The sequence below is a fragment of the Alteromonas sp. K632G genome, from assembly GCF_017653625.1.
Taxonomy (GTDB): Bacteria; Pseudomonadota; Gammaproteobacteria; order Enterobacterales; family Alteromonadaceae; genus Alteromonas; species Alteromonas naphthalenivorans.
This window is the reverse complement of sequence record NZ_JAGGDM010000005.1, coordinates 1-115,343: the sequence shown is the minus strand read 5'-3', so window position 1 is coordinate 115,343 and position 115,343 is coordinate 1. Positions and strand designations below refer to the sequence as shown.

Sequence of the window (115,343 nt, the reverse complement as noted above, 5' to 3'; positions counted from 1 at the left end):
CTTTTTTCATTAGTGTAGCAAGCTTAATTAGTACTCTGTCTCCTACATCATGACCGTAGTTATCGTTTATTTTTTTAAAATAATCGATATCCACCACCACAACACTTAAAGGAAAGTAATCCGCTGGGTTTTTAATTGCGCGTTCAAAATAAACCGATTCCAGAAAACGCCGGTTTGGTACTTTCGTTAACGGGTCAGAGTTAGCTTGGCGAAGCTTCTCTAAATTATCGGTCATCATCTCTTTTCTGCTTTTGTGCCAAAAGTATTCAGAAATAAACGCAACCACAATGAAACAGCCAAGCGCTATTAAGAAGCGAGAGACATCCTCACCACGATAGTTCGCGGGAATGGATTCTTGGTTGTAAACGATAAAGGCTAATACGACTACTGTACCCGTGACGTAAAAAATAGCAGCTCTAAAACGCACAATAATAATTTGAATCAAAATGATCGGGTACACGAAGTGCAGCCCAGTGTTATTGTAGCCGCCGGTAATGGTGAGCACAGCCACCATTACCGCAACGACAAACCCCGCTATATAGTAAAAAATATTACTGTTTTTAAAAATATGCGACAACGCGGCATTAACAAAAACTGAAAACGAAAAAAAACCTAACCAAAACGCAAGATAGTGATCACCCCGCGCTAAATTTTGAACCGCAAGCGCGGCCATAATAAAACCGCCAATATACGAAATAAAATACAGCGTTAATCGGCGTCGTTTCGCTTCGGCATTATTTAAGTGTGTATTTTCGAGAAATTCACGTAATGAAGCACTGTCCATATAACAGAGGGCTTATCGTTATATTATGATTGCATTAGTCATAGTCACTCTACGTACAATTTCGCAACTGTAAACCTGTGCGCAAGTTAAAGATTTAAGTACAATGTATTTATAGTCGAACAAAAGCCTCAAGCAAAAGCCGTCAGGTTGCTTTAGGTTCTATGCCTTAATCAAGGCCCTAGACAGGATATTAATGATGCAAGCAGCCCCCAAGAGAACAATTCGTATCGCCACTCGCAAAAGCGCGCTGGCGCTGTGGCAAGCAGAATACGTGAAAGCGAAACTGTTAGAGCATCACGATGGGATAGCGGTTGAGTTGGTGCCTATGAGCACTCAGGGCGATAGAATACTTGATACGCCGCTGGCGAAAATTGGTGGTAAAGGCTTGTTTATAAAAGAGCTTGAAGTCGCCATGTTAGAAGGCAGAGCCGATATTGCCGTGCATTCAATGAAAGATGTACCGGTTGAATTCCCAGAAGGCTTTGGCCTTCACGCTATTTGCGAACGCGAAAACCCATTTGATGCCTTTGTTTCAAATCACTTCGATAATTTAGACGCGTTACCAGAAGGTGCTGTGGTGGGTACCTCGAGCCTTCGCCGCCAATGCCAAATTCGTAAGCATCGCCCAGATCTGAAAATTAAAGACTTACGCGGCAATGTGAATACCCGCCTCGCCAAACTAGATGCGGGCGAATACGATGCCATCATTCTTGCCTCGGCGGGCCTCATACGTTTGGGCATGGAAGAGCGCATTAAAACGGGCTTACCGGCTTCGGTATCACTTCCTGCCGTTGGGCAAGGTGCTGTAGGTATTGAGTGTCGCAATGACGATGCCGAGCTTATTGCGTTACTTCAAGCGCTGAACCATGGTGAAACTCAAACCCGAGTGAGCGCAGAGCGTGCTATGAATGAACGCTTAGAAGGCGGTTGCCAAGTACCTATTGGTAGTTTTGCTACCCTTGACGGAGACAGCATAACCTTAACCGGCATGGTGGGACAGCCAGATGGCTCAACCTTATTGTTCGCTTCTGCAACAGGCCCTACAAAAAATGCGAAGAGTATTGGCGTAGAAGTCGCCGAGGCATTGCTTGAACAAGGTGCAGGGGAAATTCTTAGCGCATTGTATGACTAATGTATGTTAACGCTAACATATGCGGTTGCTGACTTATGCTATTAATTACCCGCCCGCTTCCTAAGTTACAGGCAAGTGCAGATGCTTTCGAACAGGCGGGTATTGATACAATAGGCGTTGCTACATCAGATATTCAAAGCATCCCTAGTAAGGCAGGCAAGCTACAACAGTTTTTGTTGGGCTCGCCCAGCATTAATATTATTATTGTTACTAGCATTTATGCCGTGCCAGCAGCACTTCACGCACTTAATCAAGCCTCTTTTTTATCTGCGCCCCCTACGTTAATAGCGGTTGGCGATGCCACGGCTAACGCATTACACAGCACTAATTTACCTTTAAAAATCGTCACCCCTTCGCTACATACGTCCGAAGGTATACTGGTCATGCAGCAACTTAATGAGGCAAACTGTACACAAGTCGTTATTATAAAGGGCGAAGGTGGTAGAGATACGCTTTCTCACGTTTTGGGCGAGAGAGGCATATCGGTTACCGAGTTTTGTGTTTATAAAAGAGAACCACTTACAAACCCAATTTACACAAAGCGCTGGAAAATTGGCGATGTTAGCGGCATTATCGCTACAAGCGAGAATTTAGCAAAGCAACTTATTTCTACTCATAGTAGACAAATATTAGCGTTGCCCTGGTTAACGGTAAGTGAACGAGTTGCAACGAGTTTACGTAATCTTGGGATAGCACGCGTTTCGGTGTGCAACCGCGCCACCGATCAGGCATTAATTGCCTGGGTAAAGGAAAATTGGGAGTATTAAATGTCTGACAAGAATGAGAAGGACCCTCAAAACGGGGAATTGGTAAGCGTGGAATCATCATCAAGTACGACATCAGAAGCGACGTCAGCGAACACGGCTTCCGCTAGCGATACCGTATCACCTAAAGCTTCATCTAAAAGCACACCACAAAAAACGAAAAAATCGTCGGGAACCAAGCTTCTATGGTTTGTGGTTATTATTATTTTCCTTTTAGTTCTAGGCATTATTGGTGCTGGTTACTGGTACTACACCCAACAACAAGGCAGCAGCGATTCCCTTGCCAAAGCCCAACAGGCAAATACAGCGCAAGTCAACGACATGCTTGCCGATCGTAAGCAGACAGCAGACGCATTGCGTACGCTAAATAGGCAAAACGATGAATTGAAAGAGACGCTTAATGCACTGCAACAACAAAACAGTGCGTTAGTGCAACAAGCAGAAGCAACCCAGCAACAACTCAATAGCATGGAAGGTCAGCGCCCTGCCGATTGGCTTATTGCCGAGGCTGATTATTTGGTTCGCATGGCAGGTAGAAAATTGTGGTTGGAAAACGATGTTCGTACAGCAACCTTGTTATTAGTGAACGCAGATAAGCGATTGAAATCACTAGCCGACCCTTCGGTGTTGCCGGTTCGCGCTAAACTTGCTGAAGACATTCAAACCCTTCAGCAAATGAACCCAGTATCACAAAGTTCAGTGGCGCTTGCCCTCACCGGCATGTTGGCGCAAATCGATAAGTTACCGTTAGATACCTTTGAAAAACCAGTAGACGCAAATGCTGATAGCAACGAACTGTCTGAATCGGCGGACGACTGGAAAGAGAACCTTGCGAAAGTATGGCACTCCATTGTCGATGGTTTCTTAACCGTGAAAAGCTTAGAGGGTCCGGTTGAACCTGTGATGTCGCTGCAAGCTCAATTTTTAGTGAAAGAGCAGCTTCGCTTACAATTAATGCACGCTCAGTCTGCTGCACTTAAAGCGGACTCAGGTCTGTATGAGCAATCTTTGCTTTACGCTAAAACCATGCTTGAAGAGCATTACGATGTAGAAAAGAGCCAAGTTACTGGTTTTATCTCAGCACTTGATAACCTTGTTGATACCGACATTTCACAACCAATCCCTAGTCAGTTGGCATCACAAAAGCCGCTTGAGCAATTATTAGAATCTCGTGTAAAACAAGCATTCAGTCAGGGAGCTAGCGCATTATGAAATGGTTAGTCATTGCCCTTGCGGTGCTGGCCGCATTTATTGTTGCGCTTATTGTTGGCCCCATGATTTTGGGCGACAAAGGCTACGTGCTGATTTCATTAGGTAATACCGCGATAGAAACCAGCCTAATTGGTTTTTGCATTATCATTATTTGCGCCATTATCAGCTGGTATATTATCTCTAAGTTGGTGTTATGGACATTAAGCTTGGTAACGGGATCTCACCGTTGGTTTGGTGCATTAGGTGAGCGTAAACGCAAGCGTGCCTTTTACCATGGTTTACAGTCATTAGCAGCTGGCGACCTAAAAAGTGCTCACAAGGCACTTAGCCAAACCACAAATGGTGATTTTGAAGGGGTAAACTACTTGGCTGCCGCACAAGTAGCACAAAGCCAAAACGACCCACAAAAAGCCCGTTACTTCTTACTGCAAGCAGCAGAGTATGACAGTGCCAAAGTAGCTGCCACTATCGTGATGGCGCGCATTGATGTTTCTGAAGGTAAGTATACCGACGCACTTGAAAAGCTAGACAGCTTAGATGAAGAAGAAGCCAACAACCCACAAGTGATACAACTTAAAGCGTCGATAATGGCAGAGCAAGGCCAATGGCAAACCTTGCAAGAAAAGCTAAGCGGTTGGCGCAAGGCGTTACCGAAAGAAGATTACACCTTATGGTCGCAGCGAATTGCCAAGGGCAAGCTAGCTGAAATTGCCAGTAAAAACGGCGCTGCTGAGCTTAAAACCCACTGGGAAGGGTTACCGCGTAAAATTAAGCAAGACGACGCATATCGCGCGGCCTATATTCAACAATTGCTTGAACAAGGCATGCATGCCGAAGCACAAACGCTGCTAGTAGAGTGGCAAAAACGTGGCCCGCACCCTGCTCTATTTCCCTATTTCACCCAGTTGAACATTCCGAATGCTGCCCCTTCACTGCGGTTGCTGGAAAGCTGGATTAAACAAGACAGCGAAAATGTTGAGTTATATTCAACGTTGGGAAGAGTCGCGTTTAACGCTGGTGACGACATTCTAGCGGAGAAAGTGTTATTAAAAGCCGTGAAGATGGAATCGAACAAAGATGACCTGTTATTGCTGTCAGCCATTAGTGAACGTAGACACGATAGCACCACGGCGTTGCAATATTATAAGGAAGGTCAACAGCTGGTGTAGCTTTACGCTGTAAGCTTTTAATTTAAAAGAAGATAAAAGAAAGGCCAGTCATTTCAAATCGACTGGCCTTTTTCTTTTTTATTGTACGCTATACGCTGAGTTTTACGCTGATGTGCGGTCTACCGCTTTAGGTTCGGCTAAGGCTTTACGCCGTTGCAGCGATTGATAAAACGGTGCGTAAGTGGGGCGCATCACGTATTTACCATCGCCCGCCTTTGCTAATAACTCGCCATTTTGCCACGCGATATTACCGTTACAAATGGTCATAACGGGCACACCTGTAATTTCCATACCTTCGAAAATATTGGTTTCAATATTCGACATATGGGTGTCGGCAGAAATCACTTTTGTGCCTTTCGGATCCCATATCACTAAATCAGCATCCGAGCCTTCCCGTACCGCGCCTTTGGCAGGATACATATTGAAGATTTTGGCAGCATTGGTAGACGTCACTGCCACAAACTCGTTAGGGGTAATTTTGCCGCCGTTAACGCCTTTTTCCCATAATACCGCCAAGCGTTCTTCTACCCCGGCAGTGCCGTTTGGAATTTGAGTGAAGTTGTCTTTACCCATGGCTTTTTGTTCATTACAAAAAGCGCAGTGGTCGGTAGCGGTGGTTTGCAACGTGCCCGATTGTAGGGCTTTCCATAGTACGTCTTGATGCTTTTTAGGCCTAAACGGTGGGCTCATAACGTGGGCCGCTGCGCGCTCCCAACTGACATCTTGATACACGCTATCATCTACCGTTAAATGCCCAGCCAGCACTTCACCATAAACGTGGTGCCCGCGCTGCTGTGCATAACGAATAGCATCAACCGACTCTTCCACCGAGCAATGCACTAAATACAAAGGTGCACCTAGGGTTTCAGCAATACTAATGGCACGGTAAGCCGCTTCACCTTCAACCATAGGCGGGCGAGATAATGGATGCGCTTCAGGCCCTGTTATGCCTTTTTCCATTAATTGCTGTTGTAAGTGATACACCAATTCACCGTTTTCAGCATGCACGGTTGCAATAGCGCCCAATTCCATACAACGGGTAAAGCTAGACACCAGAATATCATCGGTGGCCATGATGGCATTTTTATAAGCCATGAAGTGCTTAAAGCTATTAATGCCGTATTCGGTAGCCAGGGTTTCCATGTCTTTATGAACGCTGTCATCCCACCAGGTTATCGCCACGTGGAAGGTATAGTTAGACATGGATTTTTCAGACCAGTCTCGCCACTGCTGATAAGCCTCCATCAAAGGCTGTCCTGGGCTGGGGATAACAAAGTCAATAATGGTCGTGGTGCCACCTGCTAGGGCGGCAGCGGTGCCAGAGGCAAAGTCATCGGCGGCTACCGTACCCATAAATGGCAGTTGCATATGTGTGTGCGGGTCGATGCCACCCGGCATGATTAGCTTTTCAGAGACATCGACTATCTCTACATCTGATTCATTTACAGCAAGATCTTCGCCTATTTTAGTAATTTTTCCGTCTTCGCAAAGTACATCGGCTTTGTAAGTCATTTCGTGGGTAACTACGGTACCACCGCGTAATAATATGGCCATTTTTGTGTCCTGTTTCGCGTAAAATTAAGAGGCTTTTGCTAGCTCACCAACGTTTGTGTTCACGGTGTTAACTAGCTTGCCCGCCGCAAAGTAATAAATGATGGCGCCAGAAATAGAACCGGTAAACCATCCATAGTTATAAAACCATGTGAATACATCTGCAGTAATGGCTAACAATGTGATGCCAACTGGAATTAAGAAAGCAACAAAACCAGCCCAATTCACTTTCGGGTAAGCGGCACTGCTGGTGTACAGTGCGGCTACATCTAGCTCTTGTTTTCTAATCAGGAAGTAATCAACAATCATTATGCCCGCAATAGGGCCCAGTAAGCTTGAATAACCCAGCAACCAATTTGAGTACAGGCTTTCTACACTAACGTCAGACTCTATAATGCCGGCCTTCTTTAATAGCTCCCAACTCATCAATAACACACCTACTAAGCCAGTTAATAAAACGCCGCGGGTATGGTTAATATATTTTGGTGCTATGTTTTGAAAATCGTTGGTGGGAGATACTACGTTAGCGGCGGTGTTAGTAGATAAGGTAGCCACAATAATAAGTAGCATGGCGATTGCCACAAAAAACGGGCTATCAATATGACCAATAAGCGTTACCGGATCGGATACGGTTTCACCAACTAAGGTCACTGACGCAGAGGTCAGTAATACCCCTAAGGCAGCAAACATAAACATGGTGAGGGGTAAGCCTATGATTTGCCCAGTTACTTGGGCTTTTTGGCTTTTAGCATAACGACTGAAATCAGGAATATTTAACGACAGTGTTGCCCAAAAACCTACCATGGCAGTGAGTCCGGCGAAGAAATAGCTGAAAAAGCCTGCATCTTCAGGGCGACTTGCGGGTGTGGCTAAAACCTCAGTAACCGATACTTTATCACTCGCCCACCAAATAAGCCCTGCACCTACAATAAGGAGCAACGGGGCAGCTAGGGTTTCTAACCATTTAATCGACTCTGACCCTTTAATTACGATAAAGACATTTAACGCACCAAAAGCAAAAAAGCCAATGACTTCCCCCATACCGCCAAGCTGGGCCCAGCCGTCTGATACCGACGATAAAAACAAATGGATGGCAAGGCCACCAAACATGGTTTGAATACCAAACCAGCCGCAGGCTACAAAACCCCGAATTAAGCAGGGAATATTCGAGCCCACCACACCAAACGATGAACGAAGTACCACCGGAAAGGGAATACCAAACTTAGTGCCAGGAAAGGCGTTTAACGTAAGAGGAATAAGTACCACTATGTTTGCTAACAAAATAGTGAATAAGGCTTCCATCACCGATAAACCGAAGTAGCTGGTAAGCACGCCGCCAAGGGTGTAAGTAGGTACGCACACCGCCATACCTACCCATAGCGCCGCTATGTTTCCCGTACCCCACGTACGCTCAGAAAGCTTAGTAGGTGCAAGGTCTTCGTTAAAATAGTCGCTCTCGGTCACCGATTTACTAAGTGTGACCTCACTGATTTCTGAACTCATACGCTTGCTCCCTCGTCTTCAGTAACAGGGGCACCAGCGGCTTCAGCAATACGCTTGCTGGCGGTTAACATGGTATGAAGCAACACATTTGCGCCATCTTCACATTGCTCAGGGCTAGAGTATTCAATTTCGTTGTGGCTAATACCATTTTCACAAGGCGTGAAAATCATGCCCGCAGGAACTAGGTCGGCCATATAACAGGCATCGTGACCTGCGCCCGCGTAGATATCCATGTGTGAATACCCTAAGTTTTCAGTGGCGGCTTTCACATCATCCGAGGCATTAAATTCGACCGGCGCAAAGTACCAGAAGTTATCCACGGTAATCTCTAAATTACGCTCTTTGGCTACCGCGTCGCAGTAGGCCACGAACTCTTCATGCATGGTAGCCAACACGTCGGGGTTAGGATTACGTAAATCGGCGCTGAATTTCACGTTTCCAGGAATAGTATTACGTGAATTTGGATAAACCTGCATAAAACCTACGGTGCCCAAGCCGTTGTCATAACGGTTAGCTAGCGATTCGATTTCCGCTACAATTTTGCCTGTGGCAACCATGGCATCTTTGCGTAAGTGCATTGGCGTGGTGCCAGAATGAGACTCTTGGCCTTGTATTTCTACGTTGTACCAACGAATACCTTGGCCTAAACGTACTACACCAATGCGCTTTTCTTCATCTTCTAATATTGGGCCTTGCTCAATATGGGCTTCAAAAAAGGCGCCTATATTACGGCTACCTAACTCTTCTTCACCCAAGTAGCCTATGCGAGCTAATTCGTCGCCTAAACGTAAACCGTTCACGTCGGTTTTATCTAGTTCTTGTTGTAAATCAAAACGGCCTACATATACGCCAGAACCTTGCATGGCAGGCTGAAAGCGTGAGCCTTCTTCGTTGGTCCACACACTAACTTCAATGGGGGTTGGGGTAGTAATATTATTTTCATGTAGGGTGCGAAGTACTTCAACACCTGACAATACACCGAATACGCCGTCGAACTTACCACCAGTAGGTTGAGTATCTAAGTGGCTGCCGGTGGCAACAGAAGGGAGTTCGTTATTAATACCTGGGCGTTTGGCGAATATATTCCCGAATTTATCTACTTTAATCTCACATCCAGTGGCTTCACACCATGCGCAAAACAAGTCTCTAGCTTGCTTGTCTAGATCTGTGCCGGCCAAGCGGTTACATCCGCCTTTTTCAGTGCCGCCAATCTCGCCCATTTCCATCAGGCTGTCCCATAATCTTTGACCGTTAATTCTAAGCTTATCCATTGTTTTGTCCTCGCAGGTGGAAGGTTATTCCTATTAACACTTTGCCCCAAGTTAGCTCAGCGAACGTACTATAAGAGTGCAACCTTGATAAATTTATTTACCAAACGGTAAATGTAATTTCTCTTTGATTTTGTACTGATTGTTCACTCATTATTATGTATCGCTACTATTGCTGAGACGCCTAAAGCAAAGGGCGTGATTATTCTTTTGTCTAATGCGCTGTTCTATTTTTAGGCGCTTAATTAATGCCGATAACATTGTAAAAATTGACCGAATGGTAAATTCTTATATTTTGGACTTTCAACATCTATGCCAGCGGCCGTTGCACCGGTTTTTAATGGCCAACGAAGTTCGCTGATTTGCGAACTTCATCGGTTTAAACGCTAGCTTTATGACTAATTGCTTGGGAAAGAAAATTGACTGCCTTCACGCAAATTCGTTGAAGGCCAGCGTTGCGTAATGGCTTTTCTACGTGTGTAGAAACGTACGGAGTCCGGCCCGTAAGCATGTAAATCGCCAAACAATGAGCGCTTCCAACCACCAAAGCTGTGGTAAGACACTGGCACGGGTAACGGTACGTTCACACCCACCATGCCCACTTGAACCTGATCGATAAAGAAGCGCGCGGCTTCACCATCGCGGGTGAATATACAGGTACCATTTCCGTATTCATGCTCGTTAATTAGCTCAAGTGCGGTCTGCATATCAGGTACACGTAGCATCACAAGTACAGGGCCAAAAATCTCTTTTTGGTAAATTTCCATGTGAGGTTTTACCTTGTCGAACAAGGTAGCTCCTAAGAAATAGCCTTCTTCAAAACCTTCTACACTAAGCTTTCTACCATCGTTAACTAAATCGGCTTCTTGGCTAACACCTGAGTCGATGAACCCACTCACGGTATCGAAATGTTGAGCACTGATTAACGGCCCCATGTCATTACTGTTGTCGTTACCCGCACCCACTTTTAAGGTTTCGATTTGTGCAGACAAACGGTCACGCAGGGTATCACCCATTTCATCACCCACCGCTAGTACAACCGATAACGCCATACAGCGTTCGCCGCATGAGCCAAACGCAGCGCCCATGAGTGCATTAACAACGTTATCAACATCGGCATCTGGCATAACAATGGCGTGGTTTTTCGCGCCACCTAAGGCTTGGCAGCGCTTACCGTTAGCACTGGCTTTTTGATAAATAGCTTCGGCAACAGGCGTTGAACCTACAAAACTTACCGCTTGAATCGTTGGGTCTTCTAATAAGTGGTCAACGGCAGCTTTGTCGCCGTTTACTACATTTAGCACGCCCGGCGGCAAGCCTGCTTCAGCCGCAAGAGCCGCAATGTATAAAGCGCTGGAAGGATCTTTTTCAGATGGCTTTAATACGAAGGTGTTGCCACACATGATAGCGCTTGGCCACATCCATAAAGGTACCATGGCCGGAAAGTTAAACGGCGTAATACCTGTCACTACGCCTAGGGGCTGGAATTCACTCCACGCGTCAATGCCCGGGCCCACGTCTTTGCTGTGCTCACCTTTTAGCAATTGAGGCATGCCACAGGCGAACTCAACGTTTTCAATACCGCGCTGCAACTCACCTTTCGCATCGTGTAGCACTTTGCCGTGCTCTTCACTAATCAGTTCACAAATTTTGTCACTGTGTTGCTCTAGCAATACTTTTAAGCGAAACATAACCTGTGCACGCTTTGCTGGTGGCGTGGCACGCCATGCTGGATAAGCCGCTTTTGCTGAATCTATCGCCTTTTGTACTAATGCCGACGACGCCATTTCTACTTGTCCGCACACCGCGCCAGTAGAAGGGTTGTGGATATCAATCAAATTTCCATCTTGCGGCGCTACGTGTTCGCCATGAATGAAGTGTCCTACCAATGAAGTCATATCTGTATCTCTTTTTGCGTAAGTGGATATAAGACGGTAAAGGGCTACTTGCCCATTAAGGTGTCTTGCATCGCGTTAATTAAGGTGTCGATTTCCGCTTTTTCGGTGGTAAACGGAAGGCCTAACTGAATAGTGTCGCCGCCGTAGCGTACGTAAAACCCTTTCTTCCACATGGCGTCAGCGATTTCATACGGGCGCCTTGCCGGTTCGCCTGGGTAGCTTTCAATGCTAAACCCTGCAGCAAATCCGAAGTTTCGAATATCACTCACGAATGGCATGCCTTTTAAGCTATGCACGGCCTCTTCAAAATACGGACTAAGTTCGGCAACCCGGCTAACAAGCTTTTCTTGTTCTAGAATATCAAGAGCAGCCATGGCTGCAGCGCAAGCAACAGGGTGGCCGGAGTAGGTGTAACCGTGTGGCAATTCAATGTTGTAGTCGGCACCGCCTGCGTTAATCACAGTGTCGTAGATAAATTCGCGAGCCAATACCGCGCCCATAGGAACAGCGCCATTGGTGATCTGCTTGGCCACGTTAATCATATCGGGTACTACATCAAACGCATCGGCGCCAAATAAGCTACCTGTGCGGCCAAAGCCCGTAATCACTTCATCGAAAATAAGTAAAATATCGTGCTGGTTACACAGTTCACGTAAGCGGCGTAAATAGGCTTTTGGTGGAACGATAACCCCAGCAGAACCACTCATTGGCTCAACTATTACTGCCGCAATATTCGACGCATCATGTAATGCCACCATTTCGATAAGCTCATCAGCAAGCTCTTCACCATAGTTCGGTGCGCCTTTGCAGAATTGATTGTTCGGCAACAAGGTATGTGAAAGGTGATCAGACTCCATGGCTGGCCCCCACATTTTTCGGTTTGCGCCAATGCCGCCAAAGCTAATGCCGCCCCAGCTTGCACCGTGATAGCCTTTCGCGCGACCAATAATACGGGTTTTAGTAGGCTGACCTTGCTGGCGCCAATAGGCACGAGCAATCTTGGTCGATGTATCAGCGGCTTCAGAACCTGAGTTAGTGAAAAACACTTTATTGATGTCGGCCGGCGCCATGTTAGCTAGCCTGTCGGCTAGTTCAAACGCCAAATTGTGGCCATACTGAAAGGCGGGCGCGTAATCTAGCGTTGTTAACTGTTTCGCGACTGCTTCGGCAATTTCAGGGCGGTTATGCCCTGCGCCGCATGTCCATAACCCAGATAATCCATCAAAGATTTTGCGACCATTGTCATCAATGAGGTAATTGCCTTGTGCACCGGTAATCATTTTAGGCGATGCTTTAAACTGGCGATTTGCAGTGTAAGGCATCCACAACGCATCCATTTGCGATTGTGATAGCTTGGAAGCCCACTGGGTCATAATTGTTTTCCTATGATATTTGTTCACTTGGTCTACTTTACCCAGCCTCATAAGTTCGATAAATTATAAATATTCAAATCTTACTTTCATAAACATGAAACTATGCGCGCAATTCTTGGAAATCTATCAGATACAGACATTCGCTTATTAAGAGTATTTATAGTGGTGGCGCAGGCTGGCGGCCTTTCTGCTGCCGAGCTAGAACTCAATATTGGGCGTTCTACCATTAGCCGACATTTAAAAGATTTAGAAACTCGATTGGGTATGGTGCTTTGTCATCGAGGCCGTGGGGGCTTTTCGCTTACCGAAGAAGGAAAGCGAATTTATGAATCGACTCAACGCTTACTGCTGTCTCTACAAGACTTTAGAAATGAAGTTAACGACATGCACCGGCATTTGCAGGGCAATGTGGTGGTAGCCATGTTCGATAAAACCGTGTCGAACGATGCGTGCAAGGTGAATGAAGCCATTTACACCTATCAGCAACAGGCGCCTAATGTGAATGTAGAAATTCATGTGGTGCCGGTTAATACCATTGAGCAAGGCATATTGGATGGGCGCTATCATATTGGCATTATTCCTACCCATCGTTCGTCTTCAAGCCTAAATTACTTACCCTTGTTTGGTGAGCAAATGCATCTGTACTGCGGAAGAAAACACCCCTTTTACATTGAACTTGGCGACATTCCTCGAGAAGAAATATGCGAAGCTAAGTATGCGGGGCTAAGCTTTCACAGCCCAAATATGGATAAAAGTATGTCCTTAGGGCTCAACAAAATGGCGGTAGCGAACGATCAGGAAGGTATTGCCACACTGATTTCTTCGGGCTGTTATTTAGGCTTCTTGCCTGATCATTATGCGGAATCTTTCGTAAAAAAAGGCCAGATGCGCGCTATCGAACCTAATAATTTCGCCTATCATTGTGAATTCGCGGCCATCTATCGTAAGTCACCTAAGCCCACCCGTTTGGTTGAGTTATTTTTAGAAGCCCTTGCCAAGGAACATGGGAAGGAAGAAACAATGGCTATTTAGCGTAGCGATTACACTGACTTTATGACATTCAAGGTTGTGCTTTCAATGCTTAGGTAAGCAGTAAAGAGAACGAACAATAAGAACAAGTGGCAAATTTATACAAGGCCACATGGAAGCGGTAACAGGAAATAAAAATGACAAAACCTACAAAGACGCAGGCCAATCGTGCAAAAACAGAGGCCGGAATTCTACGCGCCGCAGAAGAGGTATTTGCACAAAAAGGGTTTGCTGGCTCTTCAATGGATGCAGTTGCGCAACAAGCCGGCATCTCTAAACAGCTCATTTTGTATTACTTTCCAGGCAAAGATAAGTTGTACCAAGCCGTACTAGAAAACATGATTGATTTATGGCTTGAGAAAATGCAGTTCAACGACGACCCAGAGGCTTCACCAGCCTGCACCATTCGTCAGTACATTCAGCAGAAAATCGAGTTATCTCGTGATTATCCCAATGGGTCAAAAGTATTCGCCCATGAAATTATTAACGGTGCACCTGTACTGAAAACCTATTTGATAGAAAATTTGAAGCCTGCGTTTGAACGAGACGTAAAAATTATTGAGCGCTGGATAGCCGCTGGCCATATTCGCCCTGTCGATCCTAAGCATCTGTTTTTTACCATATGGGCTGCCACGCAAACCTATGCCGACTTCTCAACGCAAATTCAATTACTGTTAGGTAAGCCGTCTTTAGAACAAGATGACTTTAACGAGGCCACTGAATTTTTATGCAATTTCGTTTTAAGTGCCCTAGATGCACAACACTAGTGCATAAAAATTAATTTATCCTTCTTTTTCTGGCGCGCCTCATCGAAAAGGCGCGCCTTTTACTTTCTACTCCCCCTACTTTAGCATCAGCAATAAACCAAATTAAGCCATTGTTATATATAAGATTTAGCAAAATTAAGCCAAGCATTAAAACCTACCCAACTCCCTACTAGCGCACCCAACTTGCTCTATTTTGAGACACACTTCGCACCAAAAAAACCTGCAAATATTTTCTTTACCATTTGGTAAAAACCATGATAAAGATTAAAAAAGCAACAGCCTAAATTGAATATTTAGTGCATTAACCTTACTTGCAGGAGACGCCCATTATGCTATCGCGCCAACACGCCATTGCCCTTGAACATGCTACAGGTGCACAGCTAGATGCACTTTGCGAACAAGCTGCAGGCGTTCGCGATACGCACTGGCCTAATACCCTCACGTACTCACGAAAGATATTTATTCCACTTACAAACATGTGTAGGGATACCTGTGGGTATTGCACGTTTGTAAAACATCCAGATTCGGGGCAAGCCAATATCTTAAACCCAAGTCAGGTGTTAGCTTCCGTGCTAAAAGGTCAGGCGCAAGGGTGTAAAGAAGCATTGTTTAGCTTGGGCGAAAAACCTGAGAAACGTTATCGCTACGCGAAAGATTGGTTGGCCACATTGGGCCATACCAGCATGGTGGATTATCTTACCGAAGTATGTGAAATGGTGCTGGATAAAAGCTTGATGATCCCCCATGTGAATGCTGGAACGTTAACCTTTAACGAACTGAAACAGCTGAAAAACGTAAGCGGCAGCATGGGTATGATGCTCGAGTGCACCAGCGACCGTTTGATGAAAAAGGGCCAACCCCATTATGCCTGTCCAGACAAAGTGCCAGGTATTCGCTTAAAAACGTTGGAAGACGCAGGAAAGCTAGATATTCCCTTCACCACCGGCATTCTTATTGGCATCGGTGAAACGTGGGAAGAACGTGTTGATAGCTTAATGGCGATTAACACCCTGTACCAAGAATACGGCCATATTCAAGAAGTCATTGTTCAGAATTTTCGCGCAAAAGCCGGTACAGCCATGGCAAATGCACCAGAGCCTACCCTAGATGATATGCGCCGCACATTGGCCATGGCACGGTTAATATTAGACCCGGCTATTTCACTGCAGGCGCCGCCTAACCTAGCCCAAGAATACCCTCATTACATAGCGGCAGGCATTAACGATTGGGGCGGCATTTCACCGTTAACGAAAGATTTTATTAACCCTGAACGTAGCTGGCCGCAAATTACAGAATTAGCCACTGCATGCGAGCAACAAGGCTATGCATTGCAAGAGCGTTTAACGGTATATCCAAAGTACCTACAAGCTGGCGAACGTTACGTTACCAAAGCGTTGCATCAAGCTATGCCAGCTTGGCGCAACGACGGCCTTGCCGTAGAGCAATGTATAGATAACACCACTTTTCAAGGAGTTGCTCATGGGTAACATACTGCAAAATATCACCTCGGTTTCACCTTGCGAACTAACCCCAGCGGGCGACTTCACCTTACCGTACAGCGATACGCCTATTCAAAGTAAGCTAAGCCAACTTCGCCCTGCTATTGCACATATTTTACAGCGGGCTTTAGAAGGTAAAATGCTTAACCACGAAGAAGCAGAAGCCTTGTTTTACTGCCAAGGGCCAGAAACAGATGCCTTGTTGCATACCGCAGACATTGTGCGTGAACTGCGCACCGGCAATGATGCATCCTTTGTGATCACTCGTAATATTAACTTTACCAACGTATGCCATATGGGCTGTCAGTTTTGTAATTTTGGGGTGAATAAAAACGCTGGCGATGCAGAGTTTTTAGCCCCTCATCAAGTGGCCGCTAGAGCCAAAGAAGCCCACGCTCGCGGCGCAACAGAAATTTGTGTTCAAGGTGGTTTGCATCCTGACTTACCTGCCGGTTTTTACGGTGATTTACTTGATACGGTGTCATCTACCGTACCCGATATTCATATTCATGCCTATTCGCCCTTTGAAATTTGGTATGGCGCAATGAAAGGCCGCAAAACCTATACAGAATTATTAACCGACTTAAAACAACGTGGCTTGGCTTCTATGCCAGGTACGGCTGCTGAAATTCTTGATACCGAAGTAAGGCGCAAGCTAACTAAAAATAAACTCAGCACCGAAAACTGGCTTAAAATCATCGAAACTGCGCATAACGTTGGCTTACCAACCACATCCACCATTATGTATGGACATATAGATGGGCCATCGCACTGGGCCGCTCATCTTATTTTATTGCGTGACATGCAAGCGCGGACTGGCGGCTTTACCGAATTTGTTCCGTTAGGCTTTATACATAATGACAGCCCCCTTTACAAAAATAACCCTAGCGAAGTAAGAACCGGCCCAACTGCCGATGAGCATTTCAAAATGCACGCCATTGCGCGATTAGTGTTACAAGGCTATATCGATAATATTCAAGCCTCATGGGTAAAAATGGGCCCAGATATGGCGTCAAAAGTGCTACGCGCAGGCGCTAACGACTTAGGCGGTACGCTAATGAACGAGAGTATTTCTCGTGCAGCAGGGGCTAGCCATGGTCAGGAAATTGTCCCTAGGGATATGGTGAACTTTATTCAGCGTGCGGGGCTAAACGCCCATCAGCGCAATACCTCGTACGACGTAGTTACCCCCTACGGCCGAGACAAAAAGCCAGCTCACCAAGAGGCGCTTGTGGGTTCAGAAGTTGCCAAGCCAGTATCTAAAACTGCCAAGCCAGCCATTAGTCCATTTAACGCAGCATCTCACATTCCCGTGAAGGTAAGCGCATGAAGAACATAGTGTTATTCGCAGGCGGCGTAGGCGGTGCAAAAGCCGCAAAGGGCCTGTATCAATCAGACTACAAAGATAACCTAACCATTATTGGCAATGTGGGTGATGACGACGAGTTTCATAATTTATGGGTGTCGCCTGACCTAGACACGCTCACCTACACGTTGGCGAACGAAGTAAATCCAGTCACTGGCTGGGGTCTTAAAAACGACAGCTGCCGCATATTGTCGCGACTTGCTCAGTTTGGATCTAGTACGTGGATGCACTTGGGCGACATGGATATTGCCACCCATATTTTCAGAAGTGCTAAGCGAGCAGAAGGTACTAGCATGACGGCCATCACGCGCCAAATTACTACCCGATTAGGTATTACCGTACCTTTGCTGCCAGCTACCGACGATACCGTGCAAACCCGACTCAAGACCGAAAACGGCTGGGTAGACTTTCAAACTTACTTTGTACATCAACGCTGCGAAGCTGATGTAACTGATATAGCGTACAAAGGTGCAGAGTTCGCCTCTGCCACACCGGAAGTATTAGCCGCCATAGAAGCTGCAGACATCATTGTTTTTGCCCCTAGCAACCCGTTGCTCAGTATTGCACCTATGCTTGCTATACCACAAATTCGCGATGCACTAGCAGCAAGTGAATCCACGAAAATTGCGGTATCGCCACTTATAGGAGGAAAAGCAATAAAAGGCCCTGCTGAAAAGCTACTACAGCAAATGAGCTATACGCCGGGCAACAAAGGCATTGCTGAATTCTACCAAGGCCTGTGCGATGTATTAGTAATTGATAATCAAGATGATGGCGACATAGACACCATCGAAAGCTTTGGCTTACATGCGCATTGCACGTCAACCCTAATGAAATCAGACCAAGACAAAGTCACCCTTATGGAAGAGGTTATTTCGGCGGCCACCGCTTATCAACTGGAGGTGCCTTGTGCATAAACTATGCGTTGTTATTCCAATGAAAGACCCGGCGTTTAGTAAGCAGCGCTTGTCACCGCATTTACCTGCCAGTGTGCGTAAAGCCTTAGCAATCAAACTGTTTAAGAAAACCGTTATGTCGTTAAACGGTGCGTTTCCTCAATGGCAGAAACTGGTAGTAACGCCGTCACTTTATATCGCCGATTTAGCCACCAGCTTGGGTTGCAAGGTCATATTCGAGCAAAAAGGCAGTAATTTAAATACCGCGCTTGCCCAAGCTACTGAGTGGAGTATGTCTCACGGCTTTACCCACCAGCTTATTTTGCCTGCCGATATCGCTCGGTTGGATGCAACCGAACTAACGTCAATTACCTCACTAGCCTCAGGAGACACCTCTGTAGTTATTGGCAGTGCCTATGATGGCGGCACAAACGCGCTTTGCACAACACCACCAAATGCCATCGACTTTGCATTTGGTAAAGCGTCTTCTTATGAACATCATCAAGCTGCTATAGAAAAAGGCTTAAAGTGCGTAACGATACAGCCCAAATACCTAAGTCAAGACATCGACCATCCAGACGATCTTCGGCACGTGAATGACGTTATCGACTCTTTGATTGCTTAAGGTAGAAAGTATGCGAGCACTTACCATCAACACAATTGAAGGCCTACCGGATATCCGCGAAGGCGACAATCTTGTGGGCTTGATAATTGAGAAGCTTACCGCACAGCGACAGGTTTTATGTGAAGGCGATGTATTGGTTATTGCCCAGAAAATCATATCGAAGGCTGAAGGCGCGGTTTGCCATGTTGACGATATTACCCCAACGCAAGAGGCCATAGACGTGGCTGAAAAGGTGAATAAAGACCCTCGCAAAGTTACGGTTATTTTATCGGAATCTACCCGCTTGGTAAAAGTGCATAAACACCCTGGCGCTAACGAAGGCATTATTCTTACCGAACATCGTTTAGGTCATATTAGTGCTAACGCAGCGGTTGATGAGTCGAACACCGATAACCCAGGCGAGTTAATTTTACTCCCCAAAGATCCCGACGCTAGTGCGCGAGAAATTGCTGAAAGTCTATGCAAATATTATGGCGCACCAGCCCACAGTATTGGCGTGGTGATAAGTGATACCTTTGGCCGCCCTTGGCGATTAGGCCAAACCAATGTGGCCATTGGCGTAGCGAATGTGCCCGCCTTAAACCCACTTTTTGGTGAATGTGATGCTTGGGGTCGCCCCCTAAAAGTTACAGCGCCTGCCCTTGCCGATGAACTTGCTGCAGCTTCTGGCTTGCTGATGAGTAAACAAGGTAAGTGTCCCGTTATTTTATTCAAAGGGCTTGAATGGGAAAGTAACCCAGACAGTAAAGCCTCAGACCTGTTAAGACCAACCCAAGAGGATTTATTTGCATGAAGATTGCTATTTTAGGCGGCACTGGCCCGCAAGGTTCGGGGCTAGCGAAACGCTTCGCCCTAGCGGGAATAGACGTCGTTATTGGTTCACGAGATGGTGAGCGGGCAGCAGAAAAAGCCCAAGCATTACAAGAATCTATTGCAGCGGCAAGTACCGCCACAACGGGCACCATCAGTGGCACAGATACGATTGCAGCCACATCGGCAGCGGATGAGTTCGTTATTATTTCAGTACCTTGGGCTGCGCATCACGCGACCTTAGATGCAATCCGTCCATTGCTTCGCGACAAAATCGTTATCGATATTGTTGTACCGCTGGCAGAGAACAACCCCAAAGCGGTTGCCATGCCGCCAGAAGGCTCAGCCACAGAATCTGCCCAAGCATTGTTAGGCGATGACTATGCCGTGGTAGGTGCGCTACATAATGTATCTGCTGTCACCCTTAACAACCTTGAGCAAAGCATTAACTGCGACATTTTGGTCTGCGGTAATCAGCTTGAAGCCAAAAATAAAGTCATAGCATTGCTAGATAACTTAGGTGTTCAAAGTTACAACGCTGGCCTAGCAGAAAGTGCCCGCTGTATTGAAGCCATCACCCCCATTTTGATTCGCTTAAACATATCCAAAGCAGTGCCATTTAGCCATGCAGGTATTCGTATCTGCCCACCCGATCATTAAAACGGCGACGTGAAAAACAAGGTAAGCAGCTAGTGATTAGCTACTAGGTATTAGCTGCCAAATAAATTAAGCAAAGAAAATTAAGTAAAGACACGCATTAAACAAAATAGAAAAAGCAGAGGAAGAACTCATGGAATTTGGTATTACATTTAAAGGCTTTGTTAGCCCAGATCGTGCCCGTAAATTAGTAAAAATGGCCGAAGAAGCCGGTTTCGATTATTGCTGGTTTTACGATTCACACATTCTTTGGCGCGAGTCTTTCGTGGCAATGGCTATGTGTATGGAGCACACCACCAAAATGCGCTTTGGCCCCTGTGTGACTAACCCTAACGTACGTGACTGGTCGGTAGCGGCAAGCTTGTACGCCAGCTTGGCGTTGCAAAGTAATGGCCGTTTCGACATTGGTTTAGGCCGTGGCGATTCTTCCATGCGCGTAATGGGTAAAAAGCCTGCTAACCTAGCCCGCTTAACCGAATTCACTCACAAAGTGAAAGCCATGGTGCGCGGAGAAGAAGTGATGTACGGCGAATGCGAAAAGCCGGTTAAATTCCCTTGGGCTACAGGCTATGAACTGCCAGTTTGGGTGGGCGCTTATGGCCCGAAAGCCCTAGCAGTAGCTGGCGAGCATGGCGATGGTGTTATTCTTCAAATCGGCGACCCAGATTTAGTGCAATGGTTTGGCCAACAGTGCCAAGACGCAGGCAACAAGGTTGAGCGCGACATGAGCGACTTCAAAGTTCAAGCGGCTGCACCTGCATACTTTGGTGACATGGAAACCTGTATTGAAAAAACCAAATGGTTCCCTGCCATGGTAGGTAATCACGTGGCTGATATTGTAGAAAAATACGGTACAGATTCAGGCTTAGTACCAAAAAGCTTAACCGATTATATAGAACAACGTCGTGGCTACGATTATTCAAAACATGGTCAAAGCGATAACCCTTACCTAGACTTTATTACCGACGACATCGTAAAAAGCTTCTGTGTATTAGGTGAAGCTGAAGATCACATTACTAAAATTCAGGCACTTAAAAATGCCGGAACCACGCAATTTAATATCTATTTAGACAACGGTGATGAAGAAAATATTATCACCCGTTACGGCAAAGAAGTTATCCCTGCCTTCCGATAAATTTGGTGACTAGCCAAGGGTGAGTTTCACGTAAATTATTGTCATTTAATTTGCTTGAAACTTCGCCCTACGCTATCGCTTTTCCTTATAGCCATATCAATAAACCCTTTACCCTAAATCAGTTCCAACACCATAAAAAACAAACTTTACCTATATATATTAGCTATTTAAGCACCAACCACCTAATTTCGCTTAAATCACCACATTGTTAATATATTGTAAACTTAGGAAAGTAAATGCCACTTAGTTTCATAAATATGAAACATGACTTCGACACATGAATATTTACCCCTTGGTAAAACCCCTTTAGTTTCGTTAGAACAAAAGTTAATCAAATAAAAAACAAAAAAATACTTCTATGTAGTTTGTAGATGTAACAACAACAAGAAGGGAACACATGATGAAATCGAAACAGACGCTATGCGCTTTAGCAATCGGATTAGCACTTCAATCTTCATACACTGCAGCAGCAGATTCGGTGGTACTTGAAAAAATTACGGTTACTTCGCAAAAGCGTGAGCAATACATAAACGACGTAAGTATTGCGGTAACGGCATTTAGTGGCGAGCAAATGGAGTCACTAGGTTTTGAAAGCAGCACTGATCTTATTGCGTTTACGCCAGGTGTATCCCTAGCCGGTGATATTGGTGGTCAACGTGCCATCTTTAACATTCGCGGTGTTGTACAAAACGATTACGCCGACATTGCTGAAGCTCCTGTTGCGGTATACGTAGATGGCGGGTACTTAGCCAGTACACAAGCGCAAACATTCGGTTTATTCGATATAGCCCGTGTTGAAATATTAAAAGGCCCACAGGGCACCCTTTTTGGCCGTAACGCCACTGGCGGTATGGTAAATACAATTACAGCGAAACCTACTGAAGAAGTGGAAGGTTACGCTGAACTCACTTTCGCTAGCTTCGAACAAAAACGCTTTGAAGGTGCGGTATCTGGCGCATTAAGCGATAAAGTATCGGGCCGTATCTCTGTGATGGCGAACCATATGGGTAACATCCTTGAGAACGTGTACGAAGATGAAGCGGCCCCCGACACCCGTGCCGGAAGTATTGGTGGCGGCGAAGACGGTTACAACGACGATACCAAAGCTTTTCGTGCACAGTTAAACTTTGACTTAAGCGCTAATTCTAACCTTTTGGTTAGTGCAAACTGGGCCGATACCACAAAAAGTGAAGGCCCTTATCAGGTAGTTAATACCACAGAAGTTAAAGACGCTGCTGGTAATGTTATTGATGTTATTTACGCCGCTGACGATCCTCTAGGCTGCGACACCATTCAAGCTGGCGCTTGTGTAGACGGTAACTTTAACGGTGATCCGTTGCGCCCAGTTCAAGGCGGTGACTTTAACGGTAATATCGACCCTGATGGTAGCGGTGAGAAAGTAAATAAAGACTTCGCCTTTGAAGATCAAAACAAAATTAAGTCACGCGGCCTAGCGGCAACCTATGAATATGATTTTGACGACTTCACCTTTACCTCGGTGACCGACTGGAAAAACTTTACCCGTGTTATCGGCCTAGATTCAGATCAAACCGCCTCACCAGAATTGATTTTCCAATCAGACGGCGACATTACCCAGTTCAGTGAAGAGTTGCGCGTAAGCGGCAACACTATGAACAGCAAATGGGTGGCAGGTTTTTATTACTTAAGCATTGAAACCGACTACCTGCAAGGCCTAGCTGCAAGCCCAACGGGCGGTTATTTAGCCGGCGAAGAGCAAAACACGTTAGCCACCATTGATACCGACTCCTACTCTGTATTCGGGCAAATTGACTACGATTTAACCGACGAACTCGTGCTGGTATCGGGTTTACGTTTAGTACGTGAAAATAAGTCGATGGATGGCCAATTGCGTCAAAACGCCAACTTGGTAGACCGTGATATTGAAGTAGATTACGGCATTGATCCATTGGTAGATGTAGCCATGGATAATGATGAAACCATGTGGTCTGCAAAGCTACAGTTAGATTATAAACCAAACTCAGATACGCTTTTATATGCTGGTATTAACCGAGGCGTAAAAGCAGGTAACTTCAACGCGCCTTTAGGCGGTAGTTTTAGCACCTACGACGCCGAAGTACTTCTTGCCTATGAAGCGGGCGCAAAGCTAACCCTTATGGACGGTAAAGCACAGTTAAACAGTAGTATTTTCTACTATGATTACTCTGATTATCAGTCGTTTTCGTGGGTGAATAATGCTGGCGTAGTGTTCAACGAAGACGCGCAATTTACCGGTGCTGAAGTTGAGCTACTATTAAACCCTATTGATGCACTAGACATCATGTTCGGCGTGTCTTACACCGATGCTGTGGTAGAAGATTTAGAAGTAGCTTCAGGCGTATTTGTAGACACCACGCCCCCTTACACACCTGAGTGGCAATCATCAGGTTTAGTACGCTACACATGGGATATAGACAGCGGCAGTATTGCAGCGCTAATCAGCGGTTCATACCAGTCTGAATCTTTCCACAACGCGAGAAACTTTACGGCGCATACCATTGAAAGCCACTTCAAAGCCGATGCACGCATTACCTGGACTGACAAAGAAGATTTATGGAGCGTAGCCGCTTACGTAGATAACCTTACCGATTCAGATCACGAATTAATTGGTTTTGACGTATCAGGTTTCTACGGTACATCACAAATCTCTTATGCGAAACCACGCACTTACGGCGTTACGGTAAGACGTAATTTCTAAGAAAGACGGGGCTCATTGAAGTGACCCCTAATAGTTGGACTATCCAATTACTGGGGGTCACTTCAGAGTGCGAGGCTTTGGATTTATAATTAAGTTTTGTTTAAATTGCCTAAGACGTTTGATGTTCCTCTTTATAAGTTCTCCGGCTTTAAAATTGCTTTGCATAGGGGGCAACTGTCTGGATTTAATACAACTCCGCCCTGAGCAACTATTGTAAATGGCACAGTATCGCATTTCGGGCAAGTATAAACTGTTAATGTGAATACAACCCAAGCTATTAAACTTAATGTGAATACAGTAATTCCTATGCTCAGCCGTTGTCCCTCAAAACTGTCCAAGGTAAATAGAAGAGGGAGAAAAACACAACTGCAAACAATGGATATTAAAATCCATTTTTTTCTTCTTCTTTGAAATTCACTAGCAATTCCATAAGGCGTCACTTTTACCTGCCTATAATATTTTTCCTCACCATTCGGATCAGTGTATTTAAAAAGGTTATTTGCGACATAAAAGTACCTGTTAAACGTATCTACCTCACCAGTATACCCAACAAGATCATTCGAATAAAACCGCCCGATAACAGGTTCATAGTATCGTGCCTGCATATAAATTAGTACAATTTATAAACCACCAAAAACTTAAGAATGTGTTTTCCCGGGCGAATATATAGCAACATGTCACACCAGTCAATCCTGACATAATTAACCTTGAAAACACCATAAATAGTAGGATACAATGGGTTCACCATAGAATAAATTTGTCAGCATTTAAATAGATATGTCCGTATCCGCATTGGTTAATAATAGGTTATCTCGTATGCAACGAGGAACACCATTTACAATAGAGAAATTTTATTCTCTAGGCTCTGTTACGGCTGTCCAAAAGGCAATGAGTAGGCTTACAAAAGAGGGGGAAATTGTTCGAGTAGCAAAAGGGATCTACTCTCGACCGAAACCACTAGCGGCCCTCCCATCTATTAAAATTACAGCTAAAGCTGAAGATGTTGCTATAACTTGGGCTAAGGCTAATCACTACAAGATGGTTCCTCAGGGGCTAGAGTCTGCCTACCGATTAGGGCTACAAACTCAAGCTCCATTAAAAACAGTGTTTTGGAGTTCCGGCCCTTCACGTGTATTTAAAGTAGGGAACGAAGAGGTTCAGATCAAACATACTGCTAATTTCAAACTTAGATGGCAGCATCGGCCTGAAGGAGAGTTGTTACGCGGTTTAATGTTCGTATCTCCTGAACATACTTCGATGCAACAATTGAGTACAGCTCTCAAACGTCTCAATATTTCACATGAAGAAAAATTGGTAGTGATAAACAAACTGCTCAACAACAGCAGCTTAAGGACTTGGAAAAACAAGTTATCTAGCATAAAGCAGACCTTGACATCATGAACTTATTTGAACTTTATACCGATAATAAAAACTATAAAGATTTAACTGATATATTCACAATTGGCGCACAACAGCACCCAGTCGGCTTACCTGCAAACTTTTTAGAGAAAGACATTTGGGTAACGGAGATACTAAGATTACTCTATGATGAGTCATTACTAGGTAATCTATCAGTTGCATTTAAAGGTGGAACCGCTTTAAGTAAATGCTGGAGTGCAATTTCGCGTTTCTCTGAAGACATCGATCTTTCAATTCACTGGGCTGACTTATCTGGTCTCTCTGAAGAAGATGAATTGAAAGCATGGCAACAAAGCACCACATCAAAAAGCCAAGCAAAAAAATTCAGAGATAAACAACAAAGTCTATTGGAAGACTGGAGTAATGAATTTTTAGTGGGTCTAAACCAAGAATTGGATAAGTACCAGATTGAAGGTTTATACGCTGAAATTGAGCCAGGTAGCAGAGGTGAAAAAATAGATATTCACTTCCCACGAACCACTCGTGGCTCGAATGATTACCAGCTCGATCATGTTTTGTTAGAATTTGGCGGTCGTAACAGAGGAAAACCTACGGAAACTTTGAATGTCGAGACTTATTTATATCAATGTCCAGATTTGAGTAACTTGGAATTACCCAGAGCCAATGTTAAAGCTTTCCAACAGGATTACATATTATGGGAAAAACTAACGGCTCTTCATCAATTTTCTACACAAACAAAAGAGCCAAACCCTGTCAGGTTGGCTCGTCATTGGTATGATGTTGATTGTTTACTACAAAACAAATTTGCAGACCCGCTTGCAACAACTGAGGCTATGCAGGCTGTTATCGAAATGAAAAAGCACAGGTGGTCCACTCCAGGCGTCGATTTTGAAGCTATTTTAAGCGGTGGATTGCGACTAATTCCTGATGGTGAAAGATTACACGCAGTCAATCAAGATCATGTAGAAGCTATCTCTGGAAAAATGTTTTTTACAGTTCCTGATGAGTTTGAGCATATCGTTTCTCGTTTGACCAATGCACAAAACTTGTTCAACCAGCATACTAGACAATCAGAAACGACTTCAAAATAATCCACTAGCGCCCTCAGCAGAAGGGTGTGTTGCTTGATAAACTTCAAACAGCTTTTTACGGCTAACACGCTTCCCCTACCACGCTAAAACAAGGCTTGAAATTTTATTTTCTTTCGCTTTATACTGATTACAGTTACTTGTCGGAGTGCTCAACTGAATTAATCCAGTGAGCTGAGACCGCGAAAGCGGGATCCGTTGAACCTGATCAGGCTAATACCTGCGAAGGGAACAAGAAAGTACAAAGTGGTAAGTCGTAAATAGTAAAAGTTAAACTATGTGGTATGGCATGAATTTGTCCTTCAGGATTTTGCATGCAATACTGGTCATGCTTTTGCGCACTTTGTATTCTCTCCTCCACTCCTGACAAGCATTTTATAACCTAAACTAACAGGCGAAAATGCTATGTCGACTCGACGCGAACAGCGCCAACAGGCGCAAGACTTTATTAATCAATTGGCCGGTGAGGCCTACCCTAATTCTACTCGTCACTACGAAAAAGGCAGCCGCGACGATATTAACGTTGCCATGCGACTGATTCACCAGCACGACAGCTTAATTGGCGGCACCGAAGAAAAGCCTATATTTGAAAGTAACCCACCCATTGGGGTTTACGATACTTCCGGCCCTTACGGCGACCCAGACGTTACCATTAACGTGCAAAAAGGGTTGGCGCCGCTACGAGAAAACTGGATTAAAGCCCGCGAAAACACGTACCAGCTTGAAGGGGTATCGTCGCACTTCGCGAAGCAACGTGAGCAAGATATTGTCACTGAAGATTTTCGTTTCACGCGCACGCTGAAACCACGCAAAGCCCTAGAAGGTAAAAATGTAACCCAACTGCATTACGCTCGCCAAGGTATTATAACGCCCGAAATGGAATACATTGCCATTCGCGAAAACATGGGCCGCGACGCACTAAAAGACAGCCCGCTAAGCAATCAACACAAAGGCGAGCACTTCGGGGCTAACCTGCCTTCAAACATTACCCCTGAATTTGTTCGCCAAGAAGTGGCAGCTGGTCGCGCGATTATTCCCGCGAACATAAATCACCCTGAACTAGAACCTATGATCATTGGCCGCAATTTTTTAGTCAAAATTAACGCCAATATTGGTAATTCAGCGGTCACCTCGTCTATTGAAGAGGAAGTAGAAAAGCTAGTGTGGTCTACCCGCTGGGGCGCCGATACGCTTATGGATTTATCCACCGGCCGCAACATTCACGAAACACGCGAATGGCTGCTTCGCAACAGCCCTATTCCGTTAGGCACCGTTCCCATTTATCAGGCGCTTGAGAAAGTAAACGGCGTAGCCGAAGACCTTACGTGGGAGCTATTTAAAGACACCCTTATTGAGCAAGCCGAACAAGGGGTAGACTACTTCACCATTCACGCAGGCGTATTGCTTGAATACGTACCGCTTACCGCAAACCGGGTAACGGGTATTGTGTCCCGTGGCGGCTCGATTATGGCCAAGTGGTGCTTAAGCCATCACAAGCAAAGCTTTTTGTATGAACGATTCCGCGATATTTGTAAAATTTGCGCCGCCTACGATGTGTCGCTTTCTTTAGGTGATGGATTACGCCCAGGCAGTGTGGCCGATGCCAATGATGAAGCCCAGTTCTCTGAACTTCGCACCTTAGGTGAGCTGACTAAAATAGCCTGGGAATACGATGTTCAGGTTATGATTGAAGGCCCAGGGCATGTGCCAATGCACATGATCAAAGCCAATATGGAAGAGCAGTTAACCCATTGCCATGAAGCGCCTTTTTACACATTAGGCCCCCTAACTACTGATATCGCGCCAGGTTATGACCACTTCACGTCTGGAATTGGTGCCGCTATGATAGGTTGGTACGGCTGCGCCATGCTTTGTTATGTTACCCCTAAAGAGCATTTGGGTTTGCCCAACAAAGAAGATGTTAAGCAGGGGCTAATTACCTACAAAATTGCGGCACATGCTGCCGACTTAGCGAAAGGCCACCCCGGTGCGCAAATTCGCGATAACGCCATGTCGAAAGCCCGTTTTGAGTTTCGTTGGGAAGACCAGTTCAACCTCGCATTAGACCCCCATACCGCCCGCGCTTATCACGATGAAACCCTGCCCAAGGCCTCGGGTAAAGTGGCACATTTTTGTTCTATGTGCGGCCCCAAGTTTTGCTCTATGAAAATTTCTCAAGAAGTGCGAGATGTAGCCAAAGCTAATCAGGAAGCTGCGCAACAAGACAGTGCTCTTCAAGAAAAAGCACTGCAAGAAAAAGGCATGCAAGACATGGCTACCGCCTTTAATAACTCTGGAGCTGCGCTATATCACGGTGCCGATACCAAGGTGCAGCTGCCGTGATAGAAACAACAAGAGGCTTATTTAAAGCAACACAAGCCATGAGCGAGGAACCCGTTGTATGGGCTATTGGTGGCATAGATACAAGTGGAGGCGCGGGTATAACCCGCGACGCCATTACCCTTGCTGATATAAATGTGCATGCATGCGTATTAACCACCCAGGTCGCAAACCAATCACATTCGATAATGCGAAGCGCATCCGCGCTAAGTATCGATACACTCAATGAACAATGGCAAGCACTCGAAAGCGACCTTCCACCTAGGGCAATAAAGATTGGCGCTATTGCAAACTCTGTTCAAGCCCTATTTTTGTGTGAGCATGTAGTAAAAATAAAACAGTATAAAACCGCTAACTGTTTTGTCGTTTGGGATCCTGTATTGGTAAGTTCGTCAGGAGGCGTTTTAGGTGAACTCAGCCAACATAGTATTGATACGCTTATTGCGACTGTGGATGTTGTAACCCCTAACGTGAAAGAGTTAGCACAGTTAACCGGCTGGCCTGTGCACTGTGAAAAGTCTCTATTAGCCGCGGCACAAGCGCTTATTGCCCGTGGGGCTCAAGCTGTTTACGTTAAAGGCGGCCACGCCCACTGGCAAAGTACAGCAATTGATACTTTCGTGTCAGCGCAGGCGATTCGAATTTTCCAACAACCCCGAGACAACATGGGTAACCTTAGAGGCACAGGTTGCATGTTTTCCAGTGCATTAGCCGGTTTTGTGGCAAGTGATTATGATATTCAAGATGCGCTAACCCTTGCTAATGCATACCTGCATAAAGTGCGTAACGCGTCGGTATTTTCAAGCAGTTCTGTCTGTTCTGCCGACCAAATTCATTGCGCAGGTTTAGTTGGCTTTCCTTTAACGCCGGTACACTATCCTTCTGTCCGCTATGGTGAAAATGACCCTGTTTGGCACAAAACCCCGATGCAATTTCCTAAATTAACCGACACATCACTAGGGATATACCCAGTGGTTAGCGATGTATCGCAATTGGAGGTACTGGTAAAAGCAGGCGCCGCGATTATTCAATTGAGAATAAAATTTGGCACTGAAGATTCCAAGTCGATACAAATAGCGAAGGCTGTAGAGGTAGTAAAGAACACACCTTGTCAGTTATTTATTAACGATGACTGGGAATTAGCCATCAAGCATGGTGCCTACGGCGTACATTTGGGGCAAGAAGATCTCGAAACGGCGAATTTACAGGCCATTTCCCGTGCAGGGCTTAGGTTGGGTGTTTCTACCCACGGTTACTGTGAGCTTCAACGCATTAAAAGGCTAAGCCCCTCTTACATTGCACTCGGTCATATCTTTCCCACCACCACAAAAGACATGCCGTCCAAACCACAAGGGCTCGATCGCCTTTCACGTTACGTTCGGCTTTGTGCAGATATCCCTACGGTGGCCATTGGCGGTATTAATTTGTCACGAATTAACACGGTAGCCAGTACTGGCGTGTCGGGTATTGCCGTTGTGCGAGCCGTTACACAAGCAGCGGATCCCGCTGCGGCATTTCACGACTTGTTAAGGCGGATGAATGATGCCGAAGATAATGGCGAATATATTGCCGAAAATATTGGCGAAGACAGGGGAGACAGAATTGCCGAGCCTGGCGCATCAGTTCAACACGGCCTTAGCTATGAATAATGTGCACTTATCTGCCGATGACATCAGCCGCTATAGTCGCCAGTTGATGCTAGATGACATTGACGAAAAAGGGCAAGCGCGCCTTAAACACGCTTATGCGGTTATCATCGGGCTAGGTGGGCTGGGCTCCTTGGTTGCGCGTTACTTGGTAGGTGCAGGTATTGGCAAAGTATTGCTGGTAGATAACGACACTGTGGATAAAAGTAATATTCATCGGCAAGTGCTGTTCAACCAAGACCATATCGGCCAGCACAAAACCCAAGCTAGCTATGCCCAATTGCGCCTTGTAAACCCAAACACCCAAATTGAACTGGCCGAGGTTCAAGCAAATAGCAGTAACTTAGTCTCATTGATATCCGGTGCCCATTGCGTGCTGGATTGCAGCGACAACATCACTACCCGAAAAGCCATTAATGCCGCTTGTGTTAACCAGCGCACAGCACTTTTTATTGCTGCCGCCAGCCAGTACAGCTGGCAAGCGATAAACCTGCAATTGAGTGAAAAAAACAGTGGCTGCTACGCATGCCTACTTGCGCACACAAGGGTACAAGAAGACTGCATCAGTCAAGGTATTTTAGGCCCTGTGGTAGGCATGGCAGCATGCTTTCAAGCCACACAAGCATTGCTGTACATGGCGAATCCGAAGACAAATATTACGTGGGGGCAATACCACATTATGAATGTGGCCACTGCGCAGTTTCAGTCTTTTTCACTTCCGGCCTTTGAACACTGCGAGGTATGCCAATGTCCTTTATAACTATTTTATTAAATGATGCACAGATGAGCTGCGCCCCAAACACGTCAGTGTTAGCTTTTCTAACAGACCAAAACATAGGCCAAGACATAAGCCAAAACGGTGTGGCTGTGGCTAAAAACGGCACTATTTTGGCCAAGCCGCTTTGGGATGAAATCCACTTACAAAACAACGATAAGCTTGATATTTTCACGCTTGTAGCAGGAGGGTAAATGCTTACCTTAGCGAATCAAACTTTTTCATCTCGCCTATTAATGGGCACGGGTAAATTTAGCTCGCCAAGCATAATGAAACGCAGCGTAAAAAGTGCCAAAAGCACTATAGTAACCTTAGCCATGAAGCGGCTTTCTGCGCATATTGAGCATGATAATTCCTTAGCACTTTTAAGAGAATTAGACGTTACGCTATTACCGAACACCTCTGGCGCCAAAAACGCACAAGAAGCCATTTTTGCTGCTGAGTTAGCCTATGAAGTGCTCGGTTCGCCATGGATAAAGTTAGAAATACACCCTGACCAACAGCACCTTTTACCAGATCCTATCGAAACTCTACGTGCCGCCGAAGTAATAGTGAAAAAAGGCTTCAATGTGTTGCCTTATTGCCATGCCGACCCTGTGCTTTGTAAGCGGTTAGAAGAAGTGGGCTGCGCAGCGGTTATGCCATTAGGCGCACCTATTGGCACCAATCAAGGGTTACAAACCGCGCCTTTTTTGCGCATTATTATTGAACAAGCGAATGTACCCGTTATTGTTGATGCGGGCATTGGTAAGCCTAGCGAAGCCATGGCGGCCATGGAAATGGGCGCTGATGCTGTGTTGGTGAACACAGCTATTGCTACTGCAAGCAATCCTGTTGCCATGGCGAGCGCTTTTTCTAAAGCCGTTGAAATAGGCCGTAAAGCTTATGAAGCCGGCATGCCTATTACTCATCAAGAAGCCCAGCCTTCTAGCCCCTTAACCCAGTTTTTGGTGCAGGAGTAATTTGAAAATGGGCATTGCAAGCACACTCATGTCGCAAGATTTAACGAATATAGCGCTTTCTATTCAAAGTAAAACCAACAAGCACGTAGAGCAAGCGTTAGGGAAAACCAGCCGCAATTTAGATGATTTTATGGCGCTAATATCCCCTGCTGCCACGCCTTATTTAGAAGAGATGGCCGCGCAATCACAAATGCTAACCCGCGCCCGATTTGGCAATACCATGGGGTTATTTGTGCCCCTATACCTTGCCAATTTATGTGCAAACGAATGTACATATTGCGGTTTCACCATGAGTAACAAAATAAAGCGTACGGTGCTGAATTTGAGCCAAATAGAAACCGAGATAGACGCTATTACCGATATGGGGTTTTCACAAGTATTGCTGGTAACAGGCGAGCACGAACAAAAGGTAGGCATGCCTTATTTTAGTGAAGTGCTACCGGCAATAAGGGCTAAAGCGAGCAACGTCATGATGGAAGTGCAGCCGTTGCCACAAAAAGACTATGAAACCTTAAAGACCCTAGGGGTGGATGCGGTATTAGTTTACCAAGAAACCTATAACCCTCAAGCGTACGCAAAATACCATACTCGGGGCAAAAAGCAGGATTTCTTATGGCGTTTGCAGGCCAGCGATCGTATTGGCGCAGCAGGTATTGATAAAATAGGTATTGGCGCATTATTAGGGTTAGGTGACTGGCGTACCGATAGTGTGATGACTGCCCTGCACGGCCAGCTTATTCAGCAGCATTACTGGCGAAGTCGGGTGGCTATTTCTTTCCCGCGCTTACGACAGTGCGAAGGCAATACCAACGATTCAGTTAATTTATTAACCCAGCAGTTTCCTAACGAAACGCAACTGTTGCAATTGATATGCGCTCACCGTTTGTTTAACCCACAAGCCGAACTGTCCCTATCTACTCGTGAATCGGCGCGATTTCGCGATGGTGTGTTACCACTAGGTATTACCTCTATGTCAGCAGGGTCGCAAACTCAACCTGGCGGTTATAGTGCGCCTTCAGAAGCGCTTAACCAGTTTGATATAGATGACACCCGCGCTGTAAATTTGGTAGCCGCCGCCATTGAAGCAAAAGGGTTGGAGCCGGTATGGAAAGATTGGATGGCTTTTAGTTAGCCATTCAATAAATACCTTATTTTCTGTCACACCCTTTTGTTTGTTTTTGGCCGTTATATATGGCTAAGACATGGCCTCGTCGTGCTATGTAAGCGATGAGTAATACTTATTGTTTCTGAGTGTTAATCCAAAAAGCCCTCTGTAAGCTACTATTACTAAGCAGCTTTGTTTTAACCGTGTGGAAAAGGATAGCAATGAAGAATAACAAACTACGAAGACTAGCGTTGGTTATGGGTGTGTTTACCCTAAGCTCACTTGCCGCGTGCGGCGATCATTCCAACCCAGACTCCCACGAGCACCCAAAAAAAGAATCAACAAAACAAAGTACAAACGCTTCACTCCCAACCACTACCGAATACTTTACTGATGACGTGATTGTTAGTGATGGCCTTGTAGACTGTACATTGAGCGATGGCAGTGAATCTTCGTGTTATATCGTTACTATGCCGGTAAATAGCGGTATAGACGTTGGGCACGACAAAGGGCCGTGGTGCCCGCGTAATATTAACGATACCGCTGAAGACGCGGGAATTTGGTTGAGTGATAACCAAGTATACGATGCGGATGGCAACTTTATAGAAAACCTAGCCACCTTCTATAGTGATGACAATTGGCAGCTGTTTAACCCTGAAACGGGTGAAGTTAAAGTGACCGATAGCAAAGATGCCTGCCTTGCTGCTGCGCGCCCCGATGTTGCCCCCGAATATCAGAACTACTGCGTTGAATGCCAACCTGAATACGCGGAAGATGTTGAACCACAAAAATACCTTATTCCCGCCTACCCTAAAAAAGCATCACGCATTACCCAATTCGACCCTCATGGTGGAGTAGGCCTTGCTTTCAACGGTATTAAGATGGATGCGCCTGCGCCAGTTGATGCCATTTTAGGGGCTTACACTCTTGCCCCCTTTGATGACTGTGGCGGACACGTTAATCCTCATGTTGGGTACCATTACCATGCCATTACCGAATGCTCATCTATTGATACTGCGCTTTCTACCCACGGCAAAATGTTAGGCGTAGCACTAGACGGTTTTACTATTTTTGAACGTAAACTCCCTGATGGACAAGTACCTGATGATCTTGATGACTGCGGCGGGCATGCTCTAGATGGAAGTAGCGTTGATAAAGAGAAAGAGGGTGACATCGGTTACCACTACCATGCTGGCGATGCCGGAAGTAACCAAATTTTAGCCTGTTTCAGTGCACCTCAAGGTTGCGCTATACAGGGTGACAGTATGCAGTGCGATACCAAGCGAGGTGGCCCTGGTGGTCTTGGTGATCATCCTCCTGGTGGCCCTCCTGGAGGTCTTCGTGATGATGGCCCTCCCGGGGATCTTCCACAAAATAAGCGCCTTCCTAGTGACGCATCTTAGTAGAAAAAAGCATTAGTTTTTCTAACGTGAAAATTTAATAAATGTTTTTTGCGTTATGCTTATTTTGCCTCTACAATCCGCGCAAATTTTAGCCAAGCCTTTTTATACTCAAAAGTTCAGGCTTGGCTTATTTCGCTACCGCACTTAGCGGTGAATGCACTTTTATTTTTATTAAAAAATAACCCCCAAGTAGGACAAGTCGTTGGACACTGTAGAATTTATTCAAATTCGGAGATTTATTGTAAAGCTTGGCAAAATGCTGCACAAATACGGCACGCCTGCTTTTCGACTAGAAGCTTACTTACTAGAAGTTGCCACCTACTTAGGCGTGCACGCTTCATTTATTTCCACACCGACTTCATTAACTTTTGTTATTTGGAGTGACAGACACGAAGATGAATACAATCATGCTTCTCGCCTACTTCCCGGCGACCTAGACATGAACGCGCTATCACTTACCGATGAGCTTGCAGGCTCACTACTAAACGGTGAGCTTACTCTAGCAGCAGCCGATAAACGCCTTGATGAAATTGATGCTATGGGTAGCCCCTATGGGAAATGGCTTACGGGTGGCGCCTTCGGTATGGCTACCAGCGCCTTTGCCATGCTAATGGGTGCAAGCTGGGCTGAAATTGGTTGGTCAGGTTTACTAGGCTTACTTGCCTATGTATGGACATTGTGGTCCGAGCGTTCTAAGCGGGTTAATTTAATGCTAGAACCGGCTACCGCTTTCATTGCTGCCCTACTCGCGTGTGCTATTGGTACTTACATCGACCCAGGTATTAACATTCCTCTTATTGTACTTTCCTCGGTAATAGTATTTGTTCCTGGGCTTGCCCTTACCATGGGGCTTGCCGAGCTTTCGTCCCGCAATATGGTATCGGGCACTGCTCGCACCATGGATGCAGTAATGCAGTTGTTTAAGCTTTATTTCGGTGCTTTTTTAGGCGTATCGGCAGGCTTTAGTTTATTTGGCGAGAACGTATACCAACCGGCTGAGTCTTTGCCTTATTGGGCAACGTGGTTATCGGTATTTCTATTATGTTTAGCGCTAGTGGCTATTTTTCGCACCCGGGTTAAACATATTCCATGGGCCATGGCGGCGGCCTTTATTGCATACAGTGCCACGGCGTGGAGCTCTGATTACATGAGCCCCGGATTAGGCGCATTCGTGGGAGCCTTCGCCCTAGGGCTTTTTGCCAATGCTTTCACCCGCATTGCAAATCAGCCTGCTACCATTGTGGCTATGCATGGGCTAATTGTATTGGTGCCGGGGTCTAAAACTTATATTGGGTTGAACTCGTTTATTTCGGGGCAAGACTTTGTACAAGCTGATCATTTAGGTCAAGAAGTGTTCTTGATTTTTATGTCGCTAGTAGCAGGGCTTATATTTGCTAACGTTGTAATGCCAACTAAAAAAGCCCTGTAGTGCGGGGGTAGTTTAGCAAGATACATCGACTTTTCGTCACGTATTCATGCTTGTAAAAGGTATCATTTGGAAAATAACAGCGTTATGAATAACGCTGTTATTCGCCCTATTTTAATAGCTTCATTAACGCCTTTCCTAAACGCACATTAAGCGCCCCTGCGGCGACGGCTTCAGCGGAATTCTCCATAAATTTTGCACTTAACGAACCGCCAATTTGATTGGCTACTTCATCGGTAGCCAAGTCGAATACCCCCTGTGCGGCAATATTTTGGGCAAGTACGCCGAGTAGTTTCCAATTGCCTATGGTGCCAGGTCGAAGGCCATAAATTTTGGCCATGCGCCTTATGGTACGAAAGCTTATCCACATGACTGCAAAAGTTTGAATTAAGTTATTTGGGCTAATAAATGCCAAGCTTCCTGCGGTAATCGATTCTTTGTTAAGTACTTTTTGCGCTTTTTGCTGCACCGCGTTTAATACCGTATCGTGATACAGCCCCAGCCGCTCTTTAGCAGACATATCATTGTGAAGCTGCTTTTGGTAAATAGCGAAACAGTGCGCAGCATAAGACGATGAGGTAAAACGGCTACCATGGCGTTTGAGTACTTTGTCGACGGTCTCAATGCTATCTTCACCGGTTAACGAAGCGATAGTTTGCCCATCATCAATGGCCTTATTGATTTGCTTATAACCTCGCCATTCTCGAAAGCTCAAATAACTGAAACAGGCCACAAAACCACTAAGTAGTGCGGCCAAAGCAGTGCTAGCAATGGGATGCTCGGCTACGCTTGCCGTAAGCGTGGTGTAGGCATCGAAAACAAAGAAGCCAATAATGGAAAGTACACCTAGCCCCAAGGTTAACCCACCAGTAGAAATACGCGCTTTTGCGCTGTCCATTTGCCATTCGTTGGTTTCAGTTTTTGCGGGCATTGCAGTATCGGGGGGCCTAATATCAAGGCGCTGCTGTACCACTTTGGGGCGATAGGCCGGCGGAGCTGCACTTGTCGGTTTCTCGGTACTTTTATCTATCGAGCTTTGTTCATCTATCGAGCTTTGTTCGCTCATCGAGTCTTGTTTATTCATTGGAAACTCCTTCGGCCAACAAGAACTGGAGTAGTCTGTCCAACCCTCTGCCGGATAGTATTCGCGCCATATAGTCTTGCGGCACTTGGGTGTTCAATACTGGAAAATGTGCATCTGCTTCCATGGCTTTAAGTGAAGCCGGTATCGGTTCAAATGCCGCTTCTACATAACCATTCTCGGCATCTTGATAACGCAGTGCATTTGGCGAGCTGCCTTCATCCGTGACTTGTATTGCCGATACTAAAAAATGCTCAAATTTAATAGGCTTATCAACAAACCGAGCTCTTGCACCTTCAGTAACCTGCTTGAGTAACGATAACAAGTTTTCGCGCTCAGACACCGGGATTAAATCAGCTTTTGTGGCTACAAAAGCCACTCGGCCAATGGCTTCTTTGCGCATAACATTGCGGGCAAACCACCCTGTTTGGCCATACACAAAGGTGTCGGCCAAATGACTAAGCGTTTCTTTTAATTGATACAAATGCTGACGGCTGTGATTTAACCCTTCGAATAAATCCACCAAAATAATTTGTTTGTCGGTTTCCCGAAATACAGACTGCTTTAACGGCGTTAACCAGTCTTTTTGAAACCTCGTAAAATGCGCATCAAATACCTTGTACCAAGGATGAGATACATCGCTGGTAATACTTGATGGTAACGGCGCAAAGCCTAACTGCTGCCAATCAAAATCACTCGAATCTAATAAGAAGCTGCCGGGTTGTAGCAAGGATATTCCATTTTTTTTCGCCACCACTAAATAATGTCGATAGGCACTCACGAGCGCGTTAATGTTCTCTTGTGTGGGCAGTTGTTCGAAGTCAAAGGCGTTAACCACCGTTTTCCACTCATTCGCAAAATGCTGCTGAGGCCCGCTACTTAATTGCGCCCATGCAGAATCAGACCACTGAGCGTAGGTTTTACCTAGCATAGGAATATCGGTTATCCACTCCCCTGGATAGTCGATAAATTCAAAAACAATATCGGTGTGGGGCAAAAGGTGGCGCTTAATACTCATGGTTTGTGTTAACCGCACAACAAGCTTAAACCCATAAGCTTCTTCGGTAGCCTCAGGCCACCGACCTGATGCCAGCGCATCCATGTTCTCTTTGAGAGGGAAAGGCTTGTACCCGTCTATGGGTTCAATCCGCATGAATTCTACCTGTGAAGGCGGAAGATATCGCAACAAAGGCATACAAGCATAACCTTCTTCGCTGCGACTTTTCAGCATGGTCATTAAGCTGGTGAACAACATAGATTTTCCGCTTCGGCTTAAGCCGGTAATGGTAAATCTATGGGTTTCTTTACTGAAAATATCAGACAGGGTTTCCCCTGATGCTGACGCGGCTAAGCGCACCTTATCAAGTAAAGAAGACAAACTGTTTTGCATGAGCCACCCGTTCCCTTTTAGTTGCACTTAACCATACGTGCCTCTACATAATGTGGTCATTAATTGATGTAAGACAAGCATATTGCACGTTTTGTTACAACTTCCGCAATTTCACCTTAATCTAAGTTGACGACTATATGATGCACTGATACATAAGCTTATATGCATATAAGAATTTTTTTACTTTGTGCTTAGTCTTTACCGTTAATAGTAAAAAGGATCATCAAATGAGCAAGTCGTACCCTGATATAACTAAACGCATTTCAGATAACATGAAGTCTCTTCGCGCTGGCATACCCGACACCATGCAAGGTTTTTCAGCTATGGCGAAAGCAGCAACTCAAGACGGCGCCCTAGATAAAAAAACCAAAGAGCTAATTGCATTAGCCATTGGTATTTCAACGCGGTGTGACGGCTGCATTGGCTTTCATGTAAAAGCATTGGTCGATTTAGACGTAACCAAAGAAGAGTTAGAAGAAACACTAGGGATGGCAATTTATATGGGCGGTGGCCCGTCACTGATGTACGCTGCTGATGCCATGTTAGCCTACGAGCAATTTACTCAGGGGTAATATGCATTAACCGAATTTAGTATGCTGGCTTTGGCTAAAGCGCCTTTAGATAAAGCCGCCTTCGCACTTTTGCAATATGCACTTTTACTGAACCCACTAGTGCTGAGCGGTTTTGCCAAACAGCTTTCGATTTATACGGTTTTTAGCTGAGTGCCAGTGATTCTTTGGCAAGGTAGGCGCGTTCTCGATAACGTGATCAAAAGGAATATCAGCCAACTGTACCGGTGCAACATGGGCGCAAAAAATAGTTTCTATAGACGACTGCGCAATACGTTGTAGCGACTTTCGATATTGATTTGGGTGGCATAAGGGGTAAGGTGGTACTAACTCACCTTTTACTTTTACCAATAAATCGGCCACGTACGCTTGCCGCGTAGGTTCGTGCATAATGGTAAGATCGTGGTCAGTGTGCCCCGGAGAATAAAGTACCTTCCACTCGTTAAAAAAGGGCAGATTTTGCTCGTCTTCCAGCAAGATATCAGCCCGCAATACAGGGTTATACCAAATAGACTCACGCTGCTTACCTATGCGGTTTGCTACCCACCACGTCAGGCCCAAATCAATGGCGTGGGCTGCTCTGCCCATTAAGCCAGCATACCAGCTTTTTGCTTTTGGGTGCGCGGCAATAGACGCCCCGGTTAACGCCTTAATTCTTGCAGCGCCACCAGCATGATCAGGGTGCATGTGCGTTACCACAATCAATTTTAGGTCGCTTAAAGGCCGATGTAAGGTCTCAGTAATAAACTGGCTCACCGTTTCTACATCGGCGCGACTACACCCATCTAATAGCAGTAAGCCATGCTCGTGCTCTGCTAGATAGATGTGTTGAATGTAGCCCGAAAGGGTATGGATCTTCATTTAGATTCTCATGGCGTTGAGTTGAACGCTGTCGTTAATACTACGTGGATTGTGGGTGTGACTTATTTTTGTAGCAAAACACGCCAACAATTCGTACTGAAATACTAACAAACATTACACATAACAACCAGATCAAGCAAACAACTGTAATACCAGAGCCTTAAGCCACATTAACCCTGGCTCGCCTTCTTGATGCTGATGCCAGTACAGATGTGTTTCCAATGCGGGTAAGTTGAAGGGCAGTGCCGCGATACTTAAGTTTTCGTCAGCAAGGGCGCTGGCAATAGAGCCTGGTAAGGTTAACAGCGCGTTGGTGTTCGCGGTAACCTCTGCCGCAGCCCGATAATTTTGACAACGCCATAGCGAAGGGCGGCTGACTCCAAGTTGCTGTAGGGCAATCTCCTCTACCGAGGCCCCTTTTATTCGATTCGACACCGTAATATGCCGTGCATTTAAATAAGCCGCTGCACTTAGGCTATCACGCAAAGCATGCTGTGTATTCATTAGTACGGCGTAGTTATCACGGGTTAGCAAACAATGTTCAACTGGCGGTGAAATGGGCCGGCCAATGTCTACCACTAAATGTAAATTGCGATTACTTAGGTCGGCTACCATGGTGTCGCGATTTAATCGCGCACTCACAATTTCGACATTAGGGGCGTGAACTTCAAGCTTGGCTAGTAGTGCCGGTAAAACACTAAGCTCTAGCGACTCTTGCATAGCAATAACGAAGCGCTGATGGCTGTGAGCAGGATTAAATTCGGTAAATTCACTTAGTGCGCGGCGAATATTAGCTAACGCTTCTAGAATTTGAGGTGCTAACCGTTCGCAGGCGGCCGTAGGCAGCATATGGTTTTTTTCACGAGCAAATAGTGGGTCGCCAAGAATTTCGCGAAACCGTCGCATGGCGTGGCTAACCGCTGATGGCGTGATATGCAGCGACTCTGCGGCATGGGTCATGTTACGCTGCTGCCACAAAGCTTCAAACACTTTCAGTAAGTTTAAGTCGAGCTTTTCAAATTGCCGTTTATCTTGCATTAAGGCTTTCCCTTTAATACCTAAACCGCCCCACAACAAACTACGCTGAAAAACAGTGCTAAAGCCACCTATTGAAACCGGCTCTCAACATCACAGCGCAGTGAATAGCATTCACAATACTATCGGACTAGATTTCATTTCATTCATTCTAGTAACTAAACTACGCTATAGCTATCAAATTTATTACCCACTGCTTTTAAGCTACTAGCCATTTGTTAAGCACCCGAGGATAGTCATGGATTTTTCGCATAACGATAAAACAAACGCCCTACTCGAAAAACTTGATGCATTTATTGCTGAACATATCGAGCCCATTGAAAATGAAGTTTATGATTTTCATCATAAAGAGAACCACCACGGTGATTGGAAAAAGTGGAAGCTACACCCTGGCACCGAGGCACTAAAACAAAAAGCCCGCGAGGCAGGATTGGCTAATTTATTTTTGCCCGATGCTGAGCTTGGTAAAGGACTAACCACGCTAGAATATGCGCCTATGGCTGAGCGTATGGGCAGATTTCTTTTCGCCCCTGAGATATTCAACTGTAACGCGCCAGATACAGGCAACATGGAAGTGCTTTATCACTTTGGTAACGATGCGCAAAAAGCCAAGTGGCTTACCCCGTTGCTAGCAGGTGAAATACGTTCTGTGTTTGGTATGACAGAGCCTGACGTAGCATCGTCTGACGCCACCAATATGGCAGCAACCATTATTGAAGATGGCGATGATGTAGTGATCAACGGCAAAAAGTGGTGGTCTACCGGTTTGGGGCATCCCAACGCTGCTTTCACTATATTCATGGGCTTATCTAACCCAGAAAATGACAAACACAGCCGCCATAGCATGGTGATTGTGCCACTAGATACACCAGGAATTACCATAACCCGTATGCTAGATGCGTATGGCGATTACGATGCCCCTTATGGTCATGGTGAAATGCATTTTGATAATGTACGGGTAAGTAAAGAAAACCTAGTGATGGGTTTAGGTAAAGGCTTTGCAATTGCTCAAGGCCGTTTAGGGCCTGGCCGAATTCACCACTGTATGCGCGCCATCGGCATGGCTGAAAAATCACTAGAGCTTGCCCTTAAACGTGGCCACGAACGGGTCGCGTTTGGTAAGCCCATTATTCGCTTAGGCGGTAATTTAGAGCGTGTTGCTGAAGCACGTATGGCCATAGAGCAAGCCAGACTATTAACCCTTCATGCCGCATGGAAGATAGACAACCTTGGCGTGAAGCACGCCATGACAGAAATATCTGCCATTAAAGTGGTGGTGCCTAACATGCTGCAATCGGTAGTAGACATGGCCCTGCAAATTCATGGTGGTGCTGGCATGTGTAGCGACTTCCCATTAGCACGCTTTGCTGCAGGTGCTCGCGCACTACGATTAGCTGATGGCCCTGATGAAGTGCATAAAGGCATGGTGTCGCGCATAGAGCTTAGAAAGTATCAATAAAACAGCCTTGAGCGGATAAACAGCCCTGAGCGGATGAACAGCCCTGAGCGGATAGACAGCCCTGAGCGGATAGACAGCCTTGAGCAGATAGACAGCCCTGAGCGAATAGACAGCCTTGAGCAGGTAAACAGCCCTGAGCGGATAACCAGCCTTGAGCGTTTATAAATAACCTTGAGCATTAAACAAAAAAAGAGGCCTACTTTTCTAAGTAGGCCTCTTTTTCTTATTCACTCTTCAGTATTAGGTGCTCAAACGAATGGTGTTCACGCTACTCACTGTCTTCGTTCAAACGACTATGAATGAGCTCAAGTTTGGCAAAACTTTTGTTTAACTCTGGGTTCGTCATGACTAACGCCAACACGTGTTCATAGCTTTCTTCGCGAGTTTGTTTGGTTAAAAATTTAATCATTTGGTCGCTAGGTAATCGACTCAAATCAATCCCTGTGCCAGTAGACATGGCTTGGATATACATTGCTCGCGCAGTTTTAACATACCGAGGCTCACAGGTTTTTTTGGCAATTTTGCTGCCTATAGGCCGATGATAAGAACAGAGCACGTCAAACTTCGCCACTTCATTTAATTCATGATACATATCCAAGAAATCAAATTTGGCTTTATTGAATTCACGCTGTAATTGCGGTTTTGTTTTTTGTCCAAGTATTTCAAATTTCTCATACTGTCGAGTTTTATCATGCTGCGCAAATACTGCACTACTAAACAGAATAGAAGCTGCTGTGAATAGGCCTGCTAAGTGCTTTATGGTAGCGCCAGATATAGCGGAAGTGGTGTGTGCCTTCATCATTTGTTCCCTTTTTGATGCGTTAAATTCAACCTAGCACATGTACGATTTATAGGCAAAAAAATAGCTATTGTGCCTTCTGCTACCGCTTGGGGCTTGGGCTCGCGCCTTTCTTGGCAAAACCTTCTTTTTAAGCCATGCTACCCACGGTGCTTTTAAATCGACGTAGGGCAATATAATAAAATACCCCACCAATAAATGTTAGCGCAATAAGTTGAGGGTACACCACACTTAGCCCAGCCCCTCTGTACAGCACACCTTGTGATGCCATAACAAAATGAGTATTAGGCGCAATAAGCATAATGTTTTGAATTAAGTCAGGCATACTTTCTCTTGGTGTTACACCACCAGACAGCAACTGAAGCGGTAATAATACTAGAATCAATAAAAGCCCAAACTGTGGCATAGAGCGCGCGATGGTTGCCATGAATATACCTAAACTGCTCACCGCAAATAGGTGAATAGCCACCGCCAGCATAAATAACCACACATCGCCATTAATGGGGACACCCAACACGTATTGAATGACCAAATACACCGACATGAGTGTAGCAAGCCACACCATCAATAAGGTAGCGGCAATTTTCGATAACATTATTTCACTGCTTGATACAGGCATTGCCAATAAATGCTCTATTGTACCCCGCTCTTTTTCTCGAATAAGCGCAGCGCCCGATAAAATAATCGCAATCATCGTCACCGCATTAATGAGCTCCATCACTGAACCAAACCAGAAACTTTCTAAGGCAGGGTTAAACCGCGCGCGCATGATTAAATCTACGGTATAACTGGTTTCTGACTTGTACCCCGCCACGTAAGCGGCCACCTCTTCGCCGATAATTTCAGTAATATAGCCGTTACCGGTAAACGCCTGGCTAATGCGGGTAGCATCTACGTTAACTTGCACATCAGGTACTGAACCCTTCATTACGTCTTTTTCAAATTCAGGAGGTATCGTCACGACAAAGGTGTACTTTCCCGTATCTAAGCTGGGGGTAACGTCTTGTTCAGAAATAATGACGGGGGTTAAAAAATAGGGAGGCACAAAGCCGTCTATCACCCGATGAGAAAGCTGCGAACGGTCATGATCCACAAACGCAATCGGCGCGTTATGCAAAGACTCAGGTACTGCTGTGGCCGCCGTGTAAATGTTTAAGGTGAACACATAGAAAATGAGCACCAACATCACAGGGTCGCGCCATAAGCTCCATAATTCTTTTACACTAAGATGCAATACATTGTTAAGTTTCATTACTTAGCGTTCCTGTTTCTTAAGTAGCGCCACTGACAACCACAGGGTAATAGGAATGCTGATAGCGATGGCATACACCGCAAAATCTAATGAACCAAAGCCCAACCCTTTACTGAAAATGCCTCGACTGGCTAATAAAAAGTAACTAATGGGATGCATCTCACCAATAATTTTTCCTGCGCCCTCTAGTGCTGAAACCGGCGTGATCATGCCCGCAAATTGTACCGCAGGTACCATGGTTCCTATGGTAGTAAGTAGAATAGCGGCAATTTGGCTGTTGGTAAAAACAGACGCCAACAAGCCAAAACTGGTAGAAAAGGTCACAAACAATAACGCGATTATGGCAAACGCGAAGACATCGCCTTTAAGCGGTACTTTAAAAAAGTACACCGCCATCAGAACCAATAAAATGAAGCTTACAAACGAAGTAAGGATATAGGGCACTTGTTTGCCCAGCAGAAATTCGAGTTTCGATACTGGCGTCACATACAAGTTAATAATTGAGCCTAGCTCTTTTTCTCGCACCACGGCTAACGAGGTAAGCAACGCCGGTATCATCAATAACAGCATTGGAATAACCGCAGGTACAATGGCAACTAAGCTTTTAATATCGGGGTTATACAAGTAGCGCGATTGCACATCAATCAGCGAGGTAGAAGTGGTCGTGCTCATTTGAGAAGCTTGTTCTAACAACCAGGTTAAGTGAATGCCTTCAACATAGCCTTCAATAGTTTCGGCTCTAGAAGGCATAGAACCATCTATCCATGCGCCAATTTGTACGTTCTCACCTTTATGGAGCTTTTGGCCGAAGTCCGGCGGTATCTCAATGGCCAGTGACAACTCGCCACTTTTCATTCGCCGGTCCATGTCTTCGTAACTGGTAATATCAGGCTGGGTGACGAAATATCGTGAACCTGCAAGGCTATTGGTGTATTGCTCACTGATGGCAGACTTGTCGCGGTCGAACACCGCATATTGTAAATCTTCTACATCCATGGTTATGCCGTAGCCAATGACCAGCATCAATACGATAGAGCCTAAAAATGCCATGGTTAAGCGGATAGGGTCGCGCATTAACTCCAGCGTTTCACGGGTGGCATAACTCATTAAACGTTGTAGCGACTGTCTATAGCGGCTCTTTTGTTTTGTAGCCGCAGGCACTGCACGGGTATCTTCTTTTTCTGGGCTGGCTTCTTGTCCCGCTGAAGAAACACCTTTCTTCAAGCTAGCCTCTTCGCTTTGCACATCATCTTTACTTGGCTGCGCGGCTTCTAAGTAGTCGATAAACGCTTCTTCTAAGCTCGCAGCTTGCTTGTGGGCCACAATGGCCTTAGGTGAATCAGTTACCAGCACTTTGCCAGCGTGCATAAGCGAAATGCGATCGCACCTTGCCGCTTCGTTCATAAAGTGTGTGGAAATAAAGATAGTCACACCATCTTCTCTGGCCAAGGTGATGAGCAAACGCCAGAAATTATCCCTCGCGATGGGGTCTACCCCCGATGTGGGTTCATCTAGAATCAGTACTTCAGGTTTGTGTACCATGGCCACCGCCAACGACAACCGTTGACGCAACCCTAACGGTAACGATGCGGGCAACGCATCTTTGTGATGACTTAGTGAAAAGCGCTCAAGCATCTCTTGTACGCGAGCCTCACGCTGCTTGTTATCTTGAGTATTAGCCTGTGTAAATAGCCGCGCGTGTAGTACCAAATTTTGTTCAACGGTAAGCTCGGTATACAAGGAAAAGCTTTGCGACATATAGCCCACGCGGTATCGCGTGGCAATGTCGTTCGGATCTAATACGCTGCCTAACATCCATGCTTCGCCAGAAGTTTGTGGCAGAAGGCCAGTCAGCATTTTCATGGTGGTAGATTTACCGCAACCATTCGAACCCAAAAAGCCAAATATCTCGCCTTTTCGAATAGAGAAACTGACGTTATCAACCGCAGTAAAATCACCAAACTTCATGGTGAGACTTTTCGCCTCTATGGCAATAGGCGCGTGAGCACTTTCATCTATGGGGGTAATAACCACGGGCAAGTGGTTACGTTTTATCGATTCGGGCAATAGGGCAATAAATGCCGACTCTAGATTATCCGTTTGGGTTTTCGCCAGCAGTTCTTTCGGCGTACCTGTGGCTAACACCTTGCCATCGTTCATGGCAATAAGATGTTCAAATTGCTGCGCTTCATCCATATACGCGGTGGCAACCAGCACCGTTAGATCAACCTGCCCTTTTCGAATATCCGCAATTAAGCGCCAAAATTGACTGCGCGCTAACGGATCTACGCCGGTAGTAGGCTCATCTAAAATCAGTAATTTAGGATCGTGAATAAGGGCACAGCATAAGCCTAACTTTTGCTTCATTCCACCAGACAGCTTGCCCGCAGGGCGAGATAAAAAAGGAAACAGCCCAGTACGCTTAGTTAAATTATCGATACGTTTGCGGCGTTCGGCGCGTCCGTGCCCAAATAGCTTGGCGAAAAACTGTAAGTTTTCTTCAACCGATAAGGTGGGATATAGATTCTTGCCCAATCCCTGTGGCATGTAGGCAATATCCGCACAAATGGCTTCTCGGTGAGCCCGCTCACGCATGTCGCCATCAAGGACATTAAGCGTACCTTGCTGCAACGCCCGTTCACCAGCAATAAGCGATAAAAGCGTAGATTTCCCCACGCCATCAGGCCCAATGAAACCTACCGTTGCACCGCGCGGAATGTGAAGTGAGATGTCTGCGATGGCGGTAGTTGATTTGTAATGAACCGTCAGACCTTCGCAGGTAATGACGTCTTTCATAGCGCAACCAATTCAGGCACATCACTTGGCCACGCGGCATCATCATCAAGCTTAACCCATACCACGCCAGGCAGGCCTGTCTTCACTTTTTCAATATGCTTTTGCAGCAAGTCTTTTGGAATTTGTGCTTTTACCCGGAACATCAATTTTTCTCGCTCACTTTCAGTTTCCACTGAACGAGGCGTAAATTGGGCGACATCTGCCACATAAGAAATGCTGGCGGGAATAGAAATATCAGATGCAGCATCTAAAACAATACGTGCTTCAGAGCCAATAGAAAGCCGCCCTACTTGGGTAGCAGGCAAATAGAACGTCATATAAACATTGGTTAAATCCACAAGGCTAAGTACACGCCCGCCTGCAGCAACCACTTCACCAGGTTGCACAACACGGTATTGAATACGCCCGTTGCGCGGTGCTTTTAATAACATATCGTCTATTTCAGATTCAATTTGCGCGATGGTGGCATCGCTTGCCGTTACCGCCGCTTGGGCTGACAAGTACTGAGATTTAGAGGCTTCAATGGTAGCATCTGCGGCAGCAAGTCTTGCCGAAGCAGCATTCACTGCGGCCTTTGCACTTTCTACCGTGGTTAAGTTATCTTCGGCTAGCTGTTTCGAGACCGCACCGGTTTTTGATAATTCATTGGTGCGTCTTGCATGGGCTTCTGCCGCTTTTAGTTCCGCTTCGGTTTGAAGCAACGCGGCCTGTAAAGCCACCTTTTCGCTCTCACGCTGTGCAATGGCCATGTGCGCTGCGGCTACTGCACTTTGCGCCTGCACGCGCTGTGCATTGGCTTGACGAAGTTGGCCTTGAATAGTCGTGGTATCAAGCTTGGCGACTAGCATTCCCTCTTCTACTTGCTCACCTTCATCCACATAAATGGCTTCCACTCTTCCCGCTACCTTAGCAGCAATACCAATTTCAATCGCTTCAATTCGACCATTACTCGACACCACATCTTCTTGCTCTGCACCACCGAAGAAGGCGTTATAACCAAGCACCAATAATACAATCAACAAAAAAACTAAAACGAAGGGGGTCTTCTTCACTGTCTTCACGGCAACGCTTCCTGTGTAATGAATCTCGCTGCCTGAGAAGCGCGAGTAGTTTCACGGTGTGGGGAACGCATAAGCTGCCCCCGTGATTTAATCAATTATTTGGCTTACTAGATGAACTACCCATTTTACCTATTGGGAAAGAAGCATCTTTGTTCTAAATCAACAAAACGTAGTGTTGAGCTATTAGTAAGCTGAAGTTTATTAAACAGATGTTGCTTAGAAGCGTAAGCGAGGATATTTGTATGGAAAGTAAAAGAATATCGAACCTGATAAAGGTGCAAAAAATGAAAGTCGCCTCTACCTTTCTTGCACCTTTTTTACACCTTGAATAATCAAGTTTTAAGCAAAGCTTTTTAGCTAAAATCCTAAAGATAGAAGCGTTGAGCTAAAGGGTTTTGATAATAGAAGAAAAATCTAGCCCACCGTTTTCTTGTGCTTGTTCACAATACGCCCGATATAACTCGGCAGCTCTTTCTCCCATAGGCACTTTTGCTCCCACAGACTCAGCGCCCTGCATGGCTAAGGTCAAATCTTTCACCATAAGCGCTGCGGCAAAACCACCGGCAAAGTCATTATCCGCGGGGCTCGCTGGGCCTACCCCCTTTACTGGGCAGTAGCTGGTCATCGACCATGTTTGCCCCGACGCATTCGACGCAATATCGAAAAATACTTGTGGATCTAAATCTAGCTTTTCAGCTAGTTGAAACGCTTCACAGGTAGCAATCATGCTGGCACCTAGCAGCATATTATTGCAAATTTTAGCGGATTGCCCTGCCCCACATTCTCCCGCATGAATAATTTTCTTACCCATGGCTGAAAGTACTTTTTCTGCCTGTTCGAAGGCAGTGTTTTCGCCCCCCACCATAAAAGTAAGGGTACCGTCGCCTGCAGCCTTGGTGCCGCCAGATACTGGCGCGTCTACCATAAGCAAGCCCTGCGTTTTTGCCATGCCGCCGACTTCCTTTGCAGTGGCCACATCTATGGTTGAACAATCTAACAGCAAGGTACCTGATTTTGCATTGGGCAATACGGTTTCTTCGTATATGCCCTTAACGTGTTTGCCAGCCGGTAACATGGTTACCACTGCATCGCAGCACTCTACGGCTTGCTTAGCAGACTCGGCTAATTCACAACCATTCTCTTTTGCCATGGCCATAGCATCACTACTTAAATCAAACGCCAATACGCTAAACCCGTTTTTCACTAGGTTTTTAGCCATGCCCGAGCCCATATTACCTAGGCCAATAAACGCAATTTTTTTAATCATCATTCACTCCAGATTTATGTCGTTGAACTCGGCCTATTCCATGGTAGGAATAACAAACGCATTGTCGTTAGTATCAGAACCATCAGGCCATCGCTGGGTAACGGTTTTCACTTTGGTCCAAAATTTAACCCCTTCCATACCGTGCTGATTGGTATCACCGAAGGCCGAACGCTTCCAACCACCGAAGGTGTGATAGGCAACAGGGACGGGAATTGGCACATTAATACCTACCATGCCCACGTTCACCCGTTGTGCAAACTCTCTGGCGGCATGGCCGTTTCGGGTGTAAATGGCCACGCCATTACCGTATTGATGATCGCTCGCCAACGATACCGCATGGTTAAAGTCTGTGGCGCGCACAATTTGTAGTACTGGCCCGAAGATTTCTTCCTGATAAGAGCGCATATCTGCCGTTACATTGTCGAACAATGTGGGCCCAATGAAATAGCCATTGGTGTGCTCTGGTATTTGCGACGTGCGGCCGTCGTAAATAAGATTCGCACCTTCCGATATGGCAAGTTCAATATATTCTTCAATACGTGACTTATGGGTAGCCGTTACCACAGGGCCGTAGTGCGCCGACTTATCTTCTGAATGGCTTACTTTAATAGCTTTAATGGCTGGAATAAGTTTGTCGATAAGCTTTTCTGCGGTGCCTTCACCTACTGGCACCACCACAGGCAATGCCATGCATCGCTCGCCCGCAGACCCATACGCTGCGCCCACCAAGTCAGCCACCACCTGATCTAAATCAGCATCTGGCATCACAATGCCGTGGTTTTTGGCGCCGCCCATGGCTTGAATACGTTTGCCAGCTCGAGCACCACGTTCATAAACATAATTGGCAATGTCAGATGAGCCCACAAAGCTGGCCGCTTTTACCTCTTGATGGTCGAGCAGCGCATCAACCGCTACTTTGTCACCATGTACCACGTTCAATACGCCTTTAGGCAACCCTGCTTGTAGCATGAGCTTGGCTAATTCAACAGGTACCGACGGATCCCGCTCTGAAGGTTTTAAAATAAAGGCATTCCCGCAGGCAATGGCTACGCCAAACATCCACATGGGTATCATTGCTGGGAAGTTAAACGGCGTAATACCCGCCACTACACCTAAGGGCTGGCGCATGGAATACACATCAATACCCGGCCCTGCGCTATCGGTGTATTCCCCTTTTTGTGCATGAGGAATACCGCACGCAAACTCAATAACCTCTAGTCCTCGTTGAATATCGCCTTGGGCATCAGATAGCACTTTACCGTGTTCGCTTGATAGCAACTGGGCAAGCCTGTCTTTGTCTTGCTCAACAAGGCGTTTAAATTCAAACATGACACGTGCGCGGCGTTGAGGGTTTGTAGCGGCCCATTCGCGCTGGGCTTTTTGGGCTACTTCAACAGCGTGGTTTACCGTTTCCACGGTAGCCAGCGTAACGTGGGCTTGAACCTTACCCGTGTTAGGGGCGAATACATCGGCGAGACGCTCGCCTTCAGCAATATAATCTTTGCCTTCAATAAAGTGCGTTATGGTTCTCATGGCCTACCTCGACAACTAAAAAATAAAACAGATTATTTACAATTTTGAAACCTTGCGTTAAAAACTGCAAGTCAATATAGTTACAGCACAGTGCTGCATTTTTGCAGCAAGTCAAAAAGGTAATCACGTGAATTGGGATGACTTAAGACTGTTTCTTGGCCTTGCCAGAAATGGAAAAATTAGCATTGCTGCCAGAAACTTACATCTTGATGCAACTACGCTTATTCGCCGTGTAAAAAGGCTGGAGACAGCCCTTAATTGCAACTTGTTTGAGCTAAGTAACAAAGGCTATTTACTTACCGATCACGGTAAGCGCTTAGTGCACTATATTGAACATGCAGAAAGACACATTTTAGAAGCGAAAAATGATTTAACCGACGAGCGTCAGGAGCTTTCCGGCACAGTAAGGGTCAGTGCATCGGAAGGGTTTGGTTCTTGGGTATTGGCCCCAGCGTTGGCTGAATTTAAGCAGCGCTACCCCGCTATTTGTGTGGAGTTAGTGGCAAACAGTGGCTTTTTGAATATCAATAAACGGGAAGCCGATATTGCCATTTTGCTAGAAAAACCCACGAAAGGCCTGTTGTACACTAAAAGACTTACCGACTACCGCTTAAATTTGTACATGCACGAAGATCTAGTAGCAGAGCATGGCGCCCCTAGCTCTATCGAACAACTAAGCCCCTTCAACTTGGTCAGTTATGTGCCCGATTTAATTTATGCACCCCAACTTAACTTCATTGAAGAATCGCTACTTTCGCCGCTTCACGCCCTTAAAAGCACCAGTATTAATGCGCAATTTCAAATGCTACGAAACAAAGCAGGTGTAGGTATTCTGCCTCATTTTATTGCCAAAAATGCCCATGAACTACAACCGGTACTGCAAGATAAAATAAACATTACCCGTACCTTTTGGCTGGCAACTCACCGCGATGTAAGGCACTTAGCCAGGGTGAATGTATTTTTAGATTGGTTGAACGATACCGTGCAACAACACGCTGACATCTTTTGAACTAGCCACAGGTTTGCCATGTTACTGTTTTCGCTAAGTTACACCTACATAAAAAAAGCGCCCGAAGGCGCTTTTTAGTGTTCTTTCTATTACATTTTAGAATGCGTAAGTTAGGCTCACAGAACCATTCACTGGTGCACCATAAAAGCCTATAGTATGTAGGCTAGTAATGTATTTTTCGTCAAAAATATTGTTGATGTTTGCACGCAAGGTAAGGTCGTTGGTTACCGCGTAGGTTGCATAGGCATTTGCTAAGAAGTAGCTGCCCTGCTCTACGTTGTAATCGGTGTTGCTGATTTCAGATTGCCATCTGCCGCCTAAGCCAACGGTAAGTGCTGGTACAGCTGGTAGTTCATAACCCAATTGGAAAGTCACTACATCACGTGGAGCCCATAGGTTCGCATCATTGCCCGCTTCATCTTCCACATCAATTGCGGTATACGATACTTGAACACGCAATGCATCAGTAATTTGACCGACCACTTCCACCTCAAACCCTTCAGACTCTACCGTAACACCTTCGTAGTAGTACTGCTGGTTTTCTGGGTTAATACCCGCAAAAGCAGCAAGATTTTCTTGGTCTGCTGTGAAGTATGCGAAGGTCGTTAATAGTTCGTCGTCTAACCACTGCGCTTTCACACCTGCTTCGAAGTTTTTGCCCTTAGTGGGTGCTAAAAATTGCCCCGACAAGTCGTATTGCTCTTGAGGCTGATACACATCTGAATAGCTTACATAAGTATTGATGTTTTCAGTTACCGCATAGGTCGCCCCAACATACGGGCTAGCTTCACTTTCTTCATTGTCGATAGTGGTGCCCGCATTGTTACCACTGCGCTCAAAATCAATTGCGTTGAAGCCCGCAATAACAAACAATTCATTGGTGACGCTTATTTTGGTAGAGCCAAAATAGCGGGTAAGATCTTGTTCAATATCAGAATACAGCACCGCGTCAAACCAGTCTGGTTCGGCAATGGCATCAAATGCATATGGGAACGCTGGCGTTGCGCCATAGGCAGGCGTATTAGCATAGTCGAAACCGTATTGATACATGGTGTCGGAACTAGAGGCATGACTTACACCAACGTTCACTTCATGTTGACGGCCGAAGAGCTCGAAAGTACCAAAGGTACGCGCTTCTACTAAGTTTGAATCTATGTCTGAATCATAACGACCGGGCCAGCCTACTAAACCTAAGCCCGTGTCTTTATCGATAGTACCGTAAGCATAAAACAACTTATCTTGTTCTTCGTAGCCGCGATAGTTGTAGCTTACTTTCACTTGCCAGTCGTTATCGAAAATATAGTCGAATTCAACGAAGGCATTGGTGTTTTCTGTGTCCCACATTGCCCATTCTTGCGCTGTGGTATCACTCACATCCCACTCAGCTTGTGTACCGTCTGTGTAATTAAATACTAACCCGCCCCAATTGTTTCCATCGGTGTTGGCATCTTGGTAAGAGTAGCCCAACGTAATGGTGGCGTTATCGGTAAGTTGCCCATCTACTACGCCATATAAAAAGGTGCGATCGTTCTCTAAGCCATCTAAGTAAGATTCTTTATCTTCTATAGCACCTACAAAACGTGCAGCCCAACGGCCATCTTCGGTTAGCAAAGTAGAGTAATCCGCCTGCAAGCGTTTAAAATCAAACGACCCTGCACTCACTGTCACTTCACCGCCTTCTTCATTGGTGGGGCGTTTACGTACATAGTTTAATGTACCCGATGAATTACCTACACCGGTTAGCAGGCCATTGGCACCACGAATAACTTCAATTTTTTCATAACCGTAGGCTTCAAGCGCACCGGTGACAATTCCCCAGTCGTTAGGTAATCCTACGCCATCAATTTGCGTGTTTTTAATTTCAAAACCACGGGCTGTGTAGTTTGTACGGTTGGTTTCCCACTCTTCTACGTTAATACCCGGTGCAAGTTTAAGTGCATCGTTAACATTGTAGGCACCAAACGACTGCATTAGCGCTTCAGAGATAAGGCTAATTGACTGAGGTGTTTCGCTTAGCTCCATTGTTAAGCCAGTCGCACCGCGACTTACGCGGTTTTGACGTACACCAACAATGTGAATTTTCTCAACCTGCGACTCTTCTACAATTGCAGTATCTGTTTGAGTTTCTTGAGCGTTAATTGAGAAAGCGAGCGCTACAGGGGTAAGCGCAAAGAGTGTGGTCAGTTTCATTGTGTTCTCTACAGTGATTTTGGTTTAGTTTTTAGTCGCAGAGGATTATACGGAAGTAGAGAAGGATCACAAATGATAATTATTAGCATTTACAATAATGCTAATATTTACCTGTTAATAAAAATTGATCAGATTTTTGCTTTCTTCAGAATATAAATAGGGCAAGTTGGTTGGCCAAAGAATTTAGCGCCTTCAGCCATCACTGAAAAAAAATACTAACTATCGGGAAGTCTCGATTTTACTTGGGTAATAAGATCCTGTTTCACCACAGGTTTAACAATATGACCTTGCATACCTGCATCGATACAACGCTTTCTGTCGGCTTCCATGGCGTTAGCTGTCATGGCTAAAATAGGGATATTATCCCAGGTAGCATTTGCGCGAATGTGCTCAGCTGCTTCTACACCACCCATAATAGGCATTTGCATATCCATTAATATTAAGTGAGGTTTGAACCCACTCAGAAGAAGATCTAAACACTCTTGTCCATTTTCGGCAAATTTTACGACAGCCCCTGCACTTTTAAGCATAGCGCCCGCAACTTGTTGATTAATTGGGTTGTCTTCCACTACCAAGATTAAGGTTTTAGCTAGGAGTTTTTCGTTATCTTCAACCTCGGGCTTTTCAGCTAATTCATCGATAGATTGGCTGCACGAAATAACCGTATCGTACAATGTAGATGGTGTGAATGGCTTATATAAAAGGTCGTCGTATAGCACCAAGCTATTTTTATCAAGACTCTCTCTGTTGTGCGAGACCACAACCAAATGGGTAATTTCTTTTTGTTCTTGTTGCCAACTTTCCAGTGCTTCTTTACTGATAACAGTTAAGATTGCTTCATCAATGATAATGACCCTAGGTAGGCTATTCGACGCTTTATGAGTAGTTAAGTCTTCAACACTTTTTGCCACATAGGACGGCCACCCAAGTACAGAACATTGGCGCTGAATGCCGGTTTCTACATTTACATTTTGCGTAAGCACTATGGCCTGATAAGACATAACATCTTGCTCACTTAAGCTGTCTTCTTGCGCTACCGATGCTTTTTTAAGCAACACATTAAAATGGAATTTACTGCCTTTACCCTGCTGGCTTACTACACCAATCTTACCGTGCATCATTTCCACTAACTGCTTGGCAATGCTTAGCCCCAGACCAGTGCCTCCGAATTTAGCATTGGTGTCGCGGCTAGCCTGAGTAAACGCCCCAAATATTTGGTTTGCTTGGTTTTCAGACATGCCAATACCCGTATCTTGAACCTCAAACCCTAGCTGAACGGTATCTTCGTTTTCGTTAAGTAGTTCTACGCTTAAATTCACTTCCCCACGAGAGGTAAATTTGATGGCATTACTAATTAAGTTACTGATAACTTGATTAAGCCTAACGGCATCACCCACAACATGTTGAGGGCATTTAGGATCAACATCAATCCACAGCTCAATATGTTTACCGTAAGCCGCACGCCCCATCATCTTGCCCACTTGATTAAGCAAACTATCTAAACGGAATGGGGCTTCAACCATATCGAGCTTACCGGCTTCAATTTTAGAAAAATCGAGCACGTCATCAATAATTCGGCTTAATAAAGAAAAGCTTGTGATAGCTTGTTCTATATTATCGTTGATTTTTTTATAGTTACGCTCACCCAGTGTGATTTGCAGGAGCCCATACACACCGTTCATAGGCGTTCTGATTTCATGTGACATTCTGGCGAGAAAATCGGCTTTAGATTTTTCGGCACTGTTGGCTTTATTCTTTGCTTTTATGGCAAGCTCTTTTTCCAAGTTCAATTGATTAAGCAGTCGTATTAATAGATATGCTAATCCTATTAAAAACAAAGCCGCCACCGCAAAGCCCAAAGCAATAAAATGCTTGGTTCGCTCCAAATACGCTATAACCTCTGTTGGCTTTTCCATGACTAACCAGTAGTAAGCATCTTCAATGTCAGTGTCGTCAGTATTCCTTTTACCAATAGGAATAATGCCGTGTTTAAATCGACTGGTAAATTTCCTATCTGGCACGTCATCTTCGCCACCATAAAAGCGTTTTTCAAAGCCAGGAAATTGCATACTTACTTGGTTCTTGGGCCTATCGAGCAGCCAACCCCACGCTGCGTTATTCGGTGAAGCTAAAAAGAATCCATCTGGATTAATTAACCAATGCGCACTCTCGGTTTGCAGCTCTTTTAAGCGAGAGAATACTTCACGTAAATCAAAGTTCAGTACGATTAAACCCAAAACTTCGCCATCAACGCGATATTTAGCAACACTTCTAATAGTAGGCCGATAAGGCAGTTCTATTACTCCCCGCTCTTTATTTAAATCTAAGGGCGATATGTAATAGTCTTTTGATGATTCAACAGCTTCAATAAAATAATACCGATCTGCTTTGCTTTGAAGGTCTTGGGTGTCTCGCCAGATAAGGCTTCCGGACGATTTTTCGGCCCGTAGTTGTTCATTACCATCAAGGGCAATATAACGGATTTGCTGCAAACTTGGGTAGGCATCGAAAAGCGCTGACCAGTGTTCAGTAAGATACCGCTTAGCATTCTGTTCAACTAGCGCATCGGTAATTAAAGTACTTTTGCTTTCTTGAATAGCAATGGAACGCGCATCCAATATAACGTGGTTGATTTGACTCTGAAAATTTTGATGCAGTACATCGAATTGTTGGCTGATAGCGTCATGACTAAACCGCTTAGTTTCTATCCACAAGATATTGGCTAATACTGCCACGATGGCAATAAATAATACGCAGAATATAGAAATGAAGAGTGCTGATTTGGAGACTTTATTGACCACAATGCATCCTTTCGGGTTACTGCAACGGCTATCGCATTATACGAAAGTATAACACCTAAGTCGTACCGTACCGCAAATAAGCTAGCTTTGGCTATTAATGGCTACGTCAATGCTGACACCAAAGTACTTAATGGCCCTAAATCTGATTCAAAATGCTTCCATTACTGCATCTTTAAAATTTTACCTGGTAGCACTGTGTTCCAGTGATCCATCAGCTCAACGTAATTATTGTAGTACTTTCCAATACCTTCAAGGTTGTAACAAAATTCCAGCCGTTCCGCAAACAACTGCTTGAAGATGCTGAACCCGCATGACATGGGGTCGCGGCGTGCATCAATGATTGTAGCACTTGGGCCTATCAATGCCCCCGCCCGTTTAACCTGTGCGCCACTCCGGCAACGTAGAGCCTGCTTGAGGTAAAGTTGCGCTGTAACTCATATGCGCTAATAATTTGACTAGTTAACAAGCAACTAGCAGAGTATAGAGATGCTTACATTAAGCGAAGCCTTATCACTATGATGAATTTAGCGTTCTCTTACCTACCTCTTATTTTGCTAATTACCTTAATGGTAAAAAAGAACCCTATGCCATCTAGCAAAGCCCTACCTTTAAGCGCTTTGGTAGCTTATATTGTGGTGCTGTTGATATTCAAACAAGACGCGAGGTTAGTGAATGCCAATGTAATAAGTGGCGCATTACTGGCACTTACCCCGCTTTCTATTATCGCCGGCGCGATATTCCTTTTTAAATGCATGGAAATTACCGGCGCTTTAGCTATTTTACGTAAATCGCTAGACGGCGTAAGCGAAAACCCCGTAGCCCAGCTAATGATTGTAGGCTGGGCGTTTATGTTTCTAATTGAAGGCGCCAGTGGTTTTGGAACACCGGCCGCTATTGCCGCCCCCATACTTTACAGCCTTGGTTTTCCCGCCTTACGAGTGGCACTGTTCTGTTTAGTGCTAAATACCATTCCCGTTACTTTTGGAGCCATGGGCACACCTGTATGGTTTGGGTTATCGCTGTTGCAGCTTCCCCAAGAAAGCGTGCGGGAAATAGCACAGCAAGCAGCCCTTATTAACACCATAGCCGCACCTGTTATTGTGATATTGGCATTGCGATTAGTAGTAAGCGATGCCGCCGACATTAAAAAGAACCTGCTTTTTATTCTACTTTCCACCTGCGCATGCACCCTGCCCTATTTGGGGCTAAGCTATTTTGGTGTGGAATTCCCTTCGTTGCTGGGCGGGCTAATTGGCTTAATCATTACCCTGTTGCTAGCGAAATATAAAATAGGAATAGAGGCAGTAAATCGACCAACAGATAATCGACCAGCAGCCACCGAACAAACCACCGAACAAGCCCCAGCGAAAACAGTACCACTAAAAACACTAATAAAAGCCGCGTTCCCGCTATGGGGCACCGTGTTGCTTTTAGTCTTAACTCGCCTGCCGGAACTAGGGTTAAAAGCGCTTTTACAAGCCACCGAACCCGCCTTACACATTAGCCTAGGTTTATTAGGCACTTTCCACATAAGCACAAGCTTAGTGGCCAGCTTAACCGACATCTTAAATACCGCGGTAACCTGGAAACATAGCGTTTTGTATATTCCATCTATCATTCCTTTTGCGGTAACCGGCAGCGTAACCTTGTGGCTATTTCGCCAACAAGCAGAACCAAATACGTTAAAAATAGCAGGCCAACAAACTCTTGCCCGCATGCGCACGCCTTTTTTCGCCATGCTAGGTGCACTTATCTTTGTGAACATGATGATGCTAGGCGACAGTTCTGGTCAAAACAGCGCGGCAGTAGCACAAATCGGTCATCACTTGGCACAAATTACCGGCGAAAACTGGACCTTCTTCGCGCCGCTATTAGGTGCATTAGGTTCATTCTTTTCAGGGTCGGCCACTATCTCTAATTTAACCTTCGCTGGTATTCAAACCACCATTGCAGAGCAACTGTCATTACCCTTAACCACCATACTGGCACTACAAAGTGTAGGCGCCGCCATGGGCAACATGGTGTGCATCAATAACATAGTGGCAGTAACCGCTATTCTTGGTTTGCAAAACCGCGACGGCGACATTTTAAAAAGTACTTCGCTAATACTGGCAGTGTTCGCAGTGGTGGCTGGGGGTATGGGTGTGTTGTTGATTCGGGTTGGGCTTGGTGGGTGAGATTGGTAGTTAATTTCCAAGCTTGAGCTGTGTACTAATCCTCAATTACTGAAACTGTACTACTGGTCGGGTACGAACTAATACGATATTGTATATGCAGAATAAATAAGGATTTTTAGTCTTGAAAGCATTTACTCCGCATTATGGTGGCAACGCAGATCGTTACGATTTGTTGGCTAACTTGGAAGTTAACCAAACTGTGCCCGAAGTTAAAAAATGACAGTACAAAACTATTTAATTACTGGCAGGCAAGAAAAGCACCTTCTGCATGAAATTCGAGACGCACTTAAAACTGCGACGAATATTGAAATTGCCGTTTCCTTCATTCGCAACTCTGGCTTAAACCTTATCGTCGACGATATTGAAGCTGCGATGAGCTCTTCAACAAGAAATGTAGAGCTCACGGTTTTAACGTCTGACTATATGAATATTACAGAGCCCCAAGCTCTGAAACGCCTTATGTTGCTGAAAGAGCGTGGCGCTAATATACAAGTATTCGAAAGCCGACAAGCTACTAGCTTTCATTTGAAATCGTACATTTTTGTGACCGACAGCGAACAAGGCGTTGTATCCGCTTCAGCATTCATCGGTTCTAGTAACATCAGTAAAACGGCTTTAACCGACGGTATAGAATGGAATTACCGTATTGATTACCCGAACAACAAAGGCAGTGAAGCAGAAGCTCGAATTGATAATATTCGAGAGGAATATAACCACCTACTCACGCTTCCACAGGTAAAGTCACTCAGCTATAACTGGATTCAAGACTACGAAGTTCGTTACAACACGGCTAGAAAAGTAACGCCGTTGTATTCTTCTTCTGCGCTTCCCTCTGAAACCGAACACGAAATACCCACTCCAAAAGACCACCAAGTAGAGGCGCTTGAAGCTTTAGAAAATGCTCGTGACTCTGGTTTTAAAAAAGGCCTCGTAGTGTTAGCTACGGGTATGGGGAAAACCTACTTAGCAGCGTTCGATGCAGCGCAGTTTAATGCTAAGAAGGTCTTGTTTATAGCGCATAGAGAAGAAATTCTTTTGCAGGCTGAAGCTAGCTTTTTAAAAATTCTCCCCAGTAAAAAAGTAGGCAGATACAGCGGTAAACAAAAAGACAAAGAGTTCGATATGCTGTTTGCTTCGGTGCAGACAATTGGACGAGAAAGCCATTTAAATAAATTCGATAAAAACGACTTCGATTATATCGTAGTAGATGAATTTCACCATGCTGCTGCCAACGGCTATCAAAGACTATTAGCGCATTTTAATCCCTCTTTCATGTTGGGCCTAACCGCCACACCAAATAGAACAGATGGTAGCGACATTCTTAAGTTGTGTGATAACAAGCTAATTTACCAAAAAGACTTGTTCGATGGTGTAAACGGTGAAGTATTAAGCCCGTTTAGCTATTTTGGTATTTACGATAAAGAAGTCGATTATGAGCACTTGCCTTGGAGAAACGGACGCTTCGATCCAGAAAAGCTTTCAAATAAATTAGCCACAAAAGGCAGGGCTAAACATGCATTAAGTGAATGGAAGGAAAAAGCTCAAAGGGTATCGCTGGCATTCTGTGTGTCTCGACAACACGCTGATTACATGGCCAAGTACTTTAATGAAAACGGCGTAAGTGCGGCAAGCGTTCACTCCGATTCAGAACTCACACGTACAGAAGCATTAGAGGGATTAAGTGATGGCAAAATAAAAGTACTCTTTTCTGTAGATCTGTTTAATGAAGGCGTAGATCTACCGCAAATAGATACTGTATTGCTACTTAGACCTACAGAATCAAAAATACTATTTTTACAACAGATGGGAAGAGGCCTGCGACGCAGCGAAGGTAAAGAAAGATTAGTTATTCTGGATTTTGTTGGTAACCATCATAGCTTTTTAAACCGCCCAGAAATGCTGTTCGCTGGCATTAAAGATAAGCCTTTAAATAGACATGAAATAGTAAGTATTGCCAAGAACCCTAACCCCTTACTACCCGACGGGTGTTACGTTAACTTTGACCTAGCATTTATTGATTTTCTTGAAAGCCTCTCAGAAGATCAACTTGATACGCAATATGAAAAACTAAAGTCATCGTTAGGCCGACGGCCTTCCTACACCGAGTTTTATACCGCCGGTGCAAATATGGATAAACTTCGCAAAAACCGTGGCTCATGGTGGGAGTTTGTTGATAACAAAGGCGACCTTACACCTGCCGAACTTGAAGTTCTTGAAGAACACCTTCAATGGTTTAAAGACCTTGCCGTTACCCGCGTATCTAAGTCATACAAACTAGTATTGCTAGACACACTAGTTGCTCATCAATCTCTTCATACACAAATTGCATTTGAAGATTTGGCGGCATGGGCAAGCCAATGGTATTTCGATAACCCTGTTTGGCTTACAGATTTACCAGAGAGTAAACGAGATATTCAAAGCCTTAGTAAATCAGAATGGTTACGCCATTGGCGTGACTTCCCAATAAAGTATTGGTGTACGGAAGAACCAGAATCAAAAATAGTGTGGTTCAATAACTCTCAAAATAAGTTTAGTTTTAATCAAAGCATTTCTGCCAGTCAGCTTGAAACATTCCGCTTGATGACAAAAGAAGTAAATGAGCAACGGTTGGCAGCCTACAAGCACAAGCGGCTGTCTGTCGACATTCCTTCAACCAATAATATAGTGCGGTTTCCTGAGAAGGAGCAGTTACCATTCTTCCCTGATATTAAAATAGCCTGCGGTCATTTTAAAACTGGTGACGCGGAAGCCTCTGAAATGGTTAATATGCCGAGCGGTTTTGGTCGCCTGGATACCACCAAGCATTTCATCGCTCGCGCATCAGGCAACTCAATGAATGGTGGTAAAACACCAATTTATGACGGCGATTATTTGTTACTAGAACAAATTACCTCTAACAACGCAGGCGGCATAAGCAACACCACCGTTGCTATTGAGCGCCAAGATACCGCAGGTGATAACCAGTACCTATTGAGAAAAGTACTGAAAAATAATGACGGCAGTTACACCTTACGCGCAGCGAATCCAGACTATGAAGATATAACAGCAAGCGAAGATATGGTGACGTTTGCTAGGCTAAAGGGGAAAGTTGACCCACTCGAGCTATTTGTAGGTGAAGAGTTTATGCGGGAGGAAATACCGCCTCTTTTCAATGAAGAATTTAACCCCGGTAATTGGCAGTCGGGCCACGTTGTCTTAAAAGAGAAGAACGCCCAAATTCTTCTAGTTACACTAAATAAGCAAGGAAAGGCAGAAGATCACCAATATCACGACTACTTTATGGACGAGAAACACTTTCACTGGCAGTCGCAGAATAGTACCTCGCCTAGTAACAAACGTGGACGTGAAATCATTGAGCATCAAAAAATAGATAGTAGCGTTTACTTATTTATTCGTGAGAATAAATTAAGAGGAAAAAGAGCTTCGCCCTTCACCTTTTACGGGGAAATTAAATACGTCAAACACGAAAGCGAAAAGCCAATGAATGTGACCTGGGAGCTATTAAATCAATGAATAGGTTTGATACGTATATTTTAATTTAAATACTTTATATTGAGTTAGCTAAATTTATTCTGCATTAATTTAGAACAAGGATGTCTATATATGCCTAGAAAAAGCAACTCTATCACAGATTTATTGCTACAAGCTCCTTGGTGGGTATCTGTTGTAACAGCAGCAGCTGTTTACATTGTCATGGGCGTTATCATTCCTGCCATAGAAACCAATAATCAATTCCTAAATATGATTTTAAATGCGGTCGCCGTCCCCGCGCCTATTTTCAGTTTTTTCTTTTTACTCTTAGCTCCTTTCGCTTTTTTTAATACCCGCAGGAAAGTTAAGATGCTAGACCAGCAAACCAACTTAAATTCAATTCGACAACTTCACTGGAAAAATTTTGAAGAGCTTGTTGCGGAAGCTTATAGAAGGTTGGGATATCAAGTTACAGAAGGTGGATTTGGTCCAGACGGAGGTATCGACATAGAGCTTAGAAAGGATGGAAAGCTTCTATTCATTCAGTGCAAGCAATGGAAAGCACGAAAGGTCGGTGTAAATATCATTCGTGAAATGTATGGAGTACTAACTGCCAGTAATGCTAATGAAATAATTATTATTTGTTCAGGCAAGTTTACTCAGGATGCATATAGCTTCGCTTTAGATAAGCCGGTGACGCTTATGGACGGCTATGAGCTTTCTGCTTTGATTCAAGATGTCCAATCAAATCCAATTTTAAGCAATGAAAAACAAGCTCTCTGCCCACGATGTAGAAGCGCTTTGGTACAAAGAGTAGCAAAGCGAGGTCCCAATTCAGGAAACGGATTTTTAGGGTGTTCAAGCTTTCCTAAATGTCGTTATACAGAATAAAACTTGATTCTATGGCCTTTGGAGCATGAGCAAGCAAGCTATAGTATTCCACTAACTATAGCTTCCCCCAACCAACCCATGAAAAACCCCAATAGCCCTATCAAAGCTTTCATCATTCTCAAAGTAAAGCTGGCTTAGTCGGCTTTTCTTTATTTGGTAGGTGTCGCTGGCAAAGGCTAGCGCTTCTCTAAAGCTCTCGAATTCTTCATCGAACACCTTAAACACCTCGCGCTGAGGTTTTGCTACCCGCGTTGTGCTGCCGTTTATTTCATAGTCGAACCCAGCAAATTGAATCCGTGAAAGGGCTTCTTTACCTAAATACATACCGCCTTTAAGGCTTATTTGAAATGCGATATCCATTTCTTCTATTTCATCCATGCTCCAGTGGTTAAATACCCTAATGGCTTTTTTATACTTTGCTGCCAATAGCTTTTTTAACACTGCTATTCTGGGTTCTAGCGTGCCGTTGTTTTCATTTTTAAGCAGGTCGAAACATTCATTGCATGAGGGTACACAAACAAAATCAGCGCTTGAGTTTACGTCTCGCCAGTCGTGAATAAATTTTATGGGCGGGATAAAGTCGGGGCGCGCCGCTTCGCAGCCGCAGTAAATACAGCGGTTAAAGTCAGCCGAATGTACTGCGTTTAATGGTTCGTAGAATTTTTGATAATTCGATACTGACATAGTGCTACTTGCTTGGAAATTTCGGGGCTTTTAATGCCAATAACGGTAACACAGCTAGCTTATAGGAAAAGTTAATTGCGCTGTTTTAAAAGCAAAAAACGCCGCCAATCGGCAGCGCTTTGTTTACCGTATTCGCACTTATAAACTACAGGCGCGACGGCTTGCTGTGTGGGTCGCCTTCAATATGTTTTTTGGGTTTACGAGGTCTGGGTTTTGCCGCAATTGGCACATCCTCTTCGCTTTTATCGCCCACTTCGCTTTCTTCAATATCCCACGTACCTTCTTCGCTCCATGGGTCGTCGTCGGGGAATTCGCCTATATTGATTTCTTTTATGGAATAATCGAGCTGGTAGCGCATGTCGTAGTTTGCCGCCCGCACTATGGAAATGCATAACATTAAGGCCACAGCTAATAGCGGTACGCCCCCTATTATCGATGCCGTTTGTAGCGTTTCTAGCCCGCCTACAAACATAAGTACAATGGGCATGAACGATAACGCAAACGCCCAGAACAAACGGTTCCAGCGTAACGGTTCTTCATCTACTTCTTTTTGTACTACGGCCGCTAGAATGTAAGAAATAGAGTCGAAGGTAGTTGCTGTAAAGATTAGCGCCAATAAGGTAAATACGAAGATAACCAGGTAGTCCAATGGCAGTGTATGTAGCATGGCAAATATGGCCGCGGTTGGGCTTTGCTGGTTGAGTATGGTTACTACGTCTAGTTCGCCCGATAGCTGCAAATACAAGCCGTAATTTCCCATTACCATGAAGAATAAAAAGCAACCCATGGTACCAAAGAACATAGAACCCGCCACCATTGTACGAATAGTGCGGCCCCTAGAAATACGCGCGATAAAAAGCCCTACGCTAGGCGCAAATACCAGCCACCAAGCCCAGTAGAATATGGTCCAGTCTTGGGGGAAGTGGGTGTTCTGAAAGCCGTTAAATTCGGCAAATGGCTCTAACCATGTGGCCATTTTTACAATGTTGCTAAGTACGCGGCCAAGGGCATCTAGGCCGGTGTTCGCCATAAACAGGGTTGGCCCTACAATAAATATAAACAGCAGCAACCCAATGGCCAGCCAAAAGTTAATGTCTGACAGCAGCTTAATGCCCTTTTTTAACCCTACATACGCGCTGTAACCAAATATAGCGGTACAGGTTATCAGCACAATAATTTGGGTGGTCAGTGACTTGGGCACTCCGAATAATTCATGTACCCCTTCGTTAATCATGGGCGCAGCCAAACCAAGCGTGGTGGCCCCACCGCCTAACATGCCGAAGATAAAGCTGATATCGATAATTTTACCTAACCAGCCGTGGGCTAGCTTTTCGCCAATAACCGGCATTAACGCTTCAGATATTTTTAATACGCTGTGGTTACGCACATAATAGAAGTATGCAATAGGCACGGCGGGAATAAGGTAAATAGCCCACGCTAGCGGCCCCCAGTGGAATATGCCGTAGGCAGCTGCCCACTTGGCGGCTTCTGGGGTTTCGCCTTGTATATGAAACGGAGGTGCCTGGTAGTAATACACCCACTCAATCATAGACCAGTACAAAATAGACGCCCCAATGCCTGCACAAAACAGCATGGCAGCCCATGATACTGGTGAGAACTCGGGTTTTTCTTCAGGCTCGCCCAGTTTTATTTGGCCGATGTCGCTAAACATGATGTAAACCATGAATCCACCCGCGCCAACGCCAAGCAATAAGTACAAAACGCCTAGTTTACTGGTAACGAAGTCTTTTGCGGCCGCCACCCATTGTGCGCCTTGATCTGGCCAAATAATTAAAGGAATGGTTACCGATAGAAGAAGAATAAGAGAGCCAAAAAACGTTGGCTTGTCGATAACGCTAAAAGCGCTTTCCTGTTCGGTACTGGCCTTTTTTGAAGAAGCATTTTGGGCGTTACTACTCATACACGTTCCTTTTTTTGTTTTTATAGATGCCATTATGCAATGAAGCGTTAAACGGGCAATCTTACGAAACAGTGTACCAGATTAACGCTGTAGGTATGTCGGTGTAACTGACTGCAAGTTTACGCTTAATGTTCACCTGACCTCGATAGCTTTATTACTAAGCTTTTTGAATATGCACCGCTAATTGCGTTTATAATGGCGGTTAAACCGTTTTCGAATTTTTATCGACCAACCTGAGTAGAACATGGCCCATAAAGTACGTTATAAATTTAATGGTGTGGCAAAAGAAATAAACTTTTCTTACAGCCGCTATCAAAATATGCATGAAGCCGTGGCCGATGCTGAAGGAATAGACCTTACTCAGTTTTTGCAAACTGAACAGCAACTTGCCTCAATCAGTAAAGACAAAAAAACCGTAAGAAACTTTAGAGATGCCGAATTTATAAAAATGGGGTTTTCTGATTTGTACTTCTTAAAAAATGGCCAAGAATGATGGTTTCCCCCTACAACGCACACTAATACTTAAATAACCTGTGGGCATTAGAACGAACTAAGTTAAACGTTAAGAGCGCGTTGGAAAACCAGACAACAACCCCGTTTGAACCACTAGCCGGTTTAGCTGGCGGGCTGCTTATTGGTATGTCAGTGGTGTTGTGCTCTTTTTTCTTTCAATAAACCTACGCCCAATGCAGCCATGGTTATCGCAACAACACCATTTAGATAGTTAAAAAATGCATAGGGCGCGTAGTCGAGAACCTCAACCCCTAGGGTTGCAGAGTAAAATGCCCCCGCCGTTGTCCAAGGAATAAGGCCCGTGGTCATGGTAGCGCCTTCTTCCACCGACCGAGAAAGCATGGAAGGATCAAGCTTCTGTTGCTGATATTTTGATTTAAACAATTGGCAATTTAAAATAATAGAGATATACGCTTCGCCCATTGCCACGTTCCCTAAAAAGCCTGAAGCGATGGTGACGGCAATTAACGTTTCGGTGCGCTTTACCCGTTTAATAATGCCCGACAATAACGCCGCTAAAAAGCCTGCTCCGTGCAATATACCGCCCAATGCTATTGCCATTAACGCGAGCAATAGCGTCCAGCTCATACTGCTGATGCCGCCCCGTCCTAGTAATGCATCTAAATTTGCGATACCTGTATTTTGTGGGGTGTTTTCCCAAAGTGCATTGAGTACGCTAATTGTGTTGGTGTCTTGGTAGAAAATAGCAATGATGACGGCAAGAAGAATACTGCATGACATGGCAACTTCAGCTGGGACTTTTTTAATGCTCATTACCGTTAGCAACACCAGCGGTAACAAGGTAATGTAAGGCGCAAGGTTATAGTGGCTGGCAAGCACTGCTTTAATTTTGTATATCTCCTCAACATTTAAACTTTGGCTTGCGTAGGTAAAGCCTATAACTAAGAAAATTACGAATGTTAGAAGAAAGCTAGGCAGTGTAGTTAGCAGCATGGCATACATATGCCGATAAATAGTGGTGCCCGCACTCATCGACGCGAGATTGGTGGTATCAGAAATCGGAGACATTTTATCGCCAAACGTAGCACCAGCCACCACCATGCCGGCGATGACAGGCAACGGTATATTCATGGCTTCGCCAATGCCCATTAGCACTACCCCCATAGTCCCTACCGTGCCCCACGATGTACCTGTGGCTACCGACATTACCGCACACAGAATTAATCCCACCGCCAAGAATATACTGGGGTTTAGCCAACTAAGGCCGTAATAAATTAGGGTTGAGATAGTGCCGCTTTGCATAAAGCTGGCGATAACCATTCCAATGAGGATAAAAATATATATTGCCGGCATTGCCCGCGTTAATGCACTGGTCATTAATTCACGGATTTGCAGGTACTTGTACCCCAAACTAAAGGCATTAATACCAGCCCAAAGCAAACACAAGAAAATTAATGCATGCAGGCTAATGCCTAAGCCAAATAAACCACCCGCTATCAACGCGACAATAACGCTGAAACATAGCAATGACTGGGCAAAGCTGGGGCTACGCATAGAGTGAGGCGAAGTTAAAGGCAAGTTGGCGCACTTAAAAATGAAGTCGTGAGAAGGAGTATAACTACTTTGAAAAGTCTTGTGACTAAGAAAAATCAATACATTAGAAAGAAATGGCGCACCCGACAGGATTCGAACCTGTGACCTTCGCCTCGGAAGGAGGCCTCGTCGAAAAGGGCTTAATCGGTCTACCCCGGCGGAAAGCGTCTACACAGCGTGTATAAAGGGATTGAGAGTTTCATGAGCACTAGCCGATTTACATCGATTAACACCATTGGTCACGGTTACGTCACGGGAAATGCTTTAAAATAAATAACACCCTGCAAGGTATAATTTGACACTTATACCGTAAAGGGTATATTGAACTTAATATACCTTTTAGGGGTTACGTTTAAAGTTATACCTTAAAGGGATTAATAGTGGAGAGGCATAATGAAGCTTAATAACTCAAAAGAACTGGCTGATTATATAAAGCTACATCGAAATACGCTAAACCGTACGCAAACCGATGTGGCACAGCATGTTGGTTTAAAGCAAAAAACCATCTCGGCTATTGAAAATTCTGCCGGTACCTCCCGTATTGATACCCTCTTTAAAATTGCGCATGAACTCGGTCTCTCTATTGAACTCAAGCCAAAGCAAGAAAATGAAAGCGGCCAAAAGACTGATAGTGGCTGGGATCAGGAGTGGTAATATGGAGCTGATGGTAAGCCTTAACGGGGTCAAAGTAGGTACACTGTTAAAAGATAAGAGCGGTGGGCTCCATTTTTCTTATACTGAACGTTGGATGAAGCGCGCAGGCGCACGCCCTATTTCTTTGTCGCTGCCTATTACAAAGCAAAAATACGCTGGCGACGTAGATAGAGTTCGTGAGCCGAATTTGTAACGTTAATAGGTGGTGTATTCTGTAAGCGCGATGAGTCCCCCATACACCCGCTCTATAAAGGGAAAGCGGACACAAAAACCGGAGAACTTAAACAAGCCTAATTTTATGAGATTATCTAGATTTCGTTGCGAAGCGTAAAGCTAGGGAAAAACTGATTAGTCGAATTCATTAGTTGTGTATTAAAAAACCGTGGAACTAGAGCCGCATCGCGGCTCAGATGCTTTTACTTGGAGTTCTGTAAATAAATGTACTAGATGCTACTTAGTGGCATTAGAACTGATCACCCATCGTATTTTCACGTATTAGTAATAGTTATTTTATTGACAATATACCCAATGTAAACGAATCTAGATAAAGAGAAATCGTATGTAGTTGACGGAAATGCTGCATATGTGTACAATTCTGCGCCCCTCGTATGGGAATCCAAGGAGAATAAAATGGCTACCTTATTATATGCCTTAGCTTTGGCTATTTGTGCATACTTAGTGTACTCAGTGGCTATAATTCGTCTTCAGAGTAAAATGAAACGAAGAGAAGATGAATTAAGAAAAGTTGGTGTGACGCCATCAGGCTCAGGTTTATGTCATGGGATGAAGTTAAACCATAATAAATCCGGCGTAATCAAAGACCAAAAAAAATCATCGGCATGGTATAGTCGTCTGGCCTAACAGAAAATTATTTTTTAAGAAGTCCTGCCTATGGCAGGATTTTTTTGTTTATATGGAAGTAAAAAGTGAAGGAAAATAAAGATTATCGTTACGTCGGTTGGATACCATGCGTAAATGGTCATCTAGACTTTGGTTTAACAAAAGTCGGAATTAAAGGAGGTTTTACAACTCCTGAACACAAAGACCTTTCTGTCATTGACGAAAATTTATCAGCCAATGGCTCTCACGCTGACTCACATGTTCGAAGAATAATACTTCAATCTTGGGTGGATTGGCGAGATACAAAGCTAGATAACGAAAACAATACAATTGGACAATTTAGGCTTTTTACTTGTGGCGAAGTAAATGAATCTCCGGATATGGATGAACGCGCTTTACACGCTACAATACTCATTTATCCGTTAGATGCAGAGCCTGACGACTTAAACGAAAAACGGGAGATGCCTCTCCATAATTTAACTCACAACATCTGCAAAGATAACATTGATGAGCAATATACTAAGCTCAAAGCTCTTCTAAAAGAGGGAGAGCATATCAGTGGCCTGAAAGAGGACTGTTTGAAGGCAGTACTTGATATAAAAATAGAACCTAACGGACTAATTTTCCTTGATTATGAGAACTCAAGCTCTGCACTTGATGCAGATAGTAAGTATGTAATAGCTCGTCAAGTCTATTACTACATCAAGTATTCTACCCACAGTCATAAACATCACATTGATGAACAAGACTCTTTAACGACTATTACTACAAATGATTCAGAAGCACCATTAAGATTACTAACCCAACTCAAACGCGAGCTCACAACATTAAGCCGAATCGCAAAGTTTGACAATTCCACACATCCAACAAATAACTCACTTGGGATTATTGCTTATAGCAAATCATTAGTAATAGCCTGTCGAACATTAGGTATGTTGTCAGAAGAAAAGGCGCAAGTTGAGCTAGAGCGTCTAGACAATGTAAAAGAATCTTTTTCTGCACTTGATGGAAGTATTAAATATATTGATTCAGCATATGAGCTTATAGCCTCAAAAGCTAAAGTATGGCTAGGCTTTTCTCTAATATTTCTCTGGGGCATATCAAATTTCCTATTTGAAAGTGCCCCAACAAAGTATGAGATTAAGCAAGCCTACGTTGTACCACTTGCCATTGCTATCCTCGCAGGAGTTGTATATCACTTATTCACTAAATATTACAAAATAAGAAACAATGCTATACGGGTTAAGGAAATTTACTATCTAAACAAACTAGGTTCATCCCTGAAAATTATCCTAGCTCTCTGTGGACTTATTTGCCTAATTTGGCTAGCTAATGAAGATGAACCTGCTACACATTTCCTACATATTTTTAAAACGGTATTCCCACAAGAAGATATTTAGCTTAAACCCTTTAAAAATGGCGCACCCGACAGGATTCGAACCTGTGACCTTCGCCTCCGGAGGGCGACGCTCTATCCAGCTGAGCTACGGGTGCATTGAAAATAGCTTAATGTGATAAAAATTTAACCTGTTCTAAAGGAATAAGAACGTGGTGTGGTTAAACTTCCTGCTTAAGCGCGGCGTAATGATACTTAGGCCATGGGCTCGCATCAACTGGTTTGTGTAATTCTCTTACTTTAATGGGTTTTTAAGGTACTTTATCCTTACTTTTTATAGGTAATTGGTAGCAAATAGTTGTTCGGGCTTGAATTACCGTTATAATCTGGCCAGTTATACTTTAATTAAAGTTCATGATTGCCTGGAGACAGATGTGAAATTGAAAACCTGGTTTATTGTTGCAGCTACAGCACTTACGGTGTTTGCGGCGCAAGCACAAGAAATGAGTAACGACGATATTGCTAACCGTATTAAGCCGGTTGGTCAGATACACGTAGCTGGCGCTGAAGCTGCTGGCCCTGCTGCTGCAGGTGGTGGTGCTAAGTCGGGTGAAGATGTTTATAACTCTGCCTGTGTAGCGTGTCATAGTTCTGGCGTACTTGGTGCACCTAAAGTTCACGTAGCCGCTGATTGGCAGCCGCGCTTAGACGAAAAAGGCCTAGACGGCGTATGGCAAAATGCCCTTAACGGTATTAACGCTATGCCTCCTCGTGGTACGTGTGCTTCGTGCTCTGATGATGAAATTAAAGCCGCAATTGAGTACATGATAGAAGGTATCTAACCTTCTATCTTTACGTACAATGTGTTGGAAAAAGTAGCGTTTTTGATGTAGATCGGGTAATTTAACCGCATCTAAGAATAAGCTATTTTTACTTGCCGGCGAACGGAATGTCATCAGATTCAACGCAGTATGAGTTGACAGAAGAAGAACTGCGGGAAATTATCCCGCAGCTTCAACAACTCACTAATAAATATAAGCGTGCTGAACGAGTTCAGAAAGCGCTATTCGACATTTCCGAGCTAGCAAGTTCTGTTAGTCACCTAAACCGCCTTTACACCGCTATTCATGAAATCATTGCCGACTTCATGAACGCAGATAACTTCTTTGTTGCCTTCTACGAACAAGACAGCCAAATTGTCGACTTCGCCTATTTCGTTGATGAATTTGACGAACAAACCGTTAAACAGTTACCCGCCGATTCGTTAATGGACGGCATGACGGGCTTTATATTGCGCACCGGTCAGCACTTATTTTATAAACGTGCTCAAGAAGAAATATTTGCAGAAGATCACGGCATCAAATTAGTTGGTTCGCAGCCTTTTGAGTTACTTGGGGTTCCACTTAAACGTGGCAGCCAAGTAATTGGTGCTATGGTGGTTCAAACCTACGATGAGGGTGTGCATTACACCCAAGAAGACTTAGAAGTACTGCTGTTTGTTTCTCAGCACATTGTTACCACGGTTGACCGGGTTAAAAACCGCGAACTAACCGAACGTACCATTCGTGAACGTACTCGCCAGCTAAGAAAAATTAATGATGACCTTCAAGAAGAAATTCTTGAGCGCCAAAAAGTAGAGTCGTTACAACAAGCCTTATTTGAAATTTCAGAATTAGCAGCCAACCTAGAAGGCGATATGTCGGTCTTCTATTCTAGTCTGCACGAAATTCTAGCCCGCCTTATTAGTGCACCAAACTGCTTTATCTCTATCATTGATGAATCGAAGCAAATGCTGGAGTTCCCGTATTTTAGTGATATGGAAAGCGAAGACGTTGAAGCTCGCCCAATGGGGTTGGGTTTGACAGAGTTTGTATTACGTACAGGTCAAGCTGAGCTAATTAACCCGCCTAGAGTGTTGGAACTGGCAGAAGCGGGTGAAATTGACGTTACTATTGCCCAAACTATGCTAAACAGTGCCAACTCTTGGCTAGGATCGCCTCTGGTGGTAGATGGTGAGGTGTTTGGGGTAATTGCGGTACAAACCTATGGTAAGCATGCCAAATACAACGCCAGAGACCTAGAGTTACTGCGCTTTGTTTCACACCATATTGCGGTAACCATGGAGCGTAAGCGCAGTACTGAAGAAATTCAGCGCCACAACAGTGAGCTCGAGCTTAGAGTTGCTGCACGCACTGCCGAGCTTGATAGAGCCAACAAATACTTAAAACAGCAAATTGAAGAGCGTAAAGAGATTGAGCTTAAGCTTATTCACGATGCCCATCACGATTCACTGACCGACCTTCCGAACCGCTCGATGTTTACCAGCAGGCTTGAACTCGCCGTTGCCAGTAAGCAGCGCTACACCGAAAACTACTTTGCGGTGTTGTTCATCGACTTAGACCGATTCAAAGTTATCAACGATACCTTGGGCCACCACGCAGGTGATGAGTTCTTGGTTGAAGTGGCTAGACGTATTGCATTATGCATTCGAGGGCACGACTTATTGGCACGTTTAGGTGGCGATGAGTTTGTTGTTTTACTCGATAACTTTGAAGATTTAACCGATGTGCAAGAAGTGGCGTCTCGTATTATCAACTCTATTTCAGAACCGTTTTTGTTAGATGGCCGCGAAATGTATTCGGGTGCCAGTATCGGTATAGCTAATTTAGAGTCGTATTATCGTAGTGCCGATGAAGTGCTGCGTGATGCCGATGCTGCCATGTACCAAGCGAAAACTTTAGGCCGTGGCCGATTTGTTATGTTCGATAAGAGCATGCGCGACCGCCTAATTGAAGAGCTAGAACTAGAAAACGAATTTCGCCGTGCCTTGCGTGATGAAGAGTTTGAATACTTCTTGCAGCCCGTGATTGATTTAAGAGACAACACAACGCTTTACAACGAGATGTATGTGCGTTGGTGCCACCCTACTTTCGGCAAAATAGCCCGAGAGCAGTTTCGCCAAGTGGCCGAACAAAGTGGCTTAACCTTAGATTTAGATTTGTTTCAGCTACGCAAAGCTTGCGAGTTGCTGGCTCACGCGAAAGCAACAGGCGAAGACAAAGGCCGTATTGCGGTGAACGTTTCTATTATTCATTTGCTGCAAGCCTCTATGGTGAATAAGATGATTTCACTGATAGACGAATACAAAATATCGCCCCACGACTTGGTATTTGAGTTTGATGAAAACGATTTAAATCGACGTTCGCAGTTTATTTTGCCTGCCATTAAGAAGTTGAAACGTGCTGGAGTTACCTTAGTACTAGATAACTTTGGTAGCGGGTTAGCGTCGCTTAGTTACTTATTTGCCTACCCGTTCGAGTTCATCAAAATAGACCACAGATTCGTGCGTTCGCTGCCGCGTTCACAGCGAAACCTTAAGCTTATTCAATCGGTAATGCTTATTTCTGAGCACCTTAAATTTAAAGTTATTGCCGAAGGGGTAGATGCCCCCGCACAGCTAAACGCGCTTACCGACATTGAGTGTAATTACGCCCAAGGTAAAGTACTTACTCGCGCTACTGTGCTTGATATGAAACAGCTCGCTGGCTAGCTGTTTCATTAAGCCTAGCGGTTAGTTGCTATCTTCACCTGCTATGTATCACTAACACCTTTTCATTCCGACTATTAGCACTGTTTGTTTCTGTGACTTGTGTCACGGTTTTTTTGAGTGACTTGCGTCACCTTTTATTCGTAACCGCGTGCGCTATTTCTTACCCAGCATGTCTCTTAAATTAGCAATACTGCTTTGGCCTTTTTGCTGGCGCACTTCGGCACTTTCTTTCGGCTTTTGATTTTCCCATTGAAGATCGTCTATGGGTAGCTCGTATAAGAAACGGCTTGGCTCGGGGTTAATGACTTCCCCAAATTGACGGCGTTCTTTCGCGAGGCTAAAAATAAGCTCTCGCTGCGCACGGGTAATGCCTACATACGCTAAGCGGCGCTCTTCTTCTACGTTGTCTTCATCAACACTGCTTTGATGGGGTAACAAGCCTTCTTCCATGCCCACTAAGAACACAATAGGAAATTCTAGCCCTTTAGAAGCGTGCAGGGTCATTAACTGTACTTGATCGCCATCACCGTCGTCTTCGCCCCGCTCCATCATGTCACGTAAAATAAGGCGGTTGACTACTTCGGTAAGATTCATGGGGCTATCAAGCTCGTTGCCTTCTAGCATGTCGGTTACCCAACCAAATAGCGTACTCACGTTCGCCATGCCCATTTCAGCCGCTTTAGGGCTAGCGCTTTGCTCGTATAACCATTCTTCGTAGCTCATCGACTTGATCATGCCACGAAGGGCATCTTTGGTATCGCCTCGGGTAGCATTGTCGGCCACTTCTACTATCCAGCGAGCAAACCCCGATACGGCATCGAAGGCTCTATCCGACAACACGCTGTTTAAATTAGGGTGACAAGCTGCTTCGAACATGGGCACGCCTAAGCTGTTCGCAAAGTTACCCAGCTTTTCCAGCGTTACCCGCCCTATGCCGCGGCTTGGCGTATTAATTACCCGTAGCAAAGCGTTGTCATCGTCCTGATTTACCAACAAACGCAAGTAAGCCATGATGTCTTTCACTTCGGTGCGCCCGAAAAACGACATACCACCACTAATTTTATACGGAATACGGTTACTCATAAGCAGCTTTTCAAACAAGCGACTTTGATGATTTCCTCGGTACAAAATAGCGTAGTCTTTAAACTTAGTACGGTTCATAAACTTGTGCGCTAGCAGCTCTGCTACCACTCGTTCAGCTTCGTGCTCTTCGTTTTTCGCTTCTATGACTCTAAGCGGTTCGCCGTATTGCAGTTCAGAGAACAGAGTTTTGTCGAACAAGTGGGGGTTGTTCTGAATAAGAATGTTCGCGCAATGCAGTATTCGCCCAGAAGAGCGATAGTTCTGTTGTAGCTTAATAACGTTCAAGCGTGGAAAATCTTGCTGCAGCAAGTTTAAGTTTTGTGGCTTAGCACCGCGCCATGAATAAATAGATTGGTCGTCGTCGCCTACTACGGTAAAGCGCGAGCGCTCACCCACCAATAGTTTTACCAGTTCATACTGACTGGTGTTGGTATCTTGATACTCATCCACCAGCAGATAACGAATTTTGTTTTGCCACTTGGCCCGTACGGTTTCACTGGTTTTTAACAGCAGTGTGGGCAACAAAATAAGATCATCAAAATCAAGGGCGTTATAGGCGCGTAAGTTATCTTGGTAGCGCTTATAAGCTTCAGCAAATTCCCGCTCACCGGTACTGGTAGCTTGCTTTAGTAACGCCTCGGGCAGCAGTAAGTCGTTCTTCCAATTTGAAATACAGCTTTGTAATAGCGAAAGCTGATCTTTGTCGCCGTCTAGCGTGTCTTCGGTTAAATCGGTTAGCAGTGCCAACGAGTCTTTGTCGTCGAACAACGAAAAACCAGGCTTTAAGCCTAGCTCTTTAATATGGGCTTTTATAATGGTTAGCCCCATGGTGTGAAAGGTACATACTTTCAAACCACGGGCTTCTGGCTTACCTAAGGTTTCGGCTACCCGCTCTTTCATTTCGCGAGCGGCTTTGTTGGTAAAGGTTACCGCTGCAATATACCGAGCTGGCATATCGCAATTTCTAACTAGGTGCGCAATTTTGTTGGTAATAACCCGAGTTTTACCACTGCCGGCGCCAGCTAATACTAAGCAGGGGCCCGACACAAAGGTGACAGCTGATTGTTGCGCATCGTTTAATTTCATCGCGTTCCTAAATTACGTTCCTAAAAGCTAACAGGTGTAATGTGTGCCATGCTTTTCTTTAATGTGCTTTTTCATTGCAAGAAGTGGCGATACCGATAGAATAGAAGCCTATTCTAACGAAGCGCATTATAAGGGAAATCCATGTTGGATCCGAAAAAACTCGAAGATTTAGCGAAACAGATTGCTGACGCCGTACCACCGGGTGTGCGTAACATGGCTGAAGGCGCAGAAGGTAAAATTAAACAGATTTTACAGTCGCAGCTTTCAAAGCTTGATTTAGTCACTCGTGAAGAGTTCGATATTCAAAGCCAGGTGCTTATTCGCACTCGCGAAAAATTAGATGCGATGGAAGCTCGCATTGTTCAATTAGAAGCGAAAGCAGCTGAAACAACTAAGCCTGAATAGCTTTTTACTCATTAATGCTAAGCGGTTCATTGTGTTAACTAATAACTGAACCGCTTAACCTATCCAAAAATTTGCCACTAAGCCTAACGTAAAAACCAAGCCAACATAGTGATTTTCGATAAAGGCGGTAAAACACCCTTCTCGCTGTCGGTTCTTAATATATTGATACTGGCGGTAAAACAGCCCTGCCCCAATAATTAGCGATAGATAATACGGCCAATGTGCTTCGATAGCCCCGCCAATAAAATACAAAGTAACTAGCATGGTGGCTTGAAGCCCAATAATAATGGGCACGTCGTACTTACCGAACAAAATGGCTGTAGATTTCACCCCTATTTCCAGGTCGTCATCCCTGTCTACCATGGCATACATGGTGTCGTAGGCTACCGTCCATAATAGATTGGCCACAAACAGCCACCAGCCATACGCAGGCACAGTTTCAGACACCGCCATAAACGCCATGGGAATTGCCCACCCAAAGGCCGCGCCCAATACCACTTGCGGTAAGTGAGTGTAGCGTTTCATAAAGGGATAGCTAGCGGCAAGCAACAGCGCAATGACAGATAGTGCAACGGTTTGCCAATTCAGCATCAGCACTAACAAGAAGGCCAGTATAATTAGCCCCGCAAATAGGGTTAGCGCTTGTTTCGAAGTAACTTCTCCCGTGGCCAATGGCCGCGTGGCGGTGCGCTTTACACTGCCATCTACTTTTCTATCGGCGTAGTCGTTGATAACACAGCCCGCTGAGCGCATTACTACCACACCAGCGGTAAAAATAAGCGCAATGCCTATACTGGGTAGGCCTTCAGATGCCATAAGCAATGCCCAAAAGGTAGGCCAAAGCAGCAAGTAAATCCCCACGGGCTTGTCTAGCCGCATCAGGCGACTATACGCAGATGGATGCTGTTTTATATGATTGATGTTTTGGGCTAAATTAAGATTCAGTGCCATTGTCGTACCTTGAATAATAAACGGGGGCATCGGGTAAAAAAACTTCGGCCACTATCATGCTGTCTTCACCTAACGTAAATAATGAACGTCGGCCCCATAATTGTTGAGTGCGTTCAAAGCCTAATGCTGTTGCTGGCAACTGACACAATTGAAACTCAGAGCGTATAAACCTAGCATCGTTAAACAGTCGCTTACCTAAGGGTTCACTGCCTAAATTGGCTAATTCAGCTTCAACCAAACGCTTAGGAATAACGGAACGGGCAAATACCCACGGCAATGCATTACCACACAACAGTACTTCTCGTACCTGAAATGCCTGTGAAGGCAGATGTGATTTTTGGTTCGATAGTAGGCTTTGCTCATTAGCATGAAGTGCGGTTTCAGCTTGCCCTAGCACGTTTAACGAAAATTGATGGCAAAGCGACTGCACCCGCTCGGTTAAGGAGCCCGTATCTAGTAACCAATTTTTTAAATACGGATTGTTACGGGGCGCACTGTCGGCTTGCATCCACTCTACATTTAAGCCAACGGGAAAGCTGCTAGGAAAACTCACTACCAAATCTCTGTCATAATTTTACACGATAAAAAAAGTATCATATCACTTGTTGGTGACATGGTGGTTTATCTGATTGCTAATAGCTAGCATATTGATTTTACGTGTACCTTAGTACTTTTGCAGTAGTGTCATTAACCTATGATTTGCTACACTACAGCCTGTCATCTAAATTAATTGGTATTTTTGGCTCTCATCATGACAAAGTCACTTGCTTCACGTTTTATAGCTACCGCTCTATTAGTTAGTAGTGCTTTCGCCCCTGCATTTGCACAAGAAAAGGCAAATTTTGCTTATCTTGGGCTAGAGCCAGACATCGTTACCAATTACATTGGCGAGTCTTCAAAAAAACTTGGGTATGTTCGCGTTACCGTTGAATTAATGATTTATGACGTAGATCAGCTAGAAATAGCAGAACACCATATGCCGTTATTACGTGCAACTGCCATCGATATCTTCGGCAGACAGCCTGAAGAAAAAGTAAAATCGCTAACGGGCAGAGAAGATATTCGCCGCGCCATTCTAAAAGCACTTCAAGATCATATGAAAAAAGAAACCGGTGGCGAGGTTATCAAAAACGTTATCTTTACCAAATATTTATACCAGGGCTAGGCGCTACTACAGCAGCACCTAGTCAAGAACGAAGGCTCGCGCTATTGCCCTTGCTTTCGTTTATCGGCCCCAAGGCTTAATAGCCCTGCTAGCAAACAGCCGGTAATTAACCCTGCGGTGTGCGCCGCATTGGCCATGTTCACCCACAGCACATCGGCAAAGCCTAATACTAGCCACACCAACATAAAACCTATTACCGATTTAGGCAGCGACAAGCCCCACTGTGGCTTCAGCCAACCTAACCACCATACAAAGCCCATTACAGCGTATACCACTCCTGACAAGCCGCCAAAGAGCATTAAGTTACCTTGTACTGGCGTAGTAAACATCGCTTGAGCCACGTTCGATATAATGGCCGACAGTGCAAACACCACAAACAGCATGCTTTTACCAAAGGTACTTTCTATTTTGGCGCCTAGCATGCACCACCAAAGTAGATTGAAAATAATATGCAGTGCGCTGAAGTGAATAAATGCGGGGCCTAATAGCCTCCACCACTCATGGTTTTCGGCAAGCACACTAAGTGGCTGCATGAGCAGGTGTTGCGCAATGGGGCTGAACAAGCCTAGCAACGACAAACCATACACCAGTACACAAAGTACAAACACAATACTGGTTAACGGTACCGACAATGCATTGTTGATGAACCCTTTCATATCAAACTGACGTGAGGGCACTAAATCGACGTTTTCACCATGCTGCCAAGCAGCTTGCTGATATTTAGGATTGTTCGGTTGCTGAATAAATTCTTCAGTTATGGCGCGGGCTTTAAGTGCATCGTTGTCGTCTGCCAATAATACAACAAACTCATCACCCGTTTCAGTAGGCTTTACCGTGGCGGTGATATTCTGGCTACCTAAGTAGTTAGCCAGTAAATGCGCCACGCCTTGCTGACGAAAAGCAATTAAAGGATGGCTCACGAATTTTCAGACACCACAGACTGACCTAATCGCCATGCTTCGAAACCACCGTCCATACTATAGACGGTGTTAAAACCTTGCTCGGCAATAACCTGTGCGGCTTGCTGACTGCTTACGCCGTGATAGCACACTACTACCACAGGGGTTTCTTTTGGCGTTTGTTCTACAAAGGCCGCGAAGTTATCGTTATTCAACGGCTTCGCTTCTGGCATGTGACCATTAGCAAAAGATTGCGGGTCACGAATATCTACGATGGCTACATCGCCATTGAAGTTTGCTACGTCTTGTACACTAATGTGTGAAAATGCTGTCATTATTGCCAGTCCAGTATAACTTTGCCTGATTGTCCTGAACCCATGGTATCAAAACCTTTCTGAAAGTCATCAACCGAGAAGGTATGTGTGATGATTGGCGACAAATCTAAGCCACTTTGCAGCAAACTTGCCATTTTGTACCAGGTTTCGAACATTTCACGACCGTAGATACCTTTGATCACTAACCCTTTAAAAATAACTTGGTTCCAATCAACCGATACATCTTGTGGTGGAATACCTAGCATTGCCACCTTTCCGCCGTGATTCATTTTCTTTAGCATGTCGCGAAAGGCGACCGGTACGCCCGACATTTCAAGGCCAACATCAAAGCCTTCACTCATCCCAAGCTCGTTCATCACGTCTTGCAAGTCTTCCTTGCTAACATCAACGGCGCGAGTTGCGCCCATCTTTCTAGCAAGCTCTAAGCGATACGGGTTGATGTCGGTGATAACCACATGGCGCGCACCAACGTGACGCGCCACTGCAGCTGCCATAATACCAATAGGACCAGCACCGGTAATTAATACATCTTCACCCACTAAGTCGAAGCTAAGGGCGGTGTGCACAGCATTACCAAATGGGTCGAAAATAGATGCCAGTTCATCACTAATATTATCGGGAATTTTAAATGCGTTAAACGCAGGAATAACCAAATACTCTGCGAAGGCCCCAGAGCGATTTACGCCAACGCCTTCGGTGTTGCGGCATAAATGGCGACGGCCAGCACGACAGTTTCTGCAGTGACCACAGGTAATGTGGCCTTCGCCAGACACTCGGTCGCCAACGGCAAAGCCGCGTACTTCTTGACCCATACCAACTACTTCGCCTACGTATTCGTGGCCTACAACCATAGGTACGGGTATAGTATTTTGCGACCAGTCGTCCCAGTTGTAAATGTGCATGTCGGTACCGCAAATGGCGGTTTTACGAATTTTGATTAATAAATCGTTGTGGCCAACTTCAGGCTCTTGGGTATCTTGAAGCCAAATGCCTTTTTCAGCTTTTGCTTTAACTAACGACTTCATGCAATAACTCCCATTTCACGGCCTACTTCAATAAACGCATCAATGGCTTTGTCTACGTGCTCAATAGAATGCCCAGCTGACATTTGGGTGCGTATTCTAGCTTGCCCTTTAGGTACTACAGGGTATGAGAAACCAATCACGTAAATACCTTTTTCAAGTAGCTTGTCTGCCATCTCGCTAGCAACACGCGCATCGCCTAGCATCACAGGAATAATAGCGTGATCTTTACCTGCAAGGGTAAAGCCAGCATCTTCCATACGAGAACGAAAGTGGGCTGAATTGCGCCATAGTTGTTCACGCAATGCTGCGCCATCTTTCATCATTTCAAATACTTTAAGTGAGGCCGAAACTATAGGTGGAGCAACAGAGTTTGAGAATAAGTACGGGCGAGAGCGTTGACGTAACCACTCAACCACTTCTTTTTTGCCTGACGTATAACCGCCTGATGCGCCGCCCATAGCTTTGCCTAAAGTACCAGTTAAAATATCCACTCGGCCCATTACGTCGCAGTATTCATGACTACCTTTGCCGTTTTCGCCTAAAAAGCCTGTAGCGTGACAATCATCTACCATGACCAGTGCATCGTACTTTTCAGCAAGGTCGCAAATACCTGCAAGGTTGGCAATTACACCGTCCATCGAGAACACGCCATCGGTAGCAATCACTTTAAATCGTGCGCCGTCGGCAACGGCTTGCTTAAGTTGATCTTCCAGTGAGTCCATGTCGTTATTGGCATAACGGTAGCGCTTAGCCTTACACAAACGCACGCCGTCAATAATGCTCGCATGGTTTAACGCATCAGAAATAATGGCGTCTTCTGGGCCAAGCAAGGTTTCAAATAACCCGCCGTTCGCATCGAAGCATGAAGGGTATAAAATAGTGTCTTCGGTACCTAGGAAGCCACTAATTTCGGTTTCTAGCTGTTTGTGTATGTCTTGCGTACCACAAATGAAACGCACAGACGCCATGCCAAACCCGTGGGTTTCAAGGCCACTTTTAGCCGCAGCGATAAGATCAGGATGGTTAGCCAAACCTAAATAGTTGTTCGCACAGAAGTTGATGACATGCTCGCCATTGGCCACGTCTATATCTGCTTGTTGCTGTGAAGTAATAACGCGCTCTTTTTTATACAGACCATCTTCTTTAGTGGCCTCAATTTGCGCTTGCAGGTGAGAGATAAATGCCGCTGACATGTCAGACTCCGAAATTAATAAAAAATGTATTTTAAAGAAAGCGATATAAAGGTTACACAAGGAAGGGGGCGTTTTAACAGTATTAAAACTTGTAGCTGTAAACTTTTTAGCACACTTGTTAGCTGTGGCTAAAAATCTAACTGGCTAGGCTGCCCTATTCGTTAGACCGCGTACTGTCCCATATGCCCATGTGTACGTTCTTGCTTAGGGTGGTCCAAATGTCTGGCTCTGGAATGGGTCGACTAATTAAATACCCCTGCCCCATCTGACAATCAAAGTGACATAGCATTTCAAACTGCTCTGCTGTTTCAATGCCTTCAGCTACCACAATTAACCCCATTTTTCGCACCATGGCAATGGTTGAATGCACGATGTTTCTATCATCGGCATTCTCGACGATATTGGCTACAAAAGAACGGTCGATTTTTATAAAGTCAGCGGGCAGTGATTTTAAGTAACTGAGTGACGAGTAGCCCGTTCCAAAGTCATCAATGGCCAAAGTACACCCCATGTCTCTAATAGTACGCATAATTGAGGTTGCACGTTCAATGTCGGTGACCAATACGGTTTCCGTTAATTCCAAACACACTTGGGATGGTGAAATATCATTGCGAATAATTTGCTGCTGCAAAAAATCAGGAAGACTGGGGTCAAGAAACTGCCCAGCAGACAGGTTAATCGCTAACTTCACATTAGGGTAACCATTCGCGTTCAGTTCTCTAATAAGGTAGGTGGCCTTGGCTATTACCCAATAATCTAGCTCTAGCATGAAAGAGGTGTTTTCAAGTGAAGGAATAAACTCTGCCGGTGATATGGTCCCCTTAACAGGGTGATACCAGCGAAGTAGTGCTTCGAAGCCTATTAATTCATTGGTTCGCAAGTCGATTTGAGGCTGCAAGGCCAAACTGAACTGACTTTCTCTTAGCGCCACCCGCGCTTCGGCTTCAAGCTCAACCTTTTTCATTACCTTCAAGTTCATGGTGGCATCGTAAACTCTATAGCCCGCCCCTTTTTTCGATTTTGCCTCATACATAGCAATATCAGCATGCCGTAACAATTCCACTGGCGTAGCTCTGGCATGGCGGCTCACGGCCACACCTATACTAATAGAGACGTAAAATTGCATGCCACCCGCTTCAATCGGCTGGTCAAACTCTTCAATGATTTTCTTCGCAACGTGTTCCACTTGTTCTTTGTTTTCGATGCTAGATAACAATACAACGAACTCATCACCACCAAATCGTGAAGCAATATCAGTTTCTCTAATAGGCCGCGATATCCGCATAGCCGCGGCTTTTAAAAGCTTATCTCCCACGTCATGACCATAGCTGTCGTTAACTTTTTTAAAGTCGTCTAAGTCCATGAACATCAGTGCAACCAACCTATCGTCTCGCGCTGAGTGGGCAAGTTGGTTTTCAATTTGAAAGGTCAGCATATTCCGGTTTGGCAGACCGGTAAGCACATCGAACATGGCCATTTTTTCAAGTTTGGCAGTATTCACCGCCATTTGGCCATCGAAGTCTTCCAGTTGTTTTGCCAGGGCATTCGCAGCATCTTCTACCACATCAAGTTCGTCGTTTAATCGCCAAAGCGAAGCGTGCTGCTTCTTTTCAACTAGTTTGCGGTATTCGATAAATTTGTGGTCGGCAAGCATAGGCAAACCTTCACTTATACCTAATAGCCTCAAGCGGTATTGATTAAGAAAGAGCCTTAGAAGCAATGAGAACACGATAAACAGCACAATCGCACTGATTATAACCAGTAATTCGTACTGCTCTTTTTGATGTACTAATGCAGTAATATCTTGCACAACCATGAGGTAAGGTTGCTCTGTGAGGCTGTGGGGGAAGGGCAACAAACTTACCGACAGCTCTTTTCCCTGAAACGAAACTCGAAGCCCTTTAACCACCAGCTTTTCTACACTCCAGCCTTTGGGAAAGGCGGCAATGAGCTCGGTTAAATAATCTTGGTTAGACTGTGAAAGCTGGCTGGACAGCGTTAAGGTAGGGTCGCTTTCATCGCCTTGCTTATTCTGAACCATCACGACCTTATGAGCGTCGGTAGAGCGGTTAAACAAAGACAAAAGTTCACGCAATGAAGCAGACAAGATAACGACAGGAACCACCTCGTCATCGGTCATAATGGGCACTGATAAATAATGTGTGCACGCATCCTCACAGCGAATTAACGCTCTACTGCTAAGAGACTGCTGCGTGCTACGTACCAATTTTAGAACAAAATCTCTAGCGGGAGCTGGTTGCTCTCCCACTACGCCATCCTGGTCAAACAGATACAACTGCTCCACATGAAAGTTCAGCATCAGGTATTCTTGATTTCGCTGAAGATTTTCATAAAAGTAGCCTAAATCCTGATGCTCCGACATTTCTATGTGGCTAAACATGTCTACCCACAACACCATACGGTTATGCAGAATATCCTCGAAAAGCTGCAATCGACGTTGGTTTTTAAGTTGCTCTTCTTGCTGCTGAAAAACCAAGCTTGAATCAGACTCACGAATGAGCATCATAGATATCACTACCGTGACGGTTAGCACCATCGCCATCAACATAATGATGGTTTTAGTGGTAAAGGACATCTCCACTTTCATAAGTGAACCTAGAACCAGTACATCAGTTGTACAGACCACATACGCCAGTATTTGTCGCTACGATCTTTAATATTAGGGTCCAAAAGACTCACCGCTCTTGTTGCGCCCTCTACCCAATGGTGTTCTGCTTGAATGCGCCACCCTGGAGCAAAGTCCCATCGCGCGCCCACGGCTATAGTGTCGACGTAGCCAAAGTAGGCGGGAATTTGTCCAAAACTACTTTGCTCAAGTTGTTTCCCATCAGGGTCAGACACGTTATTTACGTACGTATCGTAACTAACTAGCCCGCTTACCTTGCTGTTAAATAAATAGCGAAATTGAACAAAGCCCCCCTCAGCAGTTCTTCTTTCTCTAAAATTTGGAGCAAAGAGCCCTTGAGAATTTTGTAACTCTCTTAGGATCTCAGAACTCAACTGCCAGTTTTCGCTAAAGTACTGTGCAGAAAACATAAAACGGCGAATATTAGCCTCACCATCAAACCTATTGTCCATAACAGATGCTTGATAAGTAAAGTCTGATTCAAGCCAACTAAGCCCCAATTTCCACGCCATCGTAGAAGGCTGCCAAAAAACGCTAAATTGATGCACAAAATCTTGTTCAATTTCACCTGATGCAATATTTCCTAAAAGGAAATTTTTCTGAGCTTCGTTAATATCTGAACTGCCATAACTCCAGTTAACCTCCCAAATATTGTCATTCGAATATCTCTTAAAACTGGTTTGAATACCGTCGCTACCAAGGGCTACATCGCGAAAGCTATCAAAATAGACTGACTGAGGCAGTACCGCAGTATCTCTAGTCTGCGGAACATCACGCGTTACCGAGTAAAGCCAATGTCTATTTTTAAAGCGCCCCAAATGAACTTGACCCTGCCAGCCCCAAATATCATTAATGGACCAGTCCAAGAAAAGGTAATCTACTCTGGCTCCTTGCTCAAAGCGATTACCGCCATCTAGGTAAACTACTTGCCCAGCTACCGACAAATTATTGGTTAAGCGATAATGACCGTTTATGCCTAACTCGGTTAACTCACCGGTAATATCGTTATCAGAGGTGATAAAATTACTATCAACAGATTGCGTAATTCCTTGTGAAATATAACCATGCCAAGTGAACTTTGCAGGTTCATCTGCTGCATACACTACTTGGGTACCAAAGATGAATATTGCGGCACTAAATATCCATATCAACATTTGCTTTTTCATCGTTCACGCACCTCAATTTGTCGCGCCTCAATTACTTTTCCATTTCCTATGTATCCAATTGCACCAGGCGTACTTTCAATTAATTCAATCAGTTTCGCCTGTGATGCGGCACGAGCAGGTGTTACTCCTTGCCCCGAATAAGTAAGTTGGTCCCATAACCTGGATAGTTGATACGGAAACATATGCAGCGTTTCACGACAAAAGGCTTTGTGTAACCCATGCTCATCCTCAAGAACAACAACGTGGATTTTTTCTCCGTTGCTCCAGTATTGTTTGTGGCCTGTAAATATTTGGCGTAATTCTGATTGAGTCAGGGATGTGGTATCCACCGACGCATTAGCGACCACGACGGCCTGTTGTGCGAGAGCAACTGGACTACAAGCTAAAAATAGCATACTGAGCACCAGTGCTGGGTACTCTGAATTGCTAGTTAAAGCTCGTATTCGTTTCATCAATGCGAGCATAATCACCAAAGGGCGCTCTCCGTGTCTTAAAAAAATTGGCGCGTATAACCTAAGTGTAGATAACGGTTAGAAGAAATTCCCAGAAATAGTGCGTATTCGTTAATGTATTAGTTAAACCAAGGCATTAATTTTTGAAAATACCGCATCTGTGGTAACACCTTCCATCAAGTTATCGCCCTTTGCGCGAATTCCCCAAGGTAATTGTTCCCACTTTTTTCCTTTTTGCTTTTCAATACACGAATCGTACACGGAGACCGTGTTATCTATGTTGTTATATGGCCCAGTGCGGATAGGGTTTGAATGAGCATATAATCCAATAACGGGCGTGCCTACTGTGGTAGCCATGTGAGCAGGACCGGTATCAGGCGCAAGCACTAAACTCGCATGCTTTAACAATACCAATAACTGGTGAAGACTGGTTTTGCCAGTAAAGTCCGCTTTAATAGTGGGTTTACACGCTAAAATAGCATTGGCAGTGGCTTTATCGAGGTCACCAGGACCACCCACTAATATGACTGATTTACCTTGTTGTGATAAATAGTCAGCAGTTGCAGCGTACCTTTCGGGAAGCCAGTTACGCTCTGCTTTGCTAGCGGCAGGCGCAATTACTACATAATCGCCTAATGCCTCAGCTTGGTTTTCACCCCAACGTTCATCTTCTTCACTAACAGGAATATTCCATGATGGCGTATCGACTTTTGGCACGCCAAGCGCATCAGCAAAATCCATAAAGCCATCGAGCACGTGAGAATGTTGACGTGGCGCGACTCGCTCGTTAGCGAATAACCAGTGCAGCTCTTTGCTTCTGGCCCAGTCGAAGCCAATTCTGCGCTTCGCCTTTATCACTCTAGAGGCTAGGTTCGCGCGCAAGGCAACTTGCATCATAAGCAGTGCGTCGAAGGTTTCACCTTTCACTGCATTTTTTAAGCTCTCAACGGCAGCTTTGCCTTGTTTTTTATCAAAAATGATAAAGCGCACATTCGGCATTAGCTTAACCAGCTGATACTCTACCTTGCCAATGACCCAAGTTAACTCAGCGTCCGGCCAATGGGTTTGAATACGTGTTACCATAGCGGCTGCATGGCAGACATCACCAATAGCAGATAGACGCATTAAGCAAATCTTTTTTCCCACAAATGCTCTCTCGTTGCTGAAATGCCGAAATAATTCATTAGAATGGTAAATTTTACCATAAGTAACGGACGTCATGGCGATAATACGACGAGACTTAGGTGCTGGGCATCACTTCTTATACAACGATGAACTCATGACTGAACCTAGCGTAGATATGTTCAGTCATGAATTTTGGCTATTCCAAAATAAAATTACCGGTGAGGCCAAAGGCCGTGGTACCACTGTTTTTATCGACCATGATGCTCAGCATTGGGTGCTACGACATTTTAAGCGTGGTGGATTGGTTGGGAAATTACTTTGTGATCAGTATTTTTTTCTTGGTGTAGAGCGTTCTCGTCCGTTTGAAGAGTTTCGCCTTTTGACTAAAATGCGAGAACATGGCCTTCGCGTGCCTGTACCGGTTGGCGCCCGTATTCATCGCCGTGGTTTTATTTATCGTGGGGATCTTATTACCCAGAATATTCCGGCAAGCCAAGACTTGCATCACATGCTTACCCGAGACCCCTTATCAAAAGATGATTGGTATGCGGTGGGCGAAGCTTTGGCTAAAATGCATGCATGCCAGATTTATCATCACGATGCGAACATCAGAAATATTATGATGGATAATGAGCGTAATATTTGGTTGATAGATTTTGATCGCTGTCATGAACGTCGCGGACACCATTGGAAGAAAGATAACCTATCCCGTTTGTTACGCTCGTTGAATAAAGAAAAAGGCTTGAATACCCAGTTTTACTGGACTCAAGATGACTGGCAGTATTGTTTAGCGGGCTATAGAAGCAGCTGAATTGCAATTGCATCTACCCATATTTATCGATACTGTTGCCCTACAACAATAAAGATTAGATTAACATGCATACACGAGCACTTTATCCAGGCACTTTCGACCCCATTACCAATGGGCACGCAGACCTGATAGAAAGGGCATCACAGCTTTTCTCTCATGTAATAGTCGGTATTGCCGCGAACCCCAACAAGCAACCCTTATTCACCCTTGATGAGAGAGTGGAAATGATTCGCAAGGTTACCGCCGATTTACCGAATGTAGAAGTGGTGGGTTTCACGGGCTTACTTGCAGATTTTGCCGATGAACAACAAGCTACCATTCTTATTCGCGGATTACGTGCGGTATCTGACTTCGAATATGAATTTCAGCTAGCCAACATGAATCGCCGTTTGAATCCAAAATTAGAAAGTGTATTTTTGACACCAGCAGAAGAAAACTCTTTTATATCATCTACGTTAGTAAAAGAAGTGGCGCTGCATCGGGGTAAAGTAGGTGGTTTTTGCCATCCGGTGGTCGATCAAGCATTGCAAGATAGGCTTCGCCGCGAAGACTAAAACGCGTTAATAAGATTATTGTAAAACACACTGATCTCAACCTGCCTATTGAGCGCAGTGTGTTCTATCTAGCGTGTTCTATCTAGTGTGCACTAAAACTAGCGCTGACACTGTTTACAAAAGAATGTATTTCGCTGTCCAATCACTTTGCTTTGTATTTGCGTTTTGCATACCTCACACGGCTCCCCTTTTCTTCCATACACATTTAAATGCTGTGCAAAGTAGCCTGGGTTACCATCGGTTTGCGCAAAATCTTTTAATGTGGTGCCGCCTTGTTCTATCGCTTTTGCTAAAACCTGCTTGATGATTTGCGTAAGGTTTTTGTAGCGGGTGCTGCTGACTTTTCCTGCTTCTCTTCTTGGGTCGATACCCGCTAAAAATAAAGCTTCGTTGGCATAAATATTCCCTACGCCCACCACAACAGCATTATCCATTATGAAGTTTTTTACTGTACTTTTTTTGCCTCTCGAGAGCGTGAACAAACGCCTATCATCGAAATCGTCAGTCAACGGCTCTGGTCCTAGGTTAGCAAGTAATTTCAAGGCCTCGCCCGGGGGTTGCCATAAGAAGGCCCCAAAGCGCCTAGGATCGTTAAAACGTAAGCATTTCCCTGTCGCCATCACAATATCAACATGATCATGTTTCGCAACAGGTGTAGACGCATCAATAACCCGCAATTTACCCGACATGCCTAAATGCAAAATAAGCGTACCCGCTTCGGTTTCGATCATGAGGTATTTTGCTCTACGCTTAACGGCTATCACCTTTTTTCCGATAGCTAACGCCACGTCTTCGGGAATAGGCCAGCGCATTCTGCGTTCGCGCACAATAATATTATCTATCGTTTCGTTTAACAGATAGGGGGAAACGCCTAAACGGCTTACTTCAACTTCTGGTAACTCAGGCATTTTCCCCTCCACCTTTGGGTGATCTAATTCGTTGTAATGAAGATTGGTCAAGCGTCATTGGTTTAGCGTCATAGGTTACAGGTAGCAATGATTAAGCTAATACGCTGAATTAATTAGCCGGTTCACTAAGCCAAGGAAGAAGCCTATGCAGCTCAGTATTTTCAAGGGTGTACCAATCGCCATTGTACTTTACGGTAACCGGCTGCGTATTGTTATAAAACGCAAAGACATGGCCATTTGCTTGCCCTGCTAGCCAGATAACCACCACTATGGGTTCAATTGATTGAAATGCATCGTCTACCAAAGACGTGGTTTTAAGCTGGGCTGCTTGCCACGCTGCAATTTGATCCTGTGCTGATACTGGCAAGGCACCTTTAGAGGACACTTGACGCCACTGCTGCCCATTTCTCTCTAACTTGTTACTGGCATGCTCTATTTTGAGTACATAAGCGTCAGGTGGCAGTAGCGGCCTTAATTCAGGAGCAGCACGTTTAGGCAGAAAGCTGTCTAAGTTAAATAGCGCAATCATGACTAACATGGCAACAATAACCACATTGTTCATCGCGCGTTGTGAGAGTCTTGCCACCAGCAATCCTATTTAACGAATATAACGTTTATGGTAATGCCTGAGACTGACATATTCCAGCGGCAATATTTTCATATGCTCAAAAGCAAAAAACCCAGCAAAGGCTGGGTTTTCGTGGAGACAAAAGCAAGTTTATTACTTGATTTTGGCCTCTTTGAACATAACGTGCTTACGTACAACAGGATCAAACTTTTTGATCTCCATTTTACCAGGCATGTTACGTTTGTTCTTATCAGTGGTGTAGAAGAAACCTGTACCTGCTGAAGAAACTAATTTAATTTTATCACGCATTGTAGGCTTCCTTAGATTTTCTCACCACGGGCACGGATGTCAGTTAGTACTGAATCGATACCATTTTTATCGATGATACGCATACCTTTAGCAGATAAACGTAGCTTAACGAAACGGTTTTCGCTCTCAACCCAAAAACGGTGAGAGTGAAGGTTTGGTAAAAAACGACGACGAGTCGCGTTTCTTGCGTGCGAACGGTTATTACCAACCGTAGGGCGCTTACCTGTTACTTGACATACTCTTGACATTGATTTGTCTCCAGAACAACGATAACTGTCGCGTCAATCGATTCCACCTATCAAAAGGTCACTGGATCAAATGACGTATTACTATAAATTAGAGGGCGCATTTTATACAGCAAACAGATCCCAATTTCAATAAGAAAAGGAAAAAAGCTCAATTTTTGTCACATTTTTAGTCAAAAATGACGATTATCTTTAAAAAGAGCTAAAAAATTACACTTAAGTGTAAAGTCATCGCGCTTTGAACTCTGTTACTGTTTTACGAACGCGCGCTATACTGCGTTAAACGCAGATTATACGCAATAAAAATAATAATAATTGACGGTGCGTCTGTTTAATAACTTTGCCGCCGCGATGTCGGAGCGTTTCAAATGCTAGGTAAAGTCCTCTTTGATGTACAACACCTTTACTACCTTCCCCAATATATACCTGTGGCCCGTACACTGTTAAAAGCGGGTGTTTTATGCGAGTTCGTTTTACACCAAGAACTTGGTTTAGATGCTTTGAAACAGGAAGTCATAGAGAAAGAAGGCTTTCAATTCCAATTTATCTCAAATAAAGATGAAACACTGTCCCTTTACAGCAAAAGTAACGCTGACTGGATTGTATTCGGAAATCGACCTTATTTTAATGCCGAACAAAAAAAGCATATTACTTCACGCCTTGCGCTGATGTTGCACGGCATCGGCCCTAAAGCATGTTATTACGATGTCTCTGAATTTCCCTTCGATGTCAGGTTTGTTGAAGGGGAAAGTCGCCTTGAACGACTAAAAGAAATGTACCCTGATAGACACTTTATAAATTCAGGCTACGCGAAACTCGACCCAATATTTAATGAAACCGAACAACTTATTGACTTGTCAGCATTGGGGCTAGACTCAAACAAGCCTACTGTACTGTATGCGCCCACCTTTTTCCCATCAAGTATCGAATGCTTTCCCCCACATTGGCCTGAAACCTTAAGCAACGTAAATATTATTGTTAAACCTCATTTCTTTAGCCTGACAAAACCTAAATACAAATCTCAAAAGCAAAGGGTTGAAGCATGGGGTCGTTATGAAAATGTGTACTTGGCAAATGCAAAAGACTTTGACCTACTGCCATTCATGCAAATCGCCGATATTATGCTTTCTGATGCATCATCCGCTATTTTTGAATTTGCTTCGATAGATCGCCCAATCGTATGGTGCGACTTTTTTCATACACGCTGGAATTACTCAGGCCTCTTCAATTTCAGATTAAAGAAACGACTAGATCCCGATATCGCCCTGTTTAACCAGATATCACATAGAGCTAGCAATGCTTTTCAAGCGAATATGTTGATAGTAGAGTGCTTAAAACAGCCGATGGAATTAAGCGTAAATCGCAAAAAAATCACGCAAGAAATGGTAGGCATTACTGATGGTCAATGCAGCAACCGCATTGCCGAATATCTTACAACCCAATAACTTAAAACCTAATAATCAGGTGGCATTTTGAGACGCGTTATAACCTTCGGTACATTCGATGTACTGCACATTGGTCACATAAGAATTCTTAAACGTGCTCGCGCAGAAGGCGATGCACTTATAGTGGGTCTTTCTTCAGACGAACTCAATTTAAGTAAAAAAGGGCGGACTCCTATTTATCCCTACCACAGTAGGGAGGAATTACTCGCATCCTTGCGCTTTGTCGACAAAATTTTTACCGAAGAATCTTTAGAAAAGAAACGTGATTACATTATTCAACATAAAGCGGATGTGTTGGTTATGGGTGATGACTGGTACGGTAAATTTGATGAGTTTAAGGATATATGTGACGTGGTTTATCTGCCTCGAACCCCTTCTATTTCAACCACTGAAATTATTGAAATAATAAAGGAAAGCAGCGATTAACGCGTTGTTAATGTTATTAAAAAACACGTAAAAATAAGATTTAGTTAGGGTGGAAGTAAGCACGAAGCAATCGTTACCTCGTGCTTACCTAAGTAGTTAGTCGTAAAACGGTGAGCGTACTGCAGTGGAATCGATAAGACGCACTGGACGTCTCAACACCTGACCACCATCACGAGAAATCGGCACCCATGGGAATGTTCCTCGACCTTTCGAAGGTTGCAGCAAGAATAAGTCTGAAGGAATTGAGATATAGAAGCCTTTTGTAAAACTACCTTCCCCATATTCTTCAGATGAGACATCGGTGAAAGCTGCATACGCACCTACAACAATTCCACTATCGAAGCGTTTTGCGAAATCGATATTAACGCCTTTGTCTTTTGCCAAAAATTGCCCAGCACTTACGGTTAATTGGGTACCTTTAAGCATTTCAGGTTGCCAATAAACACTGGCATGGCCGGTGATAGCATCGTAATCTAGAGTTGACAATTGATTATAAGGATCACGCTGCTTCACATAGTTTATGTCAAACCCATATGCCAATCTACTATCGACAGGACGGTATAAAATCTCACCACCGACACCAGCAAACATAGTTTCTAGGTAACCCGCGTACACCTGCCCAAATACGTTCTCACTAATATTATCTTTATAGTGAATGAAGGCGGTATCCATCCCTACTTTATTCTCAGCAACATACTCTCGTACGCGCGTCCTCACTCGTGGTAACGCAGTTTCCTCGTTATCAACCAAAAAGTTAAATTTATCAAAGTTGTCTAATAAGGTAACCCGAGCACTGCCCATAACAGATAGCTTATTATTGAATGCATAACCTGCATTCAAAATTAAACCTGTTTGATATAAATAAAAATCTTCAGGGTTACCGAATGATTGTGTCCAGAAGAAGTTAGCACCATAAAACAGTCCGTGGGTATTCGTGGGCTCATAAGCATCCATTACCTCTTTAGAAGGTGTTGATCGCGCATAAGACGTGGTGATGTCTGCATCTATCGACTCATAGCGTGCTGCCGCAATAAACTGTTCAGCATCTATTATGGTATCAACCATAGGCTGACCACCACTATTTTCAACAATGTGATAGTCCGTCACTGAATCAGGAAGCTCTGAAGCCACTATGCGCCCTATTCGTTCCATCGCTTCATCTTGGTCACGGTACGCAAACTGGGTACCATAAAATACAGCTTTGTCTTCTTCAATACTGGCATCAGATAATGCAAATCCGGCTGAGCGATACAAGGTATTGTATAACCTTGATTTATCAACTTTATTAATAGTATCAGGCACTTGCCTAGCCATTAACGTTTGGGGTGGTTTATCGTACTTAACTTGGCTTAAGGTGTTCATATTGAAGCGATACGTTACGCCAAAACCAAACGTATTTCCGCGCTGATAATTCATACTGAAATCAAATTCTTTCCAGCGATATACCGCGCCCACATTCCAGCGAGAATCCTGCTCCAACTCGCCCGCTCTATCTACAGAGTAATCGTTACCTTCAAACTCAAGCTTAAGGGTTAATGGCTCCCAAGGTGTTTGATATTCGATACCACCGAAAAAGGCCGTTGTCCCTTTAAAGAACTGGTCGTAATCAACTTTTCCGCCGCGCCCGGAAAACCCTGTGGGTCGATCACAGTAACTGTCTCTAAACTCACAAAGTGGGTTAGTGATATCGTCTGCCGTACCTAAGTAGCCCCAACCTAATCCTAAATGAACATCAAAAGGTCCGAACGATTTACTGGCGTTAATATATTCACTTTCAAAGAATCCTGTACCGCCAAAGTCGCGAAAACCAACCGAAATATCTGGCGTGTAGTAGCCTTCTTTCCACAACCTAAATTTTACATCTAAGCCTTTATCTTTAAGGGTTTGATCGCCACTGAACGATTCAACATCACTATAAAATTGTGTACGCACGTCGGTATAGCGAGCGGTCGCTTCCATCCAATCGAATAATTGCAAATTGACTGACCAAAAACGGTATTCACCGTTATCGGTATAATTTACAGCTAATCCCCCTTCTTCACGCATACGCGCTGTAGGGGTTTGAATAAGCCCGTTACCGCCTTGCACCATTTGCGAAGGAGTAACCCGAAACTCGGTGTCGATGTTATCTGTATCAGCCAAAGCGGGACAGGCTGATGCACTAATGATGAGTGCTAAAGATGTTTTCTTATAAGGAAAAGCGCTCATTGAGGAAGGATCCTATGTACTGCTAAGTTTGCGATGCGGGTATTGAGTGCATCCAACGTTGAACTGAATATCTGCCCTGTTATGGGTACATAAATTTGGCTTCCTGGCATTAATTGCGAGTAATCAATGTTCCAGTAGGCAATACCACGTTTCTCTATCTCGCCCATTGGATTAATCACAAAAACATGGCTTTTATCAGCATCGGAGGCTTTAGTGACTGACTTAGCGGTAGAAAAAATAGAAAGGTCATCACCGTGTCTATAAGCGCCAGGCTTAATAACTAACCCTGAAAAATGCACAACTGATGGACGAGGACTAATGCAAAGCAAATATCGCCCTGGTTGGAACATAGGGTTTTCTTCAGCAATCAAACGTGCACGGTTATAGGATATTGGCGTGATAACACGAGTAGATACTGTCCAAGAAGATACCTGCTGATAGAGGCTCTCTAACGCGCGGTATGTATCACTGTTCGAATTGTAGCTTTTTAAAACCATACGAATTTCTGATAAAACAGCGCCTTTTTCTCGCTCAGCATAAGCGTCATTTAAATTGTATATGCCTGATGTTGGCCAATACCAATCACCAGAATCAGCCACAATAGATAATACACTGTTGAGTCTTACAGGCTGCGTAAACTCATAAGATTGCTTATTAATTATGATAGTCACTTGGGCAGATACAGAAGCGGTAAATAGTAAAAGCCAAAAACTCATTAGTAAGGTAACAAAAACTCTCATTTTATTTACTGCTCCTTACTTTTCATTAAACGCACAACTCGACTTAAATAGACCATGTCGTATACATCACCTTGTGGGCTAAACTTTTGCGTAGAAGCTAAAAGCTGTTTCGATTTTGCGTCAAGGTAGTAGGTATTTTCCCATTCCAAGTTGGTGTCGATATAAGGCGTAGTCTCTGGAAAAATAACACTTTCGGTTATTTTAGTAACCGTCAAAGTAGCACCTAGATAGGTTTGGCTTTCCTCGCCGTGTACTCGCCATGTTGAGCTAACAGGCAGACCGAATCCTACGTTTTCTAAATCAAGTTTTCTTTGCCACGAGTAGGCTAAAACATCATTGCTAGCCAAGGGGTTGTGCTTTAAATTTCCTGTATAATACAGTTCGTTATCTAGTCCTTCAGTGCGAACAATCACGCCATGATGCATGGTGAAAATAACCTTATCACCTGATACCCAGCGGTATTTATCACCATCAATATAAGCAAGAGCAAGTGAAGCAGCATCACGCCCACCCGCCTTAATTTGTAATAAATCGGCTTTACTTGCCGCTATTTCATCTACTGTGTAGGAAACGGTGCGATCCTCAAGGGCAAGACTAACGGTTTTAATATAGGCATTAATGGTGGTGGAGCACCCTGAGACAAGAAGAGACAACAGGCTGATAGCAGTCAGTAAAAGGGATTTTTTCATTGAAAATTTCGACAACTGTTATTTAGTAATAAGAACACTTTCTTGGCATAAATAAAAAAGCCGCTAATGAAAGCGGCTTTTTCGAAACTATTTATTATTACTGTACGGTCGGTGCGTAAGTAAATGTCACTGGAACAGTGATAGTGGTAGTCCCACTAACGGTTACAGTATTAGTAGTACCAACACAAACACCATCAACTAATGGATCAGTACCTTCACACGATGAGACTGTTTCAACTGGGGTAGTTGATGAATTGTTAGAAGCAATACCAGCAACAACGCCAGCAACAACAGCAGCAGTCGCTACAACTGGAGCAGTTACAGCGCCAAGTCCTGTAGATCCAGCTCCGCCTTCAGAGTCTTGAGCGCTAACACCAGCAGACATAGCCGCCGCTGCAAACAATGCAATAATTGACTTTTTCATATTAGTCCTTTCAGAAAATTTACCCATTAGAGACATATGCTAAATCATTTTCAACGATTTGACTAGATTATATTCGATGAATGACTAACAATTTCTATGTTAACAGGCCTCGCTGTGCAAATGAAACCGTTTCCGTGTCTCCGACCACAAAATGATCGAGAACTGACACATCGATCATTGCCATCGCATTTTGGATCTCGCCGGTCAGCCTGATATCTGCCTGACTCGGTTCCGCCACGCCTGAGGGATGATTATGAACTAAGATCACGGCCGCTGCATTATCTTTCATCACTTGTTTTAAAAGCTCTCGGGGATAAACCGCCGCACTATTAATCGTGCCTGTAAACATGGTTCTACACGCAATAAGTTGGTGCTGACTGTCTAACATCAACAGCAGGAATTTTTCTTGCTGACAGTCTCGTAGCTTTGCTTGCAAATAACGCTTTGTATCATCCACATTATTAAATACGTCTTGTCGAGCAAGTGGGATTTCTAAGTTGCGTCTAAATATCTCAAAGGCGGCTTGGAATTGGGCAAATTTACAAGCACCAAGGCCATTCACATCGGTAAATTCGGCTTCGTTTGCCGCAACCACACCTCGTAGCGATCCCACTTTCTCCAACAGATCTCTGGCCAAACCTAAAGCGGTTTTCCCTGGCACTCCAGCGCCTAGCATAACGGCAATTAACTCAGCATCACTTAAGTATTCTGCACCGTAATAAAGTAGTTTTTCCCTTGGCCTTTCTTTAACAGGCCACACTTTTATCGACATGATTAGTTTCTCACACACCAAATGAATATAGGGTTATAGCGCAGTAGTCTATTTATAATCGACTGATCATTGGGCGAGTTCTTGTTTAAGTGACTTACTATTTGGTGCGTGTTAAGCGCCGAGCGTACTTTTGTTCAGCTACCGCAAAAATAGCCATCATGATAGTCTTAGGTTATGTAAAAAATGATGTTTCAAATATGTCTTTAGCAAATAAAAATATTCTGCTTGGTGTTAGTGGTGGGATTGCCGCTTATAAAACCCCAGATTTAGTGCGTAAGCTTACCGCGCTAGGCGCGAATGTACGTGTTGTACTAACAGACTCTGCGGCTGAATTTGTCAGCCCTCTCTCGTTGCAAGCGGTGTCTGGTAATCCAGTACATCAACATTTGCTAGACCCAGCGGCAGAAGCGGCAATGGGCCATATAGAGTTGGCTAAATGGGCAGATGTGTTACTTATTGCCCCCGCTACAGCAAATATTATGGCTAAGCTGGCTCATGGATTGGCTGACGACTTGCTCACCACTTTATACTTAGCAACAGAAGCGAAAATTTTTATTGCCCCTGCAATGAATCAGCAAATGTGGAAAGCGACAGCAACGCAAGTGAACTTAGGCATCTTGACGCAGCATGGCGCATTATTTATTGGCCCAGCTGATGGAGAGCAAGCCTGTGGTGATGTAGGCTCAGGCCGTATGGTGGAGCCGGTAGAAATTGCTTCTGCCATCAGCCGAAGCCTAGGCACCTCAAACGATAAGATTTTATCGGGGAAACACCTCCTTATTACAGCAGGTCCAACACGAGAACCACTGGATCCGGTCCGCTACATCTCCAATCATAGCTCGGGAAAAATGGGTTTTGCTATTGCTGATATGGCCGTTAAAGCGGGCGCCGACGTCACTCTTATCGCGGGGCCAGTAAACTTACCTACCCCTGATGGATGTAAGCGTATTGATGTGACTACCGCCGATGAAATGTTAGTGGCATGCGAGCAAGCGGTTTCTCAATGCGATATTTTTGTGGCCACGGCTGCGGTAGCAGATTATAAAGCAGTGCAGGTTGCCGAAAATAAAATTAAGAAAATCGGTGATGAGTTAACACTTACTTTTGTTAAAAACCCTGATATTCTAGCAACGATTGCAACGCGAACTGATAAGCCTTTTTGTGTTGGATTTGCTGCAGAAAGCCAAGATGTGGAGTTGTACGCCCGTGGAAAGCTGAAAAACAAAAAGCTTGATATGATTGCGGCAAACGACATAACTGCCGACGGACTTGGCTTCAATAGCGATAATAATGCGTTACATGTGATTTGGGACGATGGCGATAAACACCTACCTGCCACCACAAAACCTAAGTTAGCTGAAGCATTGTTACTACTTATTGCGAATCGATTTAACAGTAAGAATATTGTTCAATAGCCAAGCTTAGAACATCACTTAAAAATAAAAAATAACGATATACGCTAATACTAGTATTCAGCGTGTCGATAATAACAAGAACTCATCATAACGATTTGGCCTGAGCCAACTTAACATGGAACGGACTTCTTAAGTCCGGTTGCGGAGGAATTACTCTCATCATGCCTGCTGTCAAAAAAACAAATCGCAGAGCCCAAATTCTGCAAGCCCTAGCGGGCATGTTGGAAACAAACCCTGGTCAACGTATCACTACAGCAAAATTAGCTGAAAAAGTGGGCGTTTCAGAAGCGGCGCTATATCGCCACTTTCCAAGTAAAGCCAGAATGTTCGAAGGACTCATTGAGTTCATCGAAGAAACCTTGTTTACCCGCATTAATAAAATAGTTAACGAAGAGAAAGACTCGCTGACTCGCTGTCAGCTAATTCTTCACCTCATTTTAGGCTTTGCCGAAAAGAACCCCGGCATTACCCGTATATTAAACGGTGATGCATTAATGGGAGAGCAAGACCGACTGCGCGCGCGTATCGCAAAACTCTTTGAACGCCTAGAGACTCAGCTTAAGCAGGTACTACGTGAGCGCAAGTTGCGTGAAGGAAAAACCCTATCAGCCGATGAAGCGATAATTGCTAATATGCTTATTTGTTACACCGACGGCCGCATTAACTTGTTTATTCGAAGTGGTTTCACCCGTAAACCAACGGAGCAGTTCAATGAGCAATGGGCAGCTTTTAAGCAGATGTTTGTATAAAACAGTTCGATATAAAGTGACCCTCAGTAATAGGAATTTCCAGCTTCATGGGGTCACTTCATACAGCTCTTTTTTAATTCGTATAGGGTTAAATAACGTTCAGCATATTAGATTTACCTATCTAGCTTCACCTGTAACAAATAACTAAGAAATAAGCCTTCTTTTTATTAGCTTAAAATTAACTTTCCAATTTGTTCTTAGCTTATGCTTAAAAGCGCCAGCGCTACTTAATTGAGGATCTTCAGCATTAGATTTGAAATTTTCTAATGCTTGCGGGTGCAAATTAAATGAATCAATAGCGCTCTTTGCTACGTTACCGTAACCTTTATATTCATTTACTTTGTTTTCAATGTGAATAACTGACATCCACAACCTTTTACCACGTACAGGAGTAACTTCTTTTACACTGCGCCAGTAGCCATGCCTTTCCTGAGTCCATATTGTTTTAAAGTTTTCACTCTTTTCAATCAAACTCATAAATGGGTTGTGAACATGTGAATGGAGACCAAATCTTACCCGTGGCGAAACCTGTAGCGTATATCCGTCAACGAAATCGATAACTCTAAACTCTTGCTTAGAGAATTGATTGTGTACTTCTTTTACAAAATCTTGATGAAGACTGTCGTCGTTATCTAGCCTCGTTGTAATTAAATAAGGCGTTGTGAGACGAGTTTTTATTTCTCTGGTAATAGACGGTAAAAAATCGTCCATTCCATCTGCATAAATAGGTATGAATTTGGAAAAATTTGAAGAGAGCTCACTAATTTTTTCACGAAAGATTTGTGGTGTCGTTTTATCGAAAAACACTAACCATTCAAAATCCTTTTTAGTTTGCGCTTTTATCGAAGAATAGCAATACTGTTCAAACAGCTCTAATCTATTCTCCATCCACTTGTCGGTTAAAACTTTAGATTGAGATTTTGTCTCATCCCAACCTTTTTTCCTAAGATTAAAGCGCGTCAGTATAAAGTGCTGAAACATAATGATGCCATTAAATATTTAGAAGATACTTTTTTACTAACTGATAACTCAAACGTAAAAATTCCATGTAATCCCTACTTTAGAGTAAAAAAAAGCTTACTAGTTCTGTATTAGTAAAAAAATAAGTTTAAATATTCTCTAATATCATCTTCCAAGTGCAACATCGCTCATTTGCGTACAATCATCATGGTGGTATAAGGCTAGAATGTTTTCTCTAGCGAATATCAACAACGACTCTATCTCGTTACATCGATACAGGTTATGTTTAACCTCAATGGGCTTTCAAATCGCATAACGTAGTTCGCACGTTACCTACAAAAAAGCAGCATAGATATGCTGCTTTTTTATTTAAGATAAAGCTACGTTATTTACTAAACGTATTCCCGAAGAAATCACCTTCATTCCATTTCGGTTTGTCTTCTTGATTAGCTAAGGTCCAACCAATTTGTGCATTTACTTTGGTAAAGGCTTCAGCAGCATTCCAATTAAATGGCTGGTTAATATCGTCGCTAGGTTTGTGGTAATTCGTTGATAAGAAGTGACCAAACACTTTACTACCATCTACCTCGGGATCTTTTGATGTTAAACCAGGAACTAAAAATACTGCTGGTACGCCTTGTTTAACAAATGCGTAGTGATCTGAGCGAGTAAATAGCGCTTGGTCTGGCCAAGGATCTGGGCTTAATGAAATATCAGCATTGCTTGCAGCGGTTTCAACCGACGCTTTCAAATCACTGTGGTTTGCACCAAACGCAATTACGTCGGCAAACTCATAGGTTAAAATGGGCATATCAAGGTTAACGTTTGCCACCATTGACGTCACCGGCACGGTAGGATTGCGAGCAAAGTAATCTGCCCCTAATAATCCTTTTTCCTCACCTGTTACCGATACAAACAATATCGAACGTTTAGGTTTTACGTCCATTTCGCTGAATAAGCGTGCAGTTTCTAGCATTACCGATGTGCCAGAGGCATTATCCATAGCGCCGTTGTTGATATTGTCTTTTTTAACTGTTTTCGCGAAACCAATGTGGTCAGAGTGCGCGGAAAAGACGACATATTCATCTTTAAGTGCTGGATCTGAACCTTCAAGCACGCCAACAACATTCGGGCTAGTCACTACTTCGTGAGTGCTCTTTTTACTTAAGCTTACTGTGCCAGGTAATGCAAAGCCTGTTGGTACTTTATCTGCCTCAAGATCGGCATAAATATCGTCAAGTTCCCGCTCAGCCCCTTCAAATAAGGTTTTTGCTGCAGCTTCACTTAAATACGCACCACCTTTAATTTGCGGGAAGGTATTGGCTGACTGCCCTTCGTCATCCAACCAAGCCATGCGCGGTGTATGAATATAGCTTAAGCGGCTTTGGTAAGGACGTACCTTTTCGTTTTTAGGCGTGGTGATGGTGATCATACCAATTGCACCATGCTCAGCGGCGTACTTTTGCTTTTGATACCCTGAGGCAAAATGAGCACCTTCTTCCGAAGGAAAATCACTGGGTTTACCGGCTAGCGAAACCACAATTTTGCCCTCTACATCGATATTTTCATAATCGTTGTGAGACAACTCGTCAGCCACTATGCCATAGCCAACAAACACAAGTTCGCCTGAAACATTAGCATCTACGCTAAGTAAGCTAGGACCTGCTAAATATTCTTTTGGGTAAGCAAAATCAATTTTTTCGCCATTACGAGTAAGCGTAAATTCTGGCGACTCTTGCAATAGGTTTGCTTTACGGAAGCTTACCTGTTGCATGTAGCCATCTGTACCTGCTGGCTTTAAACCGTATTTTGCGAATTCTGTCGCTATGTATAACGCGGCAATTTCATGCCCTCGAGACCCCGTATCACGGCCTTCAAGTAAGTCATCGGCTAAGAAAAATAAGTGTGACTTTATACGCTGAGTGTCAGGGTTAAAGCTATTTTCTGTCGTTTCATGGTTATGCGCAGTGGCAGCAAATGCCATCGCCGTCATCGCACTTCCAAGTAATAGTTTTTTTATCATTGTATTTCCACTATTTTTGAGGTCTTTACATATTACCTTACCCAAGCGATTCCGTAACGTTTAAGCCTAACGATTTTCGACCATTGCCCGTATTTCTAGACCATTGTAAAATTCACGCCCTTTAAGTCATCAACATATTAATAAACCCATGACAAAAACCGACCCTTTGTATCGAGTACAGTTCATAAGTAATGGCGAACGCTACGATGTGTCCGTCAAATCACTTTCTCAAAGTGGCTTATTTGGATTTGTGGAAATTGGGGAATTTGTGTGGGACACCCACACAGGCATAGTGGTAGATCCAAGCCATGAAAAGCTTAAATCAGAGTTCGCAGATGTTACCAGTACGTATATTCCTATGCATAACATCCTTCGAATTGATGCGGTGAGGAAAAAAGGCACAGCCAAAATTATTAAATTAGATAATAAGTCTGATAAAGTGATGCCTTTCCCTAGCCCAATTTATACACCTAACAAAGAGTAACCCACCGTTGATAATCCGGTCTAAGGTTACCGGAGGCTTTCATGTACCGTTATTTGTTAACTTTTATACTAGTACTTACTAGCTTTACCTCATTGGCAAGCTCCAACGAGGATAAGTCGTTTTATGCTTTGTTAGATGAAATTTGGATATACGAACTAAGTGTTTCCCCGCTTCTAGCTTCGAGACAAGGCAACAGTTCGCAAAATAGCGAGCTACCGGATATTTCACCACAAGGCTTAGCCACTCAAGATCAACAATGGCGAACGTACCGTCATGCATTGAAAGCGTATTCTAAGGAAAATCTATCTGACGACGCTTTTATCTCGTTGCTTATGCAGCAGTATCGGCTAGAGAATTATATTAGCCAATATCACTTTCGCGCTTATCTTGTCCCCATTAATTCCGAATACGGTTTTCATGGTGCCATGGCATCCTTGCCAAATTTATCTGTATTTAAAACGGTGGAGGATTATCACGCTTACCTGTCTCGTTTGAATGCACTTACCCCCTACTTTGAACAACAAATCGCCTATATGCGCCAAGGGCTAAAAGAGGGTTACACCCAACCTAAAGTGGTTCTTAAAGGCTTCGAAGATGCGGTAGCCGCTTATATTATGGACGACCCAGTGAAAAGTGGCTTCTACAGTCCATTTACTCGATTTCCAAAACATATTGATGCTTCACAACAAGCTGCGTTAGCCCAACTAGGCCAAAAAGCCATTACCACCAGCGTTTTCCCTGCTTACCAAGCATTTTATGACTTCATGGTTGATGAGTATATTCCTGGCGCCCGAGCCGCCATTGCTGCTAACGAATGGCCTGATGGCAAAGCTTATTACGCTAACCGCGCCAAGCACTACACCACCACAGATATGAGCCCCGAAGACATTCATACTCTTGGCTTAAAAGAAGTAAAGCGTATTCGAGCTGAAATGCAAAGCGTGGTAGATAGCCTTGAATTCGATGGCAGTACTAATGAGTTCATTACCTTTTTACGTGAAGATCCGCAGTTTTATGCCTCCAGCGCAGAAGAGCTGCTAAAAGAGGCTTCTTTTATTGCGAAAAAGATGGACGCAAAATTACCTTCGCTCTTTGAATATTTACCTCGTACGCCTTATGGCGTTGCTCCTGTACCCGATAGTATCGCCCCGAAGTACACCACGGGTCGTTATATTCACCCTAGTCGAGACGATCAACCCGGTTACTACTGGGTAAATACTTATGCGCTAGATAAGCGTCCGCTTTATGCCCTTCCAGCTCTTACCTTGCACGAGGCTGTGCCTGGGCATCATTTGCAAATATCTTTAGCGGCGGAATTAGAAAATTTACCCATGGTACGCCGCAACACTTATATTTCAGCTTTTGGTGAAGGTTGGGGTTTGTATTCTGAATTCTTAGGGATTGAAGCGGGTATTTATGAAGACCCCTATGATAATTTCGGTCGCTTAAGCTACGAAATGTGGCGCGCGTGTCGCCTTGTCGTAGATACCGGCATGCACACCATGGGATGGAGCCGCGAAAGAGCTGTTGATTTTATGATGTCCAATACGGCTTTGTCAGAGCATAATGTGAATACTGAGATAGACCGATACATATCATGGCCAGCACAAGCCCTATCTTATAAAATTGGTGAAATTAAAATAAAGGCGCTACGTGAAAAGGCTGAGGTTGCGCTAGGTCAGCATTTCGATGTACGTAAATTTCACCGAGCAGTATTAGAAAATGGTTCTGTGCCATTATTCATTTTAGAGCAAAAAATTAACCAATTCATAGAAGAACAAAAGGCGGCAAGATAATGATATTTGCATTCGGGATCATAGGACTACTTGTCCTGTTTTTGATTTATCTAGCGCTTCGTGTGCAAACGCTACAACGTGAACTTACGCTTACGCGCTCATCTGCAAAACAAAATGGTAATAAAGTTAACCATGCTTATAAAAATTTACTGTTAGTTACTGATGCGCTAGAAAAAACTTATTCAGCTCGTATCGAAAGTGCTTATAAAAGCCGCCTGATAAGTCAGCAACAACATACTGCTCTTATGCCGCTTATGCTTAACTTCTCTAGTATTGTAATGGCGTGCTGTGAAAAAGGCGCTACGTTAGAAGAAGCATTAGATTCTGCATTAAGCAGCACCGAGGTATCACAAAGCGATGTGCGAGACGTGATTAAAGAAATGCCTGGCCCCATTCGTATGGCTTGGTCTAAAAACAGCGCTGATGGTTTTATTGCAGCCTGCCAATTAATAACTAGCTCGGTGGGAGGTAACACTAAAAAAAGCCCTGCTAGCAGCGATGCCAGTACGGCGTAATTATTTAAGCATTTTTTTCAAATAGTTAGATGTCCTCACAGCCTTAACTATTTCACCCATCTTGAAAAGACAAACCTCTACACTATAATACTGTACACATATACAGTATTATGGTGTTATGAATATTCCTATTTCACCCATTGATGAAGTTCGTTCAAAGGCAGCGCTTTTTGATAAGCACCCTCATATATGGCGAGCTCGAGAGAAGCCTGTAAGCGAAAACAAGTTTTTGCTGGGTAATCTTATATTGGATGAAGCCCTGCACGGTGGTATCGCCACATCAGGCGTCGTAAGAATTGCATCACTAACGGGTATTGGAGAAATCAGCCTTTTTAAACACGTTTTAACTACGCATCGCACGCACAAACTACGTGTATTTATAAAACCACCCGCCCAGCTCCAAGCGCCTTGGTTAAGCAGTTTAGGCGTAGACTTAGAACAAGTCATCGTCGTGCTTCCAAAAACAGATCAAGAAGCCTTGTGGGCAGCAGAGCAATGCTTAAAAAGTGCAGCTTGTCATTGTGTTTTGCTTTGGAATAACACCATGGATGCAAAAGCTGCTCGGCGTTTGCAAGTGGCGGCATCGCATAACGATACGCTGTGCTTACTGTTTACTTCCCCTAACCAACAAAGGGCTTCTTTTCCAATTACCCTAGATTTAAGTCTGCATCTTCGTGATGCGCAATTGGTTGTTAACATTATTAAACAGCGTCATGGATGGCCCGTATCCGATATCGTGCTCCCCCATTCATGGACCCCTAACAACCGCGCCATTCAATCAGCCATGCAAAATAATAAGAACACCGAGCCAGCATTACACTCGGTGATTTAATGATGCTATGGGCTTACTTTTACTGCTATCAGTTAACTCTTGATTCCCATAAAAAAGATGGCGGCTTCACAGACGGTGATATACCTACTGTGGTTTATCACGAACAAAGCAACCAAGTAGTTCAAGCTAATTCTCAGGCTATAAACGAAGGTGTTGAATGCGGTCAAGGGCTTGCACAAGCGGCTGCGCTTTGCCCTCACGTGCGCATTCTAGCGTTTAATCGCGAAGCTGAAAAAGAGACCCTTCTCTTTCTTGCACATCGGTTATACCCACTCGCTTCAGACATTGTGATTGATGCTCACAACGCCATTGCTATTCGACTAGACAATTTACTGCAGTATTACGGTGGTCTTGACGCTTTATGGCATGTACTTACAAACGAGCTACATTCTGCTGGTATTCACTTTTATTTCGCCACTGCATGGGGAGTGGATGCAGCACGCCTTCTCGCTAAAAATAAAACCAATCGCTATACCGATAATAAAGAAAACATAACTCTGTTATTGTCACGCTGTAAGCTAGAACAAACTGCCCTTGATTCGAAAACCATTGCCACACTTGCTAAAGTCGGTGTTAGACAGGTAGGCCAACTACTTAAACTTCCCGTCCATGAACTTGGGCAACGATTTTCAAACGATACTATTCGCTATTTAACCGCACTGCGGGGGGAAACCTTTCCCAAATACGTTTTATTCAGGCCATCGATAAGCTTCAAGCAGTTAAAAAATTTATCGTTTGAAGTGGAAAACACTCAACACTTATTACCGAGTATTAAGTCCCTACTAGTTACGCTAGAACACTACTTACGCGCACGAAACTTACTCACCTCATCTATTATTTTTCGCGTGCACTTTAGAGAAGAAGAGCCCTTATCAATAGAGGTTAATGGGGCTATGCCTTTTGCTGCACAAAAGGACTGGTTGGCACTGGTTGAACTTAAAATTGAGACGCTTCTACTGCCGGAACCCGCCGTTGCTATATCCCTAACTTGCCAGCAATTCGAGTCCATTGAGAACGATGGAAACGATTTCTTTTCACATCGATTTACCACCGTGGCACAAAAACAACTTATTGGAAGATTAAAAGCTAAATTAGGCGATGCCAGTACGCTTCATCCTAAAGCGGGAAACAGCCACACGTTTGAAGGCATGACAGTAAATCAAGTCGTGGAAACTACACCTGCTTATACCACTGATATAGCACCTGCCTTCTTGTTTCAACACCCTATACCCCTAAACCTAGCGACACGTATTTGCTTTGGTCCTATTCGACTTCAGACACAGTGGTGGAGTAGCGCTGCTAGCCAAAAAGATTATTTTATAGCCGAAACTAGTCACGGTGTGCGCTTGTTAGTTTTTAAAGATGCAAAAGCCAGTTGGTGGACACAAGGCGTTTACAGCTAATGTATAGTGAGCTTTTTTGTCAAAGCCACTATAGCTTTTTAACAGGGGCATCTTCTCCTGCCCAGTTAGTGACTACCGCCTCTTTTCTTGGGTACGAAGCGTTAGCGATTACCGATGAATGTTCCGTGGCCGGTGTGGTGCGAGCTTATGCTGAAATCACACAGCAAAAACTCCCTATTAAGCTCATTATTGGCAGCTACTTTCGTTTCGATAATGCATTCTCTTTTGTATTACTCTGCCCCAATAAAGCAGCATATACCGAACTTTGCCGCATTATTACTAATGCCAGAAGGCGCAGCCAAAAAGGTGAGTATCAACTTGCAGAGTGGGATTTGCGGACGATACGTCATTGCACGCTAATATGGATCCCTAGTACTCAGGAAGAAAAAGATAATTACTGGGCGGCTTGGCTAACCAGCCAACCCAACATAAAAACATACATAGGCGCACAACGTTTACTTGATGGGTATGATCATCATCGATTTGCGACTTACACAAAACTACAGGAAAGATTTGAGTTTCCTATCCTTGCTTGTACCGGCGTGCTTATGCACCATGTAGATAACCTTCCACTTCAACATGTTCTTCATGCCACCCAAGCACATACGCAAGTAAGTAAATTGGGGCGAGCAGCATTAAGCAATGCCGAGCGTAGCTTGCGTACCGTTTCAAAATTAAAAAAGCTCTTCCCTGAAAAGTGGATTGCCAATGCTATTGACGTGGCGAGAGGCTGTCTATTTTCGTTAACAGAGCTACGCTATCAATATCCTTCTGAACTTATACCCAAAGGTGCATCGCCCACTACATATTTGAGAGAGCGTGTAGAAGCCGGCATAAAAGTGCGTTTCCCAGATGGCCTGACCGATGCGCTTGGGGCACTTATTGAAAAAGAACTCTCACTTATTCACGAACAAGAGTACGAGTACTTTTTTCTTACCATTTACGACATTGTTCAATTCGCCAAAGCGCGCAAAATCCTCTATCAAGGCAGAGGTTCGGCGGCTAACTCTATTGTGTGCTATTGCCTAGAGATTACCGCCGTTGATCCACGGCAAATCAATGTGCTTTTTGAACGCTTTATCTCTAAAGAACGAAACGAACCGCCTGACATCGACGTAGATTTCGAGCACCAACGTCGTGAAGAAATTATTCAATATATCTATGAAAAATATGGCAGAGAAAGAACTGCCATTGCTTCTACGGTTATCTGCTATCGCTTTAAATCAGCGTTTAAAGATGTAGGTAAAGCCTTGGGCTTCAGTGAGTCGCAATTAAGCTTCGTGATGAAGCAAATTAATCGCCGAGACAGTGTCATTCCTTGGCAGTCTCAGCTTGCGAATTTAGGGCTCGACCCGGCAAATGAAAGGGTAAAACTTCTAATTAGTATCACCGAGCAACTTCTCGGCACGCCTCGGCATCTTTCTCAGCACGTTGGTGGTTTTGTTATTAGTTCAGGGCCACTGTATGAGTTGGTTCCTGTTGAGAACGCCTCTATGCAAGAGCGCACTATTATTCAGTGGGATAAAGATGATATTGAAACGCTAGGACTACTTAAAGTTGATGTATTAGCTTTGGGCATGCTAAGCGCCATTCGCCGTACCTTTGACTTACTTAACAAGCAATTCCCTATCAATATAGATATTCCTTTCATTACCAAATTAGGCGATGACAAACAGGTTTACGATATGATTTGCCAAGCTGATACCGTCGGCGTATTTCAAATTGAATCTCGCGCACAAATGTCGATGCTTCCTCGTTTAAAGCCTCGCCGTTATTATGACTTAGTGGTGCAAATAGCTATTGTTAGACCCGGCCCTATTCAAGGGGATATGGTGCATCCTTATCTTCTACGACGGCATGGAAAAGAAGCCATAACCTACCCTTCTGAAGAAGTAAAAGAAGTGTTATCGCGTACTATGGGTGTTCCAATTTTTCAGGAACAAGTGATAAAACTGGCCATGGTTGCGGCAGGCTTTAGTGGCGGTGAAGCAGATCAATTACGTCGCGCGATGGCTAGCTGGAAAAAAGACGGCCGAATTTTTGAGTTTAAAGAAAAGCTGATAAAAGGCATGGTATCGAGAGGCTACGATGCCTCTTTTTCAAATAATCTATTCGAACAAATTAAAGGCTTTGCTGGCTATGGTTTTCCAGAGTCCCACTCAGCATCGTTCGCCGTGTTAGCTTATGTATCATGTTGGTTAAAATATTATTTTCCTGTTGAGTTTTATGTTGCCTTGTTAAACAGTTGGCCAATGGGTTTTTATACGCCCTCACAGCTGGTACTAGATGCAAAGCGCCATCATGTTACGGTACATGCGCCTTGTGTGAATGCATCAAATTACGAACACTTAATTGTTGAATGTAAAGGCGATAAGCAAATTCAGCTTGGCCTAACGCTTGTAAAAGGCTTAAGTGAAAAGAGTGCAAACCTTATTGTTAGCTGCAGGCCGTCAACTGGCTATAAAAATATAGAGGGTGTGCGAACCCTCGCAATACGTCCTGATGAACTAGAAGCATTAGCGAGTGCAGATGCATTTAGAAGTATTGCAGGTAATCGCTATCAAACACGTTGGCGGCTAATGGACAAGCAAGCCAATTTGCCGTTGTTTGAACATACTAATAACGAGGACACTTTCAATACTGCCCCAAGCGTAGCAGAAACCTTAATTGAAGATTATGCTTCTATAGGGCTTTCGGTTAACGACCACCCTGTAGCACTGTTGCACAGAGAGCGAGAGCTAGGTTTTATTACCCCAGCTAAAGCTTTACTTAAAAAGCCTCATAAATCTATTGTAAAAATACTTGGATGCGTGACCGGGCGACAAGCACCAGGCAGTGCAGCTGGGGTTACATTTTTAACGTTAGAAGACCATACTGGAAATATTAACGTTGTAGTATGGCAGGCTACCTCTCGCGCCCAGCATAAGACCTTTTTAAAGGCTAAGCTTATGCAAGTTGATGGAATTATTGAACGCTCGAAGGAGGGGGTTATTCATATTATTGCGGGAAAATTAATAGACCGAACACCATGGCTTGAGGATATCAGTATGCCATCAAGAGACTTTCATTAAATCCAATTGCGTATATACGCGTTTTATAGTCTCAGGTATTGTAGTATCAACATGACAAGGAGTTCGATATGAAACAGGGGTTGTTTTGCCTATTACTGATATGGATTAGTACAGCGGCAACTGCTGAAAAATTTATTGTAGGCTCACAAAATATAGAATATTACCCCCATTATAATTTTTCTTCACCTATTGATAAGGGTGTTGGCTGGGCAATACTTGAAGCCTTTTCCGAAGCATCTGGTCACGAATTTTCGTATTTAACTATGCCTGTTCGGCGTCTTCAAATGGAAATGCTCAAAGGGCATGTGGATTTTGTATATCCCGATAATCCGGGCTGGTATAACGATGTCACTGACACCAAAGAAAAATATTTTTCGGTTGCACTTACCCGTGCCGTTACAGGTACTTTTGTAAAACCAAAAAATGTGAATAAAGGTATCAACGCTATTAAGAGAATTGCTATGCCCCTTGGATTCACTCCAGTGAATTGGCAAGCAAGATTAGATCAAAACCTCATTAAAATAGTGTCTATCTCTGATACTTTTGCAGGCTTGTCGTTACTACAATTAGAGCGTGTAGACGCCTTAGACTTCGAATACCATGTGGGAAATTACTACTCTAATCAGTCGCCGCAAATAGGCCCTTTCATATTAGACATTACTCTACCCCATAACGAGATCCCTTTTATGCTTTCTGCTTTAAGACACCAGGAAGTCATTGAGGAACTCAATGCATTTATAAATAATAACCCAGCAATTATTGATTCGATCAAAGCACGCTATGGTATGACTACATTAGAAGCACTGACACAACAGGTTCAAACTGAATTTAGTATTGAAGATAAAGACATTTGGCAGCCTGAATAACCGTTTATGGGCTATTATTAATCTCTGTGTTAAAAAAATAGTATTCATTAATAAGGTAACACCAGTGGGCTATATAAAACGGACTTTCTACTGCCTTCTCATTATTTTCGGCGGCAACTTAGCTCAAGCAGAACAGTACATTATTGGTGCTCAAAATATTGAGTACTTTCCTCACTATGATTTCACTTCTAAAGTTGATAAAGGCGTAGGGTGGGCAATTTTAGAAGCCTTTTCTGATGCCTCAGGGCATGAATTCGTTTATTTAGACATGCCTGTTCGAAGGTTACAAATTGAATTAAATAAAGGGAATGTAGATTTCGTCTATCCTGATAACCCACGTTGGAATAGCGCAGATACTACCGCTTTCGAGAAGACCTATTCGAAACCTATTACTCATACGTTATCTGGAACACTTGTTAGGTCAGAAGATATTGGAAAAGGGATAAATTTCATTAAGAAGTTAGCTATACCACAAGGGTTTACACCGGTTAAATGGCAAAGCAGAATTGATGACAACCTTTTATCTTTAGTTCCCATTGAAGAAACTTATAATGCGCTTTCACTACTTCAACATAAAGAAGTCGATGCTGTAGATGTTGAATATCACGTTGGAAAATATTTTATGCAGAGTTACCCTCAACTGGGTCCCTTTTCCGTTGATATTACACTTCCTTTTATTGATGTCCCTTTTCTATTATCCACTTTACGCCACCCCGAAATAATTAAAGAGCTAAACGTATTCTTAATAAATAACCAAAGCTTGATATCTAACATCTACGAAAAATACGATATTGCTCTACCTGAAGAGCTGGTAGAAAGGTTTCGAACAGAACAAAATATTGAGAAAGACGAAGTGTGGAAGCCCCTGTAATAATTACTTATTTCAAGAAAATTCTTAAGTAGCTAAAAACACATAAGCATTCCAATTGACTTTAACCCCCTGAAAATTATAGATTTTCATTTCTGGTAATGATTTTGCTTTCTCCTTACATATTAAGGAGACAACATGTTCAAAAATACATTCAAACTTACCGTCCTAGCTTTGCTTTTTCTGCCTAACTTAGCGCAAGCCAAACAAACCGTCAGCGTTGATTATATGAATGGCTTTGACAATATCGACGGTATTCGATTTGCCTATCGACCATTAGAACACAACTTAAGCACTGGATGGTTTGGTGATATCAAACTGTACTGGGAGCTTAGCGCTTACCATTGGGAATACGGTGAAGACAATAACCATAGCACAAGCTACGCGCTATCAATAACGCCAATTTTTATGAAGCAAATTAGCACCGTGTATGACTACCCTCTGTTTGTTGAAGCAGGTATAGGGGCAAGTTTCATCAATGATGAGAAAGTAGCAGGCAAAGATATAGGTTCTAACTACCAATTTGAAGACAGGCTAGGTTTAGTGCTTGAACTTGATGAAAGCCAACACGTCGCCTTGCGCTACATGCACTTCTCTAATGGGGGATTTAACAGTAATAACCCTGGATTGGATTTCATGAACCTGTCGTACGCATATAGTTTCTAATAGTCATTGCTTCAACTTAAGTGGGCTTTATGCCCACATATACTTTCATGTTCATAATTTACCTGGTGAGGCTTATGGGGATAACTAAATTACTTAAATTGAAAGCTTATGTCTTAAAGCAGACAGATAAGCTATGGCATGAAATATGTAGCTTAACCTACTAGTCTCACATGATTTTATTATTTTCTTCTGTATAACTTACTATGGTACGTAATTAAGAGACTCACTTTAATCATAGTTTTCAGTAGTGGCGTATTAACATATTGTGTTGCAGATCTAGATACGGCTGGAAGTCAGTCAAACAGCATAAGTAAGCTACGTGGTAACTTCTAGCAACGGGCTTCGCGCTAATTCCCACTTTTCTAAAGGCATAAAAAAAGGGCTATCCGTTAGGCTAGGCTTCGTTGTGAAGCAATTTCTTCGAATGGGACCTGGCAGTGTGCTACTCTCACATGGGACTGGGCCGGTCACCGGAACCCCACAATATCCCCACGCCAGTTACTGGTCGCCGAGTCTCGGCATGCGCTAATACGTTTCACTTCTGAGTTCGGTGGCTCATATACCACGGGGTGCAGAATCATGATGCTTTTTATCATGCTTCTTTTTTGGAATGAGCGCGCAAGGAGGACCTGCAGTACGCTCAGTTTTTTACTACGGCGTAACTGCTAATATTATTTTCTATTAGACATAAAAAAACCCTTGTCTTTCGACAAGGGCTTTCTTCGAATGGGACCTGGCAGTGTGCTACTCTCACATGGGGAAACCCCACACTACCATCGCCGCTAATACGTTTCACTTCTGAGTTCGGAATGGGATCAGGTGGTACCGTATCGCTATGGCTGCCAGGAAAAACTGGTTGCAAACGTTAGTTTGCGTAATACCGACTTATTTAGTCCATATTACTTTAATAATTAACAATTTAGGAATTCTGATATTCATGTAATCAATCTTTTGAGCACTGAGTACTACTACTCTAGTTGCTTATTAGCTTTGTCTTACAACACTCAAGATTATAAAGCCTCTTGGGCGTTGTATGGTTAAGCCTCTCGGGCAATTAGTACAGGTTAGCTTAACGCCTTACAACGCTTCCA

The 115,343-nt window shown here is 44.2% G+C and carries 99 protein-coding genes, 1 tRNA gene, 1 rRNA gene, 1 pseudogene and 1 riboswitch (1 of these 103 running past the window's edge); of the genes and pseudogenes, 55 read left to right on the top strand and 47 right to left on the bottom strand.

Annotation, left to right across the window (positions count from 1 at the left end):
* A protein-coding gene (locus J5X92_RS06780) for a GGDEF domain-containing protein (protein ID WP_126872673.1) crosses the window boundary here: on the bottom strand, positions 1 to 784 show its 5' portion. Its footprint begins 275 nt before the window's first position; 784 of the gene's 1,059 nt are visible here — the first part of the coding sequence; its start codon is at positions 782 to 784; its stop codon lies beyond the left edge, outside the window.
* Between the two features lie 196 nt (positions 785 to 980).
* On the opposite strand from J5X92_RS06780, the gene hemC reads away from it, so the two are divergent.
* Genes hemC through J5X92_RS06760 form a run of 4 tightly spaced genes read left to right on the top strand, consistent with a single transcriptional unit; the run spans position 981 to position 5,061 of the window.
* The gene (gene hemC / locus J5X92_RS06775) at positions 981 to 1,916 is read left to right on the top strand and encodes a hydroxymethylbilane synthase (RefSeq protein WP_126872726.1); all 936 of its coding nucleotides are present in this window, start codon (positions 981 to 983) and stop codon (positions 1,914 to 1,916) included.
* A gap of 35 nt (positions 1,917 to 1,951) precedes the next feature.
* A complete protein-coding gene (locus J5X92_RS06770; protein ID WP_208805172.1) occupies positions 1,952 to 2,683 on the top strand; it encodes a uroporphyrinogen-III synthase in 732 nt (243 codons plus the stop codon).
* Entirely contained in the window at positions 2,684 to 3,892 is a 1,209-nt protein-coding gene (locus J5X92_RS06765) for a uroporphyrinogen-III C-methyltransferase (RefSeq protein WP_013786074.1), read from the top strand. It abuts the gene before it with no gap.
* Complete coding sequence (locus J5X92_RS06760) at positions 3,889 to 5,061, top strand: heme biosynthesis HemY N-terminal domain-containing protein (protein ID WP_126872675.1); 1,173 nt, start codon at positions 3,889 to 3,891, stop codon at positions 5,059 to 5,061. Before J5X92_RS06765 ends, J5X92_RS06760 begins: the two co-directional genes overlap by 4 nt.
* Before the next feature lie 102 nt (positions 5,062 to 5,163).
* Here J5X92_RS06760 and hydA read toward each other — a convergent pair whose 3' ends face one another.
* The 5 genes from hydA to J5X92_RS06735 form a co-directional block, all read right to left on the bottom strand.
* A complete protein-coding gene (hydA, locus tag J5X92_RS06755) occupies positions 5,164 to 6,615 on the bottom strand; it encodes a dihydropyrimidinase (RefSeq protein WP_126872676.1) in 1,452 nt (483 codons plus the stop codon).
* A gap of 24 nt (positions 6,616 to 6,639) precedes the next feature.
* Positions 6,640 to 8,115 carry an NCS1 family nucleobase:cation symporter-1 gene (locus J5X92_RS06750; protein ID WP_013786077.1) on the bottom strand — a complete coding sequence of 492 codons (1,476 nt, stop codon included), beginning with the start codon at positions 8,113 to 8,115 and terminating at the stop codon, positions 6,640 to 6,642.
* Positions 8,112 to 9,386 carry a Zn-dependent hydrolase gene (locus J5X92_RS06745; RefSeq protein WP_013786078.1) on the bottom strand — a complete coding sequence of 425 codons (1,275 nt, stop codon included), beginning with the start codon at positions 9,384 to 9,386 and terminating at the stop codon, positions 8,112 to 8,114. Before J5X92_RS06745 ends, J5X92_RS06750 begins: the two co-directional genes overlap by 4 nt.
* Positions 9,387 to 9,781: 395 nt before the next feature.
* Positions 9,782 to 11,281, bottom strand: coding sequence for a CoA-acylating methylmalonate-semialdehyde dehydrogenase (locus J5X92_RS06740; protein WP_013786079.1), 1,500 nt, complete (start codon positions 11,279 to 11,281; stop codon positions 9,782 to 9,784).
* A 44-nt stretch (positions 11,282 to 11,325) separates the two neighbouring features.
* Entirely contained in the window at positions 11,326 to 12,654 is a 1,329-nt protein-coding gene (locus tag J5X92_RS06735) for an aspartate aminotransferase family protein (protein ID WP_013786080.1), read from the bottom strand.
* Positions 12,655 to 12,756: 102 nt separating this feature from the next.
* Here J5X92_RS06735 and J5X92_RS06730 point away from each other — a divergent pair, with 102 nt between their 5' ends.
* From J5X92_RS06730 to J5X92_RS06685, 10 genes are all read left to right on the top strand, one after another.
* Complete coding sequence (locus J5X92_RS06730) at positions 12,757 to 13,686, top strand: LysR family transcriptional regulator (RefSeq protein ID WP_126872677.1); 930 nt, start codon at positions 12,757 to 12,759, stop codon at positions 13,684 to 13,686.
* Between the two features lie 134 nt (positions 13,687 to 13,820).
* Complete coding sequence (locus J5X92_RS06725; protein WP_013786082.1) at positions 13,821 to 14,450, top strand: TetR family transcriptional regulator C-terminal domain-containing protein; 630 nt, start codon at positions 13,821 to 13,823, stop codon at positions 14,448 to 14,450.
* 329 nt (positions 14,451 to 14,779) lie between these two features.
* A complete protein-coding gene (gene cofG, locus J5X92_RS06720) occupies positions 14,780 to 15,937 on the top strand; it encodes a 7,8-didemethyl-8-hydroxy-5-deazariboflavin synthase CofG (RefSeq protein ID WP_013786083.1) in 1,158 nt (385 codons plus the stop codon).
* On the top strand, positions 15,930 to 17,279 hold the full coding sequence (cofH, locus tag J5X92_RS06715; protein WP_013786084.1) for a 5-amino-6-(D-ribitylamino)uracil--L-tyrosine 4-hydroxyphenyl transferase CofH: 1,350 nt from the start codon (positions 15,930 to 15,932) through the stop codon (positions 17,277 to 17,279). Before cofG ends, cofH begins: the two co-directional genes overlap by 8 nt.
* Positions 17,276 to 18,232 carry a 2-phospho-L-lactate transferase gene (gene cofD / locus J5X92_RS06710; protein ID WP_126872680.1) on the top strand — a complete coding sequence of 319 codons (957 nt, stop codon included), beginning with the start codon at positions 17,276 to 17,278 and terminating at the stop codon, positions 18,230 to 18,232. The genes cofH and cofD overlap by 4 nt, the downstream gene beginning before the upstream one ends.
* Positions 18,225 to 18,836 (top strand): 2-phospho-L-lactate guanylyltransferase, encoded by a 612-nt coding sequence (gene cofC, locus J5X92_RS06705; RefSeq protein WP_208805171.1) that lies wholly within the window; start codon positions 18,225 to 18,227, stop codon positions 18,834 to 18,836. The genes cofD and cofC overlap by 8 nt, the downstream gene beginning before the upstream one ends.
* A gap of 10 nt (positions 18,837 to 18,846) precedes the next feature.
* A complete protein-coding gene (gene cofE, locus J5X92_RS06700; RefSeq protein ID WP_013786087.1) occupies positions 18,847 to 19,629 on the top strand; it encodes a coenzyme F420-0:L-glutamate ligase in 783 nt (260 codons plus the stop codon).
* Complete coding sequence (gene npdG / locus J5X92_RS06695; protein WP_126872683.1) at positions 19,626 to 20,306, top strand: NADPH-dependent F420 reductase; 681 nt, start codon at positions 19,626 to 19,628, stop codon at positions 20,304 to 20,306. Before cofE ends, npdG begins: the two co-directional genes overlap by 4 nt.
* 130 nt (positions 20,307 to 20,436) lie before the next feature.
* A complete protein-coding gene (locus J5X92_RS06690) occupies positions 20,437 to 21,438 on the top strand; it encodes a TIGR03842 family LLM class F420-dependent oxidoreductase (protein WP_013786089.1) in 1,002 nt (333 codons plus the stop codon).
* Positions 21,439 to 21,835: 397 nt separating this feature from the next.
* Positions 21,836 to 24,154: a TonB-dependent receptor gene (locus J5X92_RS06685; RefSeq protein ID WP_244360374.1), complete on the top strand. Its 2,319-nt coding sequence runs from the start codon at positions 21,836 to 21,838 to the stop codon at positions 24,152 to 24,154.
* A 131-nt stretch (positions 24,155 to 24,285) separates the two neighbouring features.
* Here J5X92_RS06685 and J5X92_RS06680 read toward each other — a convergent pair whose 3' ends face one another.
* On the bottom strand, positions 24,286 to 24,759 hold the full coding sequence (locus tag J5X92_RS06680; protein WP_208805170.1) for an RHS repeat-associated core domain-containing protein: 474 nt from the start codon (positions 24,757 to 24,759) through the stop codon (positions 24,286 to 24,288).
* Positions 24,760 to 24,931: 172 nt separating this feature from the next.
* Here J5X92_RS06680 and J5X92_RS06675 point away from each other — a divergent pair, with 172 nt between their 5' ends.
* From J5X92_RS06675 to J5X92_RS06630, 10 genes are all read left to right on the top strand, one after another.
* Positions 24,932 to 25,555: a DUF6088 family protein gene (locus J5X92_RS06675; protein WP_041452613.1), complete on the top strand. Its 624-nt coding sequence runs from the start codon at positions 24,932 to 24,934 to the stop codon at positions 25,553 to 25,555.
* Positions 25,552 to 26,625, top strand: a complete 1,074-nt coding sequence (locus J5X92_RS06670; RefSeq protein ID WP_126872684.1) for a nucleotidyl transferase AbiEii/AbiGii toxin family protein — start codon at positions 25,552 to 25,554, stop codon at positions 26,623 to 26,625. Before J5X92_RS06675 ends, J5X92_RS06670 begins: the two co-directional genes overlap by 4 nt.
* Positions 26,626 to 26,756: 131 nt before the next feature.
* A riboswitch (TPP riboswitch) is annotated at positions 26,757 to 26,870 on the top strand.
* 157 nt (positions 26,871 to 27,027) lie between these two features.
* Entirely contained in the window at positions 27,028 to 28,965 is a 1,938-nt protein-coding gene (gene thiC, locus J5X92_RS06665; RefSeq protein ID WP_244360371.1) for a phosphomethylpyrimidine synthase ThiC, read from the top strand.
* Entirely contained in the window at positions 28,962 to 30,611 is a 1,650-nt protein-coding gene (gene thiE, locus J5X92_RS06660) for a thiamine phosphate synthase (protein WP_348272386.1), read from the top strand. Before thiC ends, thiE begins: the two co-directional genes overlap by 4 nt.
* Positions 30,604 to 31,368 (top strand): HesA/MoeB/ThiF family protein, encoded by a 765-nt coding sequence (locus J5X92_RS06655; RefSeq protein ID WP_208805169.1) that lies wholly within the window; start codon positions 30,604 to 30,606, stop codon positions 31,366 to 31,368. Before thiE ends, J5X92_RS06655 begins: the two co-directional genes overlap by 8 nt.
* Positions 31,356 to 31,577: a sulfur carrier protein ThiS gene (thiS, locus tag J5X92_RS06650; RefSeq protein ID WP_208805168.1), complete on the top strand. Its 222-nt coding sequence runs from the start codon at positions 31,356 to 31,358 to the stop codon at positions 31,575 to 31,577. The genes J5X92_RS06655 and thiS overlap by 13 nt, the downstream gene beginning before the upstream one ends.
* A complete protein-coding gene (locus J5X92_RS06645) occupies positions 31,578 to 32,345 on the top strand; it encodes a thiazole synthase (protein ID WP_208805167.1) in 768 nt (255 codons plus the stop codon). It begins immediately after the preceding gene.
* Between the two features lie 7 nt (positions 32,346 to 32,352).
* Positions 32,353 to 33,477 (top strand): 2-iminoacetate synthase ThiH, encoded by a 1,125-nt coding sequence (thiH, locus tag J5X92_RS06640; protein WP_013786099.1) that lies wholly within the window; start codon positions 32,353 to 32,355, stop codon positions 33,475 to 33,477.
* Between the two features lie 194 nt (positions 33,478 to 33,671).
* Entirely contained in the window at positions 33,672 to 34,853 is a 1,182-nt protein-coding gene (locus J5X92_RS06635) for a YHYH protein (RefSeq protein ID WP_013786100.1), read from the top strand.
* 202 nt (positions 34,854 to 35,055) lie between these two features.
* The gene (locus tag J5X92_RS06630; RefSeq protein ID WP_013786101.1) at positions 35,056 to 36,282 is read left to right on the top strand and encodes a threonine/serine exporter family protein; all 1,227 of its coding nucleotides are present in this window, start codon (positions 35,056 to 35,058) and stop codon (positions 36,280 to 36,282) included.
* 106 nt (positions 36,283 to 36,388) lie between these two features.
* Here the strand turns inward: J5X92_RS06630 and J5X92_RS06625 are convergent, their stop codons facing one another.
* Entirely contained in the window at positions 36,389 to 37,363 is a 975-nt protein-coding gene (locus J5X92_RS06625) for a DUF697 domain-containing protein (protein ID WP_126872691.1), read from the bottom strand.
* On the bottom strand, positions 37,356 to 38,750 hold the full coding sequence (locus J5X92_RS06620) for a YcjX family protein (RefSeq protein WP_057794852.1): 1,395 nt from the start codon (positions 38,748 to 38,750) through the stop codon (positions 37,356 to 37,358). The genes J5X92_RS06625 and J5X92_RS06620 overlap by 8 nt, the downstream gene beginning before the upstream one ends.
* A 227-nt stretch (positions 38,751 to 38,977) precedes the next feature.
* Between J5X92_RS06620 and J5X92_RS06615 the strand changes: the two genes are divergently transcribed.
* Entirely contained in the window at positions 38,978 to 39,322 is a 345-nt protein-coding gene (locus J5X92_RS06615) for a carboxymuconolactone decarboxylase family protein (protein WP_013786104.1), read from the top strand.
* A gap of 96 nt (positions 39,323 to 39,418) precedes the next feature.
* Here the strand turns inward: J5X92_RS06615 and J5X92_RS06610 are convergent, their stop codons facing one another.
* Both J5X92_RS06610 and J5X92_RS06605 read right to left on the bottom strand, forming a co-directional pair.
* The gene (locus tag J5X92_RS06610; protein ID WP_126872692.1) at positions 39,419 to 40,180 is read right to left on the bottom strand and encodes an MBL fold metallo-hydrolase; all 762 of its coding nucleotides are present in this window, start codon (positions 40,178 to 40,180) and stop codon (positions 39,419 to 39,421) included.
* Between the two features lie 132 nt (positions 40,181 to 40,312).
* The gene (locus J5X92_RS06605) at positions 40,313 to 41,218 is read right to left on the bottom strand and encodes a LysR family transcriptional regulator (protein WP_126872693.1); all 906 of its coding nucleotides are present in this window, start codon (positions 41,216 to 41,218) and stop codon (positions 40,313 to 40,315) included.
* A gap of 235 nt (positions 41,219 to 41,453) precedes the next feature.
* On the opposite strand from J5X92_RS06605, the gene J5X92_RS06600 reads away from it, so the two are divergent.
* Positions 41,454 to 42,674: an acyl-CoA dehydrogenase family protein gene (locus J5X92_RS06600; RefSeq protein ID WP_013786107.1), complete on the top strand. Its 1,221-nt coding sequence runs from the start codon at positions 41,454 to 41,456 to the stop codon at positions 42,672 to 42,674.
* Positions 42,675 to 42,707: 33 nt separating this feature from the next.
* Complete coding sequence (locus J5X92_RS21245) at positions 42,708 to 42,839, top strand: hypothetical protein (protein WP_260563499.1); 132 nt, start codon at positions 42,708 to 42,710, stop codon at positions 42,837 to 42,839.
* Positions 42,840 to 42,942: 103 nt separating this feature from the next.
* Here J5X92_RS21245 and J5X92_RS06595 read toward each other — a convergent pair whose 3' ends face one another.
* The 6 genes from J5X92_RS06595 to J5X92_RS06570 form a co-directional block, all read right to left on the bottom strand.
* On the bottom strand, positions 42,943 to 43,476 hold the full coding sequence (locus J5X92_RS06595) for a hypothetical protein (protein WP_244360367.1): 534 nt from the start codon (positions 43,474 to 43,476) through the stop codon (positions 42,943 to 42,945).
* Between the two features lie 127 nt (positions 43,477 to 43,603).
* Positions 43,604 to 44,725 (bottom strand): ABC transporter permease, encoded by a 1,122-nt coding sequence (locus tag J5X92_RS06590; RefSeq protein WP_126872695.1) that lies wholly within the window; start codon positions 44,723 to 44,725, stop codon positions 43,604 to 43,606.
* Positions 44,726 to 44,728: 3 nt separating this feature from the next.
* A complete protein-coding gene (gene rbbA / locus J5X92_RS06585; protein WP_208805166.1) occupies positions 44,729 to 47,521 on the bottom strand; it encodes a ribosome-associated ATPase/putative transporter RbbA in 2,793 nt (930 codons plus the stop codon).
* Positions 47,518 to 48,582 (bottom strand): HlyD family efflux transporter periplasmic adaptor subunit, encoded by a 1,065-nt coding sequence (locus J5X92_RS06580; protein WP_348272385.1) that lies wholly within the window; start codon positions 48,580 to 48,582, stop codon positions 47,518 to 47,520. Before J5X92_RS06580 ends, rbbA begins: the two co-directional genes overlap by 4 nt.
* Before the next feature lie 385 nt (positions 48,583 to 48,967).
* On the bottom strand, positions 48,968 to 49,852 hold the full coding sequence (gene mmsB / locus J5X92_RS06575) for a 3-hydroxyisobutyrate dehydrogenase (RefSeq protein WP_244360364.1): 885 nt from the start codon (positions 49,850 to 49,852) through the stop codon (positions 48,968 to 48,970).
* 30 nt (positions 49,853 to 49,882) lie between these two features.
* Complete coding sequence (locus J5X92_RS06570) at positions 49,883 to 51,382, bottom strand: CoA-acylating methylmalonate-semialdehyde dehydrogenase (protein ID WP_208805164.1); 1,500 nt, start codon at positions 51,380 to 51,382, stop codon at positions 49,883 to 49,885.
* Positions 51,383 to 51,509: 127 nt separating this feature from the next.
* On the opposite strand from J5X92_RS06570, the gene J5X92_RS06565 reads away from it, so the two are divergent.
* Positions 51,510 to 52,391, top strand: coding sequence for a LysR family transcriptional regulator (locus J5X92_RS06565; RefSeq protein ID WP_126872699.1), 882 nt, complete (start codon positions 51,510 to 51,512; stop codon positions 52,389 to 52,391).
* Positions 52,392 to 52,487: 96 nt separating this feature from the next.
* Here J5X92_RS06565 and J5X92_RS06560 read toward each other — a convergent pair whose 3' ends face one another.
* From J5X92_RS06560 to J5X92_RS20990, 3 genes and pseudogenes are all read right to left on the bottom strand, one after another.
* Positions 52,488 to 54,581: a TonB-dependent siderophore receptor gene (locus J5X92_RS06560; protein WP_208805163.1), complete on the bottom strand. Its 2,094-nt coding sequence runs from the start codon at positions 54,579 to 54,581 to the stop codon at positions 52,488 to 52,490.
* A 215-nt stretch (positions 54,582 to 54,796) separates the two neighbouring features.
* On the bottom strand, positions 54,797 to 57,382 hold the full coding sequence (locus tag J5X92_RS20995; RefSeq protein WP_208805161.1) for a hybrid sensor histidine kinase/response regulator: 2,586 nt from the start codon (positions 57,380 to 57,382) through the stop codon (positions 54,797 to 54,799).
* A 161-nt stretch (positions 57,383 to 57,543) separates the two neighbouring features.
* Positions 57,544 to 57,744, bottom strand: a pseudogene (locus J5X92_RS20990) (sulfotransferase); the annotation flags it as partial.
* A 153-nt stretch (positions 57,745 to 57,897) separates the two neighbouring features.
* Between J5X92_RS20990 and J5X92_RS06550 the strand changes: the two are divergent.
* From J5X92_RS06550 to J5X92_RS06540, 3 genes are all read left to right on the top strand, one after another.
* The gene (locus J5X92_RS06550) at positions 57,898 to 59,559 is read left to right on the top strand and encodes an L-lactate permease (RefSeq protein ID WP_126872702.1); all 1,662 of its coding nucleotides are present in this window, start codon (positions 57,898 to 57,900) and stop codon (positions 59,557 to 59,559) included.
* 216 nt (positions 59,560 to 59,775) lie between these two features.
* Positions 59,776 to 63,072: a DUF3427 domain-containing protein gene (locus tag J5X92_RS06545; RefSeq protein ID WP_126872703.1), complete on the top strand. Its 3,297-nt coding sequence runs from the start codon at positions 59,776 to 59,778 to the stop codon at positions 63,070 to 63,072.
* Between the two features lie 90 nt (positions 63,073 to 63,162).
* Entirely contained in the window at positions 63,163 to 63,921 is a 759-nt protein-coding gene (locus J5X92_RS06540) for a restriction endonuclease (protein WP_013786120.1), read from the top strand.
* A gap of 51 nt (positions 63,922 to 63,972) precedes the next feature.
* On the opposite strand, the gene J5X92_RS06535 is transcribed toward J5X92_RS06540, so the two are convergent.
* Positions 63,973 to 64,605, bottom strand: coding sequence for a hypothetical protein (locus tag J5X92_RS06535; RefSeq protein WP_208805159.1), 633 nt, complete (start codon positions 64,603 to 64,605; stop codon positions 63,973 to 63,975).
* A 145-nt stretch (positions 64,606 to 64,750) separates the two neighbouring features.
* Complete coding sequence (locus J5X92_RS06530; RefSeq protein ID WP_126872705.1) at positions 64,751 to 66,526, bottom strand: BCCT family transporter; 1,776 nt, start codon at positions 66,524 to 66,526, stop codon at positions 64,751 to 64,753.
* Positions 66,527 to 66,770: 244 nt separating this feature from the next.
* Here J5X92_RS06530 and J5X92_RS06525 point away from each other — a divergent pair, with 244 nt between their 5' ends.
* Positions 66,771 to 67,019: a DUF2960 family protein gene (locus J5X92_RS06525; RefSeq protein WP_013786123.1), complete on the top strand. Its 249-nt coding sequence runs from the start codon at positions 66,771 to 66,773 to the stop codon at positions 67,017 to 67,019.
* A 149-nt stretch (positions 67,020 to 67,168) separates the two neighbouring features.
* Here J5X92_RS06525 and nhaC read toward each other — a convergent pair whose 3' ends face one another.
* A complete protein-coding gene (gene nhaC / locus J5X92_RS06520; RefSeq protein ID WP_126872730.1) occupies positions 67,169 to 68,554 on the bottom strand; it encodes a Na+/H+ antiporter NhaC in 1,386 nt (461 codons plus the stop codon).
* A 432-nt stretch (positions 68,555 to 68,986) separates the two neighbouring features.
* Between nhaC and J5X92_RS06515 the strand changes: the two genes are divergently transcribed.
* The 4 genes from J5X92_RS06515 to J5X92_RS06500 all read left to right on the top strand — a co-directional run bounded on the left by J5X92_RS06515 (position 68,987) and on the right by J5X92_RS06500 (position 71,487).
* Positions 68,987 to 69,247: a helix-turn-helix domain-containing protein gene (locus J5X92_RS06515; protein ID WP_013786125.1), complete on the top strand. Its 261-nt coding sequence runs from the start codon at positions 68,987 to 68,989 to the stop codon at positions 69,245 to 69,247.
* A gap of 1 nt (position 69,248) precedes the next feature.
* On the top strand, positions 69,249 to 69,440 hold the full coding sequence (locus J5X92_RS06510) for a HipA N-terminal domain-containing protein (RefSeq protein WP_013786126.1): 192 nt from the start codon (positions 69,249 to 69,251) through the stop codon (positions 69,438 to 69,440).
* Between the two features lie 437 nt (positions 69,441 to 69,877).
* Positions 69,878 to 70,108 (top strand): hypothetical protein, encoded by a 231-nt coding sequence (locus tag J5X92_RS06505; RefSeq protein ID WP_013786127.1) that lies wholly within the window; start codon positions 69,878 to 69,880, stop codon positions 70,106 to 70,108.
* Between the two features lie 65 nt (positions 70,109 to 70,173).
* Positions 70,174 to 71,487, top strand: a complete 1,314-nt coding sequence (locus tag J5X92_RS06500; RefSeq protein ID WP_013786128.1) for a hypothetical protein — start codon at positions 70,174 to 70,176, stop codon at positions 71,485 to 71,487.
* 17 nt (positions 71,488 to 71,504) lie between these two features.
* Here J5X92_RS06500 and J5X92_RS06495 read toward each other — a convergent pair.
* Positions 71,505 to 71,581 (bottom strand) — tRNA-Arg (locus tag J5X92_RS06495).
* Positions 71,582 to 71,857: 276 nt separating this feature from the next.
* Between J5X92_RS06495 and J5X92_RS06490 the strand changes: the two genes are divergently transcribed.
* Together J5X92_RS06490 and J5X92_RS06485 are read left to right on the top strand one after the other, a co-directional pair.
* The gene (locus J5X92_RS06490; protein WP_013786129.1) at positions 71,858 to 72,265 is read left to right on the top strand and encodes a c-type cytochrome; all 408 of its coding nucleotides are present in this window, start codon (positions 71,858 to 71,860) and stop codon (positions 72,263 to 72,265) included.
* 107 nt (positions 72,266 to 72,372) lie between these two features.
* Positions 72,373 to 74,973, top strand: a complete 2,601-nt coding sequence (locus J5X92_RS06485; protein WP_126872708.1) for an EAL domain-containing protein — start codon at positions 72,373 to 72,375, stop codon at positions 74,971 to 74,973.
* 153 nt (positions 74,974 to 75,126) lie between these two features.
* Here the strand turns inward: J5X92_RS06485 and rep are convergent, their stop codons facing one another.
* On the bottom strand, positions 75,127 to 77,142 hold the full coding sequence (rep, locus tag J5X92_RS06480) for a DNA helicase Rep (RefSeq protein WP_126872709.1): 2,016 nt from the start codon (positions 77,140 to 77,142) through the stop codon (positions 75,127 to 75,129).
* 141 nt (positions 77,143 to 77,283) lie between these two features.
* On the opposite strand from rep, the gene J5X92_RS06475 reads away from it, so the two are divergent.
* Positions 77,284 to 77,547 carry an accessory factor UbiK family protein gene (locus tag J5X92_RS06475; RefSeq protein WP_013786132.1) on the top strand — a complete coding sequence of 88 codons (264 nt, stop codon included), beginning with the start codon at positions 77,284 to 77,286 and terminating at the stop codon, positions 77,545 to 77,547.
* 54 nt (positions 77,548 to 77,601) lie between these two features.
* On the opposite strand, the gene ubiA is transcribed toward J5X92_RS06475, so the two are convergent.
* Positions 77,602 to 78,459 (bottom strand): 4-hydroxybenzoate octaprenyltransferase, encoded by an 858-nt coding sequence (gene ubiA / locus J5X92_RS06470; RefSeq protein ID WP_339892082.1) that lies wholly within the window; start codon positions 78,457 to 78,459, stop codon positions 77,602 to 77,604.
* Between the two features lie 22 nt (positions 78,460 to 78,481).
* Positions 78,482 to 79,051, bottom strand: a complete 570-nt coding sequence (locus J5X92_RS06465) for a chorismate lyase (protein WP_208805157.1) — start codon at positions 79,049 to 79,051, stop codon at positions 78,482 to 78,484.
* A gap of 198 nt (positions 79,052 to 79,249) precedes the next feature.
* Here J5X92_RS06465 and J5X92_RS06460 point away from each other — a divergent pair, with 198 nt between their 5' ends.
* The gene (locus J5X92_RS06460; RefSeq protein ID WP_126872711.1) at positions 79,250 to 79,663 is read left to right on the top strand and encodes a flagellar basal body-associated protein FliL; all 414 of its coding nucleotides are present in this window, start codon (positions 79,250 to 79,252) and stop codon (positions 79,661 to 79,663) included.
* A gap of 41 nt (positions 79,664 to 79,704) precedes the next feature.
* On the opposite strand, the gene glpG is transcribed toward J5X92_RS06460, so the two are convergent.
* From glpG to J5X92_RS06420, 8 genes are all read right to left on the bottom strand, one after another.
* Positions 79,705 to 80,583, bottom strand: coding sequence for a rhomboid family intramembrane serine protease GlpG (gene glpG / locus J5X92_RS06455; protein WP_013786136.1), 879 nt, complete (start codon positions 80,581 to 80,583; stop codon positions 79,705 to 79,707).
* On the bottom strand, positions 80,580 to 80,897 hold the full coding sequence (glpE, locus tag J5X92_RS06450) for a thiosulfate sulfurtransferase GlpE (protein WP_013786137.1): 318 nt from the start codon (positions 80,895 to 80,897) through the stop codon (positions 80,580 to 80,582). Before glpE ends, glpG begins: the two co-directional genes overlap by 4 nt.
* Positions 80,897 to 81,922, bottom strand: a complete 1,026-nt coding sequence (tdh, locus tag J5X92_RS06445; RefSeq protein WP_208805155.1) for an L-threonine 3-dehydrogenase — start codon at positions 81,920 to 81,922, stop codon at positions 80,897 to 80,899. Before tdh ends, glpE begins: the two co-directional genes overlap by 1 nt.
* Complete coding sequence (gene kbl, locus J5X92_RS06440; RefSeq protein ID WP_013786139.1) at positions 81,919 to 83,115, bottom strand: glycine C-acetyltransferase; 1,197 nt, start codon at positions 83,113 to 83,115, stop codon at positions 81,919 to 81,921. The genes tdh and kbl overlap by 4 nt, the downstream gene beginning before the upstream one ends.
* Positions 83,116 to 83,269: 154 nt before the next feature.
* Positions 83,270 to 85,723: an EAL domain-containing protein gene (locus tag J5X92_RS06435; protein ID WP_208805153.1), complete on the bottom strand. Its 2,454-nt coding sequence runs from the start codon at positions 85,721 to 85,723 to the stop codon at positions 83,270 to 83,272.
* Positions 85,724 to 85,731: 8 nt separating this feature from the next.
* Positions 85,732 to 86,928 carry a hypothetical protein gene (locus J5X92_RS06430; RefSeq protein ID WP_208805151.1) on the bottom strand — a complete coding sequence of 399 codons (1,197 nt, stop codon included), beginning with the start codon at positions 86,926 to 86,928 and terminating at the stop codon, positions 85,732 to 85,734.
* Complete coding sequence (locus J5X92_RS06425; protein ID WP_244360386.1) at positions 86,925 to 87,392, bottom strand: substrate-binding domain-containing protein; 468 nt, start codon at positions 87,390 to 87,392, stop codon at positions 86,925 to 86,927. The genes J5X92_RS06430 and J5X92_RS06425 overlap by 4 nt, the downstream gene beginning before the upstream one ends.
* A 111-nt stretch (positions 87,393 to 87,503) precedes the next feature.
* The gene (locus J5X92_RS06420) at positions 87,504 to 88,505 is read right to left on the bottom strand and encodes a glycosyltransferase family 9 protein (protein WP_208805218.1); all 1,002 of its coding nucleotides are present in this window, start codon (positions 88,503 to 88,505) and stop codon (positions 87,504 to 87,506) included.
* A 94-nt stretch (positions 88,506 to 88,599) separates the two neighbouring features.
* Between J5X92_RS06420 and J5X92_RS06415 the strand changes: the two genes are divergently transcribed.
* Both J5X92_RS06415 and coaD read left to right on the top strand, forming a co-directional pair.
* Positions 88,600 to 89,316 (top strand): 3-deoxy-D-manno-octulosonic acid kinase, encoded by a 717-nt coding sequence (locus tag J5X92_RS06415; RefSeq protein ID WP_208805149.1) that lies wholly within the window; start codon positions 88,600 to 88,602, stop codon positions 89,314 to 89,316.
* A 65-nt stretch (positions 89,317 to 89,381) separates the two neighbouring features.
* Complete coding sequence (coaD, locus tag J5X92_RS06410; RefSeq protein WP_013786145.1) at positions 89,382 to 89,870, top strand: pantetheine-phosphate adenylyltransferase; 489 nt, start codon at positions 89,382 to 89,384, stop codon at positions 89,868 to 89,870.
* A 98-nt stretch (positions 89,871 to 89,968) separates the two neighbouring features.
* Here coaD and mutM read toward each other — a convergent pair whose 3' ends face one another.
* The 4 genes from mutM to rpmB form a co-directional block, all read right to left on the bottom strand.
* Complete coding sequence (gene mutM / locus J5X92_RS06405) at positions 89,969 to 90,778, bottom strand: bifunctional DNA-formamidopyrimidine glycosylase/DNA-(apurinic or apyrimidinic site) lyase (RefSeq protein ID WP_208805147.1); 810 nt, start codon at positions 90,776 to 90,778, stop codon at positions 89,969 to 89,971.
* 109 nt (positions 90,779 to 90,887) lie between these two features.
* Positions 90,888 to 91,364: a hypothetical protein gene (locus tag J5X92_RS06400; RefSeq protein ID WP_348272384.1), complete on the bottom strand. Its 477-nt coding sequence runs from the start codon at positions 91,362 to 91,364 to the stop codon at positions 90,888 to 90,890.
* 135 nt (positions 91,365 to 91,499) lie between these two features.
* A complete protein-coding gene (gene rpmG, locus J5X92_RS06395; protein ID WP_013786148.1) occupies positions 91,500 to 91,655 on the bottom strand; it encodes a 50S ribosomal protein L33 in 156 nt (51 codons plus the stop codon).
* An 11-nt stretch (positions 91,656 to 91,666) separates the two neighbouring features.
* Positions 91,667 to 91,903 (bottom strand): 50S ribosomal protein L28, encoded by a 237-nt coding sequence (gene rpmB, locus J5X92_RS06390; RefSeq protein WP_013786149.1) that lies wholly within the window; start codon positions 91,901 to 91,903, stop codon positions 91,667 to 91,669.
* A 365-nt stretch (positions 91,904 to 92,268) separates the two neighbouring features.
* Here rpmB and J5X92_RS06385 point away from each other — a divergent pair, with 365 nt between their 5' ends.
* Positions 92,269 to 93,345, top strand: coding sequence for a CDP-glycerol glycerophosphotransferase family protein (locus J5X92_RS06385; protein WP_062085453.1), 1,077 nt, complete (start codon positions 92,269 to 92,271; stop codon positions 93,343 to 93,345).
* Between the two features lie 27 nt (positions 93,346 to 93,372).
* Complete coding sequence (locus tag J5X92_RS06380) at positions 93,373 to 93,771, top strand: adenylyltransferase/cytidyltransferase family protein (RefSeq protein ID WP_057794957.1); 399 nt, start codon at positions 93,373 to 93,375, stop codon at positions 93,769 to 93,771.
* 96 nt (positions 93,772 to 93,867) lie between these two features.
* Here J5X92_RS06380 and J5X92_RS06375 read toward each other — a convergent pair whose 3' ends face one another.
* The 5 genes from J5X92_RS06375 to radC all read right to left on the bottom strand — a co-directional run bounded on the left by J5X92_RS06375 (position 93,868) and on the right by radC (position 98,604).
* Positions 93,868 to 95,979 (bottom strand): YjbH domain-containing protein, encoded by a 2,112-nt coding sequence (locus J5X92_RS06375; protein ID WP_126872714.1) that lies wholly within the window; start codon positions 95,977 to 95,979, stop codon positions 93,868 to 93,870.
* Positions 95,976 to 96,719 (bottom strand): capsule biosynthesis GfcC family protein, encoded by a 744-nt coding sequence (locus J5X92_RS06370; RefSeq protein WP_126872715.1) that lies wholly within the window; start codon positions 96,717 to 96,719, stop codon positions 95,976 to 95,978. The genes J5X92_RS06375 and J5X92_RS06370 overlap by 4 nt, the downstream gene beginning before the upstream one ends.
* 5 nt (positions 96,720 to 96,724) lie before the next feature.
* Entirely contained in the window at positions 96,725 to 97,408 is a 684-nt protein-coding gene (locus J5X92_RS06365) for a YjbF family lipoprotein (RefSeq protein ID WP_013786154.1), read from the bottom strand.
* Positions 97,409 to 97,505: 97 nt separating this feature from the next.
* Entirely contained in the window at positions 97,506 to 97,832 is a 327-nt protein-coding gene (locus J5X92_RS06360) for a hypothetical protein (protein ID WP_041452618.1), read from the bottom strand.
* Between the two features lie 94 nt (positions 97,833 to 97,926).
* Entirely contained in the window at positions 97,927 to 98,604 is a 678-nt protein-coding gene (radC, locus tag J5X92_RS06355; RefSeq protein WP_013786156.1) for a DNA repair protein RadC, read from the bottom strand.
* Positions 98,605 to 98,801: 197 nt separating this feature from the next.
* Between radC and coaBC the strand changes: the two genes are divergently transcribed.
* Together coaBC and slmA are read left to right on the top strand one after the other, a co-directional pair.
* Positions 98,802 to 100,019 carry a bifunctional phosphopantothenoylcysteine decarboxylase/phosphopantothenate--cysteine ligase CoaBC gene (gene coaBC / locus J5X92_RS06350; protein ID WP_041453125.1) on the top strand — a complete coding sequence of 406 codons (1,218 nt, stop codon included), beginning with the start codon at positions 98,802 to 98,804 and terminating at the stop codon, positions 100,017 to 100,019.
* Between the two features lie 161 nt (positions 100,020 to 100,180).
* Entirely contained in the window at positions 100,181 to 100,768 is a 588-nt protein-coding gene (gene slmA, locus J5X92_RS06345) for a nucleoid occlusion factor SlmA (protein ID WP_013786158.1), read from the top strand.
* 144 nt (positions 100,769 to 100,912) lie between these two features.
* Here slmA and J5X92_RS06340 read toward each other — a convergent pair whose 3' ends face one another.
* Both J5X92_RS06340 and J5X92_RS06335 read right to left on the bottom strand, forming a co-directional pair.
* Positions 100,913 to 101,749, bottom strand: coding sequence for a glycosyltransferase (locus J5X92_RS06340; RefSeq protein ID WP_208805145.1), 837 nt, complete (start codon positions 101,747 to 101,749; stop codon positions 100,913 to 100,915).
* 364 nt (positions 101,750 to 102,113) lie between these two features.
* Positions 102,114 to 103,751 carry a M28 family metallopeptidase gene (locus J5X92_RS06335; RefSeq protein WP_208805143.1) on the bottom strand — a complete coding sequence of 546 codons (1,638 nt, stop codon included), beginning with the start codon at positions 103,749 to 103,751 and terminating at the stop codon, positions 102,114 to 102,116.
* Between the two features lie 148 nt (positions 103,752 to 103,899).
* On the opposite strand from J5X92_RS06335, the gene J5X92_RS06330 reads away from it, so the two are divergent.
* The 9 genes from J5X92_RS06330 (at position 103,900) to J5X92_RS06290 (ending at position 114,252) form a co-directional block, all read left to right on the top strand.
* A complete protein-coding gene (locus J5X92_RS06330; RefSeq protein ID WP_208805141.1) occupies positions 103,900 to 104,235 on the top strand; it encodes a DUF1820 family protein in 336 nt (111 codons plus the stop codon).
* 41 nt (positions 104,236 to 104,276) lie between these two features.
* Positions 104,277 to 106,031, top strand: coding sequence for a DUF885 domain-containing protein (locus J5X92_RS06325; RefSeq protein WP_208805139.1), 1,755 nt, complete (start codon positions 104,277 to 104,279; stop codon positions 106,029 to 106,031).
* Complete coding sequence (locus tag J5X92_RS06320) at positions 106,031 to 106,546, top strand: hypothetical protein (protein ID WP_126872723.1); 516 nt, start codon at positions 106,031 to 106,033, stop codon at positions 106,544 to 106,546. Before J5X92_RS06325 ends, J5X92_RS06320 begins: the two co-directional genes overlap by 1 nt.
* Positions 106,547 to 106,664: 118 nt before the next feature.
* Positions 106,665 to 107,378, top strand: coding sequence for a translesion DNA synthesis-associated protein ImuA (gene imuA, locus J5X92_RS06315; protein WP_208805137.1), 714 nt, complete (start codon positions 106,665 to 106,667; stop codon positions 107,376 to 107,378).
* Positions 107,378 to 108,781, top strand: a complete 1,404-nt coding sequence (locus tag J5X92_RS06310) for a DNA polymerase Y family protein (RefSeq protein ID WP_244360358.1) — start codon at positions 107,378 to 107,380, stop codon at positions 108,779 to 108,781. Before imuA ends, J5X92_RS06310 begins: the two co-directional genes overlap by 1 nt.
* Positions 108,781 to 111,852: an error-prone DNA polymerase gene (locus tag J5X92_RS06305; protein WP_208805134.1), complete on the top strand. Its 3,072-nt coding sequence runs from the start codon at positions 108,781 to 108,783 to the stop codon at positions 111,850 to 111,852. Before J5X92_RS06310 ends, J5X92_RS06305 begins: the two co-directional genes overlap by 1 nt.
* A gap of 68 nt (positions 111,853 to 111,920) precedes the next feature.
* Positions 111,921 to 112,718, top strand: coding sequence for a hypothetical protein (locus J5X92_RS06300; protein ID WP_129735612.1), 798 nt, complete (start codon positions 111,921 to 111,923; stop codon positions 112,716 to 112,718).
* Positions 112,687 to 113,589 (top strand): hypothetical protein, encoded by a 903-nt coding sequence (locus J5X92_RS06295; protein ID WP_244360355.1) that lies wholly within the window; start codon positions 112,687 to 112,689, stop codon positions 113,587 to 113,589. The genes J5X92_RS06300 and J5X92_RS06295 overlap by 32 nt, the downstream gene beginning before the upstream one ends.
* A 135-nt stretch (positions 113,590 to 113,724) precedes the next feature.
* Positions 113,725 to 114,252, top strand: a complete 528-nt coding sequence (locus J5X92_RS06290) for an acyloxyacyl hydrolase (RefSeq protein WP_208805132.1) — start codon at positions 113,725 to 113,727, stop codon at positions 114,250 to 114,252.
* A 731-nt stretch (positions 114,253 to 114,983) separates the two neighbouring features.
* Here the strand turns inward: J5X92_RS06290 and rrf are convergent.
* A 5S ribosomal RNA gene (rrf, locus tag J5X92_RS06285) occupies positions 114,984 to 115,099 on the bottom strand.
* Positions 115,100 to 115,343 lie beyond the last annotated feature (244 nt).

Coding starts and splice junctions, on each gene's coding strand:
- hemC (WP_126872726.1), top strand. CDS start 981: ATGCAAGCAGCCCCCAAGAGAACAATTCGTATCGCCACTCGCAAAAGC.
- J5X92_RS06770 (WP_208805172.1), top strand. CDS start 1,952: ATGCTATTAATTACCCGCCCGCTTCCTAAGTTACAGGCAAGTGCAGAT.
- J5X92_RS06765 (WP_013786074.1), top strand. CDS start 2,684: ATGTCTGACAAGAATGAGAAGGACCCTCAAAACGGGGAATTGGTAAGC.
- J5X92_RS06760 (WP_126872675.1), top strand. CDS start 3,889: ATGAAATGGTTAGTCATTGCCCTTGCGGTGCTGGCCGCATTTATTGTT.
- hydA (WP_126872676.1), bottom strand. CDS start 6,615: ATGGCCATATTATTACGCGGTGGTACCGTAGTTACCCACGAAATGACT.
- J5X92_RS06750 (WP_013786077.1), bottom strand. CDS start 8,115: ATGAGTTCAGAAATCAGTGAGGTCACACTTAGTAAATCGGTGACCGAG.
- J5X92_RS06745 (WP_013786078.1), bottom strand. CDS start 9,386: ATGGATAAGCTTAGAATTAACGGTCAAAGATTATGGGACAGCCTGATG.
- J5X92_RS06740 (WP_013786079.1), bottom strand. CDS start 11,281: ATGACTTCATTGGTAGGACACTTCATTCATGGCGAACACGTAGCGCCG.
- J5X92_RS06735 (WP_013786080.1), bottom strand. CDS start 12,654: ATGACCCAGTGGGCTTCCAAGCTATCACAATCGCAAATGGATGCGTTG.
- J5X92_RS06730 (WP_126872677.1), top strand. CDS start 12,757: ATGCGCGCAATTCTTGGAAATCTATCAGATACAGACATTCGCTTATTA.
- J5X92_RS06725 (WP_013786082.1), top strand. CDS start 13,821: ATGACAAAACCTACAAAGACGCAGGCCAATCGTGCAAAAACAGAGGCC.
- cofG (WP_013786083.1), top strand. CDS start 14,780: ATGCTATCGCGCCAACACGCCATTGCCCTTGAACATGCTACAGGTGCA.
- cofH (WP_013786084.1), top strand. CDS start 15,930: ATGGGTAACATACTGCAAAATATCACCTCGGTTTCACCTTGCGAACTA.
- cofD (WP_126872680.1), top strand. CDS start 17,276: ATGAAGAACATAGTGTTATTCGCAGGCGGCGTAGGCGGTGCAAAAGCC.
- cofE (WP_013786087.1), top strand. CDS start 18,847: ATGCGAGCACTTACCATCAACACAATTGAAGGCCTACCGGATATCCGC.
- npdG (WP_126872683.1), top strand. CDS start 19,626: ATGAAGATTGCTATTTTAGGCGGCACTGGCCCGCAAGGTTCGGGGCTA.
- J5X92_RS06690 (WP_013786089.1), top strand. CDS start 20,437: ATGGAATTTGGTATTACATTTAAAGGCTTTGTTAGCCCAGATCGTGCC.
- J5X92_RS06685 (WP_244360374.1), top strand. CDS start 21,836: ATGATGAAATCGAAACAGACGCTATGCGCTTTAGCAATCGGATTAGCA.
- J5X92_RS06680 (WP_208805170.1), bottom strand. CDS start 24,759: ATGCAGGCACGATACTATGAACCTGTTATCGGGCGGTTTTATTCGAAT.
- J5X92_RS06675 (WP_041452613.1), top strand. CDS start 24,932: ATGTCCGTATCCGCATTGGTTAATAATAGGTTATCTCGTATGCAACGA.
- J5X92_RS06670 (WP_126872684.1), top strand. CDS start 25,552: ATGAACTTATTTGAACTTTATACCGATAATAAAAACTATAAAGATTTA.
- thiC (WP_244360371.1), top strand. CDS start 27,028: ATGTCGACTCGACGCGAACAGCGCCAACAGGCGCAAGACTTTATTAAT.
- J5X92_RS06655 (WP_208805169.1), top strand. CDS start 30,604: ATGAATAATGTGCACTTATCTGCCGATGACATCAGCCGCTATAGTCGC.
- thiS (WP_208805168.1), top strand. CDS start 31,356: ATGTCCTTTATAACTATTTTATTAAATGATGCACAGATGAGCTGCGCC.
- J5X92_RS06645 (WP_208805167.1), top strand. CDS start 31,578: ATGCTTACCTTAGCGAATCAAACTTTTTCATCTCGCCTATTAATGGGC.
- thiH (WP_013786099.1), top strand. CDS start 32,353: ATGGGCATTGCAAGCACACTCATGTCGCAAGATTTAACGAATATAGCG.
- J5X92_RS06635 (WP_013786100.1), top strand. CDS start 33,672: ATGAAGAATAACAAACTACGAAGACTAGCGTTGGTTATGGGTGTGTTT.
- J5X92_RS06625 (WP_126872691.1), bottom strand. CDS start 37,363: ATGAATAAACAAGACTCGATGAGCGAACAAAGCTCGATAGATGAACAA.
- J5X92_RS06620 (WP_057794852.1), bottom strand. CDS start 38,750: ATGCAAAACAGTTTGTCTTCTTTACTTGATAAGGTGCGCTTAGCCGCG.
- J5X92_RS06615 (WP_013786104.1), top strand. CDS start 38,978: ATGAGCAAGTCGTACCCTGATATAACTAAACGCATTTCAGATAACATG.
- J5X92_RS06610 (WP_126872692.1), bottom strand. CDS start 40,180: ATGAAGATCCATACCCTTTCGGGCTACATTCAACACATCTATCTAGCA.
- J5X92_RS06605 (WP_126872693.1), bottom strand. CDS start 41,218: ATGCAAGATAAACGGCAATTTGAAAAGCTCGACTTAAACTTACTGAAA.
- J5X92_RS06600 (WP_013786107.1), top strand. CDS start 41,454: ATGGATTTTTCGCATAACGATAAAACAAACGCCCTACTCGAAAAACTT.
- J5X92_RS21245 (WP_260563499.1), top strand. CDS start 42,708: ATGAACAGCCCTGAGCGGATAGACAGCCCTGAGCGGATAGACAGCCTT.
- J5X92_RS06595 (WP_244360367.1), bottom strand. CDS start 43,476: ATGATGAAGGCACACACCACTTCCGCTATATCTGGCGCTACCATAAAG.
- J5X92_RS06590 (WP_126872695.1), bottom strand. CDS start 44,725: ATGAAACTTAACAATGTATTGCATCTTAGTGTAAAAGAATTATGGAGC.
- rbbA (WP_208805166.1), bottom strand. CDS start 47,521: ATGAAAGACGTCATTACCTGCGAAGGTCTGACGGTTCATTACAAATCA.
- mmsB (WP_244360364.1), bottom strand. CDS start 49,852: ATGATGATTAAAAAAATTGCGTTTATTGGCCTAGGTAATATGGGCTCG.
- J5X92_RS06570 (WP_208805164.1), bottom strand. CDS start 51,382: ATGAGAACCATAACGCACTTTATTGAAGGCAAAGATTATATTGCTGAA.
- J5X92_RS06560 (WP_208805163.1), bottom strand. CDS start 54,581: ATGAAACTGACCACACTCTTTGCGCTTACCCCTGTAGCGCTCGCTTTC.
- J5X92_RS06550 (WP_126872702.1), top strand. CDS start 57,898: ATGATGAATTTAGCGTTCTCTTACCTACCTCTTATTTTGCTAATTACC.
- J5X92_RS06545 (WP_126872703.1), top strand. CDS start 59,776: ATGACAGTACAAAACTATTTAATTACTGGCAGGCAAGAAAAGCACCTT.
- J5X92_RS06540 (WP_013786120.1), top strand. CDS start 63,163: ATGCCTAGAAAAAGCAACTCTATCACAGATTTATTGCTACAAGCTCCT.
- J5X92_RS06535 (WP_208805159.1), bottom strand. CDS start 64,605: ATGTCAGTATCGAATTATCAAAAATTCTACGAACCATTAAACGCAGTA.
- J5X92_RS06530 (WP_126872705.1), bottom strand. CDS start 66,526: ATGAGTAGTAACGCCCAAAATGCTTCTTCAAAAAAGGCCAGTACCGAA.
- J5X92_RS06525 (WP_013786123.1), top strand. CDS start 66,771: ATGGCCCATAAAGTACGTTATAAATTTAATGGTGTGGCAAAAGAAATA.
- nhaC (WP_126872730.1), bottom strand. CDS start 68,554: ATGCGTAGCCCCAGCTTTGCCCAGTCATTGCTATGTTTCAGCGTTATT.
- J5X92_RS06515 (WP_013786125.1), top strand. CDS start 68,987: ATGAAGCTTAATAACTCAAAAGAACTGGCTGATTATATAAAGCTACAT.
- J5X92_RS06510 (WP_013786126.1), top strand. CDS start 69,249: ATGGAGCTGATGGTAAGCCTTAACGGGGTCAAAGTAGGTACACTGTTA.
- J5X92_RS06505 (WP_013786127.1), top strand. CDS start 69,878: ATGGCTACCTTATTATATGCCTTAGCTTTGGCTATTTGTGCATACTTA.
- J5X92_RS06485 (WP_126872708.1), top strand. CDS start 72,373: ATGTCATCAGATTCAACGCAGTATGAGTTGACAGAAGAAGAACTGCGG.
- rep (WP_126872709.1), bottom strand. CDS start 77,142: ATGAAATTAAACGATGCGCAACAATCAGCTGTCACCTTTGTGTCGGGC.
- J5X92_RS06475 (WP_013786132.1), top strand. CDS start 77,284: ATGTTGGATCCGAAAAAACTCGAAGATTTAGCGAAACAGATTGCTGAC.
- J5X92_RS06460 (WP_126872711.1), top strand. CDS start 79,250: ATGACAAAGTCACTTGCTTCACGTTTTATAGCTACCGCTCTATTAGTT.
- glpE (WP_013786137.1), bottom strand. CDS start 80,897: ATGACAGCATTTTCACACATTAGTGTACAAGACGTAGCAAACTTCAAT.
- tdh (WP_208805155.1), bottom strand. CDS start 81,922: ATGAAGTCGTTAGTTAAAGCAAAAGCTGAAAAAGGCATTTGGCTTCAA.
- kbl (WP_013786139.1), bottom strand. CDS start 83,115: ATGTCAGCGGCATTTATCTCTCACCTGCAAGCGCAAATTGAGGCCACT.
- J5X92_RS06435 (WP_208805153.1), bottom strand. CDS start 85,723: ATGAAAGTGGAGATGTCCTTTACCACTAAAACCATCATTATGTTGATG.
- J5X92_RS06430 (WP_208805151.1), bottom strand. CDS start 86,928: ATGAAAAAGCAAATGTTGATATGGATATTTAGTGCCGCAATATTCATC.
- J5X92_RS06425 (WP_244360386.1), bottom strand. CDS start 87,392: ATGCTCGCATTGATGAAACGAATACGAGCTTTAACTAGCAATTCAGAG.
- J5X92_RS06420 (WP_208805218.1), bottom strand. CDS start 88,505: ATGCGTCTATCTGCTATTGGTGATGTCTGCCATGCAGCCGCTATGGTA.
- J5X92_RS06415 (WP_208805149.1), top strand. CDS start 88,600: ATGGCGATAATACGACGAGACTTAGGTGCTGGGCATCACTTCTTATAC.
- coaD (WP_013786145.1), top strand. CDS start 89,382: ATGCATACACGAGCACTTTATCCAGGCACTTTCGACCCCATTACCAAT.
- mutM (WP_208805147.1), bottom strand. CDS start 90,778: ATGCCTGAGTTACCAGAAGTTGAAGTAAGCCGTTTAGGCGTTTCCCCC.
- rpmG (WP_013786148.1), bottom strand. CDS start 91,655: ATGCGTGATAAAATTAAATTAGTTTCTTCAGCAGGTACAGGTTTCTTC.
- rpmB (WP_013786149.1), bottom strand. CDS start 91,903: ATGTCAAGAGTATGTCAAGTAACAGGTAAGCGCCCTACGGTTGGTAAT.
- J5X92_RS06385 (WP_062085453.1), top strand. CDS start 92,269: ATGCTAGGTAAAGTCCTCTTTGATGTACAACACCTTTACTACCTTCCC.
- J5X92_RS06375 (WP_126872714.1), bottom strand. CDS start 95,979: ATGAGCGCTTTTCCTTATAAGAAAACATCTTTAGCACTCATCATTAGT.
- J5X92_RS06370 (WP_126872715.1), bottom strand. CDS start 96,719: ATGAGAGTTTTTGTTACCTTACTAATGAGTTTTTGGCTTTTACTATTT.
- J5X92_RS06365 (WP_013786154.1), bottom strand. CDS start 97,408: ATGAAAAAATCCCTTTTACTGACTGCTATCAGCCTGTTGTCTCTTCTT.
- J5X92_RS06360 (WP_041452618.1), bottom strand. CDS start 97,832: ATGAAAAAGTCAATTATTGCATTGTTTGCAGCGGCGGCTATGTCTGCT.
- radC (WP_013786156.1), bottom strand. CDS start 98,604: ATGTCGATAAAAGTGTGGCCTGTTAAAGAAAGGCCAAGGGAAAAACTA.
- coaBC (WP_041453125.1), top strand. CDS start 98,802: ATGTCTTTAGCAAATAAAAATATTCTGCTTGGTGTTAGTGGTGGGATT.
- slmA (WP_013786158.1), top strand. CDS start 100,181: ATGCCTGCTGTCAAAAAAACAAATCGCAGAGCCCAAATTCTGCAAGCC.
- J5X92_RS06340 (WP_208805145.1), bottom strand. CDS start 101,749: ATGTTTCAGCACTTTATACTGACGCGCTTTAATCTTAGGAAAAAAGGT.
- J5X92_RS06335 (WP_208805143.1), bottom strand. CDS start 103,751: ATGATAAAAAAACTATTACTTGGAAGTGCGATGACGGCGATGGCATTT.
- J5X92_RS06330 (WP_208805141.1), top strand. CDS start 103,900: ATGACAAAAACCGACCCTTTGTATCGAGTACAGTTCATAAGTAATGGC.
- J5X92_RS06325 (WP_208805139.1), top strand. CDS start 104,277: ATGTACCGTTATTTGTTAACTTTTATACTAGTACTTACTAGCTTTACC.
- J5X92_RS06320 (WP_126872723.1), top strand. CDS start 106,031: ATGATATTTGCATTCGGGATCATAGGACTACTTGTCCTGTTTTTGATT.
- imuA (WP_208805137.1), top strand. CDS start 106,665: ATGAATATTCCTATTTCACCCATTGATGAAGTTCGTTCAAAGGCAGCG.
- J5X92_RS06310 (WP_244360358.1), top strand. CDS start 107,378: ATGATGCTATGGGCTTACTTTTACTGCTATCAGTTAACTCTTGATTCC.
- J5X92_RS06305 (WP_208805134.1), top strand. CDS start 108,781: ATGTATAGTGAGCTTTTTTGTCAAAGCCACTATAGCTTTTTAACAGGG.
- J5X92_RS06300 (WP_129735612.1), top strand. CDS start 111,921: ATGAAACAGGGGTTGTTTTGCCTATTACTGATATGGATTAGTACAGCG.
- J5X92_RS06290 (WP_208805132.1), top strand. CDS start 113,725: ATGTTCAAAAATACATTCAAACTTACCGTCCTAGCTTTGCTTTTTCTG.